The organism is Rahnella sp. BIGb0236 (assembly GCF_004364755.1).
GTDB lineage: Bacteria > Pseudomonadota > Gammaproteobacteria > Enterobacterales > Enterobacteriaceae > Rahnella > Rahnella victoriana.
The window spans coordinates 573,150-688,492 of the sequence record NZ_SOAO01000001.1 but is presented as its reverse complement, the minus strand read 5'-3'; the positions used below and the strand labels follow the sequence as shown (position 1 = coordinate 688,492).

98 protein-coding genes and 1 pseudogene (2 of these 99 cut by a window edge) are annotated in these 115,343 nt (G+C 55.3%); 52 read left to right on the top strand and 47 right to left on the bottom strand.

The window, feature by feature from the left end:
• From pqqC to EDF78_RS02960, 5 genes are all read left to right on the top strand, one after another.
• Nucleotides 1-295, top strand: partial view of a pyrroloquinoline-quinone synthase PqqC gene (gene pqqC, locus EDF78_RS02980; protein WP_133822502.1) — the 3' portion only. The gene continues 473 nt to the left of window position 1, outside the view; only the last 295 of its 768 coding nucleotides appear in the window; the start codon falls outside the window, past its left edge; it ends in the stop codon at nt 293-295.
• Nucleotides 296-321: 26 nt separating this feature from the next.
• On the top strand, nt 322-579 hold the full coding sequence (gene pqqD, locus EDF78_RS02975; RefSeq protein WP_229921234.1) for a pyrroloquinoline quinone biosynthesis peptide chaperone PqqD: 258 nt from the start codon (nt 322-324) through the stop codon (nt 577-579).
• Nucleotides 542-1,699, top strand: coding sequence for a pyrroloquinoline quinone biosynthesis protein PqqE (pqqE, locus tag EDF78_RS02970; RefSeq protein ID WP_095925527.1), 1,158 nt, complete (start codon nt 542-544; stop codon nt 1,697-1,699). Before pqqD ends, pqqE begins: the two co-directional genes overlap by 38 nt.
• Nucleotides 1,700-1,706: 7 nt before the next feature.
• Entirely contained in the window at nt 1,707-3,938 is a 2,232-nt protein-coding gene (gene pqqF / locus EDF78_RS02965; RefSeq protein ID WP_133822501.1) for a pyrroloquinoline quinone biosynthesis protein PqqF, read from the top strand.
• A gap of 84 nt (nt 3,939-4,022) precedes the next feature.
• The gene (locus EDF78_RS02960; RefSeq protein WP_119824642.1) at nt 4,023-5,168 is read left to right on the top strand and encodes a membrane-associated sensor domain-containing protein; all 1,146 of its coding nucleotides are present in this window, start codon (nt 4,023-4,025) and stop codon (nt 5,166-5,168) included.
• A gap of 37 nt (nt 5,169-5,205) precedes the next feature.
• On the opposite strand, the gene lldD is transcribed toward EDF78_RS02960, so the two are convergent.
• Nucleotides 5,206-6,369 carry an FMN-dependent L-lactate dehydrogenase LldD gene (lldD, locus tag EDF78_RS02955; protein ID WP_095925524.1) on the bottom strand — a complete coding sequence of 388 codons (1,164 nt, stop codon included), beginning with the start codon at nt 6,367-6,369 and terminating at the stop codon, nt 5,206-5,208.
• Between the two features lie 509 nt (nt 6,370-6,878).
• Between lldD and EDF78_RS02950 the strand changes: the two genes are divergently transcribed.
• From EDF78_RS02950 to EDF78_RS02930, 5 genes are all read left to right on the top strand, one after another.
• Entirely contained in the window at nt 6,879-15,287 is an 8,409-nt protein-coding gene (locus EDF78_RS02950) for a glucoamylase family protein (RefSeq protein WP_133822562.1), read from the top strand.
• Between the two features lie 96 nt (nt 15,288-15,383).
• On the top strand, nt 15,384-16,574 hold the full coding sequence (tssD, locus tag EDF78_RS02945) for a type VI secretion system tube protein TssD (RefSeq protein WP_133822500.1): 1,191 nt from the start codon (nt 15,384-15,386) through the stop codon (nt 16,572-16,574).
• Nucleotides 16,574-16,855: a hypothetical protein gene (locus EDF78_RS02940; RefSeq protein ID WP_095925521.1), complete on the top strand. Its 282-nt coding sequence runs from the start codon at nt 16,574-16,576 to the stop codon at nt 16,853-16,855. Before tssD ends, EDF78_RS02940 begins: the two co-directional genes overlap by 1 nt.
• 282 nt (nt 16,856-17,137) lie before the next feature.
• Nucleotides 17,138-17,539 (top strand): hypothetical protein, encoded by a 402-nt coding sequence (locus tag EDF78_RS02935; protein ID WP_133822499.1) that lies wholly within the window; start codon nt 17,138-17,140, stop codon nt 17,537-17,539.
• Between the two features lie 255 nt (nt 17,540-17,794).
• On the top strand, nt 17,795-18,499 hold the full coding sequence (locus tag EDF78_RS02930) for an SDR family oxidoreductase (RefSeq protein ID WP_131693539.1): 705 nt from the start codon (nt 17,795-17,797) through the stop codon (nt 18,497-18,499).
• A 1-nt stretch (nt 18,500) separates the two neighbouring features.
• On the opposite strand, the gene EDF78_RS02925 is transcribed toward EDF78_RS02930, so the two are convergent.
• The gene (locus EDF78_RS02925) at nt 18,501-19,823 is read right to left on the bottom strand and encodes a HEAT repeat domain-containing protein (RefSeq protein ID WP_133822498.1); all 1,323 of its coding nucleotides are present in this window, start codon (nt 19,821-19,823) and stop codon (nt 18,501-18,503) included.
• Between the two features lie 234 nt (nt 19,824-20,057).
• Here EDF78_RS02925 and hutW point away from each other — a divergent pair, with 234 nt between their 5' ends.
• The 5 genes from hutW (at nt 20,058) to EDF78_RS02900 (ending at nt 24,006) form a co-directional block, all read left to right on the top strand.
• A complete protein-coding gene (gene hutW / locus EDF78_RS02920) occupies nt 20,058-21,383 on the top strand; it encodes a heme anaerobic degradation radical SAM methyltransferase ChuW/HutW (RefSeq protein WP_133822497.1) in 1,326 nt (441 codons plus the stop codon).
• A complete protein-coding gene (gene hutX, locus EDF78_RS02915) occupies nt 21,370-21,882 on the top strand; it encodes a heme utilization cystosolic carrier protein HutX (RefSeq protein WP_133822496.1) in 513 nt (170 codons plus the stop codon). The genes hutW and hutX overlap by 14 nt, the downstream gene beginning before the upstream one ends.
• Nucleotides 21,879-22,502 carry an NAD(P)-binding oxidoreductase gene (locus tag EDF78_RS02910; RefSeq protein WP_095925516.1) on the top strand — a complete coding sequence of 208 codons (624 nt, stop codon included), beginning with the start codon at nt 21,879-21,881 and terminating at the stop codon, nt 22,500-22,502. The genes hutX and EDF78_RS02910 overlap by 4 nt, the downstream gene beginning before the upstream one ends.
• A gap of 367 nt (nt 22,503-22,869) precedes the next feature.
• The gene (locus EDF78_RS02905; RefSeq protein WP_133822495.1) at nt 22,870-23,589 is read left to right on the top strand and encodes an HNH endonuclease; all 720 of its coding nucleotides are present in this window, start codon (nt 22,870-22,872) and stop codon (nt 23,587-23,589) included.
• 195 nt (nt 23,590-23,784) lie between these two features.
• Nucleotides 23,785-24,006, top strand: a complete 222-nt coding sequence (locus EDF78_RS02900; protein WP_119824654.1) for a YdgH/BhsA/McbA-like domain containing protein — start codon at nt 23,785-23,787, stop codon at nt 24,004-24,006.
• Nucleotides 24,007-24,081: 75 nt separating this feature from the next.
• Here the strand turns inward: EDF78_RS02900 and EDF78_RS02895 are convergent, their stop codons facing one another.
• From EDF78_RS02895 to EDF78_RS02865, 7 genes are all read right to left on the bottom strand, one after another.
• Nucleotides 24,082-24,402: a multidrug efflux SMR transporter gene (locus EDF78_RS02895; RefSeq protein ID WP_119824660.1), complete on the bottom strand. Its 321-nt coding sequence runs from the start codon at nt 24,400-24,402 to the stop codon at nt 24,082-24,084.
• A gap of 106 nt (nt 24,403-24,508) precedes the next feature.
• Nucleotides 24,509-25,372: a LysR family transcriptional regulator gene (locus EDF78_RS02890; protein ID WP_095925513.1), complete on the bottom strand. Its 864-nt coding sequence runs from the start codon at nt 25,370-25,372 to the stop codon at nt 24,509-24,511.
• A gap of 84 nt (nt 25,373-25,456) precedes the next feature.
• A complete protein-coding gene (locus tag EDF78_RS02885) occupies nt 25,457-26,170 on the bottom strand; it encodes a DUF554 domain-containing protein (protein ID WP_131693543.1) in 714 nt (237 codons plus the stop codon).
• Nucleotides 26,171-26,210: 40 nt separating this feature from the next.
• Nucleotides 26,211-26,780, bottom strand: coding sequence for a UbiX family flavin prenyltransferase (locus EDF78_RS02880; RefSeq protein ID WP_095925511.1), 570 nt, complete (start codon nt 26,778-26,780; stop codon nt 26,211-26,213).
• A gap of 53 nt (nt 26,781-26,833) precedes the next feature.
• A complete protein-coding gene (locus EDF78_RS02875; protein WP_119824664.1) occupies nt 26,834-28,333 on the bottom strand; it encodes a UbiD family decarboxylase in 1,500 nt (499 codons plus the stop codon).
• 246 nt (nt 28,334-28,579) lie between these two features.
• Nucleotides 28,580-30,046: a HAMP domain-containing sensor histidine kinase gene (locus EDF78_RS02870; RefSeq protein ID WP_119824666.1), complete on the bottom strand. Its 1,467-nt coding sequence runs from the start codon at nt 30,044-30,046 to the stop codon at nt 28,580-28,582.
• Nucleotides 30,047-30,049: 3 nt separating this feature from the next.
• On the bottom strand, nt 30,050-30,772 hold the full coding sequence (locus EDF78_RS02865; RefSeq protein ID WP_095925508.1) for a response regulator transcription factor: 723 nt from the start codon (nt 30,770-30,772) through the stop codon (nt 30,050-30,052).
• A 153-nt stretch (nt 30,773-30,925) separates the two neighbouring features.
• On the opposite strand from EDF78_RS02865, the gene EDF78_RS02860 reads away from it, so the two are divergent.
• From EDF78_RS02860 to map, 5 genes are all read left to right on the top strand, one after another.
• The gene (locus EDF78_RS02860; protein WP_095925507.1) at nt 30,926-31,552 is read left to right on the top strand and encodes a cytochrome b/b6 domain-containing protein; all 627 of its coding nucleotides are present in this window, start codon (nt 30,926-30,928) and stop codon (nt 31,550-31,552) included.
• Between the two features lie 10 nt (nt 31,553-31,562).
• Nucleotides 31,563-32,366: a molybdopterin-dependent oxidoreductase gene (locus EDF78_RS02855; protein WP_095925506.1), complete on the top strand. Its 804-nt coding sequence runs from the start codon at nt 31,563-31,565 to the stop codon at nt 32,364-32,366.
• A gap of 51 nt (nt 32,367-32,417) precedes the next feature.
• Nucleotides 32,418-32,684: a pentapeptide MXKDX repeat protein gene (locus EDF78_RS02850; RefSeq protein WP_095925505.1), complete on the top strand. Its 267-nt coding sequence runs from the start codon at nt 32,418-32,420 to the stop codon at nt 32,682-32,684.
• 128 nt (nt 32,685-32,812) lie between these two features.
• On the top strand, nt 32,813-33,067 hold the full coding sequence (locus EDF78_RS02845; protein ID WP_095925504.1) for a ParD-like family protein: 255 nt from the start codon (nt 32,813-32,815) through the stop codon (nt 33,065-33,067).
• Nucleotides 33,060-33,860, top strand: coding sequence for a type I methionyl aminopeptidase (gene map, locus EDF78_RS02840; protein WP_131693547.1), 801 nt, complete (start codon nt 33,060-33,062; stop codon nt 33,858-33,860). The genes EDF78_RS02845 and map overlap by 8 nt, the downstream gene beginning before the upstream one ends.
• 67 nt (nt 33,861-33,927) lie before the next feature.
• Here the strand turns inward: map and EDF78_RS02835 are convergent, their stop codons facing one another.
• From EDF78_RS02835 to EDF78_RS02825, 3 genes are all read right to left on the bottom strand, one after another.
• Nucleotides 33,928-34,473 (bottom strand): PadR family transcriptional regulator, encoded by a 546-nt coding sequence (locus EDF78_RS02835; RefSeq protein ID WP_232770600.1) that lies wholly within the window; start codon nt 34,471-34,473, stop codon nt 33,928-33,930.
• A gap of 141 nt (nt 34,474-34,614) precedes the next feature.
• Nucleotides 34,615-36,342 carry a tannase/feruloyl esterase family alpha/beta hydrolase gene (locus tag EDF78_RS02830; RefSeq protein ID WP_133822494.1) on the bottom strand — a complete coding sequence of 576 codons (1,728 nt, stop codon included), beginning with the start codon at nt 36,340-36,342 and terminating at the stop codon, nt 34,615-34,617.
• Between the two features lie 192 nt (nt 36,343-36,534).
• Nucleotides 36,535-37,347: a siderophore-interacting protein gene (locus EDF78_RS02825; RefSeq protein ID WP_133822493.1), complete on the bottom strand. Its 813-nt coding sequence runs from the start codon at nt 37,345-37,347 to the stop codon at nt 36,535-36,537.
• A 371-nt stretch (nt 37,348-37,718) separates the two neighbouring features.
• On the opposite strand from EDF78_RS02825, the gene EDF78_RS02820 reads away from it, so the two are divergent.
• The 7 genes from EDF78_RS02820 to EDF78_RS02790 all read left to right on the top strand — a co-directional run bounded on the left by EDF78_RS02820 (nt 37,719) and on the right by EDF78_RS02790 (nt 48,317).
• A complete protein-coding gene (locus tag EDF78_RS02820) occupies nt 37,719-40,136 on the top strand; it encodes a TonB-dependent receptor (protein WP_131693550.1) in 2,418 nt (805 codons plus the stop codon).
• A gap of 143 nt (nt 40,137-40,279) precedes the next feature.
• Complete coding sequence (gene dctP, locus EDF78_RS02815) at nt 40,280-41,317, top strand: TRAP transporter substrate-binding protein DctP (RefSeq protein WP_133822492.1); 1,038 nt, start codon at nt 40,280-40,282, stop codon at nt 41,315-41,317.
• Nucleotides 41,318-41,606: 289 nt separating this feature from the next.
• The gene (locus tag EDF78_RS02810) at nt 41,607-42,098 is read left to right on the top strand and encodes a PadR family transcriptional regulator (protein WP_095925499.1); all 492 of its coding nucleotides are present in this window, start codon (nt 41,607-41,609) and stop codon (nt 42,096-42,098) included.
• Between the two features lie 111 nt (nt 42,099-42,209).
• Nucleotides 42,210-43,349: an efflux RND transporter periplasmic adaptor subunit gene (locus tag EDF78_RS02805; RefSeq protein ID WP_133822491.1), complete on the top strand. Its 1,140-nt coding sequence runs from the start codon at nt 42,210-42,212 to the stop codon at nt 43,347-43,349.
• The gene (locus EDF78_RS02800) at nt 43,349-46,459 is read left to right on the top strand and encodes an efflux RND transporter permease subunit (RefSeq protein ID WP_133822490.1); all 3,111 of its coding nucleotides are present in this window, start codon (nt 43,349-43,351) and stop codon (nt 46,457-46,459) included. Before EDF78_RS02805 ends, EDF78_RS02800 begins: the two co-directional genes overlap by 1 nt.
• Before the next feature lie 5 nt (nt 46,460-46,464).
• Complete coding sequence (locus EDF78_RS02795) at nt 46,465-47,835, top strand: TolC family protein (RefSeq protein WP_133822561.1); 1,371 nt, start codon at nt 46,465-46,467, stop codon at nt 47,833-47,835.
• Between the two features lie 95 nt (nt 47,836-47,930).
• Nucleotides 47,931-48,317 carry a methionine-R-sulfoxide reductase gene (locus EDF78_RS02790; RefSeq protein WP_095925495.1) on the top strand — a complete coding sequence of 129 codons (387 nt, stop codon included), beginning with the start codon at nt 47,931-47,933 and terminating at the stop codon, nt 48,315-48,317.
• A gap of 218 nt (nt 48,318-48,535) precedes the next feature.
• Here EDF78_RS02790 and bamA read toward each other — a convergent pair whose 3' ends face one another.
• Complete coding sequence (gene bamA / locus EDF78_RS02785) at nt 48,536-50,959, bottom strand: outer membrane protein assembly factor BamA (protein ID WP_133822489.1); 2,424 nt, start codon at nt 50,957-50,959, stop codon at nt 48,536-48,538.
• A 216-nt stretch (nt 50,960-51,175) separates the two neighbouring features.
• Nucleotides 51,176-52,114 carry an aminoimidazole riboside kinase gene (locus tag EDF78_RS02780; RefSeq protein WP_133822488.1) on the bottom strand — a complete coding sequence of 313 codons (939 nt, stop codon included), beginning with the start codon at nt 52,112-52,114 and terminating at the stop codon, nt 51,176-51,178.
• 251 nt (nt 52,115-52,365) lie between these two features.
• Between EDF78_RS02780 and EDF78_RS02775 the strand changes: the two genes are divergently transcribed.
• From EDF78_RS02775 to EDF78_RS25910, 8 genes are all read left to right on the top strand, one after another.
• A complete protein-coding gene (locus tag EDF78_RS02775; RefSeq protein ID WP_133822487.1) occupies nt 52,366-53,946 on the top strand; it encodes a carbohydrate porin in 1,581 nt (526 codons plus the stop codon).
• A gap of 73 nt (nt 53,947-54,019) precedes the next feature.
• Nucleotides 54,020-55,393 carry a sucrose-specific PTS transporter subunit IIBC gene (locus EDF78_RS02770; RefSeq protein WP_133822486.1) on the top strand — a complete coding sequence of 458 codons (1,374 nt, stop codon included), beginning with the start codon at nt 54,020-54,022 and terminating at the stop codon, nt 55,391-55,393.
• Nucleotides 55,390-56,799 (top strand): sucrose-6-phosphate hydrolase, encoded by a 1,410-nt coding sequence (locus EDF78_RS02765; RefSeq protein ID WP_095925490.1) that lies wholly within the window; start codon nt 55,390-55,392, stop codon nt 56,797-56,799. Before EDF78_RS02770 ends, EDF78_RS02765 begins: the two co-directional genes overlap by 4 nt.
• Complete coding sequence (locus EDF78_RS02760; protein ID WP_133822485.1) at nt 56,800-57,855, top strand: LacI family DNA-binding transcriptional regulator; 1,056 nt, start codon at nt 56,800-56,802, stop codon at nt 57,853-57,855.
• A 291-nt stretch (nt 57,856-58,146) separates the two neighbouring features.
• Nucleotides 58,147-59,376 (top strand): PocR ligand-binding domain-containing protein, encoded by a 1,230-nt coding sequence (locus EDF78_RS02755; RefSeq protein ID WP_133822484.1) that lies wholly within the window; start codon nt 58,147-58,149, stop codon nt 59,374-59,376.
• Between the two features lie 17 nt (nt 59,377-59,393).
• Nucleotides 59,394-60,431, top strand: coding sequence for a helix-turn-helix domain-containing protein (locus EDF78_RS02750; protein WP_133822483.1), 1,038 nt, complete (start codon nt 59,394-59,396; stop codon nt 60,429-60,431).
• 134 nt (nt 60,432-60,565) lie between these two features.
• Nucleotides 60,566-61,711 (top strand): methionine adenosyltransferase, encoded by a 1,146-nt coding sequence (metK, locus tag EDF78_RS02745; protein ID WP_133822482.1) that lies wholly within the window; start codon nt 60,566-60,568, stop codon nt 61,709-61,711.
• A 47-nt stretch (nt 61,712-61,758) separates the two neighbouring features.
• Complete coding sequence (locus EDF78_RS25910) at nt 61,759-62,232, top strand: BMC domain-containing protein (RefSeq protein ID WP_095925485.1); 474 nt, start codon at nt 61,759-61,761, stop codon at nt 62,230-62,232.
• Nucleotides 62,233-62,298: 66 nt separating this feature from the next.
• Here EDF78_RS25910 and pduF read toward each other — a convergent pair whose 3' ends face one another.
• The 12 genes from pduF to EDF78_RS25905 all read right to left on the bottom strand — a co-directional run bounded on the left by pduF (nt 62,299) and on the right by EDF78_RS25905 (nt 74,325).
• A complete protein-coding gene (gene pduF / locus EDF78_RS02735; protein ID WP_131693559.1) occupies nt 62,299-63,108 on the bottom strand; it encodes a propanediol diffusion facilitator PduF in 810 nt (269 codons plus the stop codon).
• A 55-nt stretch (nt 63,109-63,163) separates the two neighbouring features.
• Complete coding sequence (locus EDF78_RS02730) at nt 63,164-64,081, bottom strand: glycyl-radical enzyme activating protein (protein WP_095925483.1); 918 nt, start codon at nt 64,079-64,081, stop codon at nt 63,164-63,166.
• Between the two features lie 77 nt (nt 64,082-64,158).
• On the bottom strand, nt 64,159-66,705 hold the full coding sequence (gene grpM / locus EDF78_RS02725) for a glycyl radical diol dehydratase GrpM (RefSeq protein ID WP_131693561.1): 2,547 nt from the start codon (nt 66,703-66,705) through the stop codon (nt 64,159-64,161).
• A gap of 61 nt (nt 66,706-66,766) precedes the next feature.
• Nucleotides 66,767-67,072, bottom strand: coding sequence for a BMC domain-containing protein (locus EDF78_RS02720; protein ID WP_112289093.1), 306 nt, complete (start codon nt 67,070-67,072; stop codon nt 66,767-66,769).
• 9 nt (nt 67,073-67,081) lie between these two features.
• Nucleotides 67,082-68,617: an aldehyde dehydrogenase family protein gene (locus EDF78_RS02715; protein ID WP_133822481.1), complete on the bottom strand. Its 1,536-nt coding sequence runs from the start codon at nt 68,615-68,617 to the stop codon at nt 67,082-67,084.
• 42 nt (nt 68,618-68,659) lie between these two features.
• Complete coding sequence (gene pduB, locus EDF78_RS02710; RefSeq protein WP_131693563.1) at nt 68,660-69,445, bottom strand: propanediol utilization microcompartment protein PduB; 786 nt, start codon at nt 69,443-69,445, stop codon at nt 68,660-68,662.
• Between the two features lie 35 nt (nt 69,446-69,480).
• Nucleotides 69,481-69,762, bottom strand: coding sequence for a propanediol utilization system shell hexameric protein GrpH (gene grpH / locus EDF78_RS02705; protein WP_095925478.1), 282 nt, complete (start codon nt 69,760-69,762; stop codon nt 69,481-69,483).
• 142 nt (nt 69,763-69,904) lie between these two features.
• Nucleotides 69,905-71,119 carry a propionate kinase gene (tdcD, locus tag EDF78_RS02700; RefSeq protein WP_133822480.1) on the bottom strand — a complete coding sequence of 405 codons (1,215 nt, stop codon included), beginning with the start codon at nt 71,117-71,119 and terminating at the stop codon, nt 69,905-69,907.
• Nucleotides 71,120-71,130: 11 nt separating this feature from the next.
• Nucleotides 71,131-71,622: a heme-binding protein gene (locus tag EDF78_RS02695; protein WP_095925476.1), complete on the bottom strand. Its 492-nt coding sequence runs from the start codon at nt 71,620-71,622 to the stop codon at nt 71,131-71,133.
• A gap of 9 nt (nt 71,623-71,631) precedes the next feature.
• Nucleotides 71,632-71,898, bottom strand: coding sequence for a EutN/CcmL family microcompartment protein (locus EDF78_RS02690; RefSeq protein WP_095925475.1), 267 nt, complete (start codon nt 71,896-71,898; stop codon nt 71,632-71,634).
• Between the two features lie 13 nt (nt 71,899-71,911).
• Complete coding sequence (locus EDF78_RS02685) at nt 71,912-72,607, bottom strand: flavoprotein (RefSeq protein WP_133822479.1); 696 nt, start codon at nt 72,605-72,607, stop codon at nt 71,912-71,914.
• Complete coding sequence (locus EDF78_RS25905) at nt 72,604-74,325, bottom strand: iron-containing alcohol dehydrogenase (protein ID WP_269812102.1); 1,722 nt, start codon at nt 74,323-74,325, stop codon at nt 72,604-72,606. Before EDF78_RS25905 ends, EDF78_RS02685 begins: the two co-directional genes overlap by 4 nt.
• Before the next feature lie 271 nt (nt 74,326-74,596).
• Between EDF78_RS25905 and EDF78_RS02675 the strand changes: the two genes are divergently transcribed.
• From EDF78_RS02675 to EDF78_RS02650, 6 genes are read left to right on the top strand one after another with little or no spacing between them, the layout of a single operon-like run.
• A complete protein-coding gene (locus tag EDF78_RS02675; RefSeq protein ID WP_133822478.1) occupies nt 74,597-75,415 on the top strand; it encodes an ATP-binding cassette domain-containing protein in 819 nt (272 codons plus the stop codon).
• Entirely contained in the window at nt 75,415-76,230 is an 816-nt protein-coding gene (locus EDF78_RS02670) for a dipeptide/oligopeptide/nickel ABC transporter ATP-binding protein (protein ID WP_095925842.1), read from the top strand. Before EDF78_RS02675 ends, EDF78_RS02670 begins: the two co-directional genes overlap by 1 nt.
• Nucleotides 76,231-76,234: 4 nt before the next feature.
• Nucleotides 76,235-77,473, top strand: coding sequence for an MFS transporter (locus tag EDF78_RS02665; RefSeq protein ID WP_133822477.1), 1,239 nt, complete (start codon nt 76,235-76,237; stop codon nt 77,471-77,473).
• Nucleotides 77,474-77,486: 13 nt separating this feature from the next.
• The gene (locus EDF78_RS02660) at nt 77,487-78,995 is read left to right on the top strand and encodes an ABC transporter substrate-binding protein (RefSeq protein WP_133822476.1); all 1,509 of its coding nucleotides are present in this window, start codon (nt 77,487-77,489) and stop codon (nt 78,993-78,995) included.
• On the top strand, nt 78,995-80,809 hold the full coding sequence (locus EDF78_RS02655; protein ID WP_133822475.1) for an ABC transporter permease subunit: 1,815 nt from the start codon (nt 78,995-78,997) through the stop codon (nt 80,807-80,809). Before EDF78_RS02660 ends, EDF78_RS02655 begins: the two co-directional genes overlap by 1 nt.
• Nucleotides 80,796-81,731, top strand: coding sequence for a DMT family transporter (locus EDF78_RS02650; protein WP_133822474.1), 936 nt, complete (start codon nt 80,796-80,798; stop codon nt 81,729-81,731). Before EDF78_RS02655 ends, EDF78_RS02650 begins: the two co-directional genes overlap by 14 nt.
• A gap of 32 nt (nt 81,732-81,763) precedes the next feature.
• Here the strand turns inward: EDF78_RS02650 and EDF78_RS02645 are convergent, their stop codons facing one another.
• From EDF78_RS02645 to EDF78_RS02610, 8 genes are all read right to left on the bottom strand, one after another.
• Nucleotides 81,764-82,300 carry a GNAT family N-acetyltransferase gene (locus tag EDF78_RS02645; RefSeq protein ID WP_133822473.1) on the bottom strand — a complete coding sequence of 179 codons (537 nt, stop codon included), beginning with the start codon at nt 82,298-82,300 and terminating at the stop codon, nt 81,764-81,766.
• Nucleotides 82,281-82,589 (bottom strand): DUF1778 domain-containing protein, encoded by a 309-nt coding sequence (locus tag EDF78_RS02640; protein ID WP_131693634.1) that lies wholly within the window; start codon nt 82,587-82,589, stop codon nt 82,281-82,283. The genes EDF78_RS02645 and EDF78_RS02640 overlap by 20 nt, the downstream gene beginning before the upstream one ends.
• 116 nt (nt 82,590-82,705) lie before the next feature.
• The gene (locus EDF78_RS02635) at nt 82,706-83,476 is read right to left on the bottom strand and encodes an ABC transporter ATP-binding protein (RefSeq protein WP_133822560.1); all 771 of its coding nucleotides are present in this window, start codon (nt 83,474-83,476) and stop codon (nt 82,706-82,708) included.
• A gap of 24 nt (nt 83,477-83,500) precedes the next feature.
• Nucleotides 83,501-84,367, bottom strand: coding sequence for an ABC transporter ATP-binding protein (locus EDF78_RS02630; RefSeq protein ID WP_095925840.1), 867 nt, complete (start codon nt 84,365-84,367; stop codon nt 83,501-83,503).
• On the bottom strand, nt 84,339-85,244 hold the full coding sequence (locus EDF78_RS02625; RefSeq protein WP_095925468.1) for an ABC transporter permease: 906 nt from the start codon (nt 85,242-85,244) through the stop codon (nt 84,339-84,341). The genes EDF78_RS02630 and EDF78_RS02625 overlap by 29 nt, the downstream gene beginning before the upstream one ends.
• Nucleotides 85,241-86,257 (bottom strand): ABC transporter permease, encoded by a 1,017-nt coding sequence (locus EDF78_RS02620; protein WP_095925839.1) that lies wholly within the window; start codon nt 86,255-86,257, stop codon nt 85,241-85,243. Before EDF78_RS02620 ends, EDF78_RS02625 begins: the two co-directional genes overlap by 4 nt.
• A 41-nt stretch (nt 86,258-86,298) precedes the next feature.
• On the bottom strand, nt 86,299-87,894 hold the full coding sequence (locus EDF78_RS02615) for an ABC transporter substrate-binding protein (RefSeq protein WP_133822559.1): 1,596 nt from the start codon (nt 87,892-87,894) through the stop codon (nt 86,299-86,301).
• 99 nt (nt 87,895-87,993) lie between these two features.
• Nucleotides 87,994-89,148, bottom strand: a complete 1,155-nt coding sequence (locus EDF78_RS02610; protein WP_095925837.1) for a mandelate racemase family protein — start codon at nt 89,146-89,148, stop codon at nt 87,994-87,996.
• A gap of 388 nt (nt 89,149-89,536) precedes the next feature.
• On the opposite strand from EDF78_RS02610, the gene exoX reads away from it, so the two are divergent.
• Nucleotides 89,537-90,199 carry an exodeoxyribonuclease X gene (exoX, locus tag EDF78_RS02605; protein ID WP_095925467.1) on the top strand — a complete coding sequence of 221 codons (663 nt, stop codon included), beginning with the start codon at nt 89,537-89,539 and terminating at the stop codon, nt 90,197-90,199.
• 4 nt (nt 90,200-90,203) lie between these two features.
• On the opposite strand, the gene EDF78_RS02600 is transcribed toward exoX, so the two are convergent.
• The gene (locus EDF78_RS02600) at nt 90,204-91,109 is read right to left on the bottom strand and encodes a LysR family transcriptional regulator (RefSeq protein WP_133822472.1); all 906 of its coding nucleotides are present in this window, start codon (nt 91,107-91,109) and stop codon (nt 90,204-90,206) included.
• 134 nt (nt 91,110-91,243) lie between these two features.
• Here EDF78_RS02600 and EDF78_RS02595 point away from each other — a divergent pair, with 134 nt between their 5' ends.
• Both EDF78_RS02595 and EDF78_RS02590 read left to right on the top strand, forming a co-directional pair.
• Nucleotides 91,244-92,662 carry an MFS transporter gene (locus EDF78_RS02595; RefSeq protein ID WP_133822471.1) on the top strand — a complete coding sequence of 473 codons (1,419 nt, stop codon included), beginning with the start codon at nt 91,244-91,246 and terminating at the stop codon, nt 92,660-92,662.
• A 31-nt stretch (nt 92,663-92,693) separates the two neighbouring features.
• Nucleotides 92,694-92,933 (top strand): DUF1272 domain-containing protein, encoded by a 240-nt coding sequence (locus tag EDF78_RS02590; protein ID WP_133822470.1) that lies wholly within the window; start codon nt 92,694-92,696, stop codon nt 92,931-92,933.
• Between the two features lie 14 nt (nt 92,934-92,947).
• Here the strand turns inward: EDF78_RS02590 and EDF78_RS02585 are convergent, their stop codons facing one another.
• Nucleotides 92,948-93,322: a DUF4440 domain-containing protein gene (locus EDF78_RS02585; RefSeq protein WP_133822469.1), complete on the bottom strand. Its 375-nt coding sequence runs from the start codon at nt 93,320-93,322 to the stop codon at nt 92,948-92,950.
• A gap of 138 nt (nt 93,323-93,460) precedes the next feature.
• Here EDF78_RS02585 and EDF78_RS02580 point away from each other — a divergent pair, with 138 nt between their 5' ends.
• Nucleotides 93,461-94,120 carry a hypothetical protein gene (locus EDF78_RS02580; protein ID WP_133822468.1) on the top strand — a complete coding sequence of 220 codons (660 nt, stop codon included), beginning with the start codon at nt 93,461-93,463 and terminating at the stop codon, nt 94,118-94,120.
• Between the two features lie 151 nt (nt 94,121-94,271).
• Nucleotides 94,272-94,493 (top strand): YdgH/BhsA/McbA-like domain containing protein, encoded by a 222-nt coding sequence (locus tag EDF78_RS02575; RefSeq protein WP_133822467.1) that lies wholly within the window; start codon nt 94,272-94,274, stop codon nt 94,491-94,493.
• Between the two features lie 130 nt (nt 94,494-94,623).
• Here the strand turns inward: EDF78_RS02575 and EDF78_RS02570 are convergent, their stop codons facing one another.
• From EDF78_RS02570 to rhaS (EDF78_RS02545), 6 genes are all read right to left on the bottom strand, one after another.
• Entirely contained in the window at nt 94,624-97,023 is a 2,400-nt protein-coding gene (locus EDF78_RS02570) for a glucose/quinate/shikimate family membrane-bound PQQ-dependent dehydrogenase (protein ID WP_095925457.1), read from the bottom strand.
• A 181-nt stretch (nt 97,024-97,204) separates the two neighbouring features.
• Entirely contained in the window at nt 97,205-99,358 is a 2,154-nt protein-coding gene (gene pqqU, locus EDF78_RS02565; protein ID WP_133822466.1) for a TonB-dependent receptor PqqU, read from the bottom strand.
• An 846-nt stretch (nt 99,359-100,204) separates the two neighbouring features.
• A complete protein-coding gene (locus EDF78_RS02560) occupies nt 100,205-101,281 on the bottom strand; it encodes a hypothetical protein (RefSeq protein ID WP_133822465.1) in 1,077 nt (358 codons plus the stop codon).
• 141 nt (nt 101,282-101,422) lie between these two features.
• On the bottom strand, nt 101,423-102,004 hold the full coding sequence (locus EDF78_RS02555; protein ID WP_119824812.1) for an LUD domain-containing protein: 582 nt from the start codon (nt 102,002-102,004) through the stop codon (nt 101,423-101,425).
• A 55-nt stretch (nt 102,005-102,059) separates the two neighbouring features.
• Complete coding sequence (gene aldA, locus EDF78_RS02550; RefSeq protein WP_095925448.1) at nt 102,060-103,499, bottom strand: aldehyde dehydrogenase; 1,440 nt, start codon at nt 103,497-103,499, stop codon at nt 102,060-102,062.
• 195 nt (nt 103,500-103,694) lie between these two features.
• Nucleotides 103,695-104,513, bottom strand: coding sequence for an HTH-type transcriptional activator RhaS (rhaS, locus tag EDF78_RS02545; protein WP_131693581.1), 819 nt, complete (start codon nt 104,511-104,513; stop codon nt 103,695-103,697).
• A gap of 402 nt (nt 104,514-104,915) precedes the next feature.
• Here rhaS (EDF78_RS02545) and rhaS (EDF78_RS02540) point away from each other — a divergent pair, with 402 nt between their 5' ends.
• From rhaS (EDF78_RS02540) to panE, 5 genes are all read left to right on the top strand, one after another.
• Entirely contained in the window at nt 104,916-105,908 is a 993-nt protein-coding gene (rhaS, locus tag EDF78_RS02540; protein WP_133822464.1) for a rhamnose ABC transporter substrate-binding protein, read from the top strand.
• A 68-nt stretch (nt 105,909-105,976) separates the two neighbouring features.
• Complete coding sequence (locus EDF78_RS02535; protein ID WP_133822463.1) at nt 105,977-107,491, top strand: sugar ABC transporter ATP-binding protein; 1,515 nt, start codon at nt 105,977-105,979, stop codon at nt 107,489-107,491.
• Nucleotides 107,488-108,501: an ABC transporter permease gene (locus EDF78_RS02530; protein ID WP_133822462.1), complete on the top strand. Its 1,014-nt coding sequence runs from the start codon at nt 107,488-107,490 to the stop codon at nt 108,499-108,501. Before EDF78_RS02535 ends, EDF78_RS02530 begins: the two co-directional genes overlap by 4 nt.
• Nucleotides 108,498-109,520: an ABC transporter permease gene (locus EDF78_RS02525; protein ID WP_095925443.1), complete on the top strand. Its 1,023-nt coding sequence runs from the start codon at nt 108,498-108,500 to the stop codon at nt 109,518-109,520. The genes EDF78_RS02530 and EDF78_RS02525 overlap by 4 nt, the downstream gene beginning before the upstream one ends.
• A gap of 188 nt (nt 109,521-109,708) precedes the next feature.
• A complete protein-coding gene (gene panE / locus EDF78_RS02520) occupies nt 109,709-110,632 on the top strand; it encodes a 2-dehydropantoate 2-reductase (protein ID WP_133822461.1) in 924 nt (307 codons plus the stop codon).
• A 762-nt stretch (nt 110,633-111,394) separates the two neighbouring features.
• On the opposite strand, the gene EDF78_RS02515 is transcribed toward panE, so the two are convergent.
• The 3 genes from EDF78_RS02515 to EDF78_RS25900 form a co-directional block, all read right to left on the bottom strand.
• Nucleotides 111,395-111,634 (bottom strand): AraC family transcriptional regulator, encoded by a 240-nt coding sequence (locus EDF78_RS02515; protein WP_133822460.1) that lies wholly within the window; start codon nt 111,632-111,634, stop codon nt 111,395-111,397.
• A gap of 199 nt (nt 111,635-111,833) precedes the next feature.
• Nucleotides 111,834-112,067, bottom strand: a complete 234-nt coding sequence (locus EDF78_RS02510) for a hypothetical protein (protein ID WP_133822459.1) — start codon at nt 112,065-112,067, stop codon at nt 111,834-111,836.
• Between the two features lie 2 nt (nt 112,068-112,069).
• Nucleotides 112,070-112,204, bottom strand: coding sequence for a hypothetical protein (locus EDF78_RS25900; protein WP_279586764.1), 135 nt, complete (start codon nt 112,202-112,204; stop codon nt 112,070-112,072).
• Between the two features lie 229 nt (nt 112,205-112,433).
• On the opposite strand from EDF78_RS25900, the pseudogene EDF78_RS02505 reads away from it, so the two are divergent.
• A pseudogene (locus EDF78_RS02505) lies at nt 112,434-113,463 on the top strand (IS630 family transposase).
• A gap of 223 nt (nt 113,464-113,686) precedes the next feature.
• Here EDF78_RS02505 and EDF78_RS02500 read toward each other — a convergent pair.
• Entirely contained in the window at nt 113,687-113,902 is a 216-nt protein-coding gene (locus tag EDF78_RS02500; RefSeq protein WP_133822458.1) for a hypothetical protein, read from the bottom strand.
• A gap of 12 nt (nt 113,903-113,914) precedes the next feature.
• On the bottom strand, nt 113,915-115,343 hold the 3' portion of the coding sequence (locus EDF78_RS02495) for an RHS repeat-associated core domain-containing protein (RefSeq protein WP_279586770.1). It continues 1,241 nt past the right edge of the window; 1,429 of the gene's 2,670 nt are visible here — the last part of the coding sequence; its start codon lies beyond the right edge, outside the window; the stop codon is at nt 113,915-113,917.

Sequence of the window (115,343 nt, the reverse complement as noted above, 5' to 3'; positions counted from 1 at the left end):
TCAGGCGCGTCTCGAGAGCTGGCCGCAGCATTACACCTGGATCGAGGAAGAGGGTTACGGCTATTTCCGCAGCCGTCTCAGCCAGGCCAACCGCGACGTCGAACACGGTTTACAGCTGGCGCTGGAATACTGCGATACCGTCGAAAAACAACAGCGCATGCTGGAAATCCTGCAATTCAAACTCGATATTCTGTGGAGCATGCTAGATTCCATGACCATGGCCTACGAACTGAACCGCCCGCCGTACCACAGCGTGACGCAACAGGCGGTCTGGCATAAAGGAAGACTCCTGTGATCACCATTACCGAACACTACACGCCGATGTTTCGTCGCGGCTACCGCATGCAGTTTGAGAAAACGCAGGACTGCCATGTGATTTTGTACCCGGAAGGCATGGCGAAACTGAACGACAGCGCGACCTTCATTTTGCAACTGGTGGACGGCGAGCGGACGATTGCCAATATCATTGATGAGCTGAATACGCGCTTTCCGGAAGCCGGTGGCGTGAATGATGACGTCAAAGATTTCTTCGCTCAGGCCCATGCACAAAAGTGGATTACCTTCCGTGAACCTGCTTAAACCTGCGGTCAAACCGCCGCTGTGGCTGCTGGCCGAACTGACTTACCGCTGCCCGCTGCAATGTCCGTATTGCTCGAACCCGCTCGATTTCGCTAAACAGGAAAAAGAGCTGACCACCGCGCAGTGGATCAAAGTGTTTGAGGAAGCGCGGGAAATGGGCGCGGTGCAAATCGGCTTCTCCGGCGGTGAACCGCTGGTGCGTAAAGACTTGCCGGAGCTGATCCGCGCCGCCCGTGATCTGGGCTTTTACACCAATCTGATCACGTCCGGTATCGGGCTGACCGAAAAGAAAATCGATGCCTTTGCGCAGGCGGGTCTGGACCATATTCAGATCAGTTTTCAGGCCAGTGATGAAACGCTGAACGCCGCGCTGGCGGGCAATGCCAAAGCCTTCCGGCAAAAACTGGAAATGGCAAAAGCGGTGAAAGCCCACGGTTATCCGATGGTGCTGAACTTCGTGCTGCACCGCCATAACATCGACCAGATCGACAAGATTATCGACCTGAGTATCGAGCTGGAAGCCGATGACGTGGAACTGGCGACCTGTCAGTTTTACGGCTGGGCGCAGCTCAACCGCGAGGGTTTGTTGCCGACCCGTGAACAGATCGCCCGTGCCGAAGACGTCGTACATCAGTACCGCGAAAAAATGGCCGGTACCGGTAATCTCGCCAATCTGTTGTTTGTGACGCCGGATTATTACGAAGAGCGTCCGAAAGGTTGCATGGGCGGCTGGGGCGCGATTTTCCTCAGTGTGACGCCGGAAGGTATGGCGCTGCCGTGCCACAGTGCGCGCCAGTTGCCGGTGGAATTCCCGTCGGTGCTGGAGAATACGTTGCAGGAAATCTGGTACGACTCCTTCGGCTTTAACAAATACCGTGGCTTCGACTGGATGCCGGAACCCTGCCGTTCCTGCTCTGAAAAAGAGAAAGACTTCGGCGGCTGCCGCTGTCAGGCGTTTATGCTCACCGGCAATGCCGACAACGCCGATCCGGTGTGTTCCAAATCGGAGCATCACGGCAAAATTCTCGCCGCGCGCGAACAGGCCAACTGCACCAACATCCAGATCAACCAGTTGCAGTTCCGCAACCGCGCGAACTCTCAGCTGATTTTCAAAGGCTGATGCGCTGATGCTGCCTGCCATGCAGTCGCTGACGCTGGAAAACGGCTTGCGGGTCAACCTTCTCCACGATCCGCAGGCCACCCGTGCGGCCGCGTTGCTGCATCTGAATGCCGGAAGTCATCACGAACCTGCCGCGTTTCCGGGGCTGGCTCACCTGTTTGAACACGTGGTCTTTGCCGGGAGCCAGCAGTTTCAGGGCGATGACCGGCTGATGATATGGGCGCAGGCGTCAGGGGCAAAACTCAACGCCACCACGCACGCCACCTCGACGGCATGGTTTTTCGACATGACACCGGCACAGTTCGGAGCCGGTCTGGCGCGTCTGACCGATATGCTGGCACAGCCGCTGCTGACAGAGGATGCGGTCAGGCAGGAAGTGGCCGTGATCGACGCCGAATACCGCATGCTGAGCGGGCATGCGGATTCGCTGTGCGAGGCGGCGCAGAGTCTGGCCTTCGCGACGCCTGTGCAGTTACAGGATTTTCACGTCGGCCACCGCGCCTCTTTCGGTGATGATATCCCCGCGCTGCAACAGGCGCTGGTGCATTATCACCAGCAATTTTTCACCACTGACCATCTGACGTTATGGTTGCAGGGTCCGCAATCGTTCACCGACCTGACCGCGCTGGCTGAGCGTTACGGCAATGCCTTTGCTGCCGGGACGGGGGTTCACCCCGCGCCGGTGCAGCCGCTGGCGTTGCGTGAGGCGCGACATCTCCGGCTACGTCTCGACGGTTCACCACGGCTGCGTTTTTCGTTTCCGGTCACGCCCTGCCCGGTGCTGACATTACTGCGTCAGCTGCTTGAAGATGAAGCACCGGACAGTTTGCTGGATCAGCTGCGAACGCAGGCGCTGGCTGACAACGTGCGGGTTTCGCTGCCGTACGCCTCTGCCCGTGACGCTATTCTCAGCATCGAATTTCTTGTGTGCGATACCACGTCTGCGTTGCGCGCCCGGCTGGAAACACTGTTCCGCCACTGGCTGCAACAAATCCGTGATTTAAGCGCCGGACATTTACAGCATTACATCGCCCTGGCACGGCGGGAATTCAGCCGCCTGACACCGCTGGATCAGTTGCGCGCACAGACACTGGATTTCCCGCCCGCCGCACAAGATGGCTGGCAGACATTGCTCAGCGAGCTGCGACCGCAAAACATGACACGGCTGTGGATTGCTCCTGATGTTCAGGGAGAAAACACCGTGGTAAAAGGTTTCACCCTGCCGGTAAGCCTGAAAGCATGGCAGTCAGATTGTGACAACGTCACGGATCCGCCCTTTGCGTTTACCCTTCCGGCGGCCCCTGCCTCCCCTGAAACCCATGAAAGTGTTCTGACCACCGGCGCGCCGCTGACGGCGCAACAGGCCAGCCTCGCCCGCGCCAGCCTGCGCGCCCTCTGTGCGCAGTCCGCCCATGAAGGGCATTCACTGCTGTTCAGCTATGTGCAGGGCAACGGCTTATTGCAGCTCAGCGGACCGCAGGCCTGGGCAACGCGCACGCTGGTCAGGGCGCTTGAACTGCTGCGCGCCCCGCCACCCGCCGCGCTGGCACAGGGCAAACGGCTGTATGAACAGGAACAACGTCAGCTGGCATCGGACATCGCCATCCGCACGCTGCTGGCAAAACTGCCGGACGTGGTCAGCGGCCCGTCAGGCGCAGTGCATGAATTCACCACCGCCGGTGACGATGCTGCGGTGCTGGTGTTTTGCCCGCTGGCGGAAAACACCGCTGAATGTCTGGCCGCCACGCAACTGCTCGCGGCTTTTCTGGAACCGACGTTCTTCCGGCAATATCGTGTCGAAAAGAATATCGGGTACGTAGTGAGTTGCCGTTTCCATCAGACCGCACGCCAGTCCGGGCTCCTGTTCGCGTTGCAGTCGCCCGCGTATGACACGGAAGCTTTACTGGGGTTTATCGGCGATTTTATCGCTGACATTCCGGCGCTGGTTGCTGAGATTTCCGCCGAAGCACTGGCAGAAAAACGCGGCGCGCTGCGGGAATCGCTCAGCGTGAAGCCTGCGGACAGGCTGGAAGCCGCGCGGCAACAATGGCTGGAGGAGTTTGCGTACGCGCCAGAATGGAATGAAGAGTCTGTTGCGGCGGTAACAACAGAACAACTGCTGGCCTGTGTACGGCAAACGGACAACGCCCTGTTCTGCGAAGGGGAGGATTGTCTCGTCCTTAAAACCCCCTCCCCGCCTCCCCCTTCGCAGGGGGAGGAGCAAACCCAATACCCCTGAGACAGGCGGCATCCATTTCGCGGGGGAGGAGTAAGTACATGACTTCGGCTACACTATCCCCCATGCCCGATGTTAAGGATAAACATGCAAAATATTCCTCCCCTTCCGCAGGACAGCTCATTCGATACCCTGCTTGACCATTATAAAAAAGCCTCGCTGCGCACCAGCGGTCTCTGGCTGCTGATCGCCAATCTTTGTTTTGTGCTGTTTTTGTTTGGCCGGCACCAGTTCAGGGTTCTGCTGGATCCGCACGCTGACGTGGCGATCACCGGTCCGGTGCTGGATAAGCTGGCGCTGGTTTTCCTGGTGTTTTTTATCATTCTTCTGCCGGTACTGCGCTTCATCCAATCACGCACACCGGCGATGGCGCTGGCATTTCTGGTCGGTCTGTACTGGGCGGTGGTGTTCCATTTCATGCTGATCAGTGACGCGCAACAACAGCTGGTCTTTCCGCTGTTTTGCATGCTGATTTTCACCGCGCTGATCGCGCTGTATCCGACGATGCCCATCCTCTACAGCTTTACGTCTCCGCTGTGGTTCTCATTGTTTTTCCATCTGATCCTGCTGAAGCCGGACATTCCCATTCTGGAGATCGCCGCGATGGTGGTCGCCAGTGTCCTGTTTGAGACCGCCCGTATCATGCTGAGCCGCTGGTTTGTGCTCTCCGTGCGGCGGGAATGCGATAACCAGTTGCTGGTCAGTAAGCTGGATAATCTGGCGCACTACGACCCGCTCACCGGCGTGGCGAACCGTCGTCAGCTCGATAATCAGCTGGAACAACTGATTGCACAGACAGAACGCTCTGGCGGCACGTTTTCCCTGATCATGATCGACGTGGATTTCTTCAAAAAATACAACGACCATTACGGCCATCAGGCCGGTGATACCTGTCTGGTCGCCATTGCGGATTGCTTCAAACAGGTGGTCAGGCAACCGGCCGATCTGGTCGCCCGTTATGGCGGCGAGGAATTTGTCATCCTGCTGCACAGCGCGGCCGCAAAGGATGCCGAAGTGGTCGCGGAACGCATCCGGCAAAGCGTCGGGCAGGCTGCCATTCCGCATGCCTTGTCGCAGGTGGCTAAAACGGTGACAGTCAGTCAGGGCATCATGCAATGGGCACCGGGAATGACCGCGCTGGAATTACTCAAACGCGCGGACGGCGCGCTGTATGACGCCAAACATGCGGGACGCAACGGGTATTGCGTGGGTAGTCCGGAACAAACGGTGTAAAAACCGGGCGCGGGTTCAGATCCGCGCCCGGCGCGTTTTATAACGTTGCGCGATGCACCTGATCCCGCCCGTACACCAGCGAGTCCGCGCTGATATCAGCAATGGATTTCGCACCGGTCAGCGTCATCGCCACGCGCATCTCTTTTTCGATCAGGTTCAGCAGATTAGTCACCCCCGCCTCGCCCGCAGCGGCCAGCGCGTACACAAAGGCACGACCGAGCAACACGCTGTCAGCGCCGAGGGCAATCATGCGCACCACGTCCAGCCCGGTACGGATGCCGGAATCCGCGAGAATAGTGATGTCGCCTTTCACCGCGTCCGCTATTGCGGGCAATGCATGGGCGGTGGATAACACGCCATCAAGCTGACGGCCTCCGTGGTTGGAGACCACGATGCCGTCCGCACCAAATTTCACCGCGTCTTTCGCGTCTTCCGGATCCAGAATGCCTTTGATAATCATCGGCCCTTTCCAGAACTCGCGGATCCACTCTAAATCCTTCCATGAAATCGACGGGTCGAAGTTCGCCGCCAGCCAGCCGATATAATCTTCCAGCGTGGTCGGTTTGCCGCGATAGGCCGAGACATTGCCCAGATCATGCGGTTTGCCGTTCAGGCCGACATCCCACGCCCATTGCGGATGCGTCACTGCCTGCAACATGCGGCGGGCGGCGGCGTTCGGGCCGCTCATGCCGGAATGCGCATCGCGGTAGCGTGCGCCGGGCGTCGGCATATCCACAGTAAACACCAGCGTTTTGACGCCTGCGGCCTGTGCGCGCTCCAGCGCATTGCGCATGAAACCGCGGTCTTTCAGCACGTAAAGCTGGAACCACATCGGGCGATCGATAGCCGGTGCGACCTCTTCAATCGGGCAGACGGAGACGGTGGAAAGCGTGAACGGAATGCCTTTTTTCGCCGCCGCCCGCGCTGCCTGCACTTCGCCACGGCGGGCGTACATGCCGGTCAGCCCGACCGGTGCCAGCACCACAGGCATCGCCAGTTTTTCGCCGAAAAGTTGCGTTTCAAGGCTGAGATCCGACATGTTTTTCAGGATGCGCTGGCGCAGGGCAATATCCGCCAGATCGGCCGTGTTACGTCTGAGCGTATGCTCGTTGTAGGCACCGCCATCAATATAGTGAAACAGGAAGGGCGGCAGTTTACGTTTTGCCGCAGCGCGGTAGTCCGTTGATGCAGAAATGATCATTGTTTTCTCTCGTTTTCTTGCGCTCTTTTTCGTGGCGCTGTAGGGGTGTCAAAAGTGTAGTTGATAAACCCCGCGCGGGAGAAAACAATGCCGATAGACCCCGATATTTTTTACGGAACAGGGCGTGGGGCGGGAGAAATGGAACGATCGTTCATAAATAAAGGGGGTTAACCCCCCATGTCTTTTACCCGCCAGTCAGAAAGCAAAACGGAAAAGAAAACCGACGCACATGGCATAAACAGACTAAGCTGAGGCGAGACGCCAGTCCGGGCGTCAGACCGTTGTGCCTCCCTGCCCTTTACCCACTTTTCTCTTTTTGTGAACTCTTATCGCAGCTCAGGCAACTGCCTTCTCGGGTCCGCACAGGGTATGTTGACGTGAAAAATGCTGTGATTAGCTGGTACAAAAGTAAAAGAGCACCCCCCGTTCTCACGCTTTCGCGGCGTCATCGCCCCGGCGCGAACGAACACACTGCGCCAATCCGCGCTGAATTATTTTCGGCCGACCAGATGGAACGCTTCGGCGGAAAACTCGCGCTCTCCCACAAACTTTCCCGCAAGAAACTGCCTTATTACCTGCTGAAACGTCTCGACGATAACGAAAAAGTCTTAACCCAAAGTTGCCTGATCCTCAGCAGCGGCGACAAAGCCAGCATCACGCCAGCCGGTGAATGGCTGCTGGATAACTTTTATCTGATTGAAGAACAGATCCGCGTGGTGCGTCAGCTGTTGCCGAAGAACTTCGGCAAGGGGCTGCCTTCACTGGGCGCACCGCATTTTTGTCCGCGTATTTACGACATCGCCACGGAAGTGGTCAGTCACAGTGACGGCCTGTGGGACATCGAAACCCTCACCCGCTTTCTCTCAACTTATCAGAGCGTGCGCCCGCTGACGCTCGGCGAACTGTGGGCTTTCCCCGGTATGCTGCGTCTGGCGCTGATCGAGAACCTGCGGCGCGTCAGCATTGAAGTGGCGGATGCCCAGCAGGAGCGCAATCTGGCCGACTTCTGGGTCAATAAATTGCACGACAGCGCGGAGAACGATCCGTCCGGTCAGATCATTGTGATTGCCGATATGGCACGCACCAATCCGCCGCGCACCAGCGCGTTTGTCGCCGAACTGGTGCGCCGGTTGCAGGGACACGGATCCATGCTGGCGCTGCCGCTGACCTGGGTGGAACAGCGCCTGAGCGAAGTCGGGCTGACGCAGCGGGAAGTGATCGACAAATTTAATCAGCAACTGGCGGCCAGCCAGCTTTCGGTCAGCAACAGCATTATGGGATTACGCCAGCTGACGGAAATGGACTGGGCAGATTTCGCCGAAAACCTCAGTGTGGTGGAGAAAATCCTGCGTGAGGATCCGGCAGGCATTTACCCCCGGATGCACTTTGATACCCGCGATAATTACCGCCATCAGATTGAACGTCTCTCGCGAAATTCACGCCATGATGAAGCCTTTGTCGCCTCGCGCGCCGTGGCGCTGGCCCGGCTTTCCGGCGACAATGCATTGCAACAACACGTCGGGTATTACCTGATTGGTGAAGGCCGCAAAGCACTGGAAGACGATCTCAGCGTGCGGTTCCCTCTGCTGACCCGCCTGCGCGCCCGGCTGAGCCAGACACCGCTGCTGTCGTGGCTCGGCAGTCTGTTGCTGCTGACCACCGCCGTGACCGCCGATGCGTTATACCGTTCCGCCCATCCGTCGCTGCACTGGCTGTGGTGGGCGTTGCTGCTGCCGGTGGTGCTGGTGGCCAGTCAGTTCGCGCTGAATCTGCTGAGTGAAATCACCACCCGCAGCCGTACCCCGCAACCGCTGCCGCGCCTGGATTTTGCCGGTGGTATCCCGGAAGAGGCCAGCACGCTGGTGGTGATCCCCTGTCTGCTCGGCAGCCGCAAAAATATCGGGACGCTGATCAACAGCCTCGAAGTGTGTTACCTCGGTAACGTGCTGCCGAACCTGAAATTCGCGCTGCTCAGTGATTTTCATGACAGCGCACAACAGCATAATGCGGATAACGACGCGCTGCTGGCTTTCGCCTCGCAACAAATTCAGCGGCTGAACCGGCGCTATCCGTCGCCACAGGGCGCGCTGTTTACCCTGCTTCATCGCGACAGTGAACTGAATACGCCGCAGGGCGTGTGGATGGGATACGAACGCAAACGCGGCAAGCTGAATGCGCTGAACCGCTGGCTGCGCGACGAAGGCGAACCTTTCTCACTGATCGAAGGCAGTTCGCAGGCGCAACTGCGTGCCGTGAAATACATTATCACCCTCGACAGCGACACCGTTCTGCCGCGCGATACCGCGCATCAGCTGGTGGCCGCGATGGCGCACCCGCTGAATCAGCCGGTGTACGACGCACAGCGCCGGCGGGTGGTGTCCGGTTACGCCATTCTCCAGCCGCGACTGGCGGAAGAGATCCCCGAAAACGGTCAGGGACGTTATGCCGCGTTATGCAGCAGCGTGCCGGGCAACGATCCGTACTCGTCAATGTCTTCCGATATCTATCAGGATCTGTTCGGAGAAGGCTCGTTCGTCGGTAAAGGCATTTACGACGTCGATATGTTTATCCGCGCGACGGAAAATACCTGCCCGGAAAACCGGGTGCTCAGCCACGACCTGCTGGAAGGCTGCTATGCACGTTCCGGCATGCTCAGCGATGTGGTGCTGTACGAACAATATCCGGATCATTATCTGGCCGATGTGGCGCGTAAAACCCGCTGGATCCGCGGCGACTGGCAGTTGCTGAACTGGCTGGGTTTTCGTGTCACTCAGGAAGACGGCACCCGCTGCCGCAACCCGCTGACCCCGCTGTCGCGCTGGAAACTGTTCGATAATCTGCGTCGCAGTCTGGTCGCGCCTGCCCTGCTGATCATCATTTTTTGCGCACTGGCCGTGGTGCCCAACACCGCCTACTGGCTCGGGTTTACCGGCGTCATGTTGCTGTTTCCGGCGGCGGTGGCGCTGGTACTGGATCTGCTCAACAAAGGGCCGCGACGGTCGCTGTTTGCGCACCTGAAAAGCGTGGCGAAAGCCACCGTCAGCCGGCTCTCCCGCGTTTTGCTTTACATCATGACGCTGCCGCATGAAGCCGCCTATTCCGTGCACGCCATTGTGCTGACGCTGTGGCGTCTGAAGGTCAGCCACCGCATGTTGCATGAATGGGCAAGCGTGAATATCAGCGCGAAAAAAAGCGCGTTGTCACCGGAATATTTCTATCGCCGCATGTGGGCGAATCCGCTGGCCGGAGTGGCTGTTATTTTACTGTCCGCGACGGCACATCCGCCGTTGTCGGGTTTTGCCCTGCTGACCGGCGTGCTGTGGTTTGTCGCGCCGCGTATTCTGTGCTGGCTGAGTCAGCCTGCCCGCCGGGAAGTGCCGGATCTGGATGCACAGCAACAGCGTTTCCTGCGCCAGACCGCGCGCGAAACCTGGTCATTCTTTGAGGTTTTCGTTAATGAAACCGAAAACTGGCTGCCGCCGGATAATTATCAGGAAATTCCGCAGCCGGTGATCGCGCACCGCACCTCGCCGACCAATATCGGCCTGTCGTTGCTGGCGAATATCACCGCGTGGGATTTCGGTTACATTACCCAGGGCGACGTGCTGGAACGTACCAGTCTGACGCTCGATTCGCTGGATAAACTCGAGCATTATCGCGGTCACCTTTACAACTGGTATGACACACGCACGCTGGCACCGCTGAATCCGCGTTACATTTCCAGCGTCGACAGCGGCAATCTGGCCGGGCATCTGCTGACACTCAGCACCGGCCTGCGGCTGTGGCGCACGCAACCGGCGATGGATATTGATGCCTGGCTGAAAGGGCTGGAAGACACCCTGAAGATGGCGCAGACAGCGGATGACGCGTCGCGGGTGTCTGAACTTGAAGAGCTCCTGCACCGTGCGATGACCGGGAAAGGCGCGCAGGCGATTGAGCATTTACAGGCGGTTCGCGCGCTGATCCCGCTATCCGCCGGAAAATGGCTGCAACGGCTGGCAGGCCAGCTCGATGCAGGCTTAAAAGAGTGGTCAGATTTTTACGGCGGTCTGTCGCCGGAAGCACAACAACAGCCGCTGCCTTCGCTGCAATGGCTGGCGCAGCAAAACGGTCTGGATGCACCGCAGCTTTCCCGCGCTATCGGGCTGGCACGTCAGCGTCTGGACATTATCGGTGAACTGGAACAGCGCCTGAACGACCACGCGCACATGGACTTCACTTTCCTTTACGATAAAAACACCCATCTGCTGACCGTCGGTTATAACTGCGACGCGCATAAACTGGACAGCGGAAAGTACGATTTGCTGCCTTCAGAAATTCGTCTGACCAACTATGTCACCATCGCCACCAACCAGTTGCCGCAAAAAAGCTGGTTCGCGCTGGGCCGGTTGTTCACCGTGATCGACAAACAGCCATCGCTGATGTCGTGGAGCGGTTCGATGTTTGAATACCTGATGCCGCAACTGGTGATGCCCGCCTATCCCGATACCCTGCTGACGCAGATGTGTCAGACCGCCGTTGACCGGCAAATCACCTGGGGCCGTGAAAACAACGTGCCGTGGGGGATTTCCGAATCGGCGTATGCGGCCTTTGACCTCAGCCAGAATTATCAGTATCACGCGTTTGGCGTGCCCGGCCTCGGCCTGAAACGGGGTCTGGGTGAAGATATGGTGGTCGCGCCTTACGCCACCCTGATGGCGCTGATGATCCGCCCGCAGGAAGCCTGTCTGAATCTGACGGAACTGGAAAACTGCGGCGCACGCGGCGAATACGGTTTCTACGATGCGCTGGATTACACCCCGTCACGGCTGATCCGCGGGCAGATTTATATCGTGGTGCGTTCCTACATGGCGCACCATCAGGGCATGGGATTCCTGGCGCTGGCCAACGTGCTGCTGGGTGCGCCGATGACCGCGCGCTTTGCGGCAAACGCGGCGTTCCAGTCTGCCCGTCTGCTGTTGCAGGAACGGGTGCCGGATGCCGTCGAGCTTTACAGCCCGCGTCGCCACTTCGAATCTCACGACAACACCTTGCAGAAAGTGAATACCGAACTGCGCGAATTCAGCAGCGCCGACAGCCCGACGCCGGAAGTGCAGTTGCTGTCGAACACAAACTATCACCTGATGGTGACGCAGGCCGGGGGCAGCGTCAGCCGCTGGAAAGATATGACCCTGACCCGCTGGCGGGAAGATGCGACGCGCGACCATCGCGGGATTTTCTGTTACGTCAGCGACCCGGAATCCGGCGCGGTGTACAGCAATACCTGGCAGCCGTCCGGCAAACAAAAAGGCACGTATCACGCCGTGCTGACAGATTTCGGTGCGGAATTTAAACGCACGCAGGGATCGCTGACCCTGGAAACGCACATTGTGGTGTCACCGGAAGATGACGTGGAAATCCGACGCATGACCGTCACGCATCAGGGCCGCCATCCGCGCACGCTGGATATCACCACCTACGCGGAAGTGGTGCTGGCTCCGGCCGCCAATGACACCGCGCATCCGGCATTCAGCAATCTGTTTGTGCAGACGGAACTGGTGCCCGCGCAGGAAGGCATTCTCTGTCACCGCCGCCCGCGCGAACCGGATGAACAGTGCCCGTGGCTGTTTCATATGATGGCAATCCACGGTGCCGTTGAACGGGAAACCTCGTTTGAAACCGACCGTGCAGCCTTTATCGGCCGTGGTAATACCGCCGCCAATCCGCAGGCATTGCAGCATCACGCCGTACTGGGCAACAGCGCCGGTGCGGTGTTAGATCCGGTCATGGCGATCCGCCAGCGCATCCGCCTGAAACCCGGTGTGCCGGTGATAATCGACATGGTGTATGGCATCAGCGAGACACGTTTGCAGAGTCTTGCGCTGCTGGAAAAATACCGCGATCACCATATTGCTGATCGGGTATTCGAAATCGCCTGGTCACACAGTCAGGTGGTGTTGCGCCAGCTTAACGCCAGCGAGGACGATGCCGGTCTGTTTAACCGTCTGGCCGGTGCGCTGATTTTTGCCAGTCAGGAAATGCGCGGCGATGCGCAGACGGTTGCCGCTAACCGCCGCGGGCAGTCCGGCCTGTGGGGACAATCCCTCTCCGGCGACCTGCCCATTGTGTTGCTGACCATGACCAGCAGCGAGAATATCGGGCTGGTGAAACAGCTGATCCGCGCCCACAACTACTGGCGGCTGAAAGGGCTGAAAGTGGATCTGGTGGTGCTGTCCAATGACCCCGGCGGCTATCAGCAGGCGTTACAAAATCAGATCCTCGGGCTGGTGGCGTCCGGCGCGGGATCCAGCCAGACCGATATTCCGGGCGGTATTTTCGTGCGTAACGGCGAACAACTGACGCAGGAAGACCGCACCCTGCTGATGAGCGTCGCGCGCGTGGTGATCGACGACCGTCGCGGCGCGCTGGAAGATCAGCTGAATCAGCGGATGCAGCAGCCGCACGTCTCCCTGCCCGCCCTGCTGCCGGTGCGGTCGGTGGACAACAGCCCGCCGGTGCCTGCCCTGCCGCGTGATCTGACGTATTTCAACGGCCTCGGCGGTTTTTCTCCGGACGGACGGGAATACCAGATCCTGCTTAACGATGGCCAGACGACGCCTGCGCCGTGGTCCAACGTGCTGGCGAATGCCGGTTTTGGCTCCGTGATTTCAGAAAGCGGTCAGGCGTATACCTGGTATGAAAATGCCCACGAATACCGCCTGACACCGTGGGAAAATGATCCGGTCAGCGACAGTTCCGGCGAAGCATTTTATCTGCGTGACGAGGAGACCGGCAGCGTCTGGTCACCGGCGCCGTTGCCGGTTCGCGACAGCGGCGGTTACGTCACACGCCACGGTTTCGGCTACAGCGTGTTTGAGCACACCGGGCACGGCATCAGCAGTGAAATGACGGTGTTAGTCGCCGAACATGCGCCGGTCAAACTGGTGATGCTGACGCTGACCAATCTCTCCGGCCGCCCGCGCAGGCTGTCCGTCACCGGTTATGCCGAATGGGTGCTGGCCGATCTGCGCGCCAAATCCGCGATGCACATTGTCACTTCTGCCGCGCAGGTAGCAAAAGGCTGCGGCGTGCTGGCGACCAATCATTACACCAGTAATGGCTCGCCGCGCACCGCCTTCTTTGCCGTCACCGGCGCACACTGCTCAGTGACCGGCGACCGCCGCGAGTTCCTTGGCCGTAACGGATCCGCAGCTTCTCCGGCCGCCATGAAAAATCAGCGGCTTTCCGATAAAACCGGGGCGACGCTGGATCCTTGCGGTGCGGTGCAGTCGGCGACCACCCTGATTGACGGCGACCAGCGCACCTTTATTTTTGCACTGGGACTGGGGCAAAACGCAGGCGATGCCGAAGCGATCATTCATCAGTATTTTGAGGAAGGCGCGGCGCAGGCCGAGCTGGATCGCGTTCATCATCACTGGCATCAGGTGCTGGATAAAATTCAGATCACCACGCCGGATAAATCGGTGGACTTGCTGACCAACGGCTGGCTGATTTATCAGACGCTCGCCAGCCGGATCCTCGCACGCAGCGGCTATTATCAGTCCGGCGGCGCGTTTGGTTTCCGCGACCAGTTGCAGGATACGCTGGCGCTGACGCATGCCGCCCCGCAGCGTATGCGCGAACAAATCCTGTTGTGTGCCTCACGACAATTCATTGAAGGCGACGTCCAGCACTGGTGGCATCCGCCGACCGGCAACGGCGTGCGCACCCGCTGTTCGGATGATTATCTGTGGCTGCCGCTGGCGATCAGCCATTACATTTCTGTCACCGGCGATCACGCCATCGCAGAAGAACGCGTGCCGTATCTCGAGGGACGTTTACTCGCACCGGGCGAGGAATCGGTCTACGAACAACCGACCATCAGCACCACGCAGGAAAGCCTGTGGCAGCATGGGATCCGCGCGCTGAAACATGGCCTGAGGATGGGCGAACACGGCCTGCCGCTGATGGGTGCGGGGGACTGGAATGACGGCATGAACCTGGTCGGGCTGGGCGGACGCGGGGAAAGCGTCTGGCTGGGCTTCTTCCTCTTTGACGTGCTCCAACGTTATGGGGCGCTGGCAGACATCCGGCAGGACGATGCCACCGCCGCATTATGTCGCGAACAGGCCGCGCTGCTCAGACAAAATCTTCACGATCACGCCTGGGATGGCGAATGGTATCTGCGCGGGTATTTCGACAACGGTGACACGCTCGGTTCGCACCTGAATGCGGAATGCCAGATAGACGCCATCGCCCAGAGCTGGTCGGTACTTTCCGGTGCAGGCACGCCGGAACGCACCGCCAGCGCGATGCAGGCAGCCGATCAGCGGCTGGTGGATAACGACGCGGGGTTAATCAAATTACTGACGCCACCGTTTGACGGCAACGGCCCGAACCCCGGCTACATTCGCGGTTACCTGCCCGGCGTGCGCGAAAACGGCGGGCAATACACCCACGGCGCAATCTGGGCGGTGATGGCTTTTGCGAAACTCGGCAATACCGGTCGCGCCTGGGAACTGATGTCGATGATCAACCCGGTGAATCACAGCCTGACGCCTGCGGATGTCAGCCGCTACAAAGCCGAACCTTACGTGATTTCTGCCGATATTTACTCGGTAGAGCCGCACAGCGGCCGCGGCGGCTGGAGCTGGTACACCGGATCCGCAGGCTGGACATATCGCCTGATCACCGAATCCCTGCTCGGTATCACGCGGCACGGCGACGCCATTTCCATCCACAGCCAGTTACCGGACAGCTGGCCGGAAATCACCGTCACCTGTCAGCAAGGCAGCAGCCGCTACCTGATCACGGTCCGGAAAAGCGCGGGCGAATACCGCCTGACCCTCGACGGCACCGTGCTGCCCGATGACAAGATCCCGCTGACCGACGATGGCGCGGAACATCGGGTGGAGGTGGAACTGGGGGGGAATGCGTGATTAATGGCAAGGACTTAGCTGAACCGATATTGAATTGATTTCCCACAAAGACCACTATGATGTAGTGGTCTTTTTTTATGGAAGGGATAACAGGGAATGAGTGACATTATCTACCTGAAAATGACAGGAGAGCAGCAGGGAAAGATTTCAGGAGGTTGCGGTACACGGGATTCCGTGGGGAATCGTTATCAGGCAGGACATGAAAATGAGATATTCGCCTTCAGTGTCAATCATGGCCTGTGCAGCACAGGGAGAGGCGTAAATTTCCAAAATCTGTCATTCAGTAAACTTATCGATAAAAGCAGCCCTCTGCTGAATTCGGGTATTTCAAACAATGAGAGATTCTTTCTCGAATTTTATTTTTACCGCATAAATCAGTACGGCAGAGGGGAAAAGTATTATTTCATTGAATTACGTGGGGCGACGCTGTCGTCTGTCAGCACCCGTTTTACCGATAACCACCTTGATACAGAAACTATTTCAGTAAAATACGAATACATTCTGTGCAAGCATCTTGTGGCGAACACCGGATTCAGTGATCTGATCTTCCCGGCCGATTACAACCGTCTGTTTACTGCCCGTAATCCGATCATCGCCGACCGACAGACGGCGCAGCGTCTTAATACGTTAAACAGCAAAGCCGTCGGACGCCTTCTCGCTGCGGGTGGCGTTTATAATGGCAACATTGAAGGCTTCGCCAAAACAGCACAACAACTCGGCGGCGAAGCGCCCGCAGGTTACGATCAGGTTCTCAATGATACCACCGCTGGCGCCGCAATCGCGGCGGTCTCTGTGGTGGCGGGGCTGGGGCTTGGGCGGCTGGGGACGACGGGGGAAATTACTCAGCTACACAGTACTATGCCTAATCTTCATATTTTGGGGGATGTAAAGGGTGAGTATTCTGCATTGAATCCCGGTCCATTACATAATGATCTAGCCAATACATTCAGTGGTGGGGTATATAAAGAAATCCAACTCGCAGGAGATACCACATTTTATCGGGCTGGTGTTGCAGGGAACCCTTATGGGCAATATTTCAGCTATGAGGCACCACAAAGTGTTATTCAAACACGTATTGATAAGGCACTTTTACCTCAATGGCCGGATGGTGCACAATCACCATTAGATAATTTTTTCGAGATAAACATTCCTTCTGGGACGACTATCTTTGTGGGTGAGACGGGTTACCAGAACGGCATCTATCTTGGCGGTACTGAGCAAGTAGTGATCCAAAAAACGTGGAATATTCCTGGAGTTAAGGTTTTAGGTAATGGGGAGTTGAAGTAATGTTGGAAATTCAAATAATTCTTGACCGTGTAATTAAAATACTTTCTGAAAATAATGAAGAAAACTTTTCTCAAGTTTTCGCTGGCCTGAAAGAAGAACTGCGTAATCATAACAATGATGCGCTGTATGCTCTCAAGAGACTGTTCGGTGGTGCTGGATCTTTTAACGATCTGGTTCTGCATAAAAATGGGCAGATGCTCAGATCAGAAAACGATGAACTGGATGGCCTCAGACACAAGCTTTATGACCTGCTGATGGACGAGATCGCGAATGCAAAATAGTCTGAATAAAAAAACTCAGCATTATAGTTGCCAGCGATATTAATTATGAAAGTTTAATCGCGCAGATGTATTGAGACGAGCAATACATCTGCCTTTAATATCAAGAAGTGGAGAATATTATCTAAATGTGATTTTAGCCAAAAATTTGAAACGATAAATTTTGAATGATTTCAAAACGCGTTATCTGAAGGAGTTGAAGCTGATCGCTTTGATCAGCTCTTCTATCACAAAGGGCTGGGGATTTTTTTAAAATCCTCTATCTGACCGAACGGAAAAATAATCTTGGATATATCAATCCATGGGGTATACAGCAATTCACGAAAAAAATTTGTATCTATTCCTGAAATCTGCAATCCGGGTGAAAGCACGTTAAATGATTTTTTAGAAATTTTAAAACAAGGCTACGGATTTTTGGAGATGCATAACAATAACGATAATGATCAGGCACCTCAGAACTTACAACTTTATACCGATTTTGGCCGTTATATGCTGCTATTCGGCGTCATTGAAGATGAAGAGTACGAGGTGAAAACGCTTTGTAACCCGCTCGCGCCTGCTACTTTAATCGATATGCATGGCGAACCTTTTCCGGCTCGCGCGATTGTTAATGACTTTCAGCCGATAGCCGCCGCCTGCCTGAAATTTTTACGTACGGGTAATGTAGTAGGTGTACTTCTAATCTGAATGGAAATGAGGTGTAAAAATGGCGGGTGAGATTCGGGAAACCATAAGATATATCGTAAATATCTTATCCGATAATGACGAAGTTCTCTTTGCAAACCGGCTCACTTTTTTAAGTGAGCAATTGGATATTGACACCATTAGCCGTAAACCACACCTATTCCCTCTTTCCCAGCCAGCACAAAAGCTAATCCAATAAACGCAGTCGTCCTGCCATCGCTCAGCTGTTAGCGTGATAAAAAACATAAGGAAAACATCATGAGTTTACGTCCTGTTGCGGTGGTAACCGGCGGCACCAGTGGTATCGGGCTGGCGATTGTTCAGGATCTGGCGCGCGACCATCAGGTCTATGCCCTTGGCCGTAATAAAGACAGCCTTACCGCGCTGCGCCAGCGTGAAAATATCGAGGCGGTGGAACTCGATTTGCTGGATTTTGCGGCGGCAGAGCGTTTTATCCGCGAGATACCGGCAATTGATGTGCTGGTGCATTCGGCGGCAGTTTCCAGACCCTTGCGGCTTGAGCAGGCGACGCCGGAAGACTGGCAGCAGCAGTTTTCCATTAATGTATTTGCACCGGCGCAGTTAACCCGTCTGGCGCTGCCTGCGCTGCGAAAGCAGGAAGGCCAGATTATCTTTATCGGTTCGGGATCGGGCACCAAAGCCGAGGGCGGCAATACGGTGTATTGTGCGTCGAAATTTGCCCTGAACGCCCTCGCCCATGCGCTGCGGCAGGAAGAAAGCGAATACGGCGTCCGGGTCTCCACGGTTGCACCGGGACCTACGGATACACCGATGAACCGCAAAACCCGTGAAAGTCAGGGCAACTTTGAGGCGATCGATTCGCGGGAATACAGCACGCCGGGATCTGTCGCGGCGGCCGTGCGTCTGGTGATCAGCGCCAGCGACGATACCCAGATTACCGATATCGCCGTCAGGCCACGCCGTGATAAAGCGAAGCGGTAAATCAGCATAAATAGAGTTGCAGTTGTGTATACGGGCTATCCGTCAGCAGCGCCGCGAGTTGTTCACGTTGCGCTGCGGAAGGTGGTATCGCCGAACGGTTAACGCGTTGCTGCCATCCGGCGATTTCCCGTTGCGTCAGCGCCTGATTATCATCATTCGCATTCCGCAGCAGGAAAATCAGCCCGTCCCATTTATTCAGCCGGTGAGCCAGCGAATACGCCAGCAGCCCGTGTTCCGCCGTCAGTGCCGTGGAGTAGCAGGTTTGAAGAGCGGACAATGTGATCAGCAATTTGTGCCGTAACAGGAGCCGCCGGGCCGTTCTGGCCACGGCCAGTTCAGGATGGCTCAGCAGGCGGATGAGTCCTTCCCCCGCGTCGTCGCCTTTATGTTTAACAACAATGTTCAGTGCAGCGAAATACAACCCGAACGGCGACGACGCGTGTACGGTTTCTGCCAGCGCCATCACCTGCGGATAGCGCAATTCATCCAGCCCGAGCAGTGCTGCCTTGCGGATCGCCGGACGGGCGGCCTCGTTGCGGAAGGTCTCAAGGTAAAACGCCAGCGGATCGCCATACGCCTTCTGATACAAACGGCAGGCACGCTGACGCACCAGCCCGTTATTATCGGTCAGCAACGTTTCTGAAAGCGGTTTCTCAATGCGGAACTGATGGTCTTGCGCATACTGCAATACCTGCTGTTTTACCGGCGCAAAACGATCCTGAAGCAGCTGATGAAAAACGTCATAAGAGATCGTCTCTGGCGAGTTCAGTGCAAACTGTGCAGCGGTATATCTGACCAGCGGATCGCGCTGACGCATCGCGCACTGGAAAACCTGTGGCCACGGGAACAAATGATTTTTCAGCAAAATGCGCAGGCAAAGCCGGGCGACATGCCGGTCATCCGCGCCGCATCCCGCCAGTAAGGTGTGTTTGTTTTCGTCACGCGAGAGATATGCAACCACGTCGGCGACAAATTCACGGTGATCGGCTCGGGTGCATTGCAGCAGCCAGAACAGCGCCGGCAAGTGAGCGACAAAATCAGCGGCATAGTGCGGACGCATCCAGCGTCGCAGGCTGCTTCGCGCCGACCGCGCGACCTGCCCGACCCAGTCATTCACCCGTTCCACCAGGTCCGGCAATGCAGAGATGTCACGTCTCAGGCCGAGGCACAGAACAGCGCGCTGGCGGATATGACCGTTATAGTGGCGGCTCAGCGTTTTAAGTTGATCTGTTTCACTCAGATCAGGCGCAGGAAAGCAGTCATACGCCGCACCGTTATTGAGCCTTTGTTTTATCTGCCGGAAGAGAAAATATTCTGCTGCCATGACTGCCCTGTCTTTGTGAAATAAAAAATACGCTAACCCTTCTATCATAATCATCCCGTCCGGCAAACCGGAGAGCTGAACGGGGTCCGTCGGGCTATGCGTTTTTTCTCACAAAATCCTGACATTTTTTAACTTGATACAGATCATCGAAAGCGCGGGTTGGGTTTGATCGAATGATAATCATTATCGTTTAATGTGCGGTAATGATTGATTCTTCAGGAGAAGAAGAACCCTATGAGTTTAGACCTCACGCGCTTTTATGCTGCCGCAGACGGGCTGCCGTTTCCCGATCGCTGGGCGGTGATGCCCTGGCGGCCTCAGCAACCGGTCGCCGCGCAGGATGTGCCTGCACAATGGCGGGCGCTGTGTCTGCGCACACTTCCCGCCAATAAGCGTCTGGTCTATCTGCACATTCCTTTTTGTGCAACACACTGCAAATTCTGTGGTTTCTACCAGAACAAGCTGGAAGCGGAAGCCACGGAACAATACTGCGACTATCTGATCCGCGAAATTGAACAGGAAGCCAGTTCGCCGCTGCATCAGTCTGCGCCGATCCACGCGGTCTATTTTGGTGGCGGCACGCCGACGGCGCTCAGCGCGAAGCAGCTGCACCGGATTATCGTCACCTTGCGGCGCAGTTTACCGCTGGCCCCGGACTGTGAAATCACCGTCGAAGGACGCATTCTCAATTTTGATGATGAGCGCATCGACGCCTGCCTCGACGCGGGTGCGAACCGTTTTTCCATAGGCATTCAGACGTTCGACACGCGCATCCGTCAGCGGATGGGGCGTCGTGCCAGCCGCGACGAGGCGATACATTTTTTGCGCAAACTGGGTGAACGCGACCGCGCTGCGGTGGTGTGTGATCTGATGTTCGGATTGCCGGAGCAGACCCGCGCATCCTGGCAGGAGGATTTGCAGATTGTCCGCGACCTGCCACTCGACGGCGTTGATCTTTATGCGCTGAACCTGTTGCCCTCCACGCCGCTGGGCAAGGCGGTTGAAAATCACCGCGTGACCCTGCCGGATGTCAGTATGCGCCGTGATTTTTATCTCGACGGCGAGGCGTTTCTGGCGCGCGACGGCTGGCATCAGATCAGCAACAGTCACTGGGCGCGCAATACCCGCGAGCGTAACCTCTACAACCTGCTGATCAAAAAAGGCGCGGACTGTCTGGCCTTTGGCAGCGGCGCGGGCGGCAATCTGGGCGGGCAATCCTATATGACGGCGCGCAGTCTGGAAGCGTATTACCAGCAACTGGACGCCGGACTGAAACCGATCATGATGATGACGGCCGCGACGGCCAGCGAACACCGCTGGCGCCTGGATTTACAGGGCGGTATCGAAGCCGGGCGCTATGATCTGAGCCGCATTATCGAAGACCCCTTCCCGCTCGAACCGCTGTTACAACAATGGCAACAGTGCGGCCTGATGCACAGCGATGGCCCGCGTTTTAACCTCACGCCTGCCGGACGATTCTGGGCCAGCAATATGTTGCAGGCGCTGCAAACTCTGATCCCTCAACTGACCTTACGGAATACTGCTCATGCCAACGGATAATCCGCAAAACCTGATCACTTTTTTAGCCACGCAGCCCGACGGCACCGTCGAAGATATTGCCCGCGAATATGGCGTCACGCCGCTGACCGTCATTGAGCATCTACCGGCAAGCCACCTGTTTGACGGCAGCCGGTTTGATGACGTCTGGGACAATATCACCGGCTGGGGCGAGGTCACCACACTGGTGAACAATGAGGATCTGATCCTCGAGTTCCATGGCGAATTACCCACCGGCACGCACCGTCACGGCTATTTTAACCTGCGCGGCAAACAGGGAATGAGCGGCCATATCCGCGCCACACACTGCCGGCATATTGCCCTGGTTGAACGGCCATTTATGGGGATGAGCACAGCAAGTGTCTGGTTTTTAAATGCTTCCGGTTATGCGATGCTCAAGGTTTTCGTCGGGCGCGACAGCCATCGCCAGCTTCTTACCGGTCAGCTGGCGGCGTTTCGTGCCCTTCCCGCCTTGCTGGCTGAGAGAGAGAAACAACCTTGAATACTTTGCTGATTTTTGGCGCAGGCAGCGGTGTCGGTGCAGAACTGATCACCCTGACGGCGCAGGAACGCCCGGTCGTGGCGCTGATCCGCAATCCTGAACAGGCACAAAGCGTGCGCGCACTGGGCGTCACCGTGATTGAAGGCGATGCACTTAACCCTGCCGACGTGTTGCAGGCCTGCGAGATGGCGGGCGATAAAGCGCAGATCGTCTCCACGCTGGGCGGAAAGCTTTCGGATTACACCGCCAACCGGCTGATCACCGATACTGCGGAACACACCGGCATCCGCCAGATGCTGCTGGTGACGTCCATCGGCTGCGGTGACAGCTGGCCGACCCTCTCCGCACGGGCGAAACAGGCGTTCGGTCAGGCGGTGCGTGAAAAATCACTGGCGGAAAGCTGGCTGCAAACCAGCTCGCTGGACTGGTGCATCCTGCGCCCCGGCGGCCTGATGAACGGTGAGGCCACCGGACAGGCGCACCTGATCCAAACCGAAGCCCACGGCCGCGTGCGCCGCAGCGATGTCGCCCTGCATATCCGTCAGTTACTGGCAAACGGCCAGGGCTGGGGCGAGATTTTCGCGTTATGCGATTCGACGCTGGAAGGTGAACGGTTTTAGTTGAGGTTATGTAATTGCTGAGGTCGTCTATTGACGACCTTTTTATTACGTAGGAATTTTTATGAGTGGTATATGACACATTAGAATCTAATCAGTGGGTTAATGTGTGATTTAAGTGACATTAGGGAACTTAGCGTAAGACCGCATCATAGGCGAGCAGATACAATCGCCAACGAGCAGCCATGCTTACTATGGAAGCTAGGGTTATAGTTGACACGAAAAGTATTTAGAAAAACCAGTCAACTTTATTTTATGAATGTTATTTGACAGGAAATATATTTAAATTATAGTCAATCAAGTAACTATAATTCAACTTTTCTGAAAGTGAAATGTCATCGAACACAGCTGCATAATTTATGGAGATATTATGGGATTTAAGTATGGTAAACCTACAGTCACTCTTGTTGTTGAAGCGGTTAAAAGTCTCGGCGGCTCTGCAACCCAAGTCGATGTCGACACTTATTTAAAAAAAGAATATCCCAATTATAAAAACAACACATACACTAACCTTAATGCCTGTTCAGTTAATCGTAACTCTCCTGGAAGTCACAGTTTTAATAAGTATCAAAGACGTTCGGATGATTACCAAAACCCTCGTAATAAATATGATCAGCTCTTCAAACGGGGGGATATATACGAGCTGTATAAACCTGAAATACATGGTGTATGGGAAATATATTGCGATGAACATAGTAAATGGCATACCCGCATAATCGATGATAGTGATGAAGCTCGCTACTTAGAAAGGGAACTTGAAATCCAAATAGAATCAGCTGAAAAATTAGCATTAGAAGAGAGAAAGTTACGTTTAATTTCCTATGAGAAACACCCCCAAATTAGATACGTTATGACCAAAGTATTTCTCCGCAATCCTTATGTCGTTGTTGAAGTGCTGGAAAGAGCAAAAGGGATATGTGAAATCTGTAAACTTAAAGCACCTTTTCTCCGCGCTAAGGACGGGAGACCCTATCTGGAAGTACATCATATTCAACCTTTATCTGAGGGAGGAATGGATATAGTTGAAAATGCTCAAGCGATTTGTCCAAATTGTCATCGCAAAGCCCATTTTGGTCCAATCACTTCTTAGATAAGTGAAAAACTTCAAGTGACAATGAAGGAAGTGACGTGATACAGAGGCGTCTTAACATGCAATAGTTAATTCAATTTTTTCGAATAACATAAGCAAATCACTCCGCTATCCCTTCCGGTCGCACGGCGTTATTCTTCTTCTCATCGAAGGCACACGGCCTTCCCCAAACAAACATTGAGAAGGAATGACATCATGAAATCTATCAAAACTTTCGTTATCGCTGCTGCACTCGCCACGGTTTCTTTCGGTAGCTTCGCGGCTGAAATCGGCACCGTTTCGGCCTCTGACAATACCTTAGAGGGTCTGGAATCCACTTTCGCCGCCAAAGCCGCTGCTGCCGGTGCCAGTTCTTATAAAATCATCGAAGCCGGTGGTCAGAACCGCATTCACGGCACCGCTGTGTTGTACAAATGATTTGCTGAAGTTTGTGATTCAAAACAAAAGCCGCTCCTTTTACAGAGCGGCTTTGTCGTGTTCAGCGTCCGGTTTTTACCCTTTCGTTGCCACTTTCAGCAAAATCACGCCGGAGAAAATCAGCAGCACGGCGATGACACGCAGCGGGTTGAGGCTTTCGCCAAACATCACTACGCCGAGAATAAAAGCACCGATGGCGCCGATGCCGACCCAGACGGTGTAAGAGGTGCCGAGCGGCAGGGTTTTCATGGAAATTGCCAGTAAAACTACGCTGAGCAGCATAAAAACGGCGGTGATGATACTGGGGATCAGGCGGGTGAATCCGTGGGATTCTTTCATGGCGGTAGACCAGACCACTTCAAAAATGCCGGCTAAAAACAGGTAAACCCAGGCCATGGTGTTTCCTAAATATCTTCAGGGTCGTCCCTGTATAAGATGGCTGAGTCTCTGGTCGTCCAGTCAGCATGAAGAGTGAAGGAGTATAGTTCACTCTTTCATGCCTTTACAGTGTCTGGTCTGCGGGTAGAAACGAATCCTTTTCGGTATGCAGCGTAATGATCGCCGGACGGAACAGTTTGCCTTTCTGTTCGATTTCAAAGGTGCGAAAATGCCGGCTTTCGCCGACTTCAGATGCCGGCATCAGCGCCGCGCCGACCAGCCCGTCGCGGAACATCTCGATCACCAGCCGCGGTTCGGACACTTTCATGATCACATTCACGTCTTTCACTTCTTCATACAGCCGGTTGAGCAGCATTTCATAAGTGCCCTCGCCGCCCATGCGGTGCAGCATCACCAGCGGAAAACCGGAGAGATCAGCGAAAGTCAGTGTGCGATCCGGCAGGGTGTCGGCCAGTTCACTGGTCACCACTGCCACCAGTTTGATTGGTTCGAATTCCCGCACGTAGAAAGAGCGCACGTCGGCGGGCGTCTGGATCATCGCCATATCCAGCGTTTTGTTCATCACCAGTTCTTCCAGATAGGTGGATTCGGACACTAACAGGTTCGGATCCCAGTCCGGGTTTTTGCGGTACAGCTCGAGAAAAACGGTGTTGAAATAGCGCAGATACAGGTAGGAAACGCCGATACGCACCGTGCGTTTTTTTTGCGACGCGATATCAATCGCCTGTTTAGTGACGCTGTTCACCTGATTGAGAATTTCACTGGTTTTGCGATACAGAAAACGTCCGGCCTCGGTGAGCACCATTTGTTTGCTGGTGCGGATAAACAGCGGCGAACCGATTTCTTCTTCAAGCTCGTGCAGGCGTTTGCCGAGCGGGGGTTGCGCGATATTCAGCACCTTCGCCGCCTTGCTGATGGAACCCTGCTCGGCGATGGTACAGAAGTAGCGCATTCTTTTGAGATCCATCTTTCCCTTCCTGTCAGTCTGGCTGCGTCATGCCCAGTATACAAAAAGCCACTTCGCACAGAAGTGGCTTTTTGCGGACATCCGTCAGTGGATGAACAGGCTCCAGTAATGCGAGATGGGCATAACCAGAATTAACGCCGGTAATAAATTGCCAACCGCGATGGATTTTATACCGCTGATACGGAAACCGGCGGCCAGCATAATAAAGCCGCCTGCGGCAGTGAAATCCCCCATCATTTGCGGATTGGTCAGCGGCAGAATAACGACCGCGGCCGAGGCGATCAGAAACTGCACAATCCACTGCGGAATAAAGATCAGGGCGACGGCATAACCGAGCACGGTGGCGAAAATCGCAGCGGTGAACAGATCCATAATGGCTTTGACGAACAGGATGTTCGGGTCGTGCGTCATGCCTTCGGTCATCGCGCCGATAATCCCGGTGCCGCTGGCGCAGAACAGCACAATGATGGCCACGAACTTCTCGGTGAAGACGTTCTGATCCATGCCGGTATCCGGCGCAAATTTTGCGGCGATACCGCGTGCCATATTTCCCAGACGGGCAATGTAACGTTCGAGATAAAACAGTTCGCCGATGGCGGCACCGAGGATCACCGACAAAATCACCACCGGCATGCTGTGCATTTTAACCAGCAGCACGACGCCCAGCGCCATGGAACACAAACCAAAAGTCTGGGGCAGCGAGGTTCGTAACCGCTCTGGCATTTTTACGCCAAGAAAGCCCCCTAACAGGCCGCCAAGAATAATGGCGCCGCTGTTAACGATAGGTCCAATTAACATTTCTACTCCGCTATTTTGAGATATTGTTTTAAATATTCCGCTATAAATCTTCGCCCCAGCGTTTAATATTGGCGACATCCAGGTCAAATAAATCCAGCGCGCGTGCCACGCTGTGGTGAATAATGTCATCCACGCTGTCGGGTTTATGGTAAAGGGCCGGAACCGGCGGGAAAATAATCCCGCCCATTTCCGTCACCGACTGCATATTTTTCAGATGCGAAAGATTCAGCGGTGTTTCCCTGACCATTAATACTAACCTGCGCCGCTCTTTTAAAACCACATCTGCGGCGCGGGTCAGTAAGTTGTTGGTCAGTCCGTGAGCAACAGAACCCAACGTATTCATTGAACACGGCGCAATAATCATCCCGATGGTTTTAAAAGAACCACTGGAAACCGATGCCCCGAGGTTATTAATGGAATGCACTTCATCGGCCAGCCGGATCACCTCCTGCCGTTCGATATCGGTTTCGAGACTGCGCGTCACTTCGGCACCTTTACTGATAATCAGGTGCACGTCGATATCGATATCGCGCAATATTTCCAGCGCCTTCATTCCATACTGAAACCCGGAAGCACCGCTTATTCCGACAATTATCCGCCTTCTCTTCATTTCACCTCTCCGCCTTTGAAACGTCGCACCGCAGATGCGCTGGCTTATTGCTGTTAATATTTAAAGTCAGGTAAGAATTTCTTCACATCGACTTCTTTAAATTTGGAACGTTCGAAATGCGCTTTCAGGTGGAACGGCACCGTACAGTCGAAGATGGTTTTACATGACATGCCTTCCTGCAAAATGCTCGGGCTGTAGGCCGGATTTTGCGAAGGATCGAGCGGATGACAGCGGACGCCCGGAATGGTGACGGTATCCACGTCGCCCTGATAGCGGGTTTGCATCGCCCACAGGATGTCGTCGGTATCGAAAATATCCACGTCTTCATCTACCAGAATCACATGTTTCAGCTCGGAGAATGCCGCAAATGCCAGCAGCGCCGCTTGTCTCTGACGGCCTTCATCCACCGGGGAGGATTTTTTAAACTGCAACACCGCCAGTAACTTACCGCCGCCGGAGGTGTGCGCATGCACATTCAGCACGCGGCCCGGCATGGCGCGGTCAATCATATCCAGAATACTGGCTTCGGTCGGAATACCCGCCATGCTGACGTGCTCGCCGCTCGGGCCAAGCGTGGTTTGCAGGATCGGATTTCTGCGGTGCGTGACGGCTTTCACTTTGATCACCGGCAGTTCGGCTTTGGCTTCACCGGTGTAGCCCGGGAATTCCGGCATCGCTTTGCCGGTATTGGTGTTCTGATCTTCGCGCACACGGACGTTCGGCAGCAACTCACCTTCAATGACGATTTCGGCGTGGGCAATGGCTTTTTCATCGATGGACACACAGTGGGTCAGCTCGACAGCTTTACCGCGCAACGCACCGGCGATGCTCAGTTCATTGAAGCCCAGCGGCGTGGTTGGCGGCTCGAAGCAGGCGGCAATTTCAATCGCCGGATCGACACCGATGCTGATTGAAATCGGCAGCGGTTTGCCCGCACGTTCCGCTTTTTCACGGAAGGCATCGATATGACGGCCCGGCGTCAGCCACATTGACAGTTCGTCGCGGCTTTGTATGCACAGGCGGTGAATGGTGATATCGGATTCTTTGGTTTCAGGATCAGAGGCATAGCACATGCCCATGGTGAAATACGGACCGGCATCTTCTTCGGTGTTGGTCGGTGCAGGCAGCAAGGTGCGCAGGTCAAAATTCGGGTCATCGGCTAGGTAGGTGACTTCCTGACAGGGCGCCGTACCGCGATCAACCACCACCGGCGCGATGGCATTTTTCACCGAATCCCTCAGCAGAAAACCGAGTTTTTCCGGCGCACAGTTCAGCAGGTAGCCCGCACGTTCACGGGTCGACATCAGACCGGTGACCACGCGCACGCCCGGAAAACCTTTAATGGTATTAAACATCATCGCCGGGCCTTTGCGGGTCGGACGTTCACAGGTGCCCCCGGCACCGACGTAACGGTATACGCCGGAAAGCTCCGCATGCGGATCGACTTCCACATCGGTACTGACCATTTCGCCTGGCAGGCTTTCTAAAAATTCAATCGCAGACCGGAGGTCATGCACGTTATTATTTTGAGGGTGGGTTTCTTTCTTAGACATATTTTTTATCCAGGTAAATTAATATTCCACATAATGAGAAAATTATTTCATCGCCGGATTAAATATATATTTACTGCCGTCATTCAAAAAGTACCGTTTAAATACAGGCACTAAACCTTTTTGGTTTATATCAAAAATATAATTATTATTTAACACTTATTAATACAGAATAATAACTTTCCGACGTCATTTTACGCTATTTACGTTACGGCCATCACACCGTAACGCAAATTAATAAATTGGAATTTAGACCGGCACTGAAAATTGAAAACAGGCACCCTGTTTTGACTGTTCAATCAGGCGGATATCACTGCCATGAAGTTGCAGAATGCGACGCACAATCATCAGCCCCAGCCCGCCCGCGCGGTGTTTATTGGTGCTGAGGATCGACGGACGCACGAACAGGTTGTCCTTCAGTTCCGGCGCAATTCCCGGCCCGCTGTCTTTCAGTTGCACCATCACCTGCCCTTCGTGCGGCCACAATTTGATTTCTATCGTGCCGCCTTCCGGCGTAAAACGAATGGCATTATCCAGCAGATTGGTCAGCACCCTTTCAATCATGCCTAAGTCCGCGTTCACCAGCGGAATGCCCGGCGTGATATCGGCAAGTAATTTCTGCCCGCGCGTTTCGGTCGCCAGTTCAAATTTCTGGAACACATCCTGCACCAGTTCGCTCAGCGAAAACGGTTCTTTCTGCGGTTTCACCACGCCATATTCCAGCCGCGCCAGCTCAAATAATTCCTGCGCCAGACGGCCGACTTTTTTACTCTGCGTCAGGGCGATATTCAGATAACGCTGCCGGTCTTCGTTACTCAGATGATCTGATTTCACCGACAGGGTTTCCAGATACCCGTGCAATGAGGTCAGCGGCGTGCGCAGGTCATGGGAAATATTGGCGATAAATTCGCGGCGTTGCTGATCCTGCACCATCAGGCTTTGCCATTGCTGGTCGATGCGTTTTGCCAGCGCGACAAACGCCTGTTGCAGTTGTGTCACTTCATCGCGCGCAGCACCGGCTGGCGTATCGGTTTTCGCCAGCGCCTGAATGGCGTCCATTCCGCCGGAATCGAGTTGTGCAATCTGCGCCGTCAGTTTACGCACCGGCCGCGTTACCCAGCGGAACGCCAGCGCACCGGCCAGCAGGCCGAACAGCGCCACCAGCCCCATCGAGCGCCACGCCAGAGAGATTGCCGACTGATATTGCGCGTCGCTGGTCAGCGCGGTGTATTCATCACCCAGCAGCACGATATACACATAGCCTTTGGTCACGCCATCGACCCGCAATGGCGCGGCGCTGAACACCTGACGGGTTTGCGGATCGCGCGGATTGTCGCCATATACCGGCATTTTCGCGCCATTTAGCAGCGCATTCACTGGCGATAAATCGATTTTTTGCCGTTGCAAACGCCCCGGAGGGGCAGCGTTGCCGACGATATTGCCGTCTTTATCCAGCAGATACACCTCGACACTCGGGTTCACCGCCATCAGCTGATTAAACAGCGAATGCACCGCTTGCGGATCCCAGTCGCCCTGGCTGAGCAGCGGATTGTTCGCCGCGATCTGCGTCGCCAGATTGGCCGACAGACGCTGGATCACTGACTGGCTGTACTGATTGCTCGAGCGCACCTGCATATAGCCGGAAAGCGCACAGCAGGCGATCAGCAGCACCATAAACACCAGAGTCAGTCTTTGCGCCAGCGTGAGATTTTTCATGATTTACCCTTGCGTCTCTTCAGCGGAAGACACGAATTTATAGCCTTTTCCCCACACGGTCAGAATGCGTTCCGGCTCAGCCGGATTGGCTTCTATCTTGATGCGCAGCCGGTTGATATGGGTGTTCACCGTATGTTCATACCCTTCGTGTTCATAGCCCCAGACCTGATTTAACAGGCTGAGGCGCGAGAACACTTTGCCGGGATTTTTGGCAAAGAAGTACAGCAGGTCAAACTCACGCGGCGTCAGCTCGACCGGCTGATGACTGAGCGTGACGTCACGGGCGATGGGGTCGATCACCAGCCCGGCAAAACTCAGCGTGCCGGCTTCCATTTTCAGGTTACGGCTCATCGCTTCCTGCCGCCGGAACAGCGCCTTAACCCGCGCCACCAGCTCCAGCATAGAGAACGGTTTCGCCAGATAATCGTCCGCGCCCAGTTCCAGCCCGAGCACGCGGTGCACTTCGCTGGAACGCGCGCTGATAATAATGATCGGCGTATACCGCGTCATGTTGCGTGCGCGGCGGCAGATTTCCAGACCATCGACGCCCGGCAGCATCAGGTCGAGGATCAGCGCGTCCCAGCCTCCTTTTTCCAGATGCGCCACGCCCAGATTGCCGTCGGCGGCGTGGGTAATTTCATAGCCTTCATCGCGCAGATGCAGGCTGAGCAGTTCAGCGATATCCCCGTCATCTTCAACGATCAGGATCTTCTTCGGCTTATCCATGTGTTATCCCAAAACGTGGCGTTTCCCAATGATTTGAGTCTACACAAGCCACCGCCCCGGAGTTATCACATTTTATTTAACTTTGCGTGAGGTCTCGGGGAACAAATCCGCTCAATACTCGCTGCATCACAGGGCGGACAGCCGGACTTCATCATGACAATACACACGGACTTACCCCATCAGGCAAAACAAAAACCCGCCATCGTGCATCCGTTATGGCTGCGTCTGACCCACTGGCTGAACGCGCTGGCGGTGCTGATTATGGTGACCAGCGGCTGGCAGATTTATAACGCGTCGCCGCTGTTTGATTTTGATTTCCCCACCACGATGACGCTGGGTGGCTGGCTGGGCGGCGCGATCCAGTGGCATTTCGCTGGCATGTGGCTGTTCGGTTTTAACGGCCTGTTTTATCTGCTGATGAACATTTTTACCGGCCGGATGAAGCAAAAATTCTGGCCGCTGACGCCGCGCGGCATCTTCAATGATTTGCGGGCGGCATTGCGCGGCAAGCTGAAACACGACGATTTGCGTCACTACAACATGGTGCAGCGCGCTGCCTACGTGTTCGTGATGTTCGACGGCATCGTGCTGGTGCTTTCCGGGCTGGTGGTGTGGAAATCGGTGCAGTTTCCGCTGCTGCGCGAACTGATGGGCGGCTTCGATACCGCGCGTTACGTGCATTTTCTGGCGATGGCGTCACTGGTGGCATTTGTGGTGCTGCATATCGTGATGGTGGCGCTGGTGCCGAAAACCCTGATTGCCATGATCCGCGGACGTTAAGGAAGATCCGATGAAGAACCTCATCAAAAAAAGTATCAGCCAGATTTTCAGCACCGCCGACAGCGAGGCGATTGTGCAGGAAGCTAAAAAACAGATTATCCGCGAACTGGATGCGCCTTCCCGCCGCCTGTTTTTACAACGCGGCCTGACGCTTGGCGGCGTGGCGATGCTGACCGGTTGTGACATCAGCGATAACGCCAGCGTGGAAAATGCGCTGGGTAAAATCTCCGGCTTTAACGACCGCGTACAAGGCTGGCTGTTTGGCTCGACGCGCCTTGCGCCGGTGTATGCCGAATCGATGATCACCCGCCCTTTCCCGTTTAATGCTTTCTATGCCGAAGACGATGCGCCGGACGTTGACGGCAACGCCTACCGCCTGAAAATCGCCGGTCTGGCGCTGGATAAACGCGAATGGTCATTACCGGCGCTGTACAACATGGCGCAGGTCAGTCAGGTGACGCGGCACATTTGTGTCGAGGGCTGGAGCGCAATCGGTAAATGGGGCGGCGTGCCGTTCGGGGATTTTCTGCGCCTGATTGGCGCAGATCTCACGGCGGAATACGTCAGCTTTAAATGCGCTGACGAATATTACACCAGCATTGATATGGCGACGGCGCTGCATCCGCAGACCCTGCTGGCGCTGACCTACGACGGCCAGATTTTGCCGCGTAAGTACGGCTTTCCGATGAAACTCAGAATGCCGACCAAACTGGGTTACAAGAACCCGAAACACATCGAAGTGATTGAAATTACCAATAAGTTTACCGGTGGCTACTGGGAAGATCAGGGCTACAACTGGTTCGGCGGAAGCTGAACAACCTCCACAAAAACCTTTGTATCTCAAAACTCAGAAGAAGGAATTACCATGAAAAAGTTAACCGTAATGATGATGTCTGCCTGCCTGATGATGGGTGCCGTGAGCACCACCTATGCCGCTGACGCGATGGCGAAAAAAGACACCATGGGCCACATGTCGAAAGACTGCACGAAGAAAGACAGCATGAGCAAAAATACCATGGCAAAAGACAGCATGGGCAAAGACTGCATGTCAAAAGATCATATGAAGAAAGACAGTATGTCGAAAGATTCCATGTCCAAAGACGGCATGAAAAAAGGCGCGATGAGCCAGTAACCGCATTCATTCCCGCCATGTAGCAAAAACGCCTCCGCCTGTTCAGCGGAGGCGTTTTTATTGGAAAATCCGCGGCAACCTGCGTAGTATATAAAACATATACGATTCATATACTGCGAGGTGACCCGATGGGTATCATCAAGATTTCAGAACTGATGCACGAGAATCTGCGCATCGCCAGCATGGCCTACACCCGGTCCATTAACGCCCAGGCCGAACACTGGATGAAAATCGGCATGCTGATGGAAACGCATCCCGACATGACACACAGTGAAATTTCGCAACTGCTGGTGCGTTGCAGCGTGGAATCGGACGAGAACAGTGACAGCATCCGCACGCTGTTAAACGTGGGCGGCACACACAGGAAGGCAAGCAATGAATAATGGTTTAGACGAACGGTATTTTGTGAATAACAACCGCATGGTCAAAACGCCGGAAGGCATCGACAAAGCCCGTATCGCCGGGAAACTGGCCGCCCGTGTGCTGCATATGATCACGCCACACGTCGTGCCCGGTGTCACCACCAACGAACTGGACCGTCTCTGCCACGATTTTATCGTCAACGAGTTACAGGCGATCCCGGCCAACATCGGGTATCACGGTTATCAGAAAACCACCTGCACCTCCGTCAACCATGTGATCTGCCACGGCATTCCTTCCGACAAGGCGCTGAAGAAAGGCGACATCGTCAACATCGACGTGGCGCTGATCAAAGACGGCTGGTATGGCGACACCAGCCGCATGTATTACGCCGGAGAGCCTGGCATTATGGCGCGCCGTCTGGTGGATACCACCTTTGAAGCGATGATGGCCGGGATTGACGTGGTGCGTCCGGGCGCCACCTTAGGCGATGTGGGTTACGCCATTGCCGCCGTCGCGAAACGCGAAGGGTTTTCCATTGTGGAAGAGTACTGCGGACACGGCATCGGCATGGGCTACCATGAGGATCCGCAGGTGCTGCATTACGGCGAGAAAGGCCGCGGTCTGGTGTTACAGGAAGGCATGTTATTCACCATCGAACCGATGCTCAACGCCGGTAAGAAGCAAAACAAAGTCCTGCCCGACGGCTGGACGGTGGTGACTAAAGATCATTCGTTGTCCGCACAATGGGAACATATGATTGCGGTGACGAAAACGGGCTATGAAATATTGACCCCATGGCCTGAAGAGAACTGATTTTCCTGTTATATTTCCTGAATGTAAAAACCTCCGTCCGGAGGCTTTTAACTTTCTGTGATACGGCTCAGCTGCGCTCGATTTCTTTGGTCGCGCGATCTAACGCATCGGTGATTTTATACAGCGTTTCCTGTTCGATCGGCCCTTTGGCGAGGCGCAAATTGAGCGCCATGCGCATATTGTTAATCGCGCGCTGCATTTCCGGAATACTGCGGTTATTCGACAGAATCGCCAGCGAATGCAGTTTCTCTGTTACTGAACCGAGCAAATCACCCTGCTCTGCCAGCGACTGCGTGCCTTCCGGCGTAATTGAATATTGTTTCTTACCGGCCTCTTCCTGCTTCGCCGTTACCAGACCCTGTTCTTCCAGGAAGGTCAGGTTCGGATAAATAATGCTGGCGCTCGGGGTGTATTCCCCTTTGGCTAATTCTTCAATGGCTTTGATCAGCTCATACCCGTGGGCGGCACGTTGCTGTAAGAAATGCAGCATCAGCACACGGATATCACCCGTTTCGAACATGCGCTCACGGCGATGTTTTTTCGCCGTAATACAGTGCGCTTTTTTGCCGGATGTGGCAGGAGGACGGTCATTACCCAAAGGATTATTTTTCATCAGAACCATAGTCAGGATTGCGTAAAAAGTGCGTACAGATATCCCTTAAAGATAACGGGTTAAGCCTTCTTTCACAATGCTGTAAAACATCAGGCAAGCCGCAGCCTGCCTGATTTTATGCCTTTACCGCACCATGGACGGTTAATTCATAAACGTATACGGCTGATAGAAATCCTCGCCCAGCCAGTGATAGGCCGCAGGCTGCGTCGCCAGCGGTTTACGAAGATAACTGGCCGCTGTATTCACATCGCCCTTTCCGCTGTACACCGCGTAATCCGGATACGGGAAGACCGGACGGGAAGCCGCCCCGGCCGGGATTTTCTCCAGACGGATATCGGTCGCTGGCTGTTTGCCGCGCTCTGGCATCGGCTGGCCGAACTGGATCTTCTGCTCTTTCGCTGCCTGATACGTGGTAATGCTGTCCGGCGCGATGCCTTTCTCCACCCAGTTCATCATCGGCGTGAGGAAATCCACCAGACTCGGGCCTTCACCGCCTGAGCAGTGATGCACGCCCGGCAACAGATACAGACGCTCAAACTGATCGCGGCTCGTCGCGCCCATCACATGGCCTACCGCCTGATGATACGCCACGGAATTGAGCGGGGAGATATGCGGATCTGCCCAACCATGCCAGATAATCAGCTTGCCGCCCGCCGCCTTGAATGCCGAGAGATCCGGATTGGTGGCATCGTAAAGGGGGTGCATTTTACGCAGTTCGTCAAATCCGGCTTCGGTGAATTTCACGTCTTTCAGCGTAAAATGTTCAGCCGGGTTTTTTACATAACTCAGAAATTTCAGCGATGGCAGCGCGATAAACGAGCTGAAAATCGGATCGCTGGCTTTTTCCGGCACAAACACGCCTTCCCACGCCAGTTCTGAACCCGGTTGCGGTCCGCCAACGGTCAGTTTCGCACCGGTCTTCGGATCAACCGGTCCGGCGTACAATTTGGTTAATGTCGAGATTTCAGCGGCTGACAGGCAGTTTTCCTGCGCAGCATCCGTTTTGCAGGCCATCGCGGCAATATCCACATGACAGCTTTGCGGATCGGCAATCAGGCCGTCGGTCTGGCCGTCCAGGGCGTCACATTGTTTCAATACCGCGTTATGGATCAGCGGCAAACGGGAAGCCACAATCACCGCGTTGCCATCCGGCCCGGTATTCGCCAGCGCCTGCCACGCGTGATAGACGGCGTTTTGCGACTGGAAGTTCATCGCCGCCGCACCAGCAATCACACCGTTGAAATCATGGGGAAAACGTTGCGCTTCCATCAGGGCTTCGCGACCGCCATCAGAACAGCCGTTGAAATAGGAATACGCCGGCGCACGCCCGTAGTATTCCGCGATCAGTTTCTTCGACACCTGAGCCGTCAGATGCTGGCTGCGGTAGGCGAAATCTTTGCGCTTTTGCGGATCTTTACCGAAATCCACTTCCTGCATGGAATGCCCCATGTCGGTGGCGGCCATCACGAAACCGTTGGTTTGCAATGGCGTACAACCGGCTGCCGCGCCGAGTTGCAGCGAGATATTACCGCACAAACCCCCGCAACCGATTTGCATATAACGTTGCTGCCAGGAAGACACCGGCAAAATCACTTTAAAGCCGATGGCCGGATGCAGATTGCCGTCCACCTCGCAGGCCGGTGCGCCGTTGACGGTGATTTCTTTCGCTGAGGTGATGCGGCTGCCCTCGCCGCCGATGTCAGTCAGCGACACCTTGCTGAGATCGGCGCAGGCTTTTACCGGTTTAACAATATCCAGCGACGGAGTCGCTGTATTTTCAGCCGCTGAACTTAAAGAAGAATATCCCGCGAATAAAAGAGGAAACAGGCACAGCGCGCGCCAGTGTCGTTTGAGGCTTATTAATTTCATAACCATTCCTTTGAATAAAAATTCAGAATTTGTCATAAGAATTATAATGATGGCAGAAATAATAAATAATGGCGTTTACCGCACCCGGTGTAATGATTCCGGCGGCAGTTGCAACAAAGCATGAATGAGAAAAACCGCAGACAACAAAGGGGAAATAACCCTTTCATTCTCTGCGGTAAAAAAACAGGGACGTTATTTGTTATGCCAGTAAGCCACGCAGCGAACAAAATTCGCGTCCAGCCCGCGATTTTCCACGAAATAATCATTCAGCCCTTTGGCGAATTTCCCTTCGCCGGTTGCCCAGATGTAATAATCACTTTCCGGCAGGAACAGGCTTTTCAGTTTCTTCACCACGGCGTCATCCTCCTGATAACCGTGGTGCACGTCACTGACAATCCACTCAATGTTGAACTCTTTTTCGTCATCTAAGTAGCTGATACAAGAGGCGTCTTTCACTTTCACCAGCACGGTAATCTTAGCGTCGGATCCGGCCTGTTTCAGCTCGCGCAGACGGCGTTTTACCGCCGGAAGACCGGTTTCGTCGCACACATACAACTGCCAGGCGTAAGTGGTCGGGATGATCAGGGAACCACGCGGCCCGCCGATAATCAGTTTATCGCCCGGCTTCGCGCCAGCCGCCCATTCACTGGCAACGCCGCCGTCGTGAAGATAGAAATCCAGCGTGAGTTCATGGGCTTGCGCATCAAAATGCAGCGGCGTGTATTCGCGGTTCAGCGGACGCGGCCCTTCGCCCCAGACAATACCTTCTTCTGTCGCGGCCGGTGGCGTGATCACATCACCGGGATTGGCCGGGAAAAACAATTTGATATGGTCGTCGAAGCCGCGCGAGGTAAAGCCCTTCAGCTCGTCGCCGGTTAACACGATGCGTTTAAAACAACCGGCGATGGTTTCGCTGCTTTTTACCGTGATATGACGAAAAACCAGTTCATTTTTTACCCGGACAGCCAGGTTTGCGGCAGGGGTTTCGGGGCGATGTTGTTCCATCAGACTCTCTCTTATGAAATAGGATTTTCTGAAAGATATATCTTAGTCATGTTTTACGCAACCCCGAAAAGCGTAAGGAAAACACGCGGAATTTACCTCAACGGCCTGCCGCTATAGCCCATTTCTCAGAACGTAGTGCAAAGATTTCGTTAAGGAACGCATTTTTCTTTATCATTTTGTTGATAACAATTATCAGTATCATTATCATTCGCACAAAGCTCAAATGGGTAATGCGTTACAATAAACCCATAATTTATAAGGAATAGGGCTTTTTCATGGAAGATTTTAAACAGATGACCAGCGCGTCTGATTTGTCGAAAGGCAGTACATGCGAGCAGAACTTAAAAAAATCAGTGCAGGACACATAACAAATGTTCAAATCCTTTACACAGCAGGGTTTGGTGAAAAACGTCATTTTCATGGGGACGATCCTCACCACCACCTTCAACGTTAATGCAGCGGACGCAGTTAAAAACAACACCGATCTCACCGCCAGCAACACGCCATCTTCTGAGGCCATCAAGAAAAAACCGGTGCGTACTGCACAGGATCTGGCGCAGAACAATGAAGAAGTCATGACCGTCACGGAAACGATGCCGGATAAAAAACCGGGCTCGAAAACCACCATCACGGCCGCCGATATGCAAAAACGTGGCGGGAATGATTTCGGCACCATCATGCGTTATGAGCCGCTGATCACCGCGACCGGCTCCAGCGGCGGCTCTGGCAATGGCAAAAGCGGTTTCGACCGCAACGGTTACACCGGCTACAACATTCGTGGTCTGGAAAGCAACCGCGTCGGCATCGACGTCGACGGCATCCCGCAACCCAATGCCACCGGCCGCAGCTATGCCAGCCGCGCAGGTCTGGGGACATCCGGCATTGGCCGTGATTACATCGACCCGTACATTTACGGTCAGGTCGATATCGAATCCGGCGCCACCTCAGCCGATCGCGCCAATTCCTCCATCGGCGGTGCCGTTTCCTTCCTGCCAAAATCCGCCGACGATTACCTGCGTCCGGGCAAGGAAACCTATTTCGGTTACCAGTCAGATTATGATTCTTCCGACCGTTCCTGGCACAACGGCATCACTGCCGCTGCCGGTGACGAAACCCTGCGTGGCCTGATTGCCATCAGCCGCCGCGACGGACAGGAAACCGAAAATAACAGCGGTACGCACGACGCCTACCCGGCAAACTGGCACTCTGACGCCATCATGACCTCTGTGATCTGGCAGCCAAATGACGAACATAAAGTCACCGGCACGCTGGATTACTACGAAAAAGTGAACCACACCCATTACGACACCTGGAACAGCGCGGGCAGTAGCATTATCGGCACCGCACAGCAGCAAAGTAACACCCGCCGCTGGGGCGCGAGCCTGAAAGACGAATGGACGCCGTTCAACGATTACGCGGATGCCGTGGTGTCCAAAGTGTATTACCAGTACACCCAGGCGCACGACAACACCTACATGCCGAATTCCAGCGGCGAGATGATGAACGTCTACTCCAACTATGACGTCAACACCTTCGGCGGGGAAACCAGCTGGCTGAAAACGCTGGGTCGTCATGAACTGAGCGCCGGTCTCAACGCCCGTATGTCGAATACGGAACGTCCGTTCCGCGAAAGCCCGGATCAGAGTGTTTACACCACCATCATGCAGCCGGAAGCGAACAGCCGTTCTTATACTCTCGGCGGCTTCCTGCAGGACACCATGAAGTTTGACCTCGATGGCCATAACTTCTCCATCGTTCCGGCGGTGCGTGTGGCCTATCAGAACACCAAAGCCAAAGACCTGTCCGATTTGTCGAACAGCACGGTATCTGAAGATCAGGTTTCCACTTTGTACGGGAAAGCCAACACGGATACGCAGGTTCTGCCGTCTCTGGCATTTACCTATGACATCACGCCTAAGCTGATGACTTACCTGCAATACCGTCGTGGCGCCCAGTTCCCGGATGCCAGCCAGCTTTATGGCTCATGGAACCTTGGCTCTTCTTACGCCGGTTCCCAGCAATATGCGCTGATCGGTAATACCAACCTGAAGACCGAAACCAGCAATAACTTCGAGTGGGGCATGAAGGGTGAAGCGACGGAAGGCGTGACCTTCAAGACGTCGGTGTTCTACAACACCTACAAAAACTTCATTGCTAACACCCGTTACACCCGTGCGGGCAGCCCGGGCATGTTCACCAACGTGCCTTCCAATATTTATACGATTTATCAGGCAGAAAACCGCGATGAAGCCTTTATCTACGGGGGCGATCTGAGTACCAAAATCAACTACGGTACCTGGTTCAGCAGCGTCGACGGCCTGAGCACCAGCTTCGCACTGGGCTATGCCAAAGGTGAGTCTAAATCCAGCTACGAAGGCGACAAATACGTTGACCTCGACAGCGTACCGCCAATGAAATTTGTGGCCGGCGTGGCATGGGATGATCCATCAGGAATTTACGGAACCGCACTGACAGCCACCTTCGTGAAAGGCAAAAAAGCCGAAGCGACCAGCCGCCAGAGCTACACCAACAGCGGTACCGCACTGACCAGCTCCACCACCGAATACATGAACGTGCCGGGTTATGGCATGGTGGATGCGACGGCGTACTGGAAAGTCGCTAAGAACGTCAAACTCAGCGGTGGCGTCTATAACATCACCGACCGCAAATACTGGGATTATCTGAGCAGCCGCACGCTGACCGACACCACCAACCAGGATGCTTATAACAAAGCTCTGGCCGTGATGCCGGGTCGCAGCTTCCAGCTGGGCGTGAACGTCGATTTCTAATCTTCGTTAACCCCCCGCAACACCACAGGCGTCATGTGCAAACATGGCGCTTTTTTTTGTACCTTCCTGTCCGTCCGCACGGTTCCCCTTTCGCCCTGTCGTTAGAATGAGCAGCGGTATTTCCCCTTTTAACGAGAGATTACATGGAATTAATCAGAAAGCCCCTGACCCTCGCACTGGCGCTGCTGTTGTTACCGGCAGGCGTTTGCGCCACCACAACCCTGCGCTACACCGATCACGAACCTCTGGGGGCCATGCGCACCCGCTTTATAAAGGACGTTTTTTTCCCCGCGATTGAAAAAGAATCCCACGGTCGCCTGAAAATTGAAGACCACTGGAACGGTGAACTCTCCACCGGCTACGACGCACTGCGCACGATCCGTGAGGGCAACACCGCCGATATCGGTATTGTGGTGCCGGAATATGCGGCCAAAGATCTGCCGCTGCATCAGGTTTTCAAAAGTTTTCCGGTCGGCCCGTCCGGTGACAAACAGATAGAATTCTTCCGCCGCGTTTATGCGGAAATCCCGGCCTTCTCCGCTGAGCTGAAACAAAACGGTGTGGTAAATCTCTTTCCCGCTACCGGTTATCCGGTGGCCTTTTTCAGCACGCATCCGCTGAAAAACCTGCAGGATATTAAAGGCACCACCTGGCGTTCAGCCAGTTTCTGGCATCAGGATTTCCTGCGTAATGCGGGCGCGACGCCGGTGACCATGCCGTGGGGCAAGCAAACGGTCAATGCGTTTAAGACCGGACAACTCGACGGCATCATGGTCAACGTCGACAGCGGTTACGACCTCAAAGTCCACAAAATGGCCCCCGACGTCTTAGTCTCGAAAGAGCTGTGGCTCGGTCATGTATACCTGCTGGTGATGAATCAGAAGGTCTGGAACGGACTGGCGCAGGAAGATAAAGATGCCATCACCCGCGCCGCTGACATCGCCCGTAAAACGGCCGGTTCGGTGATGGATAACCATTTTGAACCCCAGCTGGCCGCCCTGCGCAAAGACGGCGCAAAGGTCCGCATCCTGCAACACAGCGAGATCATGCACTGGCAGGAAGTGACGCGCTATCAGGAAAGCCAGGCCCGTTGGGTGAAGGAGCAGCAATCCGCTGGCGTTAAGGATGCCGCCCCCGCCCTGCAACAAGTCAGTAAAATCATGGCAGACGTGATGAAATAAACGTGACATTGTCACAATTAATATGACTTTTTCGCAATGCTTACACGGCAAAAAGAGCAGGAGGGCATCTTTTTGCCGTTCATCGGTAAATCAGGGATTTAGCCGCCTTCCCGAGTGTTAAGAAGTGTCAGCAGGCCGTTTCCCCTTACCCACGCAGTGGCTATTTAGTCGATGCAAAACAACCGGTTAACACTATCCTTACGTAATTTTCCCGCCCTGACACCGGCTTGCCCCGAAAACCCACAAGATATATCTTGAGGCCATCGGGAATAACGGAAGGAGAGAAAACATGAGCGGAACTGCACCTGCCGCACGGCGTAAAAGCAAACTGTTCACCCGTCAGGAACTGACGCTGTTCGTTTTGCATCTGATCCAGATAAACCCGGCGCACGGCTATGAAATCATCAAAACGATTGAAGGCTATTCGATGGGGGCTTATATCCCCAGCCCCGGCGTGATTTACCCGATCCTGTCGCAGATTGTCGAACGCGGTTTTGCCACGGCGGCGGAAATCGAAGGCGGAAAAAAACAATTTTCCATGACCTCTGCCGGTTCTGACTTTCTGGCAGCCAGAAGAAACGAAATCCGCGATATAGAAGAAAAAATGAAAACCCGCGTGATTGAGAATAACCCGCCCCCTGCGCCTGAAATGATTTATGCCATCGAGAATTTAAAAATTACCGTACGGACCAAAGACTATAACGGTGATATTACGCCGGAAAAATATGATCTGATCATTCACTATATCAACGAGGTCACGAAGAAAATTCATGACTTATAAATAAGCTGATTCTTTAAATAAACCTGACGACAACCTGACTGTTTTATTTCGATAAAACAGCCGGGACGCCTTTTGCCTTTTATTCTCTTGTTATTATTTACGGACACCAAAATGCCTTTATTAAGACCTTCCTGCTTAATTATGCTTTTCGCACTGAGCGGTTGTGATAATTCACCAACCGCTCCACCTGCCGCCGCGCCCACTGAAGTGGGCGTCGTCACCTTAAAAGCACAGCCTTTCAATCTGGTGAGCGAATTAACCGGACGCACCACCGCCACGCTGACGGCGGATGTCCGCCCGCAGGTCGGCGGCATTATTCAGAAACGCTTATTCACGGAAGGCGATACGGTGAAAGCAGGTCAGGCGTTGTATCAGATTGATCCGTCGTCGTACAAAGCCACTTACGATCAGGCGGCGGCCGCGCTGAAAAGTGCCAATGCGCTGGTGCTCTCGGATTGCCAGAAAGCGCGCCGGTATGCGGTGCTGGTGAAAGAGCAAGGCGTGTCACAACAGGATGCGGAAGACGCGCAGTCGGCCTGTGCCGAAGACCGCGCCAGCGTCGATGAAAAAGTCGCCGCGCTGGAAGCGGCAAAAATCAATCTCGACTGGACGCGGGTCACCTCGCCGATTGCCGGGCGTATCGGGATCTCTTCGGTCACGCCGGGCGCACTGGTGTCCGCCGCGCAGGACACCGCGCTGGCAACGGTACGCAATCTCGATTCGATGTATGTCGATCTCACCCGCTCCAGCGCGGATTTGCTCAGCCTGCGTAAACGTGCGGTGGCCGCAAACAGCGAGGCGCTGGGTGTCACGCTCACATTAGAAGACGGCTCGGTGTACCCGGAAAAAGGCCGTCTCGAACTGACTGAAGTGGCGGTAGATGAAGCCACCGGTTCCGTCACCCTGCGCGCCGTGTTCCCCAATCCGAAACACGTGTTGCTGCCGGGCATGTTTATCCGCGCCGACGTGGATGAAGGCGTGATTGAAAACGCCATACTCGCGCCGCAGCAGGGCATCACGCGGGATGCCAAAGGTGATGCCACCGCGCTGGTGGTCACCGCCGCCGGTAAAGTCGAACAACGTGATGTGGAAACCGGTGAAGCCACCGGCACAAACTGGCTGATCGTCAAAGGCTTGCAGGCCGGTGACCGCGTGCTGGTGGAAGGCAACGACAAGGTCACCGTGGGCGATACGGTGAAAGCGATTGAAGTGAAGAATACCGCCACCAACAGCACAGAAGGAGCTGCCTGATGTTCTCCCGCTTCTTTGTGCGTCGCCCGGTGTTTGCCTGGGTGATTGCCATTCTGATCATGATGGCCGGGATTATGGCGATCCGCACCCTGCCGGTGGCGCAGTATCCGGACGTCGCGCCGCCGTCAGTCAAAATCAAAGCCACCTACTCCGGTGCGAATGCCGAAACCCTGGAAAACAGCGTCACGCAGGTCATCGAACAACAGCTGACCGGGCTGGATAATCTGCTTTATTTCAGCTCCAGCAGCAGTTCCGACGGCTCGGTGGATATCACCGTCACCTTCAAACAGGGCACGAATGCCGATACCGCACAGGTGCAGGTGCAGAACAAAGTTCAGCAGGCGGAATCGCGTCTGCCGACAGAAGTGCAGGAAGCCGGGGTAACGGTCACTAAATCGCAGTCCAGCTTCCTGCTGATCATGGCGGTGTACGACAAAACCGACAAGGCCAGCAGTTCGGATATCGCCGACTGGCTGGTGAGTAATATGCAGGATCCGCTGGCGCGCGTCAGCGGCGTCGGCAGTTTGCAGGTGTTTGGCGCGGAATACGCCATGCGCATCTGGATGGATCCGACCAAACTGGCGGCCTATGATCTGATGCCGTCCGATGTGGAAACCGCCATCGAAGCGCAAAACGTGCAGATCTCCGCCGGTAAAATTGGCGGCCTGCCCTCTTCAGATTCCCAGCAACTGACCGCCACCGTGCGTGCGCAGTCACGTCTGCAAACGCCGGAGCAGTTCCGCAATATCATCGTCAAAGGCAACAGCGGCGGCGCAGTGGTGCGCATCAGTGATATCGCCCGCGTCGAAATGGGCAGCGAAGATTACACCGCAGCTTCCCAGCTGAACGGCCATCCGGCAGCGGGCATGGCGGTGATGTTATCGCCGGGTGCCAATGCGCTCGATACCGCCACGCTGGTGAAAAACACCATCAGCGAATACCAGCGCAGCATGCCGAAAGGCTATGACGTCGCCTACCCGAAAGACAGCACCGAATTCATCAAAGTCTCAGTCGAAGACGTGATCAAAACGCTGATCGAAGCCATCGTGCTGGTGATCGTGGTGATGTACCTGTTTATGCAGAATCTGCGCGCCACGCTGATCCCGGCGCTGGCGGTGCCGGTGGTGCTGCTCGGCACATTCGGCGTGCTGGCGCTGTTCGGCTATTCGATAAACACCCTGACGCTGTTTGCCATGGTGCTGGCGATCGGGCTGCTGGTGGATGATGCCATCGTGGTGGTGGAAAACGTCGAGCGCATCATGCGTGACGAAGGGCTTTCCGCCCGCGACGCCACCGAAAAATCGATGGGGGAAATCTCCGGTGCGCTGGTGGCAATTGCGCTGGTGCTCTCCGCCGTGTTCCTGCCAATGGCGTTCTTCGGCGGTTCCACCGGCGTGATCTACCGCCAGTTCTCGGTCACCATTATTTCCGCCATGATGCTCTCGGTGGTGGTGGCGCTGACCCTGACTCCGGCACTGTGCGGCGCGTTCCTGCGTCATAAACCGCAGGCGACGACCGGTTTCTTCGGCGGCTTCAACCGTCTGTATTCACGCACCGAACAACGTTATGAAAACGGTGTCACCCATGTGCAGCGCCGTCCGGTGGTGATGGTGCTGATTTACGGTGCGATGGCGGCGCTGATGGGCGTGCTGATGTGGCAACTGCCGACCAGCTTCCTGCCGTCAGAAGATCAGGGCGAAGTGATGGTGCAATACACCCTGCCCGCCGGAGCCACCGCTAACCGCACGCAGGCCGTCAACTCACGCGTAACGCAGTGGTTCCTCGACAACGAAAAAGCCAATACCAACGTCATTTTCACCATCACCGGCTTTAACTTCAGCGGCAGCGGGCAAAATGCCGGGATGGCGTTTGTGTCGCTGAAAAACTGGGATGACAGACCGGGTAGCGCCAACACCGCGCAGGCCGTCGCCGGTCGCGCAATGCAGGATCTGTCCGTGATCCGCGATGCCAACGTGATTGCCATGACGCCGCCTTCCGTCGACGGTCTCGGGCAAAGCAACGGCTTCACCTTTGAACTGATGTCCACCGGCGGCACCAGCCGTGCCGACCTGTTGAAACTGCGCACCGAACTGCTGGCCATGGCGGCAAACAGTCCGGAACTGAAATCGGTTCGCGCTAACGATCTGCCGCAGATGCCACAGCTTCAGGTTGATATCGACAACAACAAAGCCGTGGCGCTCGGACTGACGCTCAGCGACGTCACCGCCACCCTGAGCAGCGCGTGGGGCGGCACCTACGTCAATGATTTCGTCGATCGCGGCCGCGTCAAGGAAGTGTATATCCAGGGCGACAGCCAGTTCCGATCCAAACCGGCGGATCTGAATAAATGGTTTGTGCGCACCAGCGACGGCACCAGCATGACGCCGTTCTCCGCCTTCGCCACCACGCACTGGACCTACGGCCCGGAAAGCCTCGCACGCTATAACGGTTCGACCTCCTACGAAATTCAGGGCGAAAACACCGACGGTTACAGTTCCGGTGCGGCCATGGCAAAAATGGAAGCGCTGGCGGATAAATTACCCGCCGGTTCAACCTGGGCGTGGAGCGGATTATCCCTGCAGGAAAAGCTCGCCAGCGGGCAGGCACTCAGCCTGTATGCCATCTCGATTCTGGTGGTCTTCCTGTGTCTCGCCGCGCTGTACGAAAGCTGGTCCGTGCCGTTCTCGGTGATCCTGGTGATCCCGCTCGGCCTGCTTGGCGCCTCCCTTGCCGCCGAACTGCGCGGGCTGAATAACGACGTCTATTTCCAGGTGGCGCTGCTGACCACCATCGGCCTGTCGTCGAAGAACGCCATTCTGATTGTTGAGTTCGCCGAAGCGGCATTGAAACAAGGCAGCACCCTTACCGCCGCCGCGCTTTCCGCCGCCCGCACCCGTTTGCGCCCGATCCTGATGACCTCGCTGGCCTTTATCGCCGGGGTGCTCCCGCTGGCGGTCGCGACCGGTGCAGGGGCGAACAGCCGCATCGCCATCGGTACCGGCATTATTGGTGGCACCGTGACGGCCACCTTACTGGCTATTTTCTTTGTTCCGCTGTTCTTCGTGCTGGTGAAGAAAGTCTTCACCGGTCATAAAGACGCGCAGGAGTAAGCATGATTTTTCGTCTGAGTATTATTTCGCTGTCACTGTTACTGGCGGGCTGTATTTCGCTGGATCCTGATTATCAGCGCCCTTCCGCGCCGGTGCCTGCCGTCTGGCCTGCGCAGGGCACGCAGCCTGCGGCCACCACGGTGCTCAGCGACTGGCAGCACATCATGACCGATGCGCGTCTCAACGCCGTGGTCGCGAAGGCGCTGACCAGCAACCGCGACATGCAGGAAGCTATCGCTGATATCGAATCCGCCAAAGCCCTGTATGGCGAACAACGCGCCAGTCTGTTCCCGACGCTGGACGCCGATCTGACGCAAACCCGCAGCCGGACGCAGGATGCGGGGGTCAGCAGTACGGCCACCGCTGACGGCGCGGTGAGCAGTTTTGAAATCGATCTGTTTGGCCGGAACCGCAGCCTGAGCACGGCGACCAAAGAAACCTGGCTTGCCAGCGAATCGACCGCACAAAACACCCGCCTGACACTGATTTCAGAAACCAGCACCGCGTGGATCACGCTGGCGGCGGACAACAGCAATCTGAAACTGGCGCAGGACACCCTGAGAAGTGCGGCGGATTCGCTGCGCATCACGCAACTGCGCCAGAAAGAAGGCGTCGCCTCGGGGCCGGATGTCAGTTCTTCGATGGCGATTTATCAGCAGGCGCGCGCCAGTGTTGCCAGCTATCAGACACTGGTCGCACAGGACATCAACGCCCTGAATCTGCTGGTGGGTGACACTGTGCCGCAAAACCTGCTGCCGGTTACGCTGGAGGAACTCGCTCCGCAGGCCATCGCGCTGGTGCCCGCCGGGGTGTCTTCCTCCGTATTGTTGCGCCGTCCTGACGTGCAGGAAGCGGAGCACAACCTGAAAGGTGCAAATGCGGATATCGGCGCGGCGCGGGCGAATTTCTTCCCGACGCTGTCGCTGACTGCCAGCGCAGGCGTCGGCAGCACCTCGCTGTCGAACCTGTTCAGTCACGGCACCAACGTCTGGTCATTCGCCCCCAGCCTGACGCTGCCCCTGTTTACCGGTGGCAGTAATACCGCGCAGTTGCGCTACGCCGAAGCCCAGAAAAAGGGGCTGATCGCTGCCTATGAAAAAGCCATTCAGAGCGCCTTTAAGGATGTCGCCAACGCCCTCGCCCGCCGCGCCACACTCAGCGAGCAGATGGATGCCCAGCAGCAGTATGTCGCGTCAGCACAGCGCAGTTACGATCTGGCGCGCCGCAGTTATGAAACCGGCGCGGGAGATTATCTGACGGTGCTGACTGACCAGCGTTCGCTGTGGTCGGCGCAGACCGATCTGATCGCCCTGCAAGAGACGGATTTTGAGAACCGCATTACCCTGTGGCAGTCATTGGGGGGTGGCGTGAAATAGCACCGGAGGGCCTGAGGGCACTTGCAGCTTTATGTGTCGCGCCAATATAGCGCTACACTATAAGGCTGCAATGTCACCTGCCAGGAGCGAATATAATGAACAGAGAACTGAATGATTTTGAACGTTTTGTCATTGAAAACAAAGGGACAGAACGCCCGAATACCGGCGAGTATAACGACCATTTTTCACCGGGCCGTTATGTCTGCAAACGTTGTTCCGCCCCGCTGTATTCTTCAGAACATAAATTTGAATCCCATTGCGGCTGGCCCGCTTTCGACGATGAAATTCCGGGCGCGGTAGAACGTGTGCCGGATGCCGATGGTCGCAGAACAGAAATTGTCTGTGCTAACTGCAAGGCACATCTGGGACATGTGTTTGAGGGGGAATATTTAACCGAGAAGAATTTGCGTCACTGTGTGAATTCCGTCTCCATGATATTTGAAAGTGCCGATGAACAAGGGAATTATCATCCGGTGGAATAAACACGACATTTTATTTGTGATGAAAAACAAATAAAAAAAAAGGGCCGTACAGGGACAGCCCTTAAAAGGAAGAATTCCAACAGTATATTATAATGGCATGATGTTTACCCGTTACGGGTTGCTCTTAAACATCATGCCGGTATTATAATGAGATCAGATTTTGTTTCTATTCTCATTACGTCTGTATAAAGTAATAACTTCGTAAGTCCCGTATAGTATTACCACGTTTTACCAATATTAAACTGGAACTGTTCCGCGCTGTCGCCTTCATATTTCACCAGCGGCTGGGCATAAGAAAATACCAGCGGACCGAGTGGTGATTGCCATTGCAATGCAATACCGCTGGAAACACGGATATGCATCGGATCACTGTAATCCGGAATACCCGCCGCCTCGGTGGCCGCCGTGTTTTGCCATTTGGTGTCCCAGACAGTGCCGGAATCAACAAACAATGACGTCCGCACCGAACTGGCGTATTTCTCGCTGATAAACGGTGTCGGCACATACAATTCCGCACTGGCGATCGCCATCGCATTCCCGCCCACCGCATCGGTGGATTTGCTCACCGGACAGGTGGAATACGAACTGTCTGCGCTGCTGCATTTGTAATACGCCGCTTTCGGCCCGATGGTGTTGGACGAGAAGCCGCGCACCGAGCTGGAACCGCCCGCATAGAAGTTATCGTAGAACGGCACCTCGTTGCTGCCGATGCCTGCCGCATAACCGGCTTTGGCACGGCCCATCAGCACCCAGTCTGATGTGTCACTCAGCGGAATGTAGTGGTTAGCATCGAAGGTGATTTTGTAATAACTGTCGTCCGAGCCAGGCGTGGTCACTTTGGCGGCCAGGCTGGCGCGGGTACCGGAAGACGGGAAGAAGCCACGGTTCAGGTCGTTATACGCCCAGCCGACGCTGGCGAAGAAATCGTTGGTGCGCAGTTCGGCATCGCTGTTGGTGGAGGTGGTCACCAGCCCCGGCTTGACGCCGCTGGCATTGAGGTAGCGCCAGACTGCCACCTGTGGCTCCATGTCAGTGAGCGTGCTGTGGACGTAATCCAGCCCCAGATTCAGCGTATTGTTTTCGCTGACCGGCAGCCCCAGATTCATGCCTGCGCCGTAACTTTGCAGGTTGTACGCCGCCAGATCGTCGTCTTCCGCGTCGTAGTGGTTGTAGAACACTTTGCCGCCAAGACTGACGCCATCTACCGTGTAATACGGGTTGGTCGCCGAGACTTCGACATAGGTCTGGTACGAGTTACGCGTACCGCTGAAACTGACCGTGTTACCGCTGCCGAGCCAGTTATCCTGCGTCACGCCCAGCTGATAACTGATTCCGCTGTCGGTGCCGTACCCCACGCCCACGTTGAAAGTGCCGGTGTTACGCTCTTTCACTTTGTACACCACATCAACCTGATCGGAAGATCCCGGCACCGGTTGCGTATCCACATCCACCGTGTCGAAATAGCCGGTGCGGTTGAGGCGGTCTTTGCCTTTCTGCACCAGATCGTTGCCCAGCCACGCGCCTTCCATCTGACGCATTTCGCGGCGCAGCACTTCATCTTTTGACGTGTCGTTGCCTTCAAAACGGATGCGGCGCACCGAATACCGGTTGCCGGTGTCCACACTGATCCTCAGTTTCACGGTTTTATCCGCGTCATTGATGTCGCTTTGTGTGGTGACGTGCGGATAGGCATAACCGTAGCGCCCCAGCAGATTTTTAATATCGCCTTCAACGTTGGTGATCTTCGCGCCGTTGTACAACTCCCCGGCAGGAATGGCGGCCAGCGCTTCGATTTCTGACGTATGACCGGCCATGCTGCCGCTGACCACCACGCCGGAAATTTTATATTGCTCACCCTCCGTCATATTGACGGTAATATAAATGCCTTTCTTATCCGGCGTTAAACTGACCTGCGTTGAATCAATATTAAAACGGGCATAACCGCGATCGAGATAAAAACTGCGCAGCGTTTCTAAATCGCCGGACAGTTTTTGTTTTTCATATTTCTTATCGCCAATCACATTCCACCACGGCACTTCATCGCGCAGCTGAAAATGGGCGATTAAATCGTCAGTGGTGAAAGCTTTATTCCCCACGATATTAATTTGCTGAATTTTGGCCGACATGCCTTCGGTAAAGACCAGTTTCACATCCACGCGGTTACGCGGCAGCGGCGTGACCACGGCTTTTACGCTGGCACTGTACTTGCCCACGCTGTAGTAGAAATCCTCCAGCCCCTTCTCAATCGACGAAATGGTGGTGCGGTCCAGCGCGTCGCCGACGCGGATCCCTGAGGCTTCCAGGTTTTGCTGCAACATCTCGTCTTTGATGGCTTTGTTGCCGGAGAAGGTAATGCTCGCGATGGTTGGCCGCTCTTTCACCTGAACAATCAGGGTATTACCGTCCTGCAGCACCTTCACATCATCAAAGTTGCCGGTCGCGAACAGCGCGCGGATGGTCTGGCTGATATCGTCCTCAGAGACCGAATCGCCCACCCGGACGGGAATGCTCAGTAACGCCGCGCCCACCGTGACCCGCTGTAGCCCTTCCACGTGGATATCCCTGACGACAAAGCTGTCAGCAGCGAAAACCGGGGTGCTGCTGAACAGCAGTGACGCCAGGAGTAATTTTTTCATTGTCATGTGATCCGTGCTCGCCGTTTTACTACTAACAAAAAGTGTCTGTTAACGGAAAGATTCTGCTATCAGAAGAAATAACCTCGCTAACAGACTGCCGGCAATATAGGAGGTTCAGCGGCACAGATTTGATTTTCGTAAAACAGGACGTTCTGTTACGCATTACTTACGTTATTTTCGGCGGATGAACAGTTGCAGTACGGGCAACGTCGTCGGACCCGGTTACCCGTGAGTGGTAAACGCCTTTAAGGTCGCGCTGTCAGGTAATGCGGTCATTGCGCCTCTGGCGGTAGTGGCAAGCGCCCCGCAGGCCAGCGCCTGATGAATGATGGGGTGACAAATGTTGTCCGACGCCAGCGGCCAGTGCTGCGCCAGTCCGGTCAGCAACCCGGCGACAAATGCATCTCCTGCCCCGGTAGTATCCACCGCCCGCACTTCGGGTGCCGGATAATGCTTCAGGCTGGCATTTTTCTTCCGGTAAACCGACACGCCATGTTTACCCTGTGTGACCAGCAACATTTCGGGATTATAGCGATCGCACAGGCGCAGCATTCCTTCCGACAGCAGCGATTCACCGGTCAGAAATTCCAGTTCATCCTCCGAGATTTTAATGACATCCGCCAGCGACAAGGCGCGGGCAAGGTTTTCGCGCAATTGCGCTTCATCAGGCCACACGTCATGGCGGATATTGGGATCAAAACAGACATAACCGCCTGCCGCTTTTATTTTTGCCATTGCCAGAAAGGCGGAAGACCGTGACGGTTCTGCGGAGAGCGCAATCGAACACAGGTGTAAAAACTGTCCTGCGCTAAACGCCGGAATGTCGGTGGTCTGGAGAAATAAATCCGCACCCGGACGCACCATAAACGTGAAGGAACGTTCGCCGTCAGCATCGTTTTCCACCACTACCGTGGAGGTGCGGTGATGCGGGTCAGACATCATGCAATCAGTGTTGACTCCTTCATCGCGGAGCGTTTTCATCAGGAACCGGCCGAACGGATCATCCCCCACGCGGCCGATAAAGGCGCTGTCGCCACCGAGACGGCAAACACCGACGGCAACGTTGGCGGGTGCCCCTCCCGGGCATTTTAATAAGCGGCCATCTTCTTCGGCGATCAAATCCACCACGGCATCGCCCAACACCCAAATCCGGTTATTCATCTTCATTCCCTTTTATAAATCCTGATAAATCGTCTGTGGATAAAATAGAAGAACCGGTTTAGCTAATCAAGCGCAAATGAATTTTCGGAATCAAAGATCGAATTGCCAACAGGATCACAATTTCACGACAAGACTGGTGAACTTCGTTGCCTAAACACAGGCGGAGTGCTTATTGTGCTCAGGAAAACCAGTTTAGCAATTTAGCTAAACGGTTTTTATCATAATAATTACATTTCCTCTGAGGGATAAAAATGATGATCAAACCTCGCTATCTTGCTGTTGCTATTGGACTTATTCTTTCTTCTGCCGCCCAGGGAGCCGATCTTTCTTCCAGTGCAATTGAAGCCCGCTTTGCGGCGATGGAAAAACGACTACAACTCGCCGAAAGCCGCGCCGCTAAGGCCGAAGCCCGTGCTACGCAGGCAGAACACCAGGTTAAACAACTCGAGACACGCACCGCCAGCAACGAACAGCAAACCCGTCAGGTGGCGAAGACGGCTGAAATCAACCAGCAGCAAACTGCCGATGTGGCTAAACGCACCGAAACGTTAGCCGGCAATGCCAAAAGCAACAGCAGTGATAACAGCGGGTTTAAATTCAGTGGTTATGCCCGTTCCGGCGTGATCATGAATGATTCTGGCACCTCAACGGAAAGTGGCCCGTACGTCACGCCAGCCGGACAAACAGGCGGTGCAGTCGGGCGTCTGGGTAACGAAAATAACACCTACGTCGAACTGAATCTGGAGCACAACCAGACGATGGCCAGCGGCGCGACCTCCCGCTACAAAGTCATGCTGGCTGATGGTCAGCGCAGCTACAACGACTGGACCGGCGCGACCAGCGACTTAAATATCCGTCAGGCGTTTGTCGAACTGGGGTCACTGCCGACGTTCACCGGGGTCTGGAAAGATTCCACCCTTTGGGCGGGTAAACGCTTTGACCGGGATAATTTCGACATTCACTGGCTGGATTCCGACATCATCTTTCTGGCGGGTACCGGCGGCGGGATCTACGACGTCAAATGGGGCGATAACCTGAAAAGTAACTTCTCGCTTTACGGAAGAAACTTTGACGATCTGAAAGACGACAATAACGACGACACCCGCATCGAAAACTACATTGTCACGGCCAACAACTATGCCGGGCCATTCCAGTGGATGCTGAGCGGCCTGCGTGCCAAAAATAATCAGGATCGTGAAAATACCGGCAACCGGGGGATCAGCACCGCCGCGGACACCGGCTTCCACACGATGCTGGCGTATCACGGCGACAGTTTCTACGGCCTGCGCGAAGGGACATCGAAAACAGCCTTGCTTTACGGGCACGGACTGGGAGCAGAAGTGAAAGCGCTGGGTTCTGACGGACGTCTGACTGACGATGCCAGTACGCTGCGTCTGGCAACTTATGGCATCACGCCGATCAGCAAAAACTGGAGTATCGCCCCGGCGGTTCTGGCGCAGCAGAGCAAAGGCCGTTATGTCTCTGGCGATGATTACAAATGGCTGACCTTTAACACCCGCCTGATCCAGCAAATTACCGAGAACTTCGAACTGGCATATGAAGGCAGCTATCAGTATATGGATCTCAATCCACAGGGTTACAGCGATTACAACAAAGTGAAAGGCGGTTTCTACAAACTGACCTTCGCACCGACCTTCAAGGTCGGCGATATCAGCGACATGCTGAGTCGTCCGGAAATCCGCTTCTTCGCCACTTACATGGACTGGAGCAAAGAGCTCGACAGTTATTCTTCCGCAGATTCATTTGGTACTGACGGATTCACGGCGGGCGGACAATGGAACTTTGGTATCCAGATGGAAACCTGGTTCTAAACGGCAGGGTCTGATTTAAAAAAAACGCCCGGCCAGATCGGGCGTAAATGATAATTACAAACTAAGGGATTCTATGAATATCAATGCAATCGCGACTGAATTGCTTCCGCTGTTGGGTGGCAAGGAGAATATTGCCAGCGCGGCACACTGTGCCACCCGTCTGCGCCTGGTGCTGGCGGACGACAGCCTGATCAACAAAAGTGCTATCGAACAGGTCGAAGGCGTTAAAGGCTGTTTCAGTAATGCCGGACAGATTCAGATCATTTTTGGTACGGGGCTGGTGAACAAGGTCTACGCCGAATTCATTAAAGTGGCCGGTATCAGCGAATCCAGTAAATCTGAAGCCGCGGATATTGCGGCGCAAAAGCTGAATCCGTTCCAGCGCATCGCCCGCGTGTTGTCGAATATTTTCGTGCCGATTATTCCTGCGATTGTGGCATCCGGCCTGCTGATGGGGCTGCTCGGCATGGTGAAAACCTACGGCTGGGCCAACCCGGAGAGCGCGATTTTTATCATGCTCGATATGTTCAGTTCAGCGGCGTTTATCATTCTGCCAATTCTGATTGGTTTCACCGCCGCGCGGGAATTTGGCGGCAACCCGTTCCTCGGTGCCACGCTGGGCGGCATCCTGACGCATCCGGCGCTGACTAACGCCTGGGGCGTTGCCAGCGGTTTCCACACCATGAATTTCTTTGGTCTTGAGATTGCGATGATCGGCTATCAGGGCACGGTATTTCCGGTGTTGCTGGCGGTGTGGTTCATGAGTTTCATCGAAAAACGCCTGCGTAAAGTGATCCCGGATGCCTTGGATCTGATCCTGACACCTTTCCTGACGGTGATTATTTCCGGTTTTATCGCTTTCCTGATCATCGGTCCGGCCGGACGCGCGCTCGGTGACGGTATCTCCTTCATTCTCAGCACCCTGATCACCCATGCAGGCTGGTTCGCAGGGCTGATATTTGGCGGATTGTATTCGGTGATCGTCATCACCGGTATTCACCACAGCTTCCATGCGATCGAAGCGGGTTTACTGGGTAACCCGAATATCGGCGTGAATTTCCTGCTGCCGATTTGGTCGATGGCCAACATCGCGCAGGGCGGTGCCTGTCTGGCGGTTTACTTCAAAACACGTGATGCGAAAATTAAAGCCATTGCGGTGCCTTCGGCGTTCTCCGCCATGCTGGGTATTACGGAAGCCGCAATCTTCGGGATCAACCTGCGCTTCATGAAGCCTTTTCTGGCGGCACTGGCAGGTGGTGCGCTCGGCGGTGCCTGGGTAGTGGCGATGCACGTCAATATGACGGCGGTCGGTCTGACCGGTATTCCGGGGCTGGCAATCGTGCAGGCCAGCTCTATTCTCAGCTACCTGATCGGTTTAGTGATTGCCTTCGGCAGCGCATTCCTGCTGTCATTGCTGCTGAAATACAACACGGAGAGTGAAAAATGACAGAAGTCAGTTTGCTGAAAAAAGCACTGCGCAGCGTGGTAGCCGGTCAGGTTAACGCGGCGGCAGACCCGTACCGCCCCGGCTGGCATCTCGCGCCGCCGGTCGGGCTGCTCAATGACCCGAATGGATTTATTCAGCATAACGGCCGTTTCCATTTGTTCTATCAATGGAACCCGCTGGCCTGCGCGCACGGCGCTAAATTCTGGGGACACTGGAGCACGGCGGATTTACTCCACTGGCAGCATGAGCCGCTGGCGCTGGCACCTTCAGAGGACTACGAAACCCACGGCTGTTATTCCGGCTCAGCCGTGACAGACAACGGCCAGCTCACGCTGATTTATACCGGTAACGTGAAATATCCCGATGGCAGTCGTACAGCATTTCAGTGTCTGGCGCGCGAAAATGCAGACGGCGAATTTGATAAAACCGGGCCGGTATTTAATCTGCCTGAAGGCTATACCGGACATGTGCGTGATCCGAAAGTCTGGCGGCATGAAAACCACTGGTACATGGTGCTGGGCGCTCAGGACCTGAGCCTTCAGGGCAAAGTGTTATTGCTGCGTTCTGACGATTTATCAGCCTGGGATCTTCTGGGCGAAATTGCCGGTTCAGGGTTACACGGGCTGGGCGAATTCGGCTACATGTGGGAATGCCCGGATTTATTCCGGCTGGCAGATAACGAGATTCTGATTTGCTGTCCGCAAGGTCTGGCAGCGGGATCTGACCGGTATCTGAATACGTTCCAGTCCGGTTATTTTGTCGGAAAACTGGATTACGACAATGCGACCCTTGAGCACGGCGAATTCACTGAGCTGGATCTGGGATTCGAATTTTATGCGCCGCAAACCACGCAAACGGATGACGGACGGCGTCTGCTGATGGGATGGATGGGTATCCCGGACGGCGATGAATTTTTCCAGCCGACGGTGAAAAACGGCTGGCTGCATACCATGACCTGCCCGCGCGAACTGACGCTGGTGGCGGGTAAAATCATGCAAAAACCGGCACGTGAACTGCAAAAGCTTCGTCGTGACCCGAAAGAATGGCAGGGGATTGCCGGCGATTGCCCTCCTCTGGACATCACAAAAGCCGAGACGGAAATTGTCACTGAACAGGCTTTCAGCGCGGATTTAGGTGGCGACATGACACTCAGCTTTGACGGCGAATGGCTGCGTTTAACGCGAAAAAACCGGCGTACTGGCTTGCCGGAACAGCGTATCTGGCGCGGCCCGTTGCACAAGCTGACGGTGTTAAGCGACGCATCAAGCCTTGAGATTTTTATTAATGACGGAGAAGCGGTAATGTCTTCACGCTATTTCCCTGTTTTACCGGCACAATTGAACTTGCAGGGTTCTCATCAGATTACGCTGCGCCACTGGTCGTTGGCGGAATGCGTGATAGAATAAATGTCTTTCCGGACAACAGAATATGGCGCAGTGAAAAAGACCAAACGCATCACTATCAGTGGCATAGCCGAACTGGCTGGCGTCTCCAAATCGACTGCCAGCCAGGTACTCAACGGACACAGCAAGAAATTTCGGATCTCCGATCTCACCCGGGATCGGGTACTCGCCGTGGCGGCTGAACATCATTATCAGCCCAGCATTCACGCCCGTTCGCTGAATGTCACCCGCAGTTTCACGCTGGGACTGGTGGTGCCGGAAATGACCAACTATGGCTTTGCCGTCTGCTCTAACGAACTTGAAACGCTGTGTCGTGAAAACGGCATGCAGTTGCTGATTGCCTGTACGGACGAAAACACCAGCCAGGAAACCATGGTGGTCAACAATCTCATTCAGCGTCAGGTCGACGGACTGATTGTCGCGTCCAGTATGCTCAATGATGCGGAATACGTAAAAATCAGCCAGCAATTACCTGTCGTCTTGTTCGACCGCCATATGCAGGACACGCAGTTACCTATTGTGGTGTGTGAAGCCATCGAATCCTCAGCAGAACTGGTCTCACGTATCGCTCAGACCCGGCGTGATGAGTTTTATTTTCTCGGCGGCCAGCCACGTATTTCTCCGACCCGGGATCGCCTCGCGGGCTATCAGCTTGGCCTGCAGCGGGCGGGTATCACTCTGAATCCCGACTGGGTGATGTACGGCAACTACCACCCGAGCTCCGGCTATGAAATGTTCGCGCAACTGTGCGCCCGACTCGGGCGTCCGCCCAAAGCACTTTTCGTGGCTTCCTGTGGCCTGATGGAAGGGGTTTTGCGCTATATGAGCCAGCATCAGTTGCTCGAGAGCGATATCCATCTGTGCAGTTTTGACGACCACTATCTGTACGATTCCCTGTCCGTGAAAATTGACACGGTTGCGCAGGACTGCGGAGAGCTGGCCATGCACTGCTTCAGCATGATCAGTGATCTGATGAACGACCAACCCATCGCACAAACCCAATGCTTTCTCACCCCAAAATTGCATTGGCGTTCCCGGCACGTCTCGCAGAACAAATAAATATCAAACACGGCCGCCACAAGATGGTGTGATAATTCATTTCGCATCATCTGACGGATTCCGCCTGCGCTGTCCCCGCGGGTCCTGTATGGGGCATAGCACGTTAATCATTTTGCGTCTGAACGGTAAATACCTGACTGATTTTCACACTTATAATTAACATCCGCGCATATTAATTAATATTCAGCATTAACTAAACTGGCCCGCTGTGACGGGTTTCAAAACACATAAAGGTGCCTTCCTGTATATTTATACGGTGAATGTATTCAATTACCAGTGCAGGTAATCGTAATGAATAACAAATATAAATTGCATGAATTTCTTGATGTAAAAAGACTTCAAACCCTCCAGGATAATTTCAGTAAATCGATGATGATTGCCTTAGTGGTGGTCGATCACGATGGCGTGCCGGTGACACAGGCCAGCGGGTTTTCCGATTTCTGCGCCCGCTCACGGCTTAACGCATCGCTGGCAACGCATTGTTATGAAAGTGATAATGCCGGGGGCCGCGCCGCCATGGAGGCGGGAAAGCCGGTGGTTTACCGCTGTTACTGCGGCTTTGTGGAATTCGCCGTGCCGATCATGATCAACGATCATTATCTGGGCGCGTTTATTTCCGGGCAGGTAAAAGTCGAGGAAGAAAAAGAGCGCACCATTCCTTATATTCTCGATAACAACGAAATATGGAAAGAAAACGAATGGCTGATCGATTTACATCATGATGCCAAACGCATGCCTTACGATCGTTTTGAATCGACCGCCTCCACCTTATTGCATGTTTCGTCTTATCTGGTGGAACAGGCGCATACCAATAATATTCAGCGGGAACTGCACAGAAAAGATCTCGAACTCACCGATGAATTGCGCAAAAGAGTGGAAATAGAACGTTCATTGCATGAGGCGGAATTTAAAGCCCTGTCTTATCAGATTAACCCGCACTTTTTATTTAATGTCTTAAATACCATCGGCCGTCTGGCCTATCTGGAAGATGCCCAACGCACGGAAACCATGGTGCATGATTTCTCCGATATGATGCGATATTTACTGCGTAAAAATAATCATGGGCTGATTACGCTGAGTCATGAAATTAATTATGTCACCAGTTATATGTCCATTCAGAAAGTCAGAATGAATGACCGGTTCGATTATCAGTGCGACATTCCCGAAAAGTATTTTGATGTCGTCTGCCCGTTTCTGATTTTGCAGCCGCTGGTGGAGAACTTTTTCAACTACGTCGTAGAGCCGCGCGACACGCCCAGCCTGCTGCGCATCTGCGCCACGGACGACGGGCACGATGTCATTCTGGAGGTAACCGACAACGGCGACGGCATTTCTCAGGCCGACATTGCCAGTATTTTATCCGGTGACGAAAACCGTCAGAAAGGCGGTATCGGCATTAATAATATAAAAAACCGGCTTCAGCTGTTATTTGGGGAAAGCTATGGCCTGGATATTTCCAGCGCCCATCAGCCACGAATGGGCACCACCATCACCCTGAAATTCCCGATGCTGCAAGCCTGAAAAACGGAGATCTGAGCATGTACAATATTGTGATTGTTGAAGACGAACTCATTGAATCTGAATCTTTACGGCGGATTGTCTCTCAGTATGTCGATAATTCTGTGGTACATGAAGCCAATACCGGGAAAAAAGCCATCCAGCTGATCGACAATCTCGATCAAATCGACATGATGTTTGTCGATATTAATATTCCGCTGCCTAACGGCAATCAGGTGATTGAATATCTGCGCCGTAAAAGCACCAGCACCAAAGTGATTGTCACCACCGCCAATGACGATTTTGATATCGTGCGCAGCATGCTCAATCTGAAAGTGGATGATTATCTGCTCAAACCGGTGAAGAAAAGTACCCTGACCGACGCCATCAGGAAAACCCTCGATGTCAGCGACGTGGATATCGCCGCGTCACGCGCACTGAAACAGAACGTCGATACGATGATCGGGCAGTGCGACTATCCTCAGTGGCACAGGTTTCTGTTTGACGCCCTGGATGACGCCTGCGCCAGCGGCCGGTGCGAATTACTGACCGATGTGCTCGGCATCGTGCATCAGCATCTTCTGGCAACGGGGGAGAAAGGTCAGCCCGCCGCGCAAAAATTGACGGCGCTGATGCAGGAGATCAGCCAGTCCGGCGTTTCTGCCCGCTCCTATTACCGCATTATGTCTGCCCTGCTGAGCATCAGCGAAACCCTGTTCGACCATGCGCTGAAACACTTCAGCGGCACGATGAGTTTTATCGACCGCGCCCGCTTCCACATTGAGAAAAACATCCTCCATAATCTGACCCTCGACGAGATTGCTGCGCGATCTTTCGTCAGTTCCTGTTATCTCAGCCGGGCGTTTAAGAAAATGACCGGTGCCGGTTTCTCAAACTACATTGCCAGCCGCAAGTTAAGCGTTGCCAAATCGCTGTTGCAGTTCAGTGACCTGAAAATCAACACCATCGCGCTGGAATTGTCCTGGCAGGACGCCAACTATTTCTGCCGGATCTTTAAAAAAGAGACCGGCATGGCGCCGTCGGATTACCGCAAAATCGTCGCGCCGGAAACCTGTTAAACCGCCGGCAGGTTAATTTTGTGCGCCGCCGTCGCGCGAGGGCAAAAAAGTCCACCCTGCCCGCAAGATAATGTACGCCGCTTTCACCGGTCGCCCCCTACCATGGGGGAACCTTTGAACAATGTGGCACAGCTTTGGACGATATCCTTTTTACCTCTGAATCGGTTGCCGCCGGGCATCCGGACAAAATGGCCGACCAGATAGCGGATGCCATTCTGGATGCCTGTCTTTTGCAGGATCCGCAGGCCAGAGTGGCCTGTGAATGTCTGGTCAAAACCGGCATTGTCATTGTGGCGGGCGAAATCAGCACCACCGCCAGCGTCGATATCGAATCTGTTGTCCGCCAGACCGTGCGGGAAATCGGCTATGACCATTCACGGCTGGGGTTTGATGGCGCGACCTGTGGCGTACTCAATATGCTGGGCAAACAGTCTGCCGATATTGCACAAGGCATTGGCGGCGCGGATCCTGAATCGTTGGGCGCGGGCGATCAGGGCATCACGTTCGGATATGCCTGCAACGAAACGCCGGAATACCTGCCCGCCACGCTGGTGTATGCGCACCGGCTGATGATGCGTCAGGCCGCGTTACGCCAGTCAGGACAGCTTCCCTTCCTGCGTCCTGACGCCAAAAGTCAGGTCACATTACGCTATCGCCAGCATCAGGTGATCGCCGCTGATACGTTGGTCATTTCCACGCAGCATTGCCCGGAGATTTCCCTTACCGACCTGCGCGAAGCGGTGCTGGAAGAGATCATCAAACCGGTTATGCCTGCCCGCTGGATCACGCCGCAAACCCGCTTTCTGATTAACCCCGCCGGACGCTTTGTCACCGGCGGTCCGGCAGCCGATTGCGGCCTGACCGGCAGAAAAATCATCGTGGATACCTACGGCGGCGCGGCACGTCACGGCGGCGGTGCCTTTTCAGGTAAAGACCCGTCGAAAGTGGATCGCTGTGCGGCTTATGCGGCGCGTTATGTGGCGAAAAACATCGTCGCGGCCGGGCTGGCGGAACGCTGTGAGGTTCAGTTCGCCTGGGCCATCGGCCTGCCCCGTCCCGTTGCCATCCGTATCGATACCTTCGGCAGCAGTCCGCTGACAGAACAACAACTTGTGCAGCGGGTTAACCGTCATTTTGATCTCAGCGTCGGCGGGATTATCGCCATGCTGGATTTACTTGTTCCCCGTTATCGTCAGACCGCCTGTTACGGCCACTTTGGACGTGACATGTTCCCGTGGGAAAAAACCGACAAAGCCCCGGCACTGCGCGATAACGCCTAAACAGTGCACGACGCACTTCACCATGAATCTGATAACAGGAGCGACTTATGCCCGGACAAAGTTTGGGATTAATAGAAACCGTCGGTCTGGCCGCGGCGGTGGAAGCCGCAGACGCTGCGATGAAATCCGCACATGTCACGCTGGTCGGCTATGAACTGACGCAGGGCGGCGGCATGGTCACCGTCAAACTGGAAGGCGAAGTCGGTGCCATCAATGCCGCCGTCGCGGCAGGTGTGCTGGCCGCCAGCAAGGTCAGTACCGTGGTGGCACACAAGGTGATTGCCCGCACCGCGCAATACATCGAAAGCATGATTTATTCCGCAGACACGACAGGCCTCACCCCTGCGGAACCTGAGATTACGCCGCAGGAAAATCCGCACACCATCCCGGTGGTGAATGTGGAAGAAACACCGGATGTCTCCACATGTATGGATTTTCCTGAAGCCGCGAAACAGGAAGATGTACCGCCGGCCAGGGAGAACAAAAAACCAAAGCCCCGTGGCGCTAACCGTCGAAAATAAGCGTAACCCGCACCATAAAAAACGGCGATGCACAGGCACCGCCGTTTTTTATTGGTTGAAAGAAAGCTACGGTTTGGCGACCTCCGCCACCGGCGCACTGCCCGGCAGGTTTTTACCGATACACAGGCGATACACCGCCGCCCCCAGACAGGCACCGATCACAGGCGCAATAACCGGGATCAGGAAGTAAGGAATGTCGCGGCCACCGGTCATGGCAATGTCGCCCCAGCCGGCAAAGAAGGTGAATAATTTCGGGCCAAAATCACGCGCCGGATTCATAGCAAACCCGGTCAGCGGGCCGGTCGAGGCACCGAGAACCGCCACCAGAATGCCTATTAGCAAGGGGCCGAGCGGGCCACGCGGCACGCCGTTACCGTCGTCTGTCAGCGCCATGATCAGCCCCATCAGAATCGACGTGATAACAATTTCAATAAATGCCGCCTGCCACACGCTGATCGCGGCTGACGGGTAGGTACTGAAAATGCTGGCCAGTTGCAGGCTTTCCGCACTGCCGCGCACCATGTGGTTGGCGGTTTCAAAATTGATAAACAGGTTGTGGTAGAACATGTACGCCAGCAGCGCGCCGCCGAATGCACCGGCCACCTGCGCAATAATGTAAGGCACAACCTTGCGCGCGGGGAAACGGGCGAACAGCCACAAGGCGATGGTGATCGCCGGGTTCAGATGTGCGCCGGAAATCCCGGCGGTGAGATAAACAGCCAGCGAGATCCCCAGCCCCCAGACAATGCAGATTTCCCACAGGCCGAAACTGGCTCCGGCCACTTTCACTGCACAGAGACAACTGATGCCGAAAAACAAAAATAAGCCGGTACCGAGAAATTCTGCAATGCACTGCGTCTTTACTGAATCATGCATACAACGACCCTTTTGTGATTATTGTTATACGAGGCTGGATGTCCTGACCGGAAACTCAGCCGCCGATATGGCAATGAAAACCTGATGACTCGACTTCTTTTTTTAATATTTCCATTTTTGATTCCGCAATACTTTCTGCCTCACCCATCGGATAAATACGCCCGAGCAGGCCATATTTATTTTCACCAAAAGCGTGATAAGGCAATAAATGCAGGGTATCGACATTGGACATCAGCCGCGCAAATTCCGCGATATGGTGAATTTCTTCCGTATTATCGTTAACGCCGGGGATCACCGGAATACGCACAATCACTTTGGTCAGAAACGAAATACGCAATAAATTTTCCAGGATCAGGCTGTTATCCACCCCGGTATTGGCGAAATGCACCGCCGGATTGACCGCCTTGATATCCGTCAGCGCCAGATCGACATAAGGGAACACATCCGCAATCACCTCAGGCGTGGTGAAGCCGGTGGTTTCCATTGCGGTATGCCAGCCCTTCTCCTTGCAGGCTTTCAGCAGTTCACGGGCGAACACCGGCTGCGCCAGCGGTTCCCCGCCGGAAAGCGTGATGCCGCCACCGGAACGCCGGTACAGGTTTTCTTCTTTTTGTAATTCGCGCATGACTTCCGCCACCGTCATGCGTTTGCCTTTCATTTCCAGCGCCTGCGTCGGGCACACCTGCGTACATTCGCCGCACTGAATACACCGCTCGCGATCTATAAAGAACGCGTTGCTGACCGATAATGCCTGGTGTTTACACACCTCAAGACATTTACCGCAACGAATACACTCACTTTTCTTAAACAATAATTCCGGCTGCGGACGTTGCGATTCCGGATTACTGCACCATTTGCATGATAGCGGGCAGCCTTTAAAAAAAGGAATGGTGCGGATCCCCGGTCCGTCGTGCAAAGAATAGCGCTGGATATTAAACAGCACGCCTTCAGTTTGGTAATCGACTTTATTCATACTTGACCCGCCATCCGCGCCACAGGTTATTTAAAAAACGGGCTATGTATTGCTACATAGCCCGTGAAGGTTGCTGATCAGAATTGTTGTTCTGTCCGGCTGATAATGTCGTCCTGCACTTCTTTCGCCAGCACCACAAACTGCGCACTGTAACCGGCGACGCGCACGACCAGATCCTGATGTTGCTGAGGATTGTTCTGCGCTTCGATCAGCGTTTTGCGGTCGATGACATTGAACTGGACATGCATCCCTTTCTTATCAAAGTAGTTACGCACCAGACCGCTGAAATGACGCAGCCCCTGTTCTCCGGCCAGTGAAGACGGCAGGAATTTCTGGTTGTAGAGTGTGCCGTTGGAGGCAATAAAGTGATCGAGTTTGGCCACCGAGTTAGCTGCCGCCGTTGGCCCCTGCGTATCCTTGCCCTGACGCGGCGATACCCCGTCGGCCAGCGGTTCTTTCGCCATGCGACCGTCCGGCAGTGCAGCCACGTCTTTACCAAACAGCACGTTGGCCGATACCGGATAGATCCCGGCCTGGAACTGACCGCCGCGCGGGTTGGTGTATTTTTCGACTTCCTGGCAGTAAATCAGCGCGCACTGACGCGCCACCAGATCCACTTCGTCGATGTCATTACCAAAGCACGGTGAGTTTTCCAGAATGTGGCGAATCTCTTCGAAACGGGAGTTATTCCCTGCCGGAGCCGCAGAGTTACCGCTGGCCAGCTGACGGTACACTTCATTTTTGATGGCGGCCGGATCCAGAGAACCATGCTGTTCGATGATGCGTTTCACCATCTCATGAATTTCCTGTTCTCCCAGCGATGACTTGCCGCCTGCCGCGTGAGGTGCGCTGCCAATGGCATGACCGAAGTTGGCGTCCAGCGCGCTTTTCAGTTCAGTGAGAGACAGTTTGCGATCTTCAAACACTTGTTTCTGGATGGCGTAAACGGAATCCCCGGTGTCAGCAATACCAAAGGCCTGCGGGCCAGTGAAGTTGTAGATCGCGCCGCCTTCCTGTAACGATTTACCGCGACCGATACAGTCATCCACCAGCGCGGAAAGGAACGGTAATGGGCAACGTTCGCCGTGGGCGATATCGACACTGTTACAGGCTTCCACCAGCTGATGAACAAAATGCGCCATCTGTTTTTTGAAGGCCGCAAAGAAATCATCAATGCTGGCGTATCCGGTCATTTCGCCGGTCACCGGCCCTAACTGTTTGTTGCCCGCGCGGCCATTGTTAAGGGTGATTTCCAGCACTTTCGCCACGTTGAAGAAAGCAGCATCGTGCCAGCCTTCCGTACGGTGCGGGGCCTGAGGTTCCACGCAGCCGATGATGCAGTAATCACGGGCGTCGTGCAGCGAGACGCCACGGTTTTGCAACGCCGGAATAATCACTTCGTCGTTGTACATCGCCGGAACGCCCAGCCCCATACGCACCAGTTCACAGGCGCGGAACAGGAATTCATCCGGTGTGCCCTGCCAGACGCGGATGGAGAATGACGGCTGCGGCAGGCGCACATGCGCGGTGGCTTCCATGCACATATAGGTCAGCGGGTTGGTGGCATCGCGGCCATCTTCGGTCTGACCGCCGACGCACAGGTTCTGGAACACCGCGTAACCGGCAAACGCCTGCGCGGAGATTTCATCGCGGGTTTTGTTGATGTCGTTAAGCTTGATCCAGCAGCAGTCCACCAGTTCCTGAGCAAACTCCTGAGAAATGCCGGTATCGGCGGCCAGATACGGATACATGTACTGGTCGAAACGTCCCGGTGAAATAGAGTGACCGCTGGATTCAATCTGCAACATGCTTTGCAGGAACCAGAAGGTCTGACAGGCTTCCCAGAAGGTGCTGGCACCGTTTTCCGGCACACGGTGACAGTTTTGGGCAATCTGTTCCAGCTCGCGTTTACGCACCGGATTGCTTTCCAGCTGCGCCAGCCGCGTGGCTTCCTGCGCGTAGCGGTGGGCAAAGTTGATGGCCGCCTGGTAGCTGATAATCACGGCGTTATAGAATTGCTCTTTTTTAATATATCCCGGCTCTGAACGATCCAGATTGTCCAGTTCGTGCGTCACCAGATTAATAATGCCGCGAAAACCGATTTTCAGGATTTTGCCGTAATCCACACTGACATGCCCGACACCGCCATAGAAATAGTTGCCGACGGTAAACACGCCGCTGGCCATACTTTCTTTGGTGCCTTCTGACATATAAGACGCCGCCAGCGAACTGGTGGTTTTACCCGGCCAGTATTTAAACGCTTCGTGCAGATCGTCAGCGGTTTTTTTTGCGATAATAAACGGGTCCGCCACCCGGTGTTCCATGGTATTAAATTCTTTTTCGACCCAGTCGTAAGAGAATTCAGGGCATATTTCGGTGGAACGCGGATTAATGGTCACGGCACCGACAATCAGTTCATCAGGACGAATGGTGACCGGCAGCTCATTAAATATTTTTTCGACTACGCGCGCCCGGCGCATAATAGCAGGCAGTTGTTCGTTTTCTTTATAAGCCTGCGTCGCTAATACTGCGCGCTCAGATTCCACATAAGGTTTCGCATGCAGGATCATATTTTTGAGTCTTACAACACGTTCGGTCGGATTAGAAAAGCCTTTCTCTAACATAGAATAACTCCCGAAATTTATGATTTCACCTTGCGGCAGTAATCGTTTTATCTGCGGATAATCAGAAAGCGCTATTATTATTGTCGTCTTCTATTATTCGCATGGCTTCATTCACGGCGGCAACTTCGCCAAATATGGCCAGCGTCGTGATATGTTGCGGACAACTGCCGAATATTTCCGAGACCACCACATTGGCACTTTTACTGGCGGCATCGGCATAGAAATACAGATCCGGCACCGGTAACATAATCATGCCAATGGCATCGATACGGATAAGATCAAGCCGTGAACGGAATTCCCCGGGCATCCTGCGTTTTATCATTGCCACGATGTCCGGCGTTGGTGCGTTAATGATGCGTTTTTTCATCGCCGCCCCTTATCTGACGTTAAGGGCCTCGACCATCACGCAGCGACGGATTCTGGCGAATGAACGCGCCGACGTCAGCCCTTCTCCGGTCGGTCCGGCGATGGTGAACGTGGCATGCCCTTCGCCGCCGACACCCAGTCCGGCATAGGAAGGCCCGTTTTTCACGAAAATCGTGGTCTGGATCTGGCGCGCCATCTTGGTGAGTTTTTCGACATTGGTGGAATGCATGATGGCGGTATGCCGGTTGCCATGCTCGACCTGCACCGCCAGCTCAATGGCTTCATCCACGTTATCGACCCGGACGACCGGCAGCACCGGCATCATCAGTTCATGCACCACAAACGGATGATTTTTCTCGGTTTCCACCAGGATCACTTTGGTGTCATCCGGCGCACTGATACCCAGTTGTTGCAGGATGTAGCGCGCGTCTTTGCCGACAAACGCCGTGTCCGGCCCGCTGCCTTTTTCGTTCAGTATCAGCGATTCCAGCTGGCGAAGAAGGGCTTTGTCACACAGCAGATAACCGCCGCTTTTCTTCATGCAATGGATCAGATAATCCGCCACCTGATTGACGACGATCACTTCTTTTTCCGCCACACACGGCAGGTTGTTATCGAAACTGCATCCGCGAATGATGTCGCGGGCGGCCTTTTCGATATCAGCGGTTTCGTCCACCACCGCAGGCGGATTGCCCGCCCCCGCGCCAATGGCTTTTTTGCCGGAGGACATCACCGTTTTCACAATCGCCGGACCGCCGGTCGCCACCAGCATATTGATGCGCGGGTCATTAATCAGGGCACTGGTGTTGTCGATGGAAGGCTGAGTCACCGTGACGACCAGATTGGCCGGTGCGCCCAGGCTGGCAAGCTTTTGGTTGATCAGTTCCACGCAATATAAAGAGACCTTGCGTGAGCGCGGATGCGGGCTGAACACCACGGAATTTCCCGCCGCCAGCATACCGATGCTGTTGTTAATGATGGTTTCCGTCGGATTGGTGGTCGGCGTAATCGAGCCAATCACGCCGTAAGCTGAAAACTCGGTCAGCGTCAGGCCACTGTCGCCGCTCAGCGCACCGGTGATCAGATCTTCCAGCCCCGGTGTTTTCTGCGCCGCCACGCGGTTTTTAGTCAGCTTGTCGGCATAATTGCCCATGCCGGTTTCTTCCACCGCCATGCGGGAAATATCCTCTAATACACTGTTCTGTAAGAAAACTTCTCGGATGCCCTGAACAAAGGCCGCCCGATCCTGCATGGAACAGTGGCGATACTGCACCTGCGCCAGCACCGCGGCAGCGATCGCCTCGTCCATCGAGGCAAATGCACCGTTACCCGCGTCACAGGCCGGAGACTGCACCGCGATGGCCGGGGTCTGACGGGGCGTCTGTGCCAGCGCCCTGGCGACAATGGCGTCGAGAGAAACGCTGAGCGGCCCCTGAGGTTCCACCGGTACAGGCTGCGGCGCGTTTCCGGCAACAGGCTGCGGTGTGGTTTTGCTAAACCGGCTCAGCACGTTGGAGACCGCCTGAGCAATTTCAATATCATTCATGCTGTTAATTCCTTACTTCACATCGCTTCGCAAGGTTAACCATCAAATATAAGGTTTGGTGGTGGAGCTGATGGGTGCCGGATCCAGCGTGGCAAGCAGTTGCAGCCCCACTTCACGCGCCGCGATCACCGCCTGACGCACCGCACCGGAATCACCGGCAAAGGTGAAAATAACTTCGTTACTGAAGCTGGTGCCTTTCGACGGACTGGCGTACCCCACCGGCTCGATCACTGCCGATTTCGCCGCCACATCGGCAATCACCACGCCGATAGCTGCGGGGGAGGCGCAGGTCATGCCGAAGGCTTTACCGACCGGCGCACCGAAGGCTTTATTCAGCGCAAAGCTGGCGCGGGCGGTGTACTGGAATTCAAGATGCCCGGCCGGGGAGCCGTAAACATCGCCCATGGTGCGTTCAATTTCAGACAGCGCCACTTCAATGGCACGGCGGACGTCGGACACATCAGAAGCACCGAAAATAATTAAACATCCGTGTCCGCCGCCGCCTTCCGTATCACGCGCCAGTTCCACCGATAATATTTCGCTGTTGGTGGCTTTCACCGCTTCATCGGCCGCAAATATATGCGGACCCGCACCGGTGCGCGCCCCAAGAATACCGATAGAGCGATATTTCTTGTCGATATTCATGACGTCATGTAATTGATGATCGACATTGGCAATAACCAGACCAATAGTATGTCCGAGGGCGGTGCCGACAAATTCGGTTAAACCACAACCGGTAATACTGGCGGCTTTTTTATCCCTGGCATGTTCACCGGTCTGCTTATTCACTACTTCAGATATAATCTGCTCAACAAGATTATCTCTCATGGTCAGTATCCTCCGGGTTTATTGACCGACCGTTATTAGCCGACGGCTTTTGGCAGAATTTTTTCCACTTCGATATGCGGACGCGGAATAACATGCACAGACACCAGTTCGCCGACTTTCAGCGCGGCAGCAGACCCGGCATCCGTGGCGGCCTTTACCGCGCCAACGTCGCCGCGCACCATAACGGTGACCAGCCCGGACCCAATTTTTTCATAACCCACCAGCGTGACATTGGCGGATTTCACCATGGTATCTGCGGCTTCAATTGCAGAAACCAGACCTTTTGTTTCAACCATACCTAACGCTTCTTGTTGCATAACGACCTCTGATAGTGAGTAGGGGAAGACAATTAACGCACGATGATAATAAGAGCCTCAGGACAAAATGTTTTGCCCGTCAGCCGGACTTTCTTGTTATTCCGCACGGCTTACGGACAATAAAATCTCTCTGTTTTCTGGTTCATTCTTCATGCACCATCTGCGCGGTACCTGTCGCCAGCGCATCCAGCGCAATCATTTTTTCTTCATTGGTCGGGATCACCATCACACGCGGTGAACCGGGGCGGGAAATCACCCCCGCACGACCGCCGCAGGTGCGCTGATTTTTCTGCGCATCCAGCGTCAGCCCCAGCACGCCAAGGCGTGCCAGCGTCAGTTCGCGCACCAGCGCAGAATTCTCGCCGATGCCGCCGGTGAAAATCAGGGCATCCAGACGTTTCAGCGAGGTCAGATGCCCTCCCAGATGGCGCGCCAGCCGGTGTACCATCACATCAATCGCCAGCGTCGCCCGCGCATCACCCTGACTGCGTGCCTCCTGAAGCGTGCGGCAGTCGCTGGACGTGCCTGATATGCCGAGCAGCCCGGCCTGACTATTCATCATTTTGTACATCGCATCGAGACTCTGGCCGGTGCAGGCCGCGATGTGTGCCGCCGCACCGAAATCCAGATCGCCACAGCGCGTGCCCATCACCAGCCCTTCCAGCGGCGTCATGCCCATCGAGGTATCCACGCTGCGTCCGTTTTGTACCGCACACACCGAAGAACCGTTGCCAAGGTGGGCGATCAGGATGCCGTGATCGTCCGGGTCGAGACCGAGCAAGGTCACCGCTTCACCCGCTATATAGCGGTGCGAGGTGCCGTGAAAACCGTAACGCCGCACCTGATAACGCTGCTGGTATTCCAGCGGGATCGCGTAGGTGTACGCCGCCGCAGGCAGCGTCTGATGGAAAGCGGTATCGAACACGGCGACCTGCGGCACCTGCGGTAACAGGGCAATGGCCGCATCGATGCCGGTCAGATTGGCCGGGTTATGCAGCGGTGCCAGCGCCGACAGCGCGCGGATTTTCTCAGTCACTTCAGGTGTCAGCCGCACCGATTGCGTAAACTCGCTGCCGCCGTGAGCGACACGGTGACCGATGGCCTGCACCGCAGGCAGCCACTGGCGCTCCGCCAGTTCCCTGAACAGCACTTTCAGCGCACAGACATGGCTGGCCTCACTCAGCGCCACCGTGGTTTTCTGCCCGTGGTTGTCTTTCAACGTCATGCTGGCGTTATCCAGCCCTAACCTTTCGGCCAGACCCGACAGCACCGGCGCGCCGGTATCAGAAGGAACCAGCGAGAATTTCAGCGAGGAGGATCCGCAGTTAATCACCAAAACCAAAGAACCGAAGGACATGTTGACCCCTGTTAATTATTGCCTGTTGTGAGTACGAAACGGGCGGCGCTGAAACGGCTCAGTGTGTTGCGCGCCACGGTCAGATCCTGTTCCACGGTGCCGCCGCTGAGGCCAATCCCGCCAAGTAACACGCCCTGCGACCAGCAAGGCAAACCACCGCCGATGCAGCAAATGCCGTCCTGATGTTGCAGGCCGTAAAGCGCGGCACCGGGCTGGATCAGCGCCGCGAGCCGGTGAGTCGGCATTTTCAGCGCCACGGCGGTGCGCGCCTTTTGCGGTGCCAACTGATGGCTGATCAGCAACGCATTTTCCATACTGAAGTAGTAACGCTGATGCCCGCTGGCATCGGCCAGGCTGAACACCATGGGTACACCGATAGCCTGCGCTTCTGCGGCGGCAAACCCTGCCAGCAGGGCGCAGTCGTCGAGACTCAGCGCAGGGTGTTGCCCGCTTTGCTGACGGGAAATCGCCGCGCAAATCCAGCCGTCGAGAGGGTCATTCATAGCGGCTCCTTATGAGAGATCCTGCGGATCGACAATGCCGACCACGGCCGCATCAATCACCGAATGTTCTTTGCTGTTGCTCATGCGCGCTGAACTGCCGGTGGAAATAATGACGATGTCGCCATTTCCTGCGCCGACAAAGTCCACCGCCACCTGCGCGCTGCCGGTGGGCTGATAATTTTCATCGAGACGTGCCACCATCAGTAACTTGGCCCCGTTTAATGAGACGTGTTTGGTGGTGGAGACCAGCGCACCCGTCACTTTTGCCAGATACATAACTCCTCCCGTTTCAGCGGATCACGGTGATGTGCTGCCGCCGGATTTCATCCTGCGCAGCTGGCGTGATCAGCGTGTTGCTGCCGATGCGTAATGTGTCGTTTGCCTGATACAGGCGGATATCCTTCAGGGTGATCAGCCGTTTCTGTCCGTGAGTGTCTTTGCGACCATCAACCCTGATGCCGTATTGCCCGAGGGCATCGATGTACGCCTTCAGCCGCGCCTGTAATGGCGGCGCAAAACCGCTTTCACTGAGATGCAGCAGTTCAGGGTTGAGGGTGACAATCACCGGCGTCTGGTTGCGTAAGGCGTGGAACACCTGCGTTGTCGCGAGGTTGTCGCGCAAACCCAGCGCGATTTTGCTCAGGCTGTTGGTGGACAGCGCCGGTAAATACAGGCTGTCATCGGCACCGGCGGGCAGCTCTGACGGCTCGGCCGCCGTGCACAATCCTGCAAGTTCTGGCAGTAACGCGGCTTTCAGACCGCTCTCACCGGCGCTGTGCGAAAAGGCGACCTGCAACGGATAACCGGCGCTGCTCAGCGCGCGCAGGCTTTGCAGCGTCATCGGCAACGTTGTCAGGTCACTGCCGGTGATCACCACGCGCACGGTTTTGCCTGCGTCATGGCGCGCCGTGCGTTGTCGTACCAGCAGATCGGCGATCGACTTATCAATCAGCCGCGACAGACGCTGATGTTCCGTGGTGTTCATGGGCGCGATCCGCTGCCGGTGCGGAACAGCAAATCGCCGTTGCGCAGGCCAAGGCCGTTGGCTTCTTCCACATCGATATGCAGTTCCGCCACCGCACCGGCGCTGACCCGCACCAGCACATGACTGAGAATGCCCGCGCGCTGCCCCTGCGCCTGCAAATCGATTTCCATGCCGTTGCGCAAACCGTGGCGTTCCGCGTCCTGCGGCGAAATATGGATATGCCGCCAGGCCACAATGGTTCCGTGCGGTTTACTGACCCGCCCTTGCGGCCCGACCAGCTCAATCCCCGGCGAGTTTTCCAGATCCCCCGACATCCTGACCGGCGCTTTTACGCCCAGCACAAAACTGTCGGCCACCGAAATTTCAATCTGCGTCGTGCTGCGCAGCGGGCCGAGCACCCGCACATTGGGGATATCGCCTTTCGGCGTGCGCAAGGTGACGGTCTCTTCGGCGGCAAACTGGCCGGGCTGTTTTACCGCTTTCAGGTGAGTCAGTGTCGAGCCGTAACCGAACAGGGCGTCCATATCTTCGCGGCACAAATGCACATGGCGGTTGGAGATGCCGACCGGCACGGCGAACGCAGGTGCGCGGTATTCGTCGCCTCCGGCGAGGCAGGAAAGCAGCCGCTCCACATCCGCCGCAGAAGGCTGGCAGGGATTAGTGACCGTGCAACCATCCGCCAGCGCGGCATCGGCCAGTGCCGGACGCAGGGCGTCAAATGCCGCCAGATCCGTACCGAGTTCTTTTAAGCTGCGGGGAATACCAAACTGCAGATTGAGCTGGCGGATTTTCTCTGCCAGCCGGGCGATCATCGGTTGCGGTTCCGCCGGTGCGATCCCCAGAATGGCGGCACACTGGCTGTAACGGCCGAGGGTGTCGGAAGCGGCGTGCGCGGCGTTGAATTCGATGATTAACGGCAGCAGCATGGCGTTAATTTTGCCGTGGGGAATGTGCAACATCCCGCCGATGGCGTGCGCCATACCATGCACCAGCCCCAGTCCTGCGGAGTTGAACGCCATGCCCGCCATGCAGGAGGCGTTGTGCATATGGGTGCGCGCCGCGACGTCTTTCTCATCGGCATAAACCTGGGGTAAATACTGCCAGGTCAGGGCAATGGCTTTTTCAGCCAGCGCATCGCTGAAATCATTCGCGCCCGTTGATACCCGTGCTTCGATGGCGTGGGTCAGGACGTCCATACCGGTATCGACCGCGATATGGCGCGGCACGCTCAGCACCAGTTGCGGGTCAAGAATGGCGGTATCCGGCACCAGCGCCTGCGACACCAGCGGGTATTTACGGCCGTTTTGCGGGTCGGAAATGATCGCGTAAGAGGTCACTTCCGAGCCGGAACCGCTGGTGGTGGGAATGGCGATCAGCTCGATGGCCTGTTGCTGATAATGGTCTTCCAGCGTGACCTTGATGCCTTTGGCCGCATCCAGCGACGAACCGCCGCCCAGCGCAATAATCACATCCGGCCTGAAGGTTTTAAACTGCGCCGCGCCCTCCTGCAAAATGTCGGTACCCGGATCCGGCCTGACCTTGCTGTACACCGATACCGTCGCCTGCGGCATGTGTTCCGTCAGGTACGCGGTCTTGCCGGACGTCACCATAAACTCATCCGTGACGATCGCGACTTTCTTATTATTCAGGCTGTTTAATGCAGTGATGGCCCCGTCGCCAAAATACACGCGCGGGCTGGAGAAAAAATAACTCGCCATGAGTACAACACCCTTACTCGTTTACCGACATGCGGCCGTAAAAAGATGCATTTAACCTATCATTCAGTGGCGTAAAGGCCGTTGCTCAGGGTTGTGCAGGTGGAGGACTTTTTTGCCCTGTTCTTTTCATCCCGGGCAAAAAAATGCAGGACGGTGAAAGCGATCAACGACGGGGAAGGAGAGAAAAAGCAGAAATGTTTTGCATCAAATTGATTCGTTTTGTTATGTTATCACATATCAAGTGAATCACAGCGACGGACAGGGTTAGGGAATGACAGAAGACAGGACGCAACATAACGGCCCCGTTCTCGCGGTGGAAAACCTCACTCTCCGTCTCGCCGGTACAGCACGCATCCGTAATCTGAGTTTCAGCCTCAACGCGGGCGAGCGCGTTTGTCTGCTCGGCGCTTCCGGCTCCGGTAAATCCCTGACCGCCAGAGCCATCACCGGTACGCCGCCGGCGGGGGCAGAACTCAGCGGCCATATCCGCGTCAATGGCGTGGAAGTGTGCGGCAAACATCCGGTTTCACGCGGTGCAGCCAGCCGCGTCGCGACGGTGTTTCAGGATACCTCCACGGCCCTCAATCCGCTGATGACACTGGGCAAACAGTTGCGTCTCGCCCTGCCCGCCGCCAGCGCACAAGATATTCACGCCATGCTGGATGCCGTCGGACTGGGGGATATTCCGCAGTTTGCTGCCCGTTATCCGGCGGAGCTTTCCGGCGGCCAGCGCCAGCGTCTGTGCGTGGCGCTGGCGATGCGCTCTTCTTCCCCGCTGTTGCTCGCTGACGAACCGACCACCGCGCTCGACGTGATTACGCAGCAACAGGTTTTACAGGTGATGCGCGATGCCTGCGCCGGTCCGCAACCGCCGCGTGCGCTGCTGTTTATCACCCATGATATTGCCGTCGCCGCGCAGTTATGCGAACGCGCGCTGGTGATGGAAAACGGCGTGCTGGTGGAATCTGCCCGCATGACGCAACTGCTCAGCCATCCGCAGCATCCCTATACCAAACGTCTGGTGCATGCCGCCCGGCAGTCTGCCTTAGTGCATCAGGATACTGCGTCATGGTGCGGGGTGGCGGTCTGATGGACGCGGCATTACATCTGGTCACGGAACCTTTTTTGCATCTGCACAATATCAGCCGCCGTATTGCCCTGCCGGGCGGGTTCTGGCACAGGCAACATAACGCGCTGTTTTCCGGGCTTTCGCTGCACATCGGCCGCCATGAACGCATCGGTCTGGTGGGGGCGTCCGGCTGCGGAAAATCCTCGTTGCTGAAAATATTACTGGCGCTGGATGCGCCGGACAGCGGTGAGGTGTATTGCGAAGGCCGTCTGATCCGCCCCGGTTCCGTGCGCGCCTTGCGCAACTACCGGCGGCGCGTGCAGTACATCGCGCAGGATCCGGCCGGTTCGCTGCCGCCCGGTCAGCGCGTGGGACACATCATTGCCGAACCGCTGAAACGGCTCGGATATACCGGCGATATCCGTCTGCGCGTGGCCGATGTGATGGCGCAGGTCAGCCTGAGCGACACGCTGACAGCACGCGCGGCAGGCGAACTTTCCGGCGGACAGGCGCAGCGGGTGGCTATCGCCCGCGCACTGGCGATCCGGCCGGATTTTCTGGTGGCGGACGAACCGGTCAGCGGGCTGGATTTGCCGCTGCGTGAACAGGTGAAACAGCTGCTGCAACAGGTGACGCACCAAAACGGCATGGGGCTGCTGATGGTCACGCACGATATTTCGATGGTCGCCGGATTGTGCGACCGCTTGCTGGTGATGCACGACGGTGAGATTGTGGAAGACCGCGCCACGCAGGCCGTGTTGCGTGCGCCGGACCATACTCATACGCGGCAGTTGCTGCAGGCCATTCCTCATTTACCTTTGACCGTTAACGGATAACCGGATGCTGACCCGTTTTATTGCGCGCCCTTCTGCGCCCAAACCGCCGCTGCTGCTCGCCAGCAGTCTGGTGTTTAACATTGGCTTTTATGCTGTTGTGCCGTTTCTGGCGATTTTTTTGCGCGACGATTTATTGCTTTCCGGCTGGGCGATCGGTCTGGTGCTCGGGCTGCGGACGTTTTCGCAACAGGGCATGTTTTTGCTCGGCGGTGCGCTGTCCGATCGTTACGGCGCGCGGGTCATCATTCTGCTGGGTTGTGTGGTGCGTATCGCCGGTTTTCTGCTGCTCGGTCTTTCCGACACGCTGGCACCGGTGATCCTCGGTGCCTGTCTGACCGGTATCGGTGGCGCGTTGTTTTCTCCGTCGATTGAAGCCCTGCTGGCACAGGCCGGAACGCACAGTGAAAAAGCCGGCAAGCGCAGCCGTGCGGAATGGTTTGCGCTGTCAGCGGTCTGCGCCGAACTGGGTGCGGTACTCGGGCCGCTGCTCGGTTCTTTGCTCTCCGGTTACGGCTTTCAGCCGGTGGCGCTGGCCGGTTCCGGCCTGTTTCTGATTGCGCTGCTGGTGCTGTTTTTCACCCTGCCCGCCTCGCCAAAACGCGCCGCTGAACTGAAAATTGTGCCCTGGTGGCAGACCTTCCGTCAGCCGCGCTTTGTGGCCTTTATCATCGCTTACAGCGCCTATCTGTTCAGTTATAACCAGCTGTATCTGGCGTTGCCGGTGGAACTGCGCCGGGCGGGCGGCAGCGAAAAAGATCTCGGGCCGCTGTTTGTGCTGGCCTCGGTTCTGGTGATCGTTCTGCAAATGCCACTGGCGCGATTTGCCCGCCGCATCGGAGCCGCGCGGATTTTACCTGCGGGCTTCGGCTTGCTGTCTTCGGCGTTTGTCGCCGTGGCGCTGTTCGCCTGGACGATTCCGCCGGAAGGCTGGCTGCGGCTGATGCCGTCAGTATTGCTGATCACCCTGCTGACGATAGGTCAGATGCTGATTGTGCCGGTCGGGATGGATCTGATCCCGCGTTTTGCCGGGGAGCATAATCTCGGCGCGCATTACGGGGCGCTCTCGTCAATGGGTGGCGTCGCGGTGCTGGCGGGCAACTTCCTGCTCGGCGGCCTGCTCGATAACGCCCTGACGCCCTCTCCCGATGCGGTCATTCCCTGGCTGGCGCTGGCCGCCGTTCCTTTTTTAAGTGCGCTGGCAATGTGGCGGATCTGCCGCCAGTTGCCTCCTCCTGTTATCTGACAAGGAATTTCTGATGCCCCTGAAACTGTTAAGCCCGCTGGCCGGGCTGCTTTCTGCTGCCCTTTTGCTGACCGGTTGCTTCAATGAAGCCGATAACGCCACCCCGAAAAGCGCCGACCCGCGTCTGCGGCTGGCGATGTTGCAGCCGCCACGTTCCGGCCTGACACCGCTCAGCGATGATGCCTTTAAGCTTTCGCGCTGGAGTACCGCCGAAACGCTGGTGGTGCTGGATAAACTCGGAGAAGCGCAACCGGCGCTGGCGACAGACTGGCAGCAAACCGGCGACAGAAGCTGGCGCTTTGCGTTGCGCCCGGACGTGACATTCCATGACGGCAGCGTGCTGGATGCCGCCACCGTGGTCAATGCCCTGACGGTGGCCGCGCACGCCACACCGAAACCACGCATTCTCGATGGCGTCCAGCTGACCGCTGTCGCCGACGGTGAACGGGCGGTGATCGTGACCACCGCGCAGCCGGATCCGTTGCTGCCGCAGCGTCTTTCCAGCCCGCAACTGGCGATTCTTTCGCAAAAAGCCTACCGCGACAACGGCGTGGTGGATCCGCGTCATGCCGGTTCCGGCCCGTTCGAACTGGTGCAGGTGAACGGCACCAGCAGCGCAAGGCTGGAGCGTTTCGACGGCTACTGGGGTGAAAAAGCCAAAGCCAGCGGTATCGATGTCAGTTTCGTGCCGGACGGCACCGCGCGCGGCGCGGCATTGCGCACCGGTTCGGCGGATATTGTCGAGGCAATCCCCGTCTCTCAGGCACCGTTGCTGGATCAGACTTTAATTCATGAAGTGCCGATGCCACGCACCAACACCTTGTACCTCAATACGCGTCTCGGTGTGATGCGGGATCCGGCGCTGCGTGCCGCCGTTCGCGATGCCATCAACCGTCAGCAACTGGTGGATAACGTCTACGAAAAACGGGCGGATGTGGCACAGGGACTGCTTGGCCCTGCGCTGCCCTGGGCGGCAGAACTGCGCCAGCCGGTGAGTCATCCGCTTGCCGCCGCTAAACCCGCCGGTGAAACCATTACGCTGGCCACCTTCAGCGATCGCGCTGAATTGCCGGAAGTGGCGGTGTATCTGGCGCAGCAACTGACAGCCGCCGGATTTAGCGTGAAACAGGTGGTGCGTGAGTACTCGCAAATCGAAACGGACGCGCTGGCGGGCAAGTTTGATGCCTTTATTTTATCGCGCGCCACGGTGCTGGATTCCGGTGATCCGGTGGCCTACATGTACAGCGATTTTGCCTGCAAAGGCTCGTTTAACATCGCGCAGCTTTGCCGCCCGGATATCGATCAGGCGCTGCAACAGGCGTCCGCGATCCCGGCGGGTGCGGAGCGTCGTCAGGCCATTATGCACGCGGAAAACCTGATCCTCGCCACCGACGCCGCGATCCCGATGCTGCATGAGCGTGTTATTCAGGGCGAAGCGGCAGACCTGCGTGACGCCGTGCGCGACCCGCGTGAACGCACCTTAATCAACGCCGCAACACAACGTGTGGTTCAGGCTGACTGATGAGTGAGTCTCTTTACTGCCGCACCTGCGCGGGCGTCAGCCGTCTGCGTACCGGCCAGCACCGGGGCGCGTGGCTGCCGCTGATTTCGCGGCTGCTGACACTGGCCGCCATTGTCATGCTGATCGGCCTGCTGCCGTGGCTGTCCGGCAGTGATCCGGCGCTGACCTTGTTGCGCGCCCGCTCCGCAGATCAGGAAGCCACGGCAGAAACCCTGAATGCCATCCGCCTGTCGCTCGGACTGGATCAGGGACCGTGGCACGCGCTGGTTCACTGGCTGGGCGGATTACTGCAGGGCGATGCCGGTGTGTCCTGGGTATCCGGTCTGCCGGTGTTGCCGGGCATGTTGCGGGCGGCCGGGGTTTCCCTGACGCTGATGGCCTCGTCGCTGCTGGTCGCTTTCATCCTCGCGATGCTGCTGTGCGCGGGTACGATGATCCGGGGTTTGCAGGGCGGCACGCCGCGTCCGGCGGGGTTTCTGGCAGCGCTGCTGACTGCGCTGCCGGAGTTTTTGCTGGCCTCCGTGTTGCTGATTACGGGCGCGGTCTGGCTGCAATACTTTCCGCCGTATGGCTGGCTGGGCTGGCATTACGCCGTGCTGCCTTCGCTGGCGCTGGGGATCCCGGCGGGAGGATATCTGGGACGGCTGTATTCCGATGCCCTCAGCGGCGCATTTAATGAGAGCTGGCTGACCACCTGGAGCGTGCTGGGGATTTCGCGTCGCCATACCGCCCTGGCGGTTATCCGCCGCGCCTTGCCGGGCGTGATGCCGTTAACCGGCCTGGTGCTGGTGTCCCTGACCGGCGGCGCTGTTGCGGTGGAAAAGGTATTCGCCATTCCCGGCCTCGGGCGTGCCACACTCGGCGCGGCGGCGGCGGGAGATTTACCGGCCTTACAGACCGGCGTGCTGATCCTGCTGTTGCTGGCTTCCGCTATGGGCATGATGACCGGTGCCGTCCGGCGTGTATTACTCGGTCGCGCCCTGACACTGGGCGCATTGCCGGTGCCGCAACCGGTCAGCGCCGCAAACACGTCGCGGCCGTGGATCCCGCTGTTATGCCTTGCCCTGCTGATCATCATGGTACTCGCCGGAATATGGCGTGACCCGCTGACCTCTGGCGCATTACGTTTGCAGCCGCCCTCCTTCGCCCTGCCTTTTGGTGCTGATGCCATGGGGCGTGACCTGCTGGCTCGGGTGGCGCAGGGCACGCTTAATACCTGTTTACAGGCGCTGGCCGTTTCGCTGATGTGTCTGATGGCGGGCGTATCCGCCGGTGCGTTTCCCCGCATCATGGCCGGTCCCATTGAGACCACCAATGCCCTGCCACCGGTGATTGCCGGGCTGGTGGTTGCCGCCGTCAATGGCCCGACGGCGACCGGTGCCATCATCGCTGTGACCGCCGTCAGCTGGGCACCCCTTGCCACGCATACCGCCGCGCTGGTGGCCGAAATCCGCGCCAGACCCTACATGAAAATGCTGCCGGTGGTGGGTGTTGGCGCGTTGCGCCGTAATCTGTTTTATGTGCTTCCGGCGCTGGCCGGGCCGTTAATCCGCCATACTTTGTTGCGGCTGCCGGGTATCGCGCTGGCGCTGGCGTCGTTGGGTTTTCTCGGGCTTGGCGCACCGCCGCCCGAACCGGAGTGGGGCCGCGTGCTGGCGGAAGGCATGCCGTATATCGAACGCGCGCCGTGGAGCGTGCTTGCCCCGGCCGGTGCGCTGGCGTTGCTGTCCGTGATGGCGGTGACCGCAGGCAGTTTTCGCGTTAAGCTGTCGCCTCGCTTTTTTAACAGGACGATAGCAAATGGATCCGCGTAAACCGCTGGACGGATTCGCCAGCAGCGTGATGATTGGGTTATGTATTATCTGGGGTGTGCAGCAGGTGGCGATCAAAAGCGCCGCTGCGGATATCGCGCCGCTGTTGCAGGTGGCATTGCGCTCAGGGCTGGCGGGTTTTGCCGTGATGGTGCTGATGCTGATACGTCAGCGGAAAATCCCCTTCAGTGCAGCCACCCTGCTGCCCGGATTGCTGGTTGGCTTGCTGTTTTCCGTCGAGTTTATGTTTGTCGCCGAAGGATTGCGGTTCACCACCGCCGCGCACATGGCGGTGTTTCTGTATACCGCCCCCCTCTTTGCGGCGCTCGGGTTGCATTTTCTGGTGCCGGAAGAACGTCTCAGCGCCCTGCAATGGTCCGGCGTGGGCGTGACGTTTATCGGCGTCATCGTCGCCTTTATGTTTGGCGGTCACAACGGCGCGGTTCCGCAGGCCAGCAATATGCTGCTCGGCGACTTCTTCGGTCTGCTGGCGGGCGCTTTCTGGGGCATGACCACGATTGTGGTTCGCCGCAGCGCATTATCGTCGGGTAGCGCCACCATGACATTGTTCTATCAGCTGGCAGGCGCGTTTGTCCTGCTCGGCGCAATGGCCCTGCTGACCGGCCAGACGCAATTGCGCTTCACCCCGGTTTCAGTCAGCAGCATGCTGTTCCAGACGGTGATTGTGACGTTCGCCAGCTATCTCGCCTGGTTCAGCCTGCTACGTCGCTATCAGGCATCGCGTCTGGGCATTCTCTCGTTTATGACGCCGGTATTCGGCATCATCGCCGGTGTGGTGTTGCTGCATGAACCGCTGAAAGGGAATTTTATCCTCGGCGCCTTACTGATCCTGCTGGGGATTATGACGGTCAGCGCGGAAGGTCTGTTGCGCCAGTGGGTGGCAAAGCGGCGGCGGGCGGTGTAGGTTCAGGTCCTCCCGTAGCGGGAGGACGCTTTTCATGCGGCAAGAATATGCTGGATCCCCAGAAACATGGGCACGGCGCCAAAGGCATTGGCGGGCGCATCCAGTTGTACAAATCCGAGTCGTACATAGAAATTAACCGCCGCGGGCGTGGCATCCAGATAAACGCCTTTGACCGGTAACGCGGCATGAATAATTTTGATCTGCTCAAAAAACGCCAGCAGCAAATCCTGCCCGTAACCGCGGTTCTGAACTTTGGTCGCGACCCCCAGCATAATGAGCCGCACAACGCCGACTTCGAGAGGAAGAGAGCCACTTACCGCCCCGGCTAACTTCCCCCGCTCCAGCCAGTACGCTGAAAAAGTGCATACCCCGAAAAGCTCGCCGGTCTGTGCATCGATCAGGGCTTTGGCGGCACAGTTACCGTCCCGTACGCTTTTCTTTAGCGAATTGCGCACAAAGGCATTCAGCACCGGATTCCCGCAGTCAAAATGTTTGTTGCCGGGATAAGTGATGTCCGCCTGATAGCGACACACCATCACGCCGGTGGCTTTACTCTGCAGATTGACCATCTTTCTTTCTCCGCATTAATCCCTGTAATGCCAGCGTCGGCGCAGCCGGTTCCGAGATAAGCTGATTGATTTGCTGCCAGCCTTGCGCCGTCAGTTCACGACGACGCTGATTATCCAGCACGCTTTCCGCACGTTCGATGGCGGCATTGAGGATAAACGCACTCAGATCCAGCCCGGCGGCCGCCGCCGCTTCACGCAGCATTTCCTTCAAATCCGGGCTGGTTTTTAATTCAACTCTCGCGCTTTTGATATTGCGGGCGTCAGAGGGAAAAACTTCAACTTTGGGCATCATGACCTCTCGATTAAGATACGGCTGTCAGCCGTACGCAATAATCTACGCCTGCTGCCCGCAGGGGTCAACACTGTACGGGTGATAACCGTACGGTGTTGACCGTTCCCTAACCCTCACAACATCACTTTCGCCGCCATTTCCCGGCTGTAATCGCGGCTGGCATCCACCAGCACGCGGGTGTAATCGTCGGTAATATCGCCGCGCAGCAGGGCATCGGTGTCCAGCGTTTCGAGGATTTTGCCGTATTTCATCACCGCCACGCGCTGGCAGAGATGGGCGATAACACCGAGATCGTGGGTGACCATCAGATAGGTCAGTCCTTCCTCTTTTTGCAGATCGAAAAGCAAATTGAGGATTTCCGCCTGCACGGAGACATCCAGCGCGGAGGTCGGTTCGTCGAGCAGTAACACGCGCGGTTTCAGGATCAGCGCCCGCGCAATGGCCACGCGCTGGCGCTGTCCGCCGGAAAGCTGATGCGGATAACGGCTGCGGAACGCCCGGTTCAGGCCGACTTTTTCCAGAATGGTGTTGATCCGCTGTTCGCGCTGGTCGATACGGTGAATTTGCAGCGGCTCTTCCAGAATATCGCCGATGGTATGGCGCGGATGCAGCGAGCCATACGGGTCCTGAAACACCATCTGCACCAGCCGGCAACGCTCGCGGCCAATGCGGTGCTCGAGCTGCTGACCCTCGATTTCCAGTTCGCCCTGCCAGTGGGTAAACAATCCCGCCAGGCATTTCAGCACCGTGGTTTTGCCTGAGCCGGATTCGCCCACCAGCCCGAAAATCTCGCCTTCACTCACGGCGATATTCACATCGGTCAGCACCTGGGTGGTTTTCGCTCCTTCACCAAACGTCAGGTTCAGGTTGCGCACGTCAATCATGGTTTTCTGTGGCATAGGTGCTCCTTAATCGGTCAGCCAGCTGGCCTGACGCTGCATCACCGGCAGCGGATAACGGCGGTTATCCATGTCCGGCAGCGCATTGAGCAGGCCGCGCGTGTACGGATGCTGTGCGTTATCCAGATCGGTGGCAGCGATAGATTCGACGATGCGTCCGGCGTACATCACCAGCACGCGGTCGCAGAAACTGCGCACCAGATTGATGTCGTGACTGATAAATATCAGCCCCAGACCGCGGGTTTTCACCAGATCGTCGAGCAGCGCCAGCACCTGTAAACGCACCGACACATCGAGCGCCGAGGTCGGCTCATCGGCGATCACCATTTCGGGGTCGGTGATCAGCATCATCGCAATCATGATGCGCTGCCCCTGCCCGCCGGAAATCTCGTGCGGATACAGGCCGTACACCCGTTCCGGGTCGCGGATACGCACCACATCGAGCATGTTCAGCACTTTGCTTTTGGCCTCGTGATAGGAGCATTTGTGGTGCGACCGCCACGCCTCGGCGATCTGATCCCCGACGCACAGCACCGGATTCAGCGAATATTTCGGGTCCTGCATAATCATCGAAATCCGCTTGCCACGCACCTGACGCATCTGTTTCGGGCTGGCGTGCAACAAATCGACGTCGGCGAACTGCATTTTGCTGGCGGTGATGCGTGCTTTCGACGGATGCAGATGCAGCAACGCGCGGCCCACGGTGGATTTACCCGATCCGGATTCACCGACTATCGCCAGTTTTTCGCGCCCGAGCTGGAAAGACACGCCGCGTACTGCCTGCGTGACCTGACGGCCATTCACAAAGCTGACGTGCAAATCCTGCACATCGAGTAACGCCGGAGCGTCAGTCATTACGGGGATCGAGGATGTCACGCAGGCCATCTCCTAAAAAGTTGAACGCCAGGCTGTTAATCAGGATCGCCAGACCGGGAATGGTTGCCACCCACCAGCACTCCATCATGTAAGTACGACCACTGGAAATCATCGCGCCCCACTCCGGATCCGGCGGCTGTGCGCCGAGGCCGAGGAAGCCCAGACCGGCAGCGGTCAGAATGATACCGGCCATGTTCATGGTGATTCGGATGATCACCGACGGCAGGCACAGCGGCACAATGTGACGCCATAAAACCCGCAGCGGACTCGCGCCCTGTAACCGCACCGCCGAGATAAAATCAGCCTGCCGCAGCGAGAGCGTTTCGGCACGCGCCAGACGCGCAATCGGCGGCCAGGCAGTGAGCGTAATGGCGATCACCACATGTTCCAGACCCGGCCCGAGCGCGGCGACAAACGCCAGCGCCAGTACCAGACTCGGGAAGGAGATGAAGATGTCGGTAACGCGCATCAGCACCATGTCCGTTTTGCCGCCGAAATACCCGGCCGTCACGCCGAGCAACAAGCCGAGCGGCCCGACGGTCACCGACACCAGCAAAACGATATACAAGGTGATGCGCGAGCCATACACCAGACGGCTGAAGATATCGCGGCCAAACTCGTCCGTGCCGAACCAGTGCGTGGCCGACGGCGGGCTGAGTGCGTTGTTTAAATCCTGCACCAGCGGGTGGAACGGCGCGATCCACGGCGCAAATATCGCCACGATCATCAGCACCAGAACAATCGCGCCACCAATGGCGGTCAGCGGATTACATGCCATCTGCCACAGAAAATGACCGACACGGCCCACCGCCCTTTTCACGCGCTGACGTTTTTCGTCGCCCGCGCTGAGCGTGACGGAATCGAGGGAAATCGTCATACTTTTGTCCTCGGGTCAAAGACCTGATACAGCAGGTCAGAGAGCAAATTCAGCACCACGAAAATCATGCCGACCACCAGCACACAGCCCATCACCGCATTCATGTCGCCCAGCATCAGGCTGCTGGTGAGATACGAACCAAAGCCCGGCCAGGAAAACACGGTTTCGATCAGCACCGCGCCTTCCAGCAACGAGCCATACGCCAGCGCCACCACAGTCAGCAACTGGACCAGAATGTTGCGGAACGCGTGATTCCACAGCACATGCCATTCGCTCAGCCCTTTGACGCGGGCTGTAATGATGAATTCCTGTGAAAGCTGCGCCAGCATAAAGCTGCGGGTCATACGGCTGATGTAGGCCAGCGAGTGAAAACCGAGCAGTGACGCAGGCAGGATCAGGTGATTGAGCGCGTTGCGGAACACTTCCCCGTTTCCGGCGATCAGCGCGTCAATCAGCATAAATCCGCTGTGGCGCGTGACCTGCCCGTCGAGACTGAAATCCACCCGACCGGCACCGCCGACCCAGCCGAGCCAGGCGTAAAACACCAGTAAACCCATCATGCCGACCCAGAATATCGGGGTGGAATACCCGGCCAGACTGATGATGCGCACCACGTAATCGGCGATGCTGTTGCGCTTTGCCGCCGCCAGCACGCCGAGCGGAATACCGACGCCCGCGCCGAGAATGATCGCCAGCGTCGCCAGTTCCATGGTGGCCGGGAAGACGCGCAAAATGTCCTGCGTCACCGGTTTACCGGTCAGCAGCGCATTGCCTAAATCGCCGTGCGCCAGCCCGTAAAGGTAGATGCCGAACTGCGTCCACAGCGGTTTATCAAAGCCAAGCTGGTGGTAAACCTGCTCATAGGTGCTGTGGTCGGCGTCCGGCCCGACAATCGCCAGCACCGGATCGACCGGCATCACACGCCCGATGAAAAACGTCAGCAGCAACAGGCCAAACAGGGTGATCGCCACCTGTACCAGCCTTTTGCCGATGCGCCCGGCCGGGAAGGACATCCGCGCCGTTTGCTTTGTTGCAGGAGCCGGGATTTGCATGGTCATAACCCTTTACCTCCGGTTGGCTGCACGTCGGCAGGTTCGTCTTTCCAGACATCGCGCAGGAAGGTGGTCGCGGAAGGATGCAGCAGGTAATTTTTGACATCCCTGCGCACCACGATGGAATCCACCATTTGTGAAACCGGCACCAGCGCCGGGATCAGCGCGTCGTAGCGTTGCTGAATGGCGAAGTAATCCTGTTTCTGTTTTTCCGGATCGCGTTCCAGCAGCGCCTGATCAATCTGCGCATTCAGCTGCTTGTCGTAAAAACCGGTGCGCCAGCCCTGAAAATTGGTCAGCCGCGCCGCATCGTTGTTGTCCGGGTTATAAACCAGCGCGCGCAGGCTGGAATGCGGATGCGGTTCCACGCCGCTGCCGCCACGCCCGACCAGCATCGCGAACTTACGTTCACGCATCGCACCGTAAATCTGGTTGCCGGTACCGGTGACGATTTTGGCGCGAATGCCTGCCTGCATCAGCGTCGACTGCACGGCAATGGCGATATTGAGGAAAGGCTGATCCGCCAGCACCCGCAGCGTGGTATCAAAACCGTCGGGATAACCGGCTTCCGCCAGCAGGGTTTTGGCGCGAGGAATATCCAGCGTGTAACCCGGATCCGGCAATGTGGCAGGCATACCGACCTGAATCGGCCGCTGATGCACAATGCCATAGCCGTTCATCAGCGCCTTGCCGATACCCTGATAATCAATCAGATAGCGCACCGCTTCGCGCACTTTCGGGTTGGCGAAATGAGGCTCTTTCATGCTCATCGCCACGTAATAAATGGTGCCTTTTTTCACCTGATCGACCTGCATAGCCGGGTCGTGACTCAGCGCCTTAACGTCGGACACAGCCATGTTATTGGCAATATCCAGGTCGCCTTTTTCAATCATCAGGCGCAATGTCTGGGATTCCTGAAAATGACGGAATACCACGCGGGAAAGTTTCGGCTCGCCGCGCCAGTACTGCGGATTACGGCTCATGTTCAGCACGTCTTTTGCCTGCCAGTTATCGAGGCGGAACGGGCCGGAACCGGCTTCGTTAGTGGTCAGCCAGCGGTTGCCCCAGTCGCCGTTCACTTCATGCGCCTGCACGGTTTTGCTGTCCAGCGCCACCACGCTGCCGAGCGCGGCCAGCGAGTAGATCACCAGTTTCGGGTCATTCGGTTTAGGCAGCTGAATTTCGACGATACCGGGAGACGGCGAACGCACCATCTCATCGACATTCTTTTTGCTGAAACCGTAGGATTTCCACACCGACGCCTGCGCCAGATTGAGGTGCAGGATCCGGCGCATCGACCACACCACATCGTCGGCGGTGACCGGATTACCGGAGTGGAATTTCACGCCGTCGCGCAGATGAAAGGTGATGAGGTTGCGGTCGGCATTGACCTCCCACGAGGTCGCCAGCGCCGGGCGCACATTGGTCAGTTGTTGCGGATCCAGTTCAATCAGCGGGTCGTAAAGATTGACCACGATGCCGACAATGTCATTGCCGGTCATCGCTGCCGGATCGAGCGTTAACAGGTTATTCATGTTCATGCCGATGATCAGCTGGTCGGGCGGCGTTTTCGCCTGCGCCGTCCAGCCACCGGTCATCAGCAGGAGCGCGAAAAGCCACGCGCCCCATGTTTTGCCAGAGTTCATGATGTACCTTCCGGGTAGAGTCAGAGGTTTATTATTTTTTCTGCCCGCAGGTCAGTCGCGGCTGACGGTATGGGTTTCTATGTAATCAAAATTGATGTCCTCGCCCAGGCCAGGGCGGTCAGAGAGATGCACAAAGCCCTGTTCATCCATCGGATCAACAATGCTGTTCAGATACGCTGCCGGTTCGTCGTACTCGAGGAACGGATGCAGCAGACCGCGTTCGTACCAGCGGCAGTTGCGGATGGCACCGACCACCGCCAGACTGGCCGCGCCGTTGCCGTGCACTTCGCAGTCCATGCCGAAGGCTTCCGCCAGACTGGCGACTTTCATGCACGGCGAGATGCCGCCGACGCCATTGGCTCCGGCACGTAAAATGTCGCAGGCACCGGCTTTCACCCAGTCCGCACGGCTGTGGTGTTTACCGCCGAGACTTTCCGGCCCGATCACGTCGATAGACAGGTTTTCCGCCAGCCATGCGTACGACGCCATGCTCTCTTCTTCCATCGGTTCTTCGAACCACGCGAAGTTGAGTTTTTCCAGCGCCTTACCAATCGTCAGCGCCTGACTGCGGCTGTACCAGTGATAGCCGTCGAGCATCAGGTCGATATCCGGGCCGACCGCTTCACGCACGGCGGCGCAGGCTTTGATATCCATTTTCGGATCCGGCGCGAACGCCACCGGCGGCATCCAGGTGTGCAGCTTGATGGCCTGATAACCGCGGGCCACCAGCTTCTCGGCGAACTGGCCGAACTCGTCCGGCGTCGACAGCCCGCCTTTCAGCTCATCGCCGCACATGGTGCTGCCGTACGCCGGGACTTTTTCACGGAATCCGCCCAGCAGTTTGTGCACCGGCATGTTGAGTTTGCGGCCAATCAGATCCCACAGCGCCTGCTCGACAAACGACAGCGCCCGTTCGGTCAGCTGATGCGCGCTGCCACGCTGCCAGTGCACCAAATCCTGCCACAGACGCTCGCGGTCGAACGGATTCTGGCCGATCAGCACTTTTCTGAAAAAGGCGTTCACAACATGCGGACGCACCACTTCCGGCGGCGCAAAGGAATAGCCGCAATCGCCTTCATCGGTGGTGATGGTTAACATCGCCATTTTCGCCTGACTTTCTTCACCCGGATGAGAATGACCCGCGCTGTCAGAAACGCGACGGGTCGGATAAGTAAAAACAGAAACTTCAACAGAACTTATTTTCACAGCGATACCTGCCATTACTGAGAGAGTTGACGCTCTTCAGAGCGCACCGCAATTGCGTGTTCATTCAGCCATGTGAGCGCGCTCACATTTCTTTAAAACCGCAATCCAACAATAATAAAATACCGTTTCATTATTGAACTTAGCCAGTTTACGGACGCATTTCCACGGCTAAAAGCCGAAAATTTTGGGGTTTGTTTGGGCATCTGCACGGGTGAATGTGAGCATTTTCACGAAAGCGGGAAGAAATGTGATCTGTACAGGAAATAGACGGAACGACTGTGAGGACATATTTGTGCGTGCACTTTGTGATGAGAAAAGTGGGCATGAGGAAATCAATCCGTTAGGCTAGCGTTTTTAGAAAGAGTCCGGTGAGCCTCTGGAGTGGAATATGTTGCGTGTAATTGATACGGAAACCTGCGGACTGCAAGGCGGCGTGGTGGAAGTGGCCTCTGTCGATATTGAAAACGGTAAAATCGTCAATCCGATGAGCGATCTGGTGCGCCCTGACCGCCCGATCAGCCATCAGGCGATGGCAATCCACAAAATCACCGAGGCGATGGTGGCCGACAAACCGTGGATTGAAGAGATCATCCCCCGCTACCACGGCAGTCAATATTATGTGGCGCATAACGCCAGTTTTGACCAGCGTATGCTGCCTGAGATGCCGGGCGACTGGATTTGCACCGTGAAACTTTCCCGCCGTTTATGGCCGGGGATCAAATACAGCAACATGGCGCTCTATAAATCCCTCAAATTGCAGGTTGCCACGCCAGCCGATCTGCATCATCACCGCGCACTGTTTGACTGCTACATCACTGCCGCGCTGCTGATCCGCATCATGGAGGAATCCGGCTGGACGCCGGAAGAAATGGTGACGATCACCGGGCGACCTGCGTTAGTCAGCACCATGATGTTCGGCAAATATCGCGGCAGGAAAATTGCCGAAATAGCCGAAGACGACCCGATGTATCTGCGCTGGATGCTCAACAACATCAAGGAATTAACGCCTGATTTGCGCATGACGCTGAAGCATTATCTGGAAGCGGAGTAAACCGTTAACCCGGCCCTTTTTCCCGGCACACACTCAGCACCAGTTGCCGCAGCCAGCGGTGCGCGGGGTCGACTTCTGAACGCGGATGCCACATCTGGGAAATGGTGATTTCCCGGGTTTTTACCGGCAGTTCAAAGGCATAAAGCCGGTCTGGCTCAGCAATGAGGAATGACGCGGGGATCAGCGCCACCAGATCGGAGTTTTGCGCAATCGCCAGGGCGGCGGAAAAACCCGGCACGACGGCGGCAATTTTCCTTTTCAGCCCGACTTCGGCCAGCGCGTCATCCACAGGTCCGTAAGTGTTGTTGCGACGTGAAACGACAACATGCCCGAACGACACATAATCGTTCGCGGTAAGCTCTTTCTCCGCCGCCAGCGGATGGCCTTTTCTGACCACGCCCATAAACCTGTCGCGGAACAACGTCTGTAAGCGGATTTCCGGCCCCATATCGCCTAAAACACCGATCTCAAGATCGACCCGCCCTTCCCGCAGCGCATTTGAGGTTTTTTCCGGTTTTGGCATAAACCGCAGACACACAGAAGGGGCTACCTGCGCGGCGGCGGCAATCATCGCTGCGCCGAAAGCCACCACAAAACCGTCGTTGGATCGGATCAGGAAAGTACGCTCAAGTCTGGCTAAATTGAAATCTGCTGATGAGGGCCGTAACAGGGCGCGCGCCTCAAAGGCGGCATTCTGCGCACGCTGGCGGATCTCTTCGGCGTAAGGCGTCAGCACCATATTTCGCCCGGCGCGCACCAGCAGCGGGTCGCCGGTGGTGGCACGCAGGCGACTCAATGTGCGGCTCATGGCCGACGCGCTTAATCCCAGACGTCGGGCAGCAGCGGCTACACTTGCTTCAGCCAGCAGCACATCAAGTGCAATAAGTAAGTTCAGATCGGGTTCAGTCATCTGAACAGAGTAACGCAACGGCAATAATGAGAGAAGGCGTTTGGTGCAGGTATTAAGTGCAGATAGTGCGTCTTCCGCACTATATTTACCGCCGGTATAGTTACCTGACTCAATATCAATAAGGCGAATGCGTTATGGAACTTTTTTCCGACCAACCAGGCGATGAAGGATTACCCGGCCACGAACGGGGACTGGCCATGGCAGCCGTGATGATCATGGCAACGATGGCGGTATTCGACGGTTCGATGGTCAACATCGCCCTGCCGCAAATCGCGCAGGCGATGGCGATTCCGGCGGGCGCGGCGGTGTGGGTGTCGAACGGTTATCTGCTTTCCGCATCCATGACGCTGGCAATCTTCGCCGCGCTGGCCAGCCGCATCGGTTTCCGTCCGCTGTTTGCCGCCGGACTGACGGTGTTCACCCTTGCCTCTTTGGGTTGTGCGCTGTCATCATCGCTCGACATGTTGATTATCATGCGGGTGCTTCAGGGAATTGGCGCAGCAGCCACGCTGAGTATTGGCCCGGCGATATTGCGCTCCGTTTTCCCCAACCGCCTTCTCGGACGAATACTGGGGCTGAATGCTCTGATGATCGCCACCAGCACCGCTGTCGCGCCGGTGCTGGGCGGGACAATATTATCGGCGATGAGCTGGCAGTGGCTGTTCGCGATCAATATTCCGCTCGGCATTATTGCGGTCATTCTTACGCTGCGCGTGGTGCCATCAAACCCCGCCAGTACGCGCCAGCCGTTTGATACTGCCGGGGCGATTTTATCGGCAGTCGCACTGGGCGCGCTGATTATGGCGGCAGAATCCTTTGCGCATCCGGGAAATGACAAACTTGCCACCGCCATAACCTATGGCCTGACGGCGATAATTGCAGGCGTGGCCTTTGTCTGGCGTCAGCGTCGGGCGCCAAAACCGCTGCTGCCGCTCGGCATGTTTGCCTCCACGCGGTTCACGCTGGCGGCCTTCACCTCCCTGGCCTCATTCGTCAGCCAGGGCATCACCTTTGTCGCGCTGCCGTTCCTGTTTCAGAGCGTTTACGGTTACAGCGCCTTTGTTTCCGCATTACTTTTCACGCCGTGGCCGCTGGGGATTATTCTCGCCGCGCCACACGCAGGACGCCTCGCTGACCGCTATCCGGCAGCGATCATTTCGACCGTGGGATTGTGCGTGTTCGCGCTGGGTTTATTGCTGCTGGCACAACTGCCACAACACCCGCAGATGTGGGATATTTGTCTGCGAAGCTTTGTCTGCGGCCTCGGTTTCGGCTGTTTCCAGAGTCCGAACAACCGCGAAATGCTCTCCAACGCTTCACGGGAAAACAGCGGCTATGCCTCCGGCGTGCTGGCGATCATGCGCACCTTCGGACAGTGTCTGGGAACGGCGTGCGTCGGCATTATCCTGACACTTTATTCTGCCAGCACGGTGTTACACGAAGCGCAGGCGGTGAAGGTCAGTTTGTGGGTCGCGGTGATTGCCACGGTGCTGGCGATGCTGATCAGTCTGAGCCGCTTGCGAAACCCTGCCACTCACCTGCAGAATGGCTGAAACATAAACGTGCTGAGGAAGGATAAATTCTATGCTGGAACTGAGACCCAACTGTGAGTGCTGCAACACCGATCTGCCGCCTGCCGCCGATGCGAGGATTTGTTCGTTTGAATGCACCTTCTGCGTTCCTTGTGCCGAAAACACGCTGAAGGGAGTATGCCCCAACTGCGGCGGAGAACTTGTCGCCCGTCCGCGCAGACCGGCGAATAAGCTGGCAAATAATCCGGCCTCCACTACGCGGGTCTTTAAGCCAGAGGGTTGTGCTTCTTAGTTCCGCGCAAGGTGTCACGCCAGCGTTTCAGCCGCTGGCGTGCCCTGATGAAAAATCATCTGCCAGCCGGTTCCTACGACTTTCGTCCAGCAAGAGGAGCGCAGCGTATAACGCCGCTTTTCATCTCCCGTGCGCGTAAAGGTTTTATACGTCAGGATCGCGCAACCTTCATTAAGCCTCTGCAGCTGAAAATCTTTCGCTTCGAGGTTTAATTCTTGTGTTTCAGTAGTCAGCGCCGCCACTGTCTGTTGCCGGTCAACCATTCGCCCCGAACGCGTGATTTCGCGGAAGGCCGGATGCAGAACCCTTTCCAGCCACTTTTCATCTGTGCGTCTGCCACCATGAAGGCTACATTCCAGCGCCTTTATCTCTTCCAGAACCTCATTCATCGTGTTACTCCTCCTCTCAGGGGATGTAAAAAACCGTCGATTTCCAGATACTGAACTAAAGTTATGCTTTCCCTTTCGCTCCCTGAGCCTGCCGGGAATTTAGGAAGTCGCTATCATCATTATAAATAAGGGATTTTAATGCCTCGCTATTTTTCTCTGGTTTCTTCATCTGCGCTCATTGGTTCGGTTTTTCTGCTCACCGGATGCCCGCCGCCGCCTGATCTCACCCAGTGGCAACGCCCCAAAACCAACATCGATGAAACGCGTGTTGCGATGGGACAATGCGGCGTCCCGCTTCCGGGGCCTGAACCTTCTTTTACTGAGAATGAAACGGTGCTGTATTTCCAGTGCATGGAGGGGAAAGGATTTACCTATAAGGGTGATTTCCATATTTGTGATTACCACAAAAACACCCCTGCCTGCATCGGGAAACAGCAGGGACATCCGCTGAGCCAGCGGCAGCTCGAAGCGCTACCTTTTGTAGCCGATGAGGGTTTTCACCCGATCAAACCGGATTCAGGCCGGGTTGAATCGCAGCTCATCAGCTGGCGTAAAGCAGGCGCCTCACTGCATTTTTCGCACGCTGTTGAGAACGATAAGCTCGCGTTACAGGTGATGTATGAGTGCGGATATCCGAAACCCTTAGGCTCGGTTCCTTTTATTCCGACTGTCCTGAAAGCGGCGAAAGTTCAGCAATGTATGCTGGATAAAGGCTTCGAACCGAAACATAAACTCATGCTGGTTTGCCGAAACTATCCTCAGGTGACAGGGTGTGGTGCGCAGAAACCCCTGCCTTGATGAGGTGACTTTATCGCATCACAATCGTTCAAATAATTTGATGGTTATCAGCAAAACCCTCCGCTATCCATCAGGGGCTGCCAGGTCTATTCTTTATCTCAACGGAGGCACAACGCCTTCACCTGTTAATCTGAGAGAAGGAAATTTGGTCATGAGATCAATCAAACTTTTTGCTGTAGCTGTTGCCCTTACTGCTGTCACTTTCGGTAGCGTTGCTGCTCAACTCAATACCGTTACCGCAACAAGCACCACGCTGGACGGTATGGAATCCACCTTTGCAGCGAAAGCCGCAGCTGCCGGTGCAACGTCATACAAAATCATTGAAGCCGGTGGTCAGAATCAGATCCACGGCACTGCCATTCTCTACAAATGATTCATGACTGCTGACGGATCAGCCAGAAGGAGCCACCTGCAGGTGGCTTTTTTTGTTTTTGGGGAAACTGTTCAGATGTAAAAAAGGCCGCTTTCGCGGCCTTTCAGATTTCAGAGCTTATGACGGCTGATTATTTCGCGTCAGCGTCTGGCAGTGCGTAAGCGATGATGTAATCGCCCAGTTTGGTGCCGAACGAACCGTGACCGCCTGCTGCGATAACAACGTATTGTTTACCGTTCACAGAGTACGTCATCGGGGTCGCCTGGCCGCCTGCTGGCAGACGTGCTTCCCACAGTTTGTCACCGTTGCTCATATCGAATGCGCGCAGGTAGTTGTCTGCGGTCGCTGCGATGAAGAACACGTTACCGGCCGTAGAAATCGGTGCGCCCAGCATTGGCATACCCATTTTGAACGGCAGCGGTAATGGTGAACTGTCGCGCACGGTACCGATACGTTTTTTCCACACGATATCGTTGGTTTTCAGGTCAACGCCGGAGATGTAACCCCATGAAGGCTGTTTACAAGGGAAGCCCAGTGGAGACAGGAACGGGTTCAGCGTCACGCCAAATGGCACGCCGTACTGCGGCTGAATGCCGGTCTCAGTACCGGAACCGCCTTTATCGTTCTCATCCGGCTCCATAGGGTTGCCCGGACCGCGTGGGATCAGTTTAGACACGAATGGCAGGGCAATCGGGTTAGCGATAGCCACCTGACGGTCAGTATCTACTGAAATGCCGCCCCACTCGAACATACCGAGGTTGCCCGGGAACACCAGCGTGCCCTGCTCGGACGGCGGTGTGAAGGTGCCTTCATAACGCAGTTTGTGGAAGATCACACGACACATCAGCTGGTCGTAGATCGTCGCGCCCCACATGTCTTTACCGGTCAGTTTGGCTTCCGGACGGAAAGTCAGTTTGGAGAATGGCTGAGTCGGAGAAACGTGGTCACCTTTCGCTGCGCCTTGCGGTACAGGTTTTTCTGGTGCATCAACAATCAGCTTACCGTCACGGCGATCCAGCACGAAGATGTTACCGGTTTTAGTCGGAACATAAATCGCAGGGACTTTGTTGCCGTTCTTGTCAGTGATATCAGCCAGTGTTGGCTGCGCCGGCACGTCCATATCCCACAGGTCATGGTGAACCGTCTGATAGAACCACGCCAGTTTACCGGTGGTCGCGTTCAGCGCCAGCAGGCCGCTCGCGTAACGTTCCATCTCCGGAGTACGGTTGCCGCCCCAGATATCAGGTGTTGCCACGCCGATTGGCAGGTAAACCAGATCCAGTTTGTCATCATAAGCCGCAGGTGCCCATGAGTTCGGGGAGTTCGGTGTGAAGTGCTGACCATCTTCTGGGATTTTGTTCGGCTCAGCCGCACCCGGATCGAAGGCCCACAGCAGTTTACCGGTTTCCACATCAAAGCCACGGATCACGCCGGAAGGCTCGCGGTTTGAGTAGTTATCAGTAACCGCACCCGCCACGATGATCACAGATTTAGTGATGATTGGCGGTGAAGTTGGCTCGTAGTGGCCTGGCGTTGCGTAAGGCATATTGCCCTGCAGGTTCAGCTCACCGTTGTTACCGAATGCCGGGCAACGTGCGCCGGTTTCAGCGTCGAGTGCGAACAGACGGCCATCGTTGACGGGCAGAATAATACGACGTGCACAGACAGCAGGGGCTGCGCCGTTAGCCGCATCACCTTGTGCCGCAGGCGTTGTCTCATGATAAGACACACCACGACAGGTCACGTGCTGGAAGGTCGGGTTAGAATTGAGCTGCGGATCGAATTTCCACTTCTCTTTACCGGTCGCGGCATCCAGAGCAAACAGTTTCTGGTGCGGCGTACACAGGTACAGCATATCGCCGATTTTGATTGGCGTGACTTCGTCGGTGATTTCGCCCGGATCGTTCGGGGTCTTCAGGTCACCGGTACGGAAAGTCCATGCCACGTCGAGTTTGCTGACGTTTTTATCGTTGATCTGGTTCAGTGGCGAGTAACGGGTACCGCCCTGAGTACGGCCATAGGCAGGCCAGTCACTGGCGGGAACGCCGGAATCTGTCGCAGCCGGTGCCGCATCAGCAGCTTTGATAGTGCCGTTAATTTCCTGCGGATCGTTGAAGACGGAGTACGCCAGCACAATCACGGTGAACAGCAGGGAAACGGCCAGTGCGCCACGCGCGAACGCGTTTTTCGCCAGCATCTGGTTGTAAACAACCGGCAGCAGGATCCACAGGCCCAGGAAGAAGGTGACGTCAAGACGCGGCGTCAGTGCCCAGAAATCAGTGCCCACTTCCCATACGGACCAGATAGTGGTGCCGAGCAGGAAGACTGCGTACAACAGCAGTGCAGACGAGCGACGGCGGTACAGCAGCCACGCGGTAACCAGCGAGATAACACCGGCAATAATGTAATAAAGAGAACCACCTAATTTTGCCAGCCAGATACCGCCGACAAGAAGATAAATCCCGCTTAACGCGGCGAACAAAGCGGTAATTATGACGACGATGCGTGATAACGAGGCTTTCGTTTCCATAGTTGATGACCTTACTGATTTTTTATAATCGTCGATTCAGGGACGACCCGAATCTTCAAGAACATCCGGTTCTCACCGGGTGTCATTCCGTGCATGTGTTGCCGTGTTTCAAAACGTGCAGGTTCGGGCAACACCGCGTGGTTCATAGTGCTTACTGACTGAAAAACTGGCTTTCTGATATTTACTCAAAACTATAAGAAAGCGTTGCGCCGCCACCGTAGTTTCTGCCAGGTGCCGGTTCGAAATAACGACCGTTGCCTTCGTTGACGATCACCGAGCCGACATAGTTTCTGTCGAACAGGTTGTCGACGCGGGTAAACAGGTCGAGCGTCACTTTGTCCCAGTTGAAGCGGTAACCGGCGTTCACGCTGGCGACGGTATACGCCGGTGCCTGCTCGCTGTTTTCGTCATTCACTTCAATGTCGCTCATGTAACGGACATCTGCCCCGGCGTGCCAGCCATCAACCGGTGCCCACTCAAGGGAAGCGTAGCCCATATTGCGGGCGATACCCGGCAGACGGTTGCCCGCTGGCGTGCAATCCCCCGCGCCACAGGTCTCATTACGGAAGGTGGCATCGAGCAACGTCCAGGCCATTTTCACGCGCCAGTTCTCTTCAATCTGCTGATCTAACGACAGTTCCAGACCGCGACGGCGGGTCTTGCCGGCGTTGGTATAACTCGAACGTCCGCCGACACTTTCAGCAACAATCAATTCGTCGTCGGTATCGGTCTGGAAGACCGCCGCAGTGACCAGACCATTGCCGACGCGCCATTTGCTGCCCAGTTCTACGGTATTGCTGGTGGACGGTTCCAGACCGAGATTCAGGCCGGACTGGCCATCAGTACGGTAAGAAAGTTCATTGATGGTCGGCGTTTCAAATCCACGACCGGCAGAAATGTAGGTATTGAGCGCTGGCGTCACCGCGTAGTTCAGGGAGGCCATCGGCAGCAGTTTGTGATAACGGCGCGAACCGCTGTCATCCGGGTTGCTGCCGGTGATGTAGTAATCCTGCGAATCGAAACTGACCGTGCTGTAACGCGCACCGACATCCAGCGTCCAGCGCGGTGTCAGGTTCCACGTCGTTTGCAGATAGGGATCGAGGTTCCACATCACGTTCTTTTCGTTACGGCGTTCGTCGCCTTTTACGCCCAGATCGCCTTCGCTGTTAAAGTTTTCGTAACCGAAGCGGCGCTCGGTCATGGTTTCGTAGTCCAGCCCGCCGGTCAGCGTGACCGGGACAGAACCGAGATCGCCCTGATGCGTCCAGCGGGTATCCACGCCGGAATATTTACGTTCAAGAACGATAACGCCGCCTGCGTTCAGCGGGTTTTTCTGCGACGCGGCCGGAATGGTCTGGTACTGCGTCGTGTGGCGTTCGCCGTGATAAGTCATCAGGCTGAACTCGTCGTTCTCGCCCATCTGACGCTGATAGCGCAGGCCGACTTGTGTCTGATCGAGACTCTTACGGGCGTTGTACTGACCGGCGCGTTTCGCCTGCGTCGGGTTATCATGCCATTCAGATTCTGTCAGGCCGCCCGGATCGTTGGCATCGACGGAGACGCTGTTAAACATCAGCGTCAGGGTGCTGTCGTCGTCAATGCGCACACCGAGCTTGCCGTTACCGAGGTTTTTCTGGGTGCCGCTGTGATCGCGGTAGCCGTCAGTGGTGAAACGGGAACCGGAAATCAGGTAATTCACATCACCGGCATGGGTGCCGTCACCGGTCGCACCGCTGGCTTTCACGCTGTTACGGAATGAACCGTAGCTGCCAAAATAGGTGCCCGCTTCCAGTTTTGCAGGCTGAGAACCGGTCTGGGTATCCACGTTCACCACGCCGCCGGACGCATTGCCGTACAGCGCCGAGAACGGCCCGCGCAGCACTTCGACGCGCTCCACCGAGTTGAGATCGATATTGGAGGTCTGCCCCTGCCCGTCCGGCATGGTGGCCGGAATACCATCAACGTAAATACGCACGCCGCGCACGCCATACATAGAACGGCTGCCGAATCCGCGTACGGAAAGCTGCAAGTCCTGCGCATAGTTCTGGCGGTTCTGAACCTGCAAACCGGGGACGCTGCCCAGGCTTTCGGAAAGATTGACCTGCGCTTTGCTGTTTCTGAAATCTTCACCATCAATCACGCTGACGGCCGCCGGGGTATCGAGTTCAGACAACTCACCGGTGCTGGCCCGTTTGATGACCATCATCGTCGACGCATCGGATGCGTCACCCGTCTCACCTTTCGGCGTCGCGGTAGCTGACTGTGCGTAACTGACTGAAACAGGGTTCAGAAATGACAAAAACGTGATGATAAAAGCAGAGGTTTTGGCGTTCACTTTATGAGTTCTTTTGTTTTTACGTTAAAAGGTTGAGTCAAAAAAGACGACGCATCTCTCAATTTTAGACATTAGAAGTAGACATAAATCGACCAATCTGATTGAGAGCCGTGAGGTGGCTCACTATAGTTTTTTTCTTCCTGTTAGTACATACGCAACTTTACAAATATAACTTTTTAACAAAATATCGCACTTCGTGTACATCGGAAGCCGCGTTCAATTTTAATTTCCGCGCAAAACCCGTGGATTTATTCCTCATGCGACGTTTTTATTCACCAATAAAATAAAAACAGCCTTTCATTCGAAATTTGACCCGCCTGCGGGCAAGGCTTTATCATCAGCACAATGGAAACGATTACATAATATTTAACGTACTGATAAATAAAGCATTAACAAAAAACCACATCAGGCAAGAATTGCGTATTTACCAGGGCGGACTTTCGGATTTTCCATTCCCCTTTCAACTTTCGAAACTCCGACGAAAGCCCCGGTTGCAGAATAAATATAGACCACAATTTTAAGACAGTGGAATATTCGACGCTGTTTTTTCATCCGATCAGTTCCGTGTATTGCCACTGCCCGGTCTTTACAAAAGATATAAAACCGAAAATAACCTGACTGTACAAAATATCCACAACAGCGGGCGGGAAAGCGTTTTCACAGCGCCGGCAGACAAGAGGCATCATGACGTTTTGTCATCGTCATGTGATTCCCCTGTCAGATCGCCGCGCCCAAGTGACACACAAACAGGGGGGAATTCGAAGCACAGGGGCGGGATGTGGCAATGCGGATCGAGCAAGCGGCTGCGGTAGCCGTGAAGTAAAGGCAGGGAATGACAGCCGCCCGCTACGCCTTGCGGCTCCAGGCGATGGTATGGGATAGCGCGTAAACGACGGTGCCCAGCAATGCGGCAGGTGTGAGGCTGTCAAACCAATGTCCCGTTTGGGCATCGGTATACATCACCAGTGCAACGACGGCGAGGCCCATCATGGCGCTGGGAATGTGGATCCAGCGGGAGAAGCGTTCTTTTTGCGCCTTGTAGGCGGCGAATTCCTTGCTGGTACGCTCGAGTGCATTGCTCAGGCGTTCACAGTCGTCCTCGTTATCGCGGGAGCGTTCCGCCAGGCGGCTGTTTTCCTCTTCCAGTGCGGCGAGCTGTTTTTTCAGTTTCGCCGTTTCACTCTTCACCGACTGCCCTTCGTACTCTTCCAGTTTCAGGCTCGCCCGCAACTGAGTGACTTTACGGTTTGCCTCTGCAGTCAGTTCTTTCTGCTGACCGAGCAGGGCGTAATTCCCGTCGGCACGTCGGTTGGCGGCGTGGCGTTTGTCTTCTTCCTCACTTAACCGGCGGTCATATTCGGTTTCCAGCTCACTGACGCGCTGTTGCAGAGTATCGCGTGCGGCGGCCATGGCGGCCATCTGGCTGCCGGTATAGGCGATCAGGCGGTTCGCGGCGTCCAGTTCGGCTGAGCTGGAATTTCCGGTAGCCCGCTGGCGGGAGCGCAGCAGCGCCAGTTCGTCGGCATGCTGCTTTTTCTGTATTTCTGACTGGCGTTGCAGGTCGCTGATCCGCGTGTTCAGGCGGAACAGTTCGTCTTTCATCCGCTCCGCGTCTTCATTGGGACCCGTGCCGGTTTTACTGCGCGCAACGGCCAGTTCATGCATCAGGCTGCGCACCTGTTTTTGCAGGGAAGCGAGTTTTTCGAGGGTGACGGCGGTGTCTTTATACACCGTTTTGACTTTGGCCTTTTCTGTATCAGGACGGCTGAAACTGACGCCGTTCAGCGCGCTTTCCACTTCGCGGGCGATAGCCGTTTTATCCATTGCCTTCATGCGGTTACATGCGCTGGCCAGAAAGCTCGCCGCTTCGTGGCCGTTACCGGTGCCAAAAGCTTGTTTGATAAGGCTCTGTATCACGCTCATGGGTGTCGCGCTCACTCACAGAAAATAGTCAGGATATGCCTGATATGCATCGATTTACTGATTGTATCAGATAGGATTTATTTTATTTACAGGAGTTATTTTAGACGAAGTGAGTACAGCAGGATCCATGGGTTTTCGGACTTAAATCGCGATCACCCGGAGGCTTTTCACGCCTTTGGCGCCCAGCATCAGCGCACTTTCGCTGTCGGCCATCGCCGCCGGGCCGGTGATCATAATGGTGTAGCGGGCATTGAAAGGTTGCGGCTGCCGGTGGGCCAGATGCAGATGTTCGATGATATGTTGAACGTCGAGAAGTACCACCAGATTTTTGGCCATCGCACTGAGCGTGTTGACGCATAAATGATGATCGCTGAGAAACACCGCGCCGGTTTCTGCCACGCCAAAGCAGGCGCGTACCACCCCCACATCCACCTCTTTCAGCGATGCCGCATCGCTACGCGCGTTAAAATCCACATCAGCAATGATTTCCGGTGTGGCGGAGCAGAACCGGGCGTCGGCCGGATACACCCCGCGCAGATAGGCGTTCAGCGTGGTGTAACCGTTTCGGGGTGTCCGCAAAAACGTCTCATCCCAGAGGCCGCCCATCAGGGTCAGCGCACGGCCAAAATCCGCCACAGGATGGGGTTCTTCACTCTGTGGCGGGAACAGCGTTTGCATGAATTTATGCTGACGAATACCGGTCAGGAAATCGTGACGGCTCATGATATGTCCTTTCTGGCCGGAGTCAGGTTGCCCTGCTCCGGCCAGTCACTGCGGATTAATGGAATTGCAGGTAGGCAACATGCGTTTGCAGGTATTCCTGCAAGCCGTGTTTGCCGTCTGCGCCGCCGACGCCTGATTTACGCCAGCCTGCATGGAAGCCCTGCATCGCCTCGAAGTTTTCGCGGTTGATGTAGGTTTCGCCGAATTTCAGCTGTTTCAGGGCTTTCATCGCCGTGTTGATGTTGCTGGTGTAAATCGACGACGTCAGGCCATATTCGCTGTCGTTCGCCATCGCGATGGCTTCATCCAGCGTTTTGAAGGTGGCGACCGGCAACACCGGGCCAAACACTTCTTCGTGCATGATCGGCATATCCTGTTTCACATCCACCAGCACGGTCGGCTGATAGAAGAAACCTTTGTCGCCGTGACGTTTCCCGCCCAGCAGCACTTTCGCACCCTGTGACACGGCTTTCGCCACTTTCTCTTCCACGCGCTGTAACGCTGCGCCGCTGATCAGCGGGCCCATATCCAGTTCTTTTTGCTCGGCAGTATTGCCGAAGGTGACTTTTTTCATCGCCTCGCTGATGCGGGAAATGAATTCGTCGTAGACGCCTTCCTGCACGTACACACGTTCGGCACAGTTACACACCTGTCCGGTGTTGATCACACGGGAGCTGACGATGGCTTTCACCGCCAGATCCAGATCCGCGTCATTCATCACGATGGCCGGGGCTTTGCCGCCCAGTTCCAGCGAGACTTTGGTGACGTTCTGCGCCGCGGCGGTCATGGTGGCGATACCGGCGGCCACGCTGCCGGTCAGGCTGACCATACCGACTTTCGGGTTGGCTGCCAGTTCCTGGCCGACGGTCGGGCCGTAGCCGGTGACAATGTTGAGCACGCCTTTTGGCAGACCGATTTTGTGAATGATTTCTGCGAAGATCACCGCATTGTTCGGTGTGATTTCGCTCGGTTTGATGACGATGGTGTTACCGGTGATCAGCGCCGGTGCGGCTTTGCGGGCAATCAGGAAGAACGGGAAGTTCCACGGCAAAATACCGGTGGTCACGCCGATGGCTTTGCGGAACACAAAGATATTTTCGTTCGGACGGTCGCTCTGAATGATTTCGCCTTCGTAACGGCGCGCCCATTCCGCCATGTAATCGAGATAATCGGCGGTGAACAGCACTTCGGTTTGCGCCAGACCGTAGGTTTTACCGCCTTCCGCAATAATGGTTTCGGTCAGTTCGGCTTCGCGCTCGCGGATGCCTGCGGCGATTTTGTGCAGCCATACGCCGCGTTCAACCGCTGGCAACGCTTCCCAGCCGGGTTGCGCCGCTTCGGCGGCATCAATGGCTTTTTTAGCGTCTTCTGCTGAGCCTTCAGGGATTTGTGAAATCACCTGTTCTGTGGCCGGATTCACAACGTCAATCCACTTTCCGCCGGTGTTTTCAACGAATTCGCCGTTGATGTACATACGTTTCTGAACTGTGCTCATGTCTAGGGTCTCCCAGGTACGGATAGAGGTGATGAACGAGTTGTTAATAAAAAAGCTCTTTTTTGTGAAGTTTTAACAGCCTGTTCTATCCGTCTGGTTTTTACCTTTCCGTGATTGCCATTTAATTTTGAGAAATGGCAAAAATGTCATGTTCGGACTGTCCGACATAACAATTTTGCAAAATACGGGGAGGGACTACTGGCGAACGCTTCGTGGCGCATAGCCAAATTCGCGTTTGAACAAGGTGGAGAAGTAATTGCTGTCGCAGAAGCCGCAATTGTGGGCGATTTCGGTGATCGGGCTGTCGCTGAAACGCAGCATATTACGGGCATTCAGGAGACGCAGACGGTTAAGGTAATTCAGTGGCGTACAGCCGGTTTGCTGTTTCATCTGCCGGTGCAAGGTACGCAGCGACATGGAAAACTGCGCCGCCAGTTGCGGCCAGTCGATTTCCTCATCGTAATGTTCGTTCATCCAGTCCAGCACATTATTCAGATCGCCGCCCTGCCCACGATAACCGACATCACGGCTGCCTTTACGCAGCAACAATAACAGCTGCATGAAATACAACTCCTGCTGCGCCTGTGATTCCGGCAACCGGGTGGCAGGTTTTCGCGCCAGCAGGTCAATCAGCGTTTTGGCCTGCACAATCTGGTTCGGGCTGATGCGCCAGTGCGCCGGATAAATGCCATCGGTTTCCTGCGGCAGCAGATCACTGACGCCGTTCAGAAAGCGAAAGGCATTCGGGCTGCGGTACAGCACATTGGTCAGATGCAGGTTTTCCGTGTCTTCATAAAGATGATGGTCGCAGTGGCGGACAAAACACACGCTGCCCGCACTGAGGATCAGCGGCTGGTCGTTAAACACATGGGTGCCCGTTCCCCGTTCGACCAGCACGATTTCATTGAAATCCTGATGATGGTGTTCAGGAAAGGTTTCCTGCGGATAACGGGGTTCAATGGTGACCGGGAAATCTCCTGAGGGAAAATACTCACTACTGCGTAACACGGTCATTTCCGACTCCTTATTAACATTATCGTAATATCTTAGTCGGCACCGGGGCAGCCATCGGGCTGAAACTGTGATCAGCCATCCGCTTTTGAACAAAACATTTATATCCTTACGCAATCCGGCGCAATCCGGCGTACCGCTTAGCTTTACGCCTGTTTTCAGTACGGCTTTCAGAAACCGGTAATCTGTGTTTTTCGGAACGTTTGGCATGACCGAAACAAGATTGTTATCAATTTGTGAGGTTGTTCGCTTAAACCTTTGCTTCTTTGCCATAGTTCGCCCTCAACTGGCACTCGCGGAAAGGTCAGTCTGTCAGCAACCTCCTAGAGTCGTGATCATGCGCCTGGCGCGTCGGCAACTTTTTTGGTCGTTAAACTTTATGCGGACTTATGCGGAGTACACACAATGAAATTAAAACACGTACTGAGCCTTACCCTGATCGCGAGCAGTATCCTTATGGCAGGCGCGGCATCGGCAGAAGTGAAAATTGCGCTGGTGGCAAAATCGCTGGGCAACGGTTTTTTTGAAGCGGCCAACGTCGGCGCACAACAGGCCGCCAAAGAACTGGGCGATGTGAAAGTGATTTATACCGGCCCGACCACCACCACCGCAGAAGCCCAAATCGAAGTGCTGAACGGCCTGATTGCGCAGGGCGTCGATGCCATTGCGGTCTCCGCCAATGACCCGGATGCGCTGGTACCGGTGCTGAAAAAAGCCATGCAGCGCGGCATCAAAGTGGTGTCGTGGGATTCCGGGGTCGCCAAAGACGGCCGCCAGATCCACCTTAATCCGTCTAACAACGCGCTGATTGGTGAAACCAACGTCAAACTGGCCGCCTACGCGCTGAAAGCCCTGAATGTGGAGAAAGGCGATGTGGCCATTCTCAGCGCCACGCCGACCTCCACCAACCAGAATCTGTGGATTGCCGAGATGAAGAAGGTGCTGCCTAAGTATCCTTCCGTCAATCTGGTGACCGTCGCCTATGGCGATGATCTGTCAGATAAAAGCTACCGTGAAACCATTGGCCTGCTGAAATCCTATCCTGATCTGAAAGTGATTATTTCCCCTTCTTCCGTCGGTATCGTGGCGGCCGCGCAGGCGGTGAAAGATCAGGGCAAAATCGGCAAAGTGTACGTGACCGGTCTGGGTCTGCCGTCTGAAATGGCGGGTGCGGTGAAATCCGGCGCAACTAAAAGCTTTGCCATCTGGAACCCGATTGATCTGGGCTACGCCGCAACGTATCTGGCCGACGATCTGGTCAAAGGCACCGCCACCAAAACCGAAGCCAGCATGGGGCGTTTAGGCAAGGTGAAACTGGATGCTGACGGCAGCGGCGCCATGGCTGAACCCTTTGTTTATGACGCCAGCAACATCGACAAATTCTCCAAAATCTTCTGATCCTGAATGCGGCTGACCGGTGCGCCGGTTGGCCGTTTTGTTGTGCTTAGCCAGACAGGGGAAACGACATGACTGATTCATCGACGCCGCTGCTGTCCTTACAGGGCATCAGCAAAGTCTTTCCGGGTGTCAGGGCGTTAAATAACGTTCACGTGGATTTGTATCCGGGAAAAGTAACCGCCCTGATTGGCGAAAACGGCGCGGGAAAATCGACGCTGGTGAAAGTCATGACCGGCATTTATCAGCCGGAAGAAGGCGAACTGCGTTATAAAGCGATTCCGATCAAACTGCCGAATCCCGAATCCGCGCATAAAGTCGGGATCACCGCGATCCATCAGGAAACCGTGCTGTTTGACGAGCTCTCCGTCACCGAGAATATTTTCGTCGGCCATTATCTTTATCGCGGGCTGTTCAGACGTCTGAACTGGCCGGCGATGCATCAGCAGGCGCGCGACATTCTGACCCGTCTGGAAGTGAATATCGATCCGCACGCCATTTTGAAGGAGTTAAGCATCGCGCAGCGCCATATGGTGGCGATTGCCCGCGCCCTGTCATTTGATGCGCAGGTGGTGATCCTCGATGAGCCGACGGCGGCACTTTCTCAGCATGAAATCGTTGAGTTTTATCAGATAGTTGAACGCCTGAAACGCGAAGGCAAAGCCATCCTGTTTATCTCGCACAAGTTCGACGAGATTTTCTCTATCTCCGATTACTACACGGTTTTGCGCGACGGCAGTTATGTCGGTTCCGGCAAAATCAGCGACATCAGCGAACAGCAGATGGTGACCATGATGGTGGGTCGTGAAGTCAGTCAGGCTTACCCGAAAGTGAACTGTGAACCGGGCGAGACGGTACTGGAAGTGCGAAACCTCAGCCATCCGACCGAGTTTGCGGGCATTAATTTTTCGCTGCGCAAGGGCGAAATCCTCGGCTTTTACGGGCTGGTCGGCGCGGGGCGTACCGAACTGATGCAGGCGCTGTTTGGCGTCACGCATCCCGCCGGTGGAAAAATTCTGATCCACGGCAAAGAACACCATTTTTCGCGCCCTTCTCAGGCCATCCGGGCGGGGATTGTGTACGTGCCGGAAGAGCGCCAGAAACAAGGCGCAATCATTGACTTGCCGATCAGTCAGAACATCAGTCTGCCGCAGCTCAGCCAGCTCAATCCGCGTGGCGTGCTGAATGACAAAAAAGAGTGGGCGCTGGCCGATGATTACGCCAGACGGTTGCAGGTCAAGGCCTCCAGCTGGAAACAAGCCGTGGGCACGCTGTCGGGCGGCAATCAGCAAAAAGTGGTGATCGCCAAATGGCTGGCGACCAGACCGGACATCATCATTCTCGATGAGCCGACCAAAGGCATTGATATCGGCTCAAAAGCGGCGGTACATCAGTTTATGTCTGAACTGGTCGGGCGCGGGCTGGCAGTGATTATGGTGTCGTCTGAATTACCGGAAGTGATGGGCATGGCCGATCGCATCATCGTGATGCACGAAGGGCTGATGGTGGCGGAATTCAATGCCGGTGAGGCAACCGCAGAAATGATTGTCAGCGCGGCCAGTGGCGCGGGCGAGGAGGCAGCATGATCAAAAACCTGCTGAAATACCGCGAGCTGCTGCTGGCGGTGGTCATCGTGCTGATGGTGCTCGGCGTCGGTGCGCGTTCGCCGGAGTTTGTCGGCGCGGGCAACCTGCTTGAGATGTTTAACGACACCTCGATTCTGATCATTCTGGCGCTCGGCCAGATGATGGTGTTGCTGACCAAAGGGATCGATTTGTCGATGGCCGCCAATCTGGCGCTGACAGGGATGATCGTCGCGCTGCTTAACTTCCACTATCCGCATATTCCGGTGTGGTCGCTGATTTTACTGGCGACGGTACTCGGGCTGGTGATGGGCGCGATTAACGGGCTGCTGGTGTGGAAAGTCGGTATTCCGCCGATTGTGGTGACGCTCGGCACCATGAGCATTTATCGCGGCATTATCTTCCTGCTCTCAAACGGCGGCTGGATTAACGCCCATCAGATGAGCCCGGAGTTCCTCAGTCTGCCGCGCGCCACCTTTATCGGCCTGCCGCTGCTCGGCTGGTGCGCGATTGCCGCTCTGATTCTGGTGGCCTATTTCCTGCGTTACAGCCGCACCGGTCGCGCTTTATATACCGCAGGCGGTAACGCCACCGCGGCGTATTACACCGGCATTAACGCGGGCAAAATGCAGTTCGTCAGCTTCTGCCTTTCCGGCGCGCTGGCCGGATTCTGCGGCTATCTGTGGATTTCACGTTTCGCCGTCGCCTACGTAGACGTCGCCAACGGTTTCGAGTTGCAGATCGTCGCAGCCTGCGTGATCGGCGGCATCAGCACCATGGGCGGCATCGGCTCGGTGGTCGGCTGCCTGCTCGGCGCGCTGTTCCTCGGCGTCATCAACAACGCCCTGCCGGTGATTGAAGTCTCACCGTTCTGGCAGATGGCCATTTCCGGCGGCGTGATTGTCATCGCCGTGATCCTCAACGAACGCGCCAACAAACGTAAAGGACGGCTGATCCTGCGCCACTCCCCTGCCGTCCAGCCTGTGCGAACTAATACCGGGGTAAGATCATGAACAAGACCTTAACGTCGCGCAACACGCCGCAGACCTCTCCGGCCGGGAACGCACCGATGGCGGTGACGCCGTTCTTCCGCCGTCTGATGTGCTGGGAAGGTTTCCTGCTGCTGGTGACGCTGCTGGTGTTTGTGGTGAACGCCTTCGCCTCGCCGTATTTCCTCAATATCTGGAATCTGTCGGACGCGACCTTTAACTTCACCGAAAAAGCCATCATCGTTCTGCCGATGGCGATGCTGATTATCGCCCGCGAAATCGATTTGTCGGTCGCGTCAACCATGGCGCTGAGTTCCACCATTATGGGATTCTGCGCGCAGGCCGGGTTACCGACGCCAGCACTGGTGGGCGTCGGGCTGAGCGTGGGGTTGCTGTGCGGATTAATTAACGGCCTGCTGGTCACACGACTGAATCTGTCTTCTATCGTCATTACCATCGGGACCATGAGCCTGTTCCGCGGCATCACCTATGTGTTGCTTGGTGACCAGTCACTTAACCACTATCCCGCCAGTTTTGCCTGGTTTGGTCAGGGGTATGTCTGGGGGCCGTTGTCGTTTGAGTTCGCGCTGTTCCTGGTACTCGGCGCAGTGTTCTATTTCCTGCTGCATAAAACCAACTTCGGCCGTCGCACCTATGCCATCGGCAACAATCCGGTCGCCGCATGGTATTCCGGTATTAATGTGAAACGCCACAACCTGACACTGTTTGTGCTGGTCGGGGTGATGTCCGGACTGGCTGCGGTGCTGCTGACCTCACGGCTCGGCAGCACGCGTCCGACGCTGGCGCTCGGCTGGGAACTGAGCGTGATCACCATGGCGGTGCTCGGCGGGGTCAGCGTGCTCGGCGGTTCCGGCAGCATGACCGGGGTGATTATCGCAGCGTTCCTGATGGGGCTGCTGACCTTCGGTCTCAGCCTGCTGAATGTGCCGGGGATTGTGATGTCGGTGATTGTCGGTGCGATGCTGATTGTGGTGATTTCACTGCCGGTGCTGTACCGCAAGGTGCTGGCGCGGGGGAAATAGCGGTGTAACTCCCCCGTCTTCGGGCGGGGGAGTTACATTCTCATCCCACATTTGTACCGACTTTACACCCGCCATATTCATACTGACATTTCATTTCTTTTCAGCAATGCTTGCTTCCCGCAGCCCTCCTCCCGTAGTTTAAAACTTACTGGTTTATTTCTGAATGTCTTGAACAATGGGGAAAATATATGCGGATTCTGGTGGTGGGAGCTGGTGCGACCGGCGGATATTTTGGTGCGCGGCTGGCACAGGCCGGGCAGGATGTGACGTTTCTTTTACGTGAAAAACGGGCGCAGGCCGTTCAGCAGGACGGGCTGACCATTCACAGTCCGCACGGTGATTTCCATTTCCAGCCCAATGTCTTACAGGCATCGCAGCTGACCGGGCCTTATGACCTGATTTTGCTGACGGTAAAAAGTTTCGGGCTGGAAGCGGCAATGAAAGATATCGCACCGGTTGTCGGTGAAAACACCATGGTGATGCCGGTACTTAACGGGATGAAACACATGGAGACGCTGAGTCTGCGTTTCGGTGAACACGCCCTGATCGGCGGCTTATGTAAAATCAACGCCACGCTTGATGCCGACGGGCATATTCACCAGATGACGCCAATGCACCAGATTATTTACGGCGAGCTGTCAGGCGAAAAAACCGAACGTATTCTGAAAGTCGACGAGGCATTTCAACGTGCCGATATCGACGCCGTGCTGTCTGAAACGATTATCACGGATTTGTGGGAGAAGTGGCTGCTGCTCTCGAGCTTCGGCGCCATCACCTGCACCATGCGTGGCAATATCGGTCAGGTGGCGTCTGCGCCAGGCGGCACAGAGTTCGCCCAGGCTATTGTCACCGAGGCGCTGACCACCATGAAAGCCTTTGGCTACGCGGAACGCGCGCCGGCGGTGGCAAAAGTCAGGGAAGCGGTAACCGATAAAAACTCACCACAGACCTCCTCCATGTACCGCGATATGATGCAGGGATATCCAATCGAAGCCGACCAGATTATTGGTGATCTGGTCGAGCGCGCCACGCGTGTCGGGATCAATATTCCGTTGTTGCAGGCGGCGTATACGCATCTGTGTGTGTATCAGGAAAAGTTAAAGCAGGAATAATTTCTCTCTGGACGGGTGCTATTCATACTGTGGATTCTTTGCCTGACTTCAAGGTATCGGTTCTACGTTATCTCAGGATTTAGTGTTATGAAGCCACCCGTCTTTTATTAAATTTCTGCCAGCGACTTTCAACACTCGCTTGGTTACTCTGCACATTAACAAGAGCATTCCTTTAAGGGAGAACACGTAGATACAAATAAATTAATATTAAATCTGCACACCCCAGGATTTATTTTTTACTTTTCATATCACACCTCCACACTACATCCTATTCTATCCACAATAAGAAAATCCCAATGGTAGTGCTTACAATAAATGACCACTTATAGCAAGCATAAATAGCCTTTCTATATTTGAATGCGAATTTGACCGGATTTTTATTTAAATTCCCGGGGTTATTATTTTCATGGAAAGAATATATCCCCCCTGACATTTGATTGACTAATGACAGCATAATCAGATTCAAAAACAGAATAGCTCCGATAGTGAAAAAGATCTTCCCTAAAATAATATGACCACTAGAAAAGAATAAACTGGCTATCTTTAGCGCCAACAAAGTTAACGGGAAACCAATTAAGAACCTAAAAACCAAATTATTGAACAATGGCCTAAAGGCTAATACACACTTTCTCAACTTAGACAAATAAACTACCCTCCTTTATAGCACCAGACAGCCCAGTGATATTTGACCAGTAAATGATATTAAAACAATACCAACCCTTATGCTTCCTGCAACCTTCCGAGATTTCTTTTGCAGCAATATTATTCAATTGCCACACATGACCAATGACAACTACAACAAAACACATCTGGATTTGGCTGTGTGATATTATCAATGCCAATGCTATCAAATCTTTTCGATGAGTTGTTTTTCATTTTTATGAAGACCTCATGAAAATGATAATCACTAATTCTTTCCTCAATGATTGTAAAATCATTCTCCCTTAGAAATTCCAATAACTCGACGATTGGTTTACAAAGTTCAATGCCTTCTATTTCCATATCTCATACAATCCTCTGGCGGTTCCAATGGGATGTAAACATGTGGGAAGTTTTCTAAAATTTAGGGAGTTGTCCTACGAGTGCAGATAACGCTTTCAGATCGTTGAGAAACAGCTTCAATGTTATATTCCAGGAAAAAACAAATGAACAATTAGAGTCTCTAGCAAACACGCCAGCTATAAAGACTCACTAATAAAAATCACTTCAACTTTTCATATATTTCTTCCTTTGTAATTTTTAGCAAATCCTCAGTTGACGCATCAATATATTTAACGTTTATTTTTTCCAACCAATAGATTATCTTAATTAAAGTTTCCGTTGAGGAGTTACTGTATTCAATAGAATTGATAAGTTCTATTGCTAGCATAGCATTATCAATGCTCTTTAATTTCCTTGCTAATTCTCTTGTGTTATCATAAATATCATTTTTCATGATCAATACTTTTTAAATTCAATAATATCAACTGCATTTTGTGGCACTGCAACTTCAATTCCACAACCCAGGTTATCATCACCCCCCTGAACTGGGCGAGTAACAACAATAATATCTGGCTTAATTTTAGCTTTCATAATGAAATCACTACGATCGACATTAGCCTCTGGGATACCATATCTATTTGCATAGGCTGGTTTATTCGGATGTTCTAAAACCCAAAATTGTCCACCTGTGGTTTCGCCTTTACCTCTAAATAACTGCGCTTAATAGTAGATCACTGAAGGGAACTCAATCCGGTTTGAGCGATCTGATCAATCGCCAAACATCACAAATCATCACAAATCATCACAACCGGACTGAGTTATGCCGATCATAGCACCGATACCCAATAATGAACGACGCCAGATGGAAAAAATTGTCCATAAAACAACAGATAAAAACCATTCCAGACGTCTTATGGCCATGCTGATGTTGCATCGTGGTGAATCGCTCACTTATGTCTCTAAAACCCTGTGTGCAGCGCGGTCGCTGGATTAACTGGTTCACATTATTTGGTATCGAAGGCCTAAAAATTCTTCCGGCCGGACGTCAAAAAAAGTGGCCAGTGGAAGCGATGTTGCGCATGCTTGATTTACTGATTCAGCGCTCTCCTCAGGACTTTTGGTATCTGCGGTCACGGTGGAGCACTGAGATGTTAACGATTGAAATTAATAAATTATTTAACTCAACGTTACATCCTGGCTCAGTTCGCCGTTGGTTACCCGGGGCGGGAATTGTGTGGCGAAGAGCGGCTCCGACACTGCATATTCGCGATCCTCACAAAGAGGAAAAACTGGCAGCGATTGATGAAGCATTAGAAAAAAACTGCGCTGACCATCCCGTATTTTACGAGGATGAAGTCGATATTGATCTCAACCCTAAGATTGGCGCCGACTGGCAAAAGAAAGGTCAACAGAAGCGCATTCCTACGCCGGGTAAGAATCAAAAGCATTACCTTGCCGGAGCTCTTCACGCGGGAACCGGCAGAGTGGAGTACGTCAGCGGGACAAGCAAGAACTCAGGCCTGTTCATCAATATGTTACGCAAGTTAAGAAGTACATACCGCAGTGCCAAGACAATCACACTGATCGTTGATAATTACATCATCCATAAAAGCAAAAAGGCGTTGAAATGGTTGAAGAATAATCCAAAGTTTATAGTTATTTATCAGCCGGTTTATTCACCGTGGGTAAATAAAATAGAGCTTTTATGGCTGGCGTTGCACGAAACGGTCACACGTAATCATCGCTGCAGAACAATGTGGCAATTATTGAGAAATATCAGACAATTTATGAAAGCCGCTTCACCTTTCCCAAGAAACAAACATGGGTTAACAAAAGTGGAGCGGTATTAGGCGCAGTTATTTAGGATCTGATGCATGCTCAACAATTACTTTTTTATAACCATTCGCATAAATATATTCACAACATCTATCCAATGACCCCATTACGGATTGCCCCCCGCAGTAATCACTCACCACAAACAACTTCGGGATATCAGGCTGTCCAACCAAAATATAAAGAGCACCGCTAAGGCGATGCTCCGGGGGATAAGGGTTTAAATATTCGACTTATCGTTTATTCGCCAATAATAATTATATCTGGATTGCCATTTTTTTTATAAAAATCATTCAGATGTTCATGCCCGAATTTATCACCATAAAGCTCCATTAATTTAGCCGTACTCTTCAAAAATTCAATAAACTCATTGAGTTCATCTACAGAGAGCTGAAGTGTGAGTTCATTAAGCGATATTAAATTGTTGTCATCAGATTCATAACCGTAGATTTTCATAATTCCCTTAACTTATTCAGGTGGGACCCAGCCGTGATCGCGTAGCCAATCTTTGGCTTTTTTGCTTGGATTCGGTGTCCCTTTATGCGCGTCATGAACTCCACCACTCTGATTCGATGAAGTTCCATCTTTATAGTGAACATGCGGTTCTTGCCCTGGAATGTGTCCTTTATCTACACGAATTATATCTCTGGGGGCCTGTCCGCGTTCAACTTGTTTTTGCATATTACCAGGAGAAGATATTTTTCCATCGACTGCTGGGCAACAATCCTTCCCAGCCAACCCCAGCGGATCAACCCACCCCAGCGGATTATGCACATACCCGTATGGATTCACTCCACCCAGCAATCCTATCGGGTCCGGGCTCAGGTATTGCCCCGTCCCGTTATCATAGTAACGGAAACGGTTGTAGTGCAACCCTGATTCTTCATCGGCGTACTGCCCAGCAAAGCGCAGGTTGCAACTCAGCTTGTCCGCGTCGTTTGCCGCCACCGGCCACTCCGTCACCTCACCCCAGGTGCTCAGCCGGCCCGCCCACGCCACTTTGCCCTGCGCCGTCAGCAGCTCGCGCGGCGTCCCCATGTGGTCACTCACCACGTAGTGAAGCTGACCCTTTTGATACCGCGCCGCCGGCGTCAGAGCCCCCGGGGCGTACAGCCACTGGATGCCTTCGTCATACGCCACCGTACCGTCCGCGTACACCGGCGTTTCCGCTATCATCTGGTCACCGCTCCACCGGTATTCCGTCCCCGCGGGACGCGTGTCAGCCGCGTTTTCAGCACCCACCTTCTCTTTGCGGATGCGGCGGCCGAACGGGTCGTAGCGATAACGCCACCGCACCCCCGACGGCGTCATCAGCTCACTCAGCCGGTCATGCGCATCCCACCGGTAGCGCCACCTCTGCGGCCGGTAGCCGTCGCGGTAACGGCACTTCTCCGTCAGCCTCCCCGCCGCGTCGTACCGGTAGTCATCCTCTCCCCGGCTCACCACACGCCCCCCCGCCTGCCGCTGCGGCACCGGCGCTGACATCGCCCCCCGCGGCAGGCGGCTCTGCTCGCGGATGTTCAGGTTCGCGTCGTAACGGAACCGCTCCTCCACCGCCATCATGCCGCCGGACGCCGACCGCGTTATCTGGTCGTTACTGTCATAATCAAACTGCGACGTCCCCCAGCGGTCATCACCCAGGCTCAGCAGATTGTACGCCCCGTCATAGGCCCAGCGCCGGTTCACCGCGCTGCCGCTCATCTGCGCCCCGTCGCCGCCCGGCAGGTGCCGGTACTGCCCGCCGTCGCGCCCCGCCGCCTGGTGCAGTAACATCCCCGTCGCCGAATACCCCTGCGACTGCACAAAACCCGCCACGCTGTGGCGCAGGCGTTCACGACCGCCCGCGTCATACTCTATCTCCAGCGGGCTCAGGTCTCCCGCCTGCATCCGCGCTATC

What these genes read in the sequence shown, in the direction of transcription:
- EDF78_RS25905 (WP_269812102.1), bottom strand. Translation starts at nt 74,325, where the DNA reads ATGGCGAGTTATTTTTTCTCCAGCCCGCGCGTGTATTTTGGCGACGGG.
- EDF78_RS02685 (WP_133822479.1), bottom strand. Translation starts at nt 72,607, where the DNA reads ATGAACACCACGGAACATCAGCGTCTGTCGCGGCTGATTGATAAGTCG.
- EDF78_RS02590 (WP_133822470.1), top strand. Translation starts at nt 92,694, where the DNA reads ATGCTGGAACTGAGACCCAACTGTGAGTGCTGCAACACCGATCTGCCG.
- panE (WP_133822461.1), top strand. Translation starts at nt 109,709, where the DNA reads ATGCGGATTCTGGTGGTGGGAGCTGGTGCGACCGGCGGATATTTTGGT.
- EDF78_RS02845 (WP_095925504.1), top strand. Translation starts at nt 32,813, where the DNA reads ATGGGTATCATCAAGATTTCAGAACTGATGCACGAGAATCTGCGCATC.
- EDF78_RS02595 (WP_133822471.1), top strand. Translation starts at nt 91,244, where the DNA reads ATGGAACTTTTTTCCGACCAACCAGGCGATGAAGGATTACCCGGCCAC.
- EDF78_RS02730 (WP_095925483.1), bottom strand. Translation starts at nt 64,081, where the DNA reads ATGAATAAAGTCGATTACCAAACTGAAGGCGTGCTGTTTAATATCCAG.
- EDF78_RS02770 (WP_133822486.1), top strand. Translation starts at nt 54,020, where the DNA reads ATGAATATCAATGCAATCGCGACTGAATTGCTTCCGCTGTTGGGTGGC.
- pduF (WP_131693559.1), bottom strand. Translation starts at nt 63,108, where the DNA reads ATGCATGATTCAGTAAAGACGCAGTGCATTGCAGAATTTCTCGGTACC.
- EDF78_RS02870 (WP_119824666.1), bottom strand. Translation starts at nt 30,046, where the DNA reads ATGAAAAATCTCACGCTGGCGCAAAGACTGACTCTGGTGTTTATGGTG.
- EDF78_RS02560 (WP_133822465.1), bottom strand. Translation starts at nt 101,281, where the DNA reads ATGAGCGTGATACAGAGCCTTATCAAACAAGCTTTTGGCACCGGTAAC.
- EDF78_RS02660 (WP_133822476.1), top strand. Translation starts at nt 77,487, where the DNA reads ATGCCCCTGAAACTGTTAAGCCCGCTGGCCGGGCTGCTTTCTGCTGCC.
- EDF78_RS02690 (WP_095925475.1), bottom strand. Translation starts at nt 71,898, where the DNA reads ATGTATCTGGCAAAAGTGACGGGTGCGCTGGTCTCCACCACCAAACAC.
- EDF78_RS02820 (WP_131693550.1), top strand. Translation starts at nt 37,719, where the DNA reads ATGTTCAAATCCTTTACACAGCAGGGTTTGGTGAAAAACGTCATTTTC.
- lldD (WP_095925524.1), bottom strand. Translation starts at nt 6,369, where the DNA reads ATGATCATTTCTGCATCAACGGACTACCGCGCTGCGGCAAAACGTAAA.
- EDF78_RS02830 (WP_133822494.1), bottom strand. Translation starts at nt 36,342, where the DNA reads ATGAAATTAATAAGCCTCAAACGACACTGGCGCGCGCTGTGCCTGTTT.
- EDF78_RS02885 (WP_131693543.1), bottom strand. Translation starts at nt 26,170, where the DNA reads ATGTTAATTGGACCTATCGTTAACAGCGGCGCCATTATTCTTGGCGGC.
- EDF78_RS02640 (WP_131693634.1), bottom strand. Translation starts at nt 82,589, where the DNA reads ATGCCCAAAGTTGAAGTTTTTCCCTCTGACGCCCGCAATATCAAAAGC.
- pqqD (WP_229921234.1), top strand. Translation starts at nt 322, where the DNA reads ATGTTTCGTCGCGGCTACCGCATGCAGTTTGAGAAAACGCAGGACTGC.
- EDF78_RS02775 (WP_133822487.1), top strand. Translation starts at nt 52,366, where the DNA reads ATGATGATCAAACCTCGCTATCTTGCTGTTGCTATTGGACTTATTCTT.
- EDF78_RS02810 (WP_095925499.1), top strand. Translation starts at nt 41,607, where the DNA reads ATGAGCGGAACTGCACCTGCCGCACGGCGTAAAAGCAAACTGTTCACC.
- EDF78_RS25910 (WP_095925485.1), top strand. Translation starts at nt 61,759, where the DNA reads ATGCCCGGACAAAGTTTGGGATTAATAGAAACCGTCGGTCTGGCCGCG.
- aldA (WP_095925448.1), bottom strand. Translation starts at nt 103,499, where the DNA reads ATGAGCACAGTTCAGAAACGTATGTACATCAACGGCGAATTCGTTGAA.
- EDF78_RS02670 (WP_095925842.1), top strand. Translation starts at nt 75,415, where the DNA reads ATGGACGCGGCATTACATCTGGTCACGGAACCTTTTTTGCATCTGCAC.
- EDF78_RS02515 (WP_133822460.1), bottom strand. Translation starts at nt 111,634, where the DNA reads ATGGAAATAGAAGGCATTGAACTTTGTAAACCAATCGTCGAGTTATTG.
- EDF78_RS02960 (WP_119824642.1), top strand. Translation starts at nt 4,023, where the DNA reads ATGCAAAATATTCCTCCCCTTCCGCAGGACAGCTCATTCGATACCCTG.
- EDF78_RS02905 (WP_133822495.1), top strand. Translation starts at nt 22,870, where the DNA reads ATGGGATTTAAGTATGGTAAACCTACAGTCACTCTTGTTGTTGAAGCG.
- EDF78_RS02850 (WP_095925505.1), top strand. Translation starts at nt 32,418, where the DNA reads ATGAAAAAGTTAACCGTAATGATGATGTCTGCCTGCCTGATGATGGGT.
- EDF78_RS02900 (WP_119824654.1), top strand. Translation starts at nt 23,785, where the DNA reads ATGAAATCTATCAAAACTTTCGTTATCGCTGCTGCACTCGCCACGGTT.
- EDF78_RS02790 (WP_095925495.1), top strand. Translation starts at nt 47,931, where the DNA reads ATGAACAGAGAACTGAATGATTTTGAACGTTTTGTCATTGAAAACAAA.
- EDF78_RS02800 (WP_133822490.1), top strand. Translation starts at nt 43,349, where the DNA reads ATGTTCTCCCGCTTCTTTGTGCGTCGCCCGGTGTTTGCCTGGGTGATT.
- map (WP_131693547.1), top strand. Translation starts at nt 33,060, where the DNA reads ATGAATAATGGTTTAGACGAACGGTATTTTGTGAATAACAACCGCATG.
- EDF78_RS02655 (WP_133822475.1), top strand. Translation starts at nt 78,995, where the DNA reads ATGAGTGAGTCTCTTTACTGCCGCACCTGCGCGGGCGTCAGCCGTCTG.
- EDF78_RS02575 (WP_133822467.1), top strand. Translation starts at nt 94,272, where the DNA reads ATGAGATCAATCAAACTTTTTGCTGTAGCTGTTGCCCTTACTGCTGTC.
- EDF78_RS02615 (WP_133822559.1), bottom strand. Translation starts at nt 87,894, where the DNA reads ATGACCGGTGGCTGGACGGCGCAGGCGAAAACGCCGCCCGACCAGCTG.
- EDF78_RS02940 (WP_095925521.1), top strand. Translation starts at nt 16,574, where the DNA reads ATGTTGGAAATTCAAATAATTCTTGACCGTGTAATTAAAATACTTTCT.
- EDF78_RS02650 (WP_133822474.1), top strand. Translation starts at nt 80,796, where the DNA reads ATGGATCCGCGTAAACCGCTGGACGGATTCGCCAGCAGCGTGATGATT.
- pduB (WP_131693563.1), bottom strand. Translation starts at nt 69,445, where the DNA reads ATGAGAGATAATCTTGTTGAGCAGATTATATCTGAAGTAGTGAATAAG.
- EDF78_RS02880 (WP_095925511.1), bottom strand. Translation starts at nt 26,780, where the DNA reads ATGAAGAGAAGGCGGATAATTGTCGGAATAAGCGGTGCTTCCGGGTTT.
- EDF78_RS02760 (WP_133822485.1), top strand. Translation starts at nt 56,800, where the DNA reads ATGTCTTTCCGGACAACAGAATATGGCGCAGTGAAAAAGACCAAACGC.
- EDF78_RS02675 (WP_133822478.1), top strand. Translation starts at nt 74,597, where the DNA reads ATGACAGAAGACAGGACGCAACATAACGGCCCCGTTCTCGCGGTGGAA.
- hutW (WP_133822497.1), top strand. Translation starts at nt 20,058, where the DNA reads ATGAGTTTAGACCTCACGCGCTTTTATGCTGCCGCAGACGGGCTGCCG.
- hutX (WP_133822496.1), top strand. Translation starts at nt 21,370, where the DNA reads ATGCCAACGGATAATCCGCAAAACCTGATCACTTTTTTAGCCACGCAG.
- EDF78_RS02530 (WP_133822462.1), top strand. Translation starts at nt 107,488, where the DNA reads ATGATCAAAAACCTGCTGAAATACCGCGAGCTGCTGCTGGCGGTGGTC.
- EDF78_RS02925 (WP_133822498.1), bottom strand. Translation starts at nt 19,823, where the DNA reads ATGGCAGCAGAATATTTTCTCTTCCGGCAGATAAAACAAAGGCTCAAT.
- dctP (WP_133822492.1), top strand. Translation starts at nt 40,280, where the DNA reads ATGGAATTAATCAGAAAGCCCCTGACCCTCGCACTGGCGCTGCTGTTG.
- rhaS (WP_133822464.1), top strand. Translation starts at nt 104,916, where the DNA reads ATGAAATTAAAACACGTACTGAGCCTTACCCTGATCGCGAGCAGTATC.
- EDF78_RS02825 (WP_133822493.1), bottom strand. Translation starts at nt 37,347, where the DNA reads ATGGAACAACATCGCCCCGAAACCCCTGCCGCAAACCTGGCTGTCCGG.
- EDF78_RS02755 (WP_133822484.1), top strand. Translation starts at nt 58,147, where the DNA reads ATGAATAACAAATATAAATTGCATGAATTTCTTGATGTAAAAAGACTT.
- rhaS (WP_131693581.1), bottom strand. Translation starts at nt 104,513, where the DNA reads ATGACCGTGTTACGCAGTAGTGAGTATTTTCCCTCAGGAGATTTCCCG.
- EDF78_RS02750 (WP_133822483.1), top strand. Translation starts at nt 59,394, where the DNA reads ATGTACAATATTGTGATTGTTGAAGACGAACTCATTGAATCTGAATCT.
- EDF78_RS02715 (WP_133822481.1), bottom strand. Translation starts at nt 68,617, where the DNA reads ATGAATGATATTGAAATTGCTCAGGCGGTCTCCAACGTGCTGAGCCGG.
- EDF78_RS02665 (WP_133822477.1), top strand. Translation starts at nt 76,235, where the DNA reads ATGCTGACCCGTTTTATTGCGCGCCCTTCTGCGCCCAAACCGCCGCTG.
- EDF78_RS02860 (WP_095925507.1), top strand. Translation starts at nt 30,926, where the DNA reads ATGACAATACACACGGACTTACCCCATCAGGCAAAACAAAAACCCGCC.
- grpM (WP_131693561.1), bottom strand. Translation starts at nt 66,705, where the DNA reads ATGTTAGAGAAAGGCTTTTCTAATCCGACCGAACGTGTTGTAAGACTC.
- EDF78_RS02930 (WP_131693539.1), top strand. Translation starts at nt 17,795, where the DNA reads ATGAGTTTACGTCCTGTTGCGGTGGTAACCGGCGGCACCAGTGGTATC.
- EDF78_RS02570 (WP_095925457.1), bottom strand. Translation starts at nt 97,023, where the DNA reads ATGGAAACGAAAGCCTCGTTATCACGCATCGTCGTCATAATTACCGCT.
- EDF78_RS02895 (WP_119824660.1), bottom strand. Translation starts at nt 24,402, where the DNA reads ATGGCCTGGGTTTACCTGTTTTTAGCCGGCATTTTTGAAGTGGTCTGG.
- EDF78_RS02720 (WP_112289093.1), bottom strand. Translation starts at nt 67,072, where the DNA reads ATGAAAAAACGCATCATTAACGCACCAACGCCGGACATCGTGGCAATG.
- EDF78_RS02890 (WP_095925513.1), bottom strand. Translation starts at nt 25,372, where the DNA reads ATGGATCTCAAAAGAATGCGCTACTTCTGTACCATCGCCGAGCAGGGT.
- EDF78_RS02600 (WP_133822472.1), bottom strand. Translation starts at nt 91,109, where the DNA reads ATGACTGAACCCGATCTGAACTTACTTATTGCACTTGATGTGCTGCTG.
- EDF78_RS02625 (WP_095925468.1), bottom strand. Translation starts at nt 85,244, where the DNA reads ATGACGATTTCCCTCGATTCCGTCACGCTCAGCGCGGGCGACGAAAAA.
- EDF78_RS02510 (WP_133822459.1), bottom strand. Translation starts at nt 112,067, where the DNA reads ATGAAAAATGATATTTATGATAACACAAGAGAATTAGCAAGGAAATTA.
- pqqE (WP_095925527.1), top strand. Translation starts at nt 542, where the DNA reads ATGCACAAAAGTGGATTACCTTCCGTGAACCTGCTTAAACCTGCGGTC.
- EDF78_RS25900 (WP_279586764.1), bottom strand. Translation starts at nt 112,204, where the DNA reads ATGAAAGCTAAAATTAAGCCAGATATTATTGTTGTTACTCGCCCAGTT.
- EDF78_RS02765 (WP_095925490.1), top strand. Translation starts at nt 55,390, where the DNA reads ATGACAGAAGTCAGTTTGCTGAAAAAAGCACTGCGCAGCGTGGTAGCC.
- EDF78_RS02875 (WP_119824664.1), bottom strand. Translation starts at nt 28,333, where the DNA reads ATGTCTAAGAAAGAAACCCACCCTCAAAATAATAACGTGCATGACCTC.
- grpH (WP_095925478.1), bottom strand. Translation starts at nt 69,762, where the DNA reads ATGCAACAAGAAGCGTTAGGTATGGTTGAAACAAAAGGTCTGGTTTCT.
- exoX (WP_095925467.1), top strand. Translation starts at nt 89,537, where the DNA reads ATGTTGCGTGTAATTGATACGGAAACCTGCGGACTGCAAGGCGGCGTG.
- EDF78_RS02950 (WP_133822562.1), top strand. Translation starts at nt 6,879, where the DNA reads ATGGAACGCTTCGGCGGAAAACTCGCGCTCTCCCACAAACTTTCCCGC.
- EDF78_RS02585 (WP_133822469.1), bottom strand. Translation starts at nt 93,322, where the DNA reads ATGAATGAGGTTCTGGAAGAGATAAAGGCGCTGGAATGTAGCCTTCAT.
- EDF78_RS02780 (WP_133822488.1), bottom strand. Translation starts at nt 52,114, where the DNA reads ATGAATAACCGGATTTGGGTGTTGGGCGATGCCGTGGTGGATTTGATC.
- EDF78_RS02535 (WP_133822463.1), top strand. Translation starts at nt 105,977, where the DNA reads ATGACTGATTCATCGACGCCGCTGCTGTCCTTACAGGGCATCAGCAAA.
- EDF78_RS02805 (WP_133822491.1), top strand. Translation starts at nt 42,210, where the DNA reads ATGCCTTTATTAAGACCTTCCTGCTTAATTATGCTTTTCGCACTGAGC.
- EDF78_RS02855 (WP_095925506.1), top strand. Translation starts at nt 31,563, where the DNA reads ATGAAGAACCTCATCAAAAAAAGTATCAGCCAGATTTTCAGCACCGCC.
- EDF78_RS02865 (WP_095925508.1), bottom strand. Translation starts at nt 30,772, where the DNA reads ATGGATAAGCCGAAGAAGATCCTGATCGTTGAAGATGACGGGGATATC.
- EDF78_RS02525 (WP_095925443.1), top strand. Translation starts at nt 108,498, where the DNA reads ATGAACAAGACCTTAACGTCGCGCAACACGCCGCAGACCTCTCCGGCC.
- EDF78_RS02645 (WP_133822473.1), bottom strand. Translation starts at nt 82,300, where the DNA reads ATGGTCAATCTGCAGAGTAAAGCCACCGGCGTGATGGTGTGTCGCTAT.
- bamA (WP_133822489.1), bottom strand. Translation starts at nt 50,959, where the DNA reads ATGACAATGAAAAAATTACTCCTGGCGTCACTGCTGTTCAGCAGCACC.
- EDF78_RS02555 (WP_119824812.1), bottom strand. Translation starts at nt 102,004, where the DNA reads ATGAGCCGTCACGATTTCCTGACCGGTATTCGTCAGCATAAATTCATG.
- EDF78_RS02695 (WP_095925476.1), bottom strand. Translation starts at nt 71,622, where the DNA reads ATGAATGACCCTCTCGACGGCTGGATTTGCGCGGCGATTTCCCGTCAG.
- EDF78_RS02620 (WP_095925839.1), bottom strand. Translation starts at nt 86,257, where the DNA reads ATGTCCTTCCCGGCCGGGCGCATCGGCAAAAGGCTGGTACAGGTGGCG.
- EDF78_RS02835 (WP_232770600.1), bottom strand. Translation starts at nt 34,473, where the DNA reads ATGAAAAATAATCCTTTGGGTAATGACCGTCCTCCTGCCACATCCGGC.
- EDF78_RS02635 (WP_133822560.1), bottom strand. Translation starts at nt 83,476, where the DNA reads ATGATTGACGTGCGCAACCTGAACCTGACGTTTGGTGAAGGAGCGAAA.
- EDF78_RS02580 (WP_133822468.1), top strand. Translation starts at nt 93,461, where the DNA reads ATGCCTCGCTATTTTTCTCTGGTTTCTTCATCTGCGCTCATTGGTTCG.
- tdcD (WP_133822480.1), bottom strand. Translation starts at nt 71,119, where the DNA reads ATGTCCTTCGGTTCTTTGGTTTTGGTGATTAACTGCGGATCCTCCTCG.
- EDF78_RS02500 (WP_133822458.1), bottom strand. Translation starts at nt 113,902, where the DNA reads ATGAAAATCTACGGTTATGAATCTGATGACAACAATTTAATATCGCTT.
- tssD (WP_133822500.1), top strand. Translation starts at nt 15,384, where the DNA reads ATGAGTGACATTATCTACCTGAAAATGACAGGAGAGCAGCAGGGAAAG.
- pqqF (WP_133822501.1), top strand. Translation starts at nt 1,707, where the DNA reads ATGCTGCCTGCCATGCAGTCGCTGACGCTGGAAAACGGCTTGCGGGTC.